Consider the following 113,378-nt stretch of genomic DNA (forward strand, 5'->3'; position numbering starts at 1 on the left):
GAGCCTGAGCCTGAGCCTGAGCCTGAGCCTGAGCCTGAGCCTGAGAAAGCAACGCTGGAATTGGACGGCGGGGCAATCGGTCTTTTCGACGTGCCCACCAGCGCGCACCCCGCGCCGCAATCGACCGGGATTCTCACCCGTCTGAGCCAGATCAACCACCTGACGCCGCCGCAGGCCCAGGCGCTATCGGCGCACCTGGATGCCTTGCGCGAGCTGGCCAACCGCCTGTCTGACGAGGCGCAAAAATAAACGGCAAACTTCGCGATTTAGGTGTTGTGCCTGCCGCAAAATCCAGTAAATACCTGCCTCACAAGTCGGGCTATGGCGCAGCCTGGTAGCGCGTCCGTCTGGGGGACGGAAGGTCGCAGGTTCGAGTCCTGCTAGCCCGACCAAAATCTCCGACTTGTACACAAACCCTGCCCTCGTGGCGGGGTTTTGTGCTTTCTGGGCGTGCGTTCTACGCCCTTGGCATCTTTCCCCCATCCACGCGACTTGTTAAGGACAGCTAAACGCAAAAAGGGAGAGGCGCATGACCGGGGTTCTGGCCAGCCAGCAGATCGAAAGCCTGATCGCCACCGGCGCGGTATCCGCCGATGTGCCGTTCGTGGATGGGCAAATCCAACCGGCCAGCCTCGATTTGCGGCTGGGCACCGTCGCCTACCGCGTGCGCGCGTCCTTTTTGGCGGGCCATGGGCAAAGCGTGGCGCAGCGGATCGACGAGTTTGAAATGCACCGCATTGATCTGGCGGGCGGCGCGGTGCTGGAAAAAGGCTGCGTCTACGTCGTCCCCCTGATGGAGGCGCTGGCACTGCCGGACGACATTCAGGCGATCGCCAATGCCAAAAGCTCGACCGGGCGGCTGGACCTGCTGACGCGGGTGATCACCGATGGCGGCGTCGAATTCGACCGCATCGCGCGCGGCTACACCGGGATGCTCTACGCCGAGATTTGCCCGCGCTCGTTCTCGGTGCTGGTGCGGCCGGGGATGCGCCTCAACCAGATCCGCTTTCGCCGAGGGCGCGCGGTGCTAACCGACGCCGAGCTGCGCGACCTGCATGAGGCCGAAACCCTCGTCAGTGGCGGCGAGCCGGTGATCGGCGAAGGTTTGGGCTTTTCCGTTGATCTGGAGCCGGGGCAAGGCGGGCTGGTCGGCTATCGCGCCAAGCCGCACACCGGGGTGATCGATCTGGACCGGATCGGGGCGTATAACCCGTCAGAGTTCTGGGACGCGCTGCGCACCGACAAGGGTCGCCTGATCCTTGATCCCGGCGCGTTCTACATCTTGGTCAGCCGCGAGGCGGTGCACATCCCCCCCGGCTATGCTGCTGAAATGGCGCCTTATTTGGCGATGGTGGGCGAATTCCGCGTGCATTACGCGGGCTTTTTCGACCCCGGTTTCGGCCATGCGGCAGCGGGCGGCACCGGCGCGCGCGGCGTGCTGGAGGTGCGCTGTCACGAGGCGCCCTTTGTGCTGGAACACGGGCAAACCGTGGGCCGTCTGGTGTATGAGCGCATGTCGGAAATCCCGGCGCAGCTGTATGGCGCGGGGATTGCCTCGAACTATCAGGGTCAGGGGCTCAAGCTCTCCAAGCATTTCGCCAGCTGACCTGGGCGCGCCCCGGCGCAGACGTTAAAACCGCGCGCTGCGCTGTGCGATCCGCGCGGCACGGCGGGCGGCGCGCAACTGCTCGGCGGCCTCGCCCGCGCCCTGCCCCTTGGTCACGCGGTTCAAACCGGCGTTCAGACCCTTGTTGATGACCCGCCGCAGGACCATCCGAAAGATCATCGTCAGGATTTGGTTCACATTCATGGCTCTACCCTTTGGTGATGTTTTGGACCTAATTGGCTCACATCAGCAGTATTAACCACGAAATCGGGCGATTTTCAGGCACGCGCCAAGCGCTCTTCGGGTTGATCGACCAAAACCGCCGCGGGCACATATTCGGCAATCACCACGCGATCGCGCCCTTGGCTCTTGGCCTGGTACAGCGCGTCATCGGCCATGGCGACGCAATCGCGCAAATCCCACCCGGTGGGCGTATCCAGCATGATCGCGCCGTAAGAACAGGTGATGTGCCCCTCTTCGAGCCCCGGAACATCGACCCGATGAACGACGGTGCGCAGCCGCTCTGTCAGGGTTTCCAAAGCTTTGGCATCTGGAATCTTGGCAATGATCAGGAACTCTTCGCCGCCCCAGCGCGCCAATACATCGGTGACGCGCAGCTCGCTTCGCAACGCTTTGACCACGGCCTTTAGCGCATCATCCCCGGCGTTATGGCCCAACATGTCGTTCACCCGTTTAAAGTGATCAATGTCGCACAGGATCACACCCGCCGGCTGGTGCACATCCAACCGCAAAAAGCTATTCACCGCCCGTTTGCGCGTAGCCGCCCCGGTCAGCGGGTCCAGCGTCAGGTCTGTCAAAAGGTTGGTTTTGATCTGCCGCTCGGTATCCAGCAAGCGGGTCAGCCGCGCGCCAAAGTACAGCCCCATCCCCAGCATAAACGTGATTTCCATCGTATTGATCAGAGGAAACATTCTGCGCATCTGCGACAGTTCAGGCCGGAGCGTCAGCGGTATCAGCAGGAACAAAGCGATGCTCAGTTGCAGCTGTCGACGCATCAGCCCGCCGGCCACCGAGTCGCGCAGCATCCCCTTGAGCATCGGGTGACGCGCGAAACACAGCAAATTGGCCAGGGCCAACGGCAGCTGTACCGCCAGGGTCGTCAGGGACATCGCGCCGAAAAAATCCGTCACACCAGAGATATAGCCGTTCAACGCCACCAGCGGGACAAACAGGGCGATCATTGCCGCGATCAGACCATAACTGCGGTCGAGATAGCGCAAAAGATGCGCCAAGCCGATCAGAAACAGCGTCAGCGCAGAATTCCAGCCAAACCGCCCCATAGGGTGTGTTGGCCAAATCGCCGCGCTCAACGCTTCGGAGAATGGATGCGCCATGGCCAAGGCCATCACGACCAACCACAACCCCCGCTCAGCCCCGCGCACCCGCGCCATTGGGCGCTGCTTCCACGTGGTGACCACCGCGCAGATCAACGCCAAGAGCGTCATGGGGTTGGTGCGCGGCGCGCCATAGTCGGCAAGCAATTCCGCCTGCCAACCGAACAAATAATCCGTTAAGATCGCGCCAATCATTGCCGTGGCGAAAACCAAAGCGCCAGAGCGCAACCCGTTTGCCCGGCGCAGTATGCTGCGCACGTTCAGTGAAGGCACCTCCGACCACGTATCTTTTTTACGGGCCACGTAACGGGAGGAGTGGAGAACCAACGCAACATACCTTCTGTGTTTAACGGATATTAACCATCAAAAAGTATAAAAAGCGTTAATATCCTCAGTCCTCGAACAGCTCGGTCTGCCCTTGGTTGATGTCGTCCTCGTGCTCGGCATCCTCGTCGGCGCGTTCGCCGCCAAACAATCCCGGACGGCTTTCCAGCAATCCGGCGGCGCGCAGTTCGGCCAGCCCCGGCAGGTCGCGCGCGCTTTCCAGACCAAAGTGATCCAGAAACCCTTGAGTTACAACGAAAGTTACGGGCCGCCCCGGCGTCATCCTGCGGCGGCCAAAGCGGATCCACTCCATTTCCAGCAGCTGATCCACCGTGCCGCGCGACACCGAAACGCCGCGAATTTCCTCGATTTCGGCGCGGGTGACGGGCTGGTGGTAGGCAATAATCGCCAAGGTTTCTATCGCCGCACGCGACAATTTGCGCTGCTCTACAGTCTCACGTTGCATAAGAAAGCTTAAATCTGGCGCCGTGCGGAGCGCCCAGGCGTCGCCGATCTTAACCACGTTAACGCCGCGCCCCTCGTAGCGTTTACGAAGGTAAACCAATGCTTCCGCCGCATCCGCGCCGTGCGGCATCCGGTCGTTCAATTCCTTAACGGTAACCGGCTCGCTCGATGCAAAGAGGATCGCCTCGACCATGCGTTCCTGCTCGGCGATGGGCGGCGCGGCAAACAGCGTTTCGGTCTGCGGATCGGTGTCACTCATGGTCTCTCTCCGTGCGGCGCAACAGGATCGGCGCAAAGGTGGCTTCTTGTTTCAGGACGGCCTTTCCCTCTTTGACCAGCTCCAACGAGGCCGCAAAGGTCGCCGCCGTGGCAGAGCGCCACTTGACCGGGTCGTCCTCCCATCCGTCGGGCAGATAGCTTTGGATGTCGGTCCATTGCCCGGCAAAGCCGATCATCCCGCGCATCCGGTCCAGCGCCTCTTCCATGGTAAAGACCTTGTCGCGGTCCATGACAAAGGGCCGGAATTCGTCGCGGGTGCGGATGCGCGAATAGGCCTTCATCAGGTCCACCAGCGTCGCGGTGTAGCGCACCTTGCGCACGCGCTGCATTTCCTCGGGCAGACCGCGGGCAAAGAAATCGCGCCCCAGCCGGTCCCGCGCCATCAGCTTGGCGGCAGCTTCGCGCATGGCGTGCAGGCGTTCCAGTTGAAAGGCCAGATGCGCCGCCAGTTCCTCGCCCGAGGGGCCGTCTTCGGTGGGGTCCGGCGGCAGCAAAAGCCGAGATTTCAGAAAGGCCAGCCAAGCGGCCATCACGAGGTAATCGGCGGCCAGTTCAATCCGCAGCGCCTTGGCTTTTTCAACAAAAGCAAGGTATTGGCGCGCCAGCCCAAGGATCGAGACCTTGCGCAGATCCACCTTTTGCGTGCGCGCCATGTTCAGCAGCAGGTCCAGCGGGCCTTCGAACCCGTCGACGTCAACAACCAGCGCCTCGGCGGCGAGACGGTCGGTGACGGACAAGGGAAGGCTGGTTTGTGGATCGTCCATGAGCGCGCTTTAGATCAAAGCGTCTAACTCTGTCCTTAGCGCACAAATGTCAAGATTTTCAGGCGCGGTGCGGGTGGCCAGCGCGGCGGACGCGCGCCCTTGGGCCGGGTCCGACAAGCGGCCCACGCGGCCCATCAAAGCGCGCATCTCCTCTAGGTCGCCATTGCAATGCAGCACCAGATCGCAGCCCGCCGCCAGAGCCGCAGCGCCGCGTTCCGCCACGGTGCCAGACAGTGCCTGCATGGAGATGTCGTCGGTCATGAGCAGACCCTGAAAGCCGATTTGCTTGCGGATCACCTCGATCATCACCGGGGAAATCGTCGCCGGGCGCGGGTCGATCTGCTCGAACACCAGATGCGCGGACATGCCAAGAGGCAGATCGGCGAAGGCCGCAAAGGCCGCGAAATCGCGCGTGTCCAAAGTCTCGCGATCTGTGGCAACGCGCGGCAATTCCAGATGGCTGTCCAGCGTCCCAAGCCCATGCCCCGGCATATGCTTCATCACCGGCAGCACGCCGCCACGCTGGCACCCGCGCACCACGGCGCGGCCCATTTCCACAACACTCTCAAGGGTTTCGCCGTAGCAGCGGTTGCGCAAAACGGCGTGCGTCTCATCACGCGCAATGTCCAGAGTCGGCACGCAATTGCCGTCGATCCCCAGCGCGCACAGCTCGAGCGAGGTAATGAGGAACCGCAGTTCCATCGCCCTTGCGGCCTGCGCCCCATAGCGCGCGACGTCCTCTAGCGGCGGCAACCACTCGGTCGCCAGCGGCGGGCGCAGGCGCTGCACGCGCCCCCCTTCCTGGTCGATGAAAATCGGCGCGTCCCAGCCCACAGCCGACCGCAGGTCAGCGCACAGCGCGCGGATCTGCGCGGCGCTCTCTAGATTACGGTTGAACAGGATAAAGCCAAACGGGTGCGCCCCAGCGAAAAAGCCCTGCTCGGCCTTTGTCAGCGTCAGCCCCTCGCAGCCAAGGATGGCCGCGCCAAAAGCCGTCACCGCGACACCACCGGGATGCAGTCGACGTTTTGCGCAACAAAGGCGGCGCAGAAACGGCGCGCGTCGCTGAGGTCGGCAAAGCCTTCGGCGCGCAGGCGGTAGAACACGCGCCCCCCGGACGACGCCTTTTGGATCACACGGTTTTTCCCGTCGAGGTAATCGCCAAAGCGGACCTCCAGCCGTTGCCATTCGGCGCGGGCGGTCTCGGGGCTGTCAAAGGCACCGATCTGCACCAGACGCGTGCCCGCGGGCAAACTGCCTGCGTCGAGCTCTTGCGTGCTGGCAGCGGCAGCCACCGGGACCGGCGCAAGCGAAGCGGTGCGCAGCCCGGTGGGGCGCACGACGGGCCGCAGCGAATGGGTCAGGCCGGGGCCGGTGTAGGCGGGCTTGGCCGCCTCAGGCTCGGCCACGGTGTCATTGAGGGCGGTCACCACCTCGGCGCTCTCGGCGTCCAAGGGGGCCAGCGGCGCAGCGCCTGCGGCCAATTGGTTGGCGAGCGCCTGAATGGGATCGTCCTCGGCAATCTCGGGGGCGGTCAGCGCGACCACTTTGGCGTTGTCGGCCAGCGAGGCCTGCATCGGCGCAGGCGCTTGTGGGATGATCGCGCCAAGCGCCACGTCATCCTCGCCCAAGCCAGCAGGACGCGGGGCCAAGATCAAACGGTCGGCGGGCGCTTCGGCCGCGCCGCTGCCTGCAACGGCATTGACCGCCAGCCCCTGGTGATCGGCCAGATGGCCGCCGGGATCGGTGGGCGCCACGCGCATGGGGCCGGACATAGCCTGCACAATCGGCACGCCGGACACGTCCCGCGCCATCACGCCATAGCCCCAGACGCCAACACCCGCGACCAGGGCCAGCGACACAGCCGCCCCGGCCCAGTTTGCAAGCGATGCGCCGGAACGCGGCGCTTGGGCCCGGTAGGCCCCGTCATAGGAGTAATCAGCCATGTCTGCCTCTTGTCCTCCGGATGATACGTGCCATCCAGATGGTCTGCTCTTGGGTGTGTGGGCGCGAAGATTACCTCGCGCCGTTTGCCTGTCCAACCCCGGAAGAGGCGCCTTTGTCAGCGCATTTCTTCGACCGGGGTCACGCCAAGAATACCAAGACCGGCAGAAATCACAACTGCTGTGGCCCGCGCGAGCGCAATTTTTGCCTGTGTTGCAGCAGAGTCATCCTGAACAAAGCGCAAACCCGGCTCATCGTTGCCGCGGTTCCACAGCCCATGCAGGTCTGCGGCCAGCTCCGACAGGTAGGTGGCCACGCGGTGCGGCTCGTGGGTGCGGGCGGCGGTTTCCACCAGACGCGGCCATTCGGCCAGCTTGGCGGCCAAGGCCACCTCGGCGGGGTGCGACAGGTCCGGCGTCACGCTGGCCAGCGTCTCGTCGGTAACATTCACGCCCGCTTCGGTCGCCTTGCGCAGCACCGAGCAGATCCGCGCGTGGGCGTATTGCACGTAGAACACCGGGTTTTCCTTGGACTGCTCGACCACCTTGTCAAAGTCGAAATCCAGCGCCGCGTCGGATTTGCGCGTCAGCATGTGGAACCGCGCCACGTCCGCGCCGACCATATCGACCAGATCGCGCAAGGTGACAAAGGTCCCTGCCCGCTTGGACATCTTGAACGGCTCGCCGTTCTTGAACAGCTTGACCAGCTGGATCAGCTTGATGTCCAGCGGCACTTCGCCCCCCGACAGCGCGCTGACGGCGGCTTTCATGCGTTTGACATAGCCACCGTGGTCGGCGCCAAAGATGTCGATCAACATGTCGAACCCGCGCTGCACCTTGTCGTAGTGATAGGCGATGTCCGGCGCGAAATAGGTCCACGAGCCGTCCGATTTCATGATCGGGCGGTCCACGTCGTCGCCGTGCTCGGTCGACTTGAACAGCGTCTGTTCGCGCGGCTCCCAGTCTTCGGGCTTTTTGCCCTTGGGCGGCTCCAGCACACCGCGATAGATCAAGCCCTTGTCACGCAGGCTGTCAATGGCCGCTTCGATCTTGCCCGTGCCGTATAGGGATTTCTCGCTAAAGAAGTGGTCCATGTGCACGCCAAGCGCCGCCAGATCGTCGCGGATCAGGTCCATCATGGCGTCGGTGGCAAATTCGCGCACTTCGGCCAGCCAGAACTGCTCGCCCTTGTCGAGGTACGCATCGCCCACCTTGTCCTTGAGCGCTTGACCAACCGGGACAAGGTAGTCCCCCGGATAGGTGCCGTCGGCGAACTCGACCTCTTGGCCGTGCGCCTCAAGGTAGCGCAGGTAGACAGACCGCGCGAGCACATCGACCTGCGCGCCGCCGTCGTTGATGTAGTATTCGCGGGTCACGTCGTAGCCCGCATAAGCGAGCAGAGAGGCCATGGCATCGCCCACAATCGCGCCGCGCGCGTGGCCCACGTGCATCGGGCCGGTGGGGTTGGCGCTGACGTATTCGACGTTGACGCGCACGCCCTTGCCCATGTCCGAGCGGCCATAGTCGGTGCCGGATTTCAGGATCGCGGCGGGCAGAGCCTGCCAGACGCTGGGCGCAAGACGCAGGTTGAGGAAACCGGGACCGGCGACCTCGGCGCTGGCGATACGCGGATCGTCCGCCAGCTTGGCGGCCAGCGCTTCGGCAATGTCGCGGGGCTTTTGCTTGGCTGGTTTGGCCAGCACCATCGCGGCGTTGGTCGCCATGTCGCCATGCGCCGGATCGCGCGGCGGCTCTGTGGTGACGGGGTCAAGGTTCAAGCCCTCGGGCAGCGCGCCCTCGGCTTGCAGGGTTTCAATCGAGGCCAGCACCAGCGCGCGGATATCGGAAAAGAGGTTCATGTTGTGCTCCACAAGTTGACGCCTCCTGTATCACGCTGGCTAATGGGGTCAATTCCCGGCCCCGCCGCAGAGGTGCGAATGATTGTCCTTTTACTGTGTCTGACCTGTCTTGTCGCGGGGTTTGCGGTTGGCGGCATACTGGCGGTGCGCTTTGCCCTGCCCAAGGACAGCCCACCACCCCAAGCCGCTGCGCCGCTGATCTCGAACGGCGCGGCAGTGTTTTTGCTGGCCATCGCGCTGTGGCTGTTCGCGTGGTACCTGTGCAAAAGCCTGCTGCGGGCGATGAACGGCGGCGGCACGGACCTGCCGGTCTTGCCGTTCATCGGGCTGGTGCTGCTTTCGGCGGTGCTGTTCGTGTCAACCTTTGCCTTTGCGTTCCACATCTTTGGACTGAATCCTGACGAGGTGTCCGCCAGCGGCGGCGACATGCTGTATTTCTCGACCGTGACGTTTTCGACGCTGGGCTATGGCGACATGTCCCCGCCACGCCGATCACCAAAACGCTGGCCGCCATCGAGGCGGTCATCGGCAACCTGCATTTGGCGGCCTTGGTCGGCGCGGTCTTTGCCGCCGTGAAACCCGCCTGAAGGCCCCAGAACGCGGCCAGGCATGGCACAAACGCAAAAGGCGCCACCCGGTCGGGGCAGCGCCTTTTGAAAGCAATTTCGCAGAGGTTAGACCAGTCGCGATACGGTGATCACCACCAGCAGCCCAAGGCCCGCCGCCGCCACCCAAGGCATCAGCCGATCGGACAGGTCCACAAAGGACGTCAGCGTCTTTTTGTCATGCTCGGTCACGGAATGCTCCTGTTGCTTGGGCCCAATATAGGCATCACAGAGGTTTCTGTCCAATTAATCCGCACGCAGCGTCGTTCAAATGTCAGACAATTAAGCCTGCCCCTCCAGACGTTCCTTGCGCGCCGGGGTCATGGAGACGATCTGCGTGCCGGTGGCATCCTTGGGCGTCTCGTCCGGGCCCAGCAGACGCAGCGTGCCGTTGGGGCCAAGGTCCGCCACCGGGATCGCCTCGGGGTGCTGCGTGCGCCAGTCGTCCAGCGTGAACTCTTCGGACAGGCGGGTGACGCGGAACTCCCAGCCTTCGGCAAGGCGGGCGTTGGCCTCGAAATACGTCTCGTCGCCGCCAATCTTGCGCCCGCCCAAGGTCGCGGGCAGCGCGTGCCGCGAAGAGGTCTGGCGCACGCGTTTCACCTGATAGACGTTCTCGCGGCCAAACTCTGGCGCGATGTCGGTGGCGACCAGCGTGTTGTAGGCGTCGTTGTCGGTGGCGCAGATCATCTTTTCAAAGGCCGCCGCGTCAAGACGGTGCTCGGCCACTTCGGACAGGATGTCGCCGAAAAAGGTCTCGATCCCCGCCTCGCGCGCGGCGCGCAGATGGGCGTGGTTCGGGTCGGCGATCAGCACCGGCAGCTCCATCTTCTTGAACGCTTCGGCAAGGCCCACCGACCAGCGCGACCCGCCAAGGATCAGCACTCCCGGTTTGGTCGCCGCCGTCAACCCCAGCGCGCGCGCCAGCGGCGTCAGGGTAAAGCCGTGCAGCACCACCGTCGCCGCCACCAGCGCAAAGGCAAGCGGCGCGATGCGGTCGGCGTCCTCGATGCCCAGCTCGACCAGCCGTTCCCCGAACAGGCCAGCAACTGCGACCAAGACCACGCCGCGCGGGCCGGTCATGGCCACCAGCGCCCGTTCCTTCCACGAGATGTTGGAAAACCACAGGGCGATCAGCACCGGCAAAGGCCGCGCCACCAAGACCACCGCCATCACAAAGGCCAGCGCCCGCCAGTCCAGCGTGCCCAGCGTCGCCATGCTCATGTTCGCGGCCAGCAGGATGAACACGCCCGACACCAGCAGCACGGTCGCCTGTTCCTTGAAACGGCGCAGTTCGGTAAAGCTGGGCAGCTCGGCGTTGGCGATCCACAGGCCCATGACGGTCACCGCCAAAAGGCCGCTTTCGTGCAGGACACTGTCGGTGATGGCAAACACCGCCAGCAGCAGCACAAACAGCACCGGAACCTTCATGTATTCAGGCACATAGCCGCCCCGGAACGCCTTGACCAAGGCCCAACCGGCGGCCAGCCCCACCGCGCCCGCAAACAGGATGCCGATGGCCAGCGTCTGGATCGCGTGCCCCACCCCGGTGGCCGTTTGCAGAACCACGACGACTTCGAACGCCAGAACGGCGGCCAGAGCGCCCACGGGGTCGTTGACGATGGCTTCCCATTGCAAGAGCGCTGCGGGGCGTTTCGACAGTTTGGCCTGGCGCAGCAGGGGCGCGATCACCGTCGGGCCGGTGACGATCATAATGCCGCCAAAGACCGCCGAGGCCTCCCAGCTGAGGCCCGCCACGAAATGCAAGGCGCTGGCAGAGGCCAGCCAGCCCAGCGGCGCGCCGATCACCACCAGCCGCCGCACGCCCACCGCCGCATCGGACAACGACCGCAGGTTCAGCGTCAGGCCGCCTTCGAACAGGATGATCGCGACGGCGATGGCGATCATCGGTTGCAACATCGCGCCAAACTGATCGCCGGGGTCCAGCACCCCAAGGCCGGGACCAACGATCAACCCCGCCGCCAGCATCAGCACAATCGCAGGCAGACGCAACCGCCACGCGAGCCACTGGCTCCCCACGCCCAACGCGCCCACCAGCGCAAATGCCAAAACCGGGTCCAGCCCCGTTGTCCCTTGTACGGCCATTTTCGTCCTTTCCAAACAGCTCTGGCAGAACCTAGTGCGGCTCGGGGACCCAGTCGAGAAAACTACCGGTTTTCAACCCACGCGAGACATCATGGCACAGGGCAAGCACGCTATCGCCCGCGGAAACGGCGCTGATGGTGTCCCAAGGGAACGGATCGGCGGGCAGGCCAAGACCCATGACGCGTGCTGGCTGCGCATCCTTTGCGAACTGCTCGACCATGGCGCTGTAGCCTGCAAAGCGCGCTTGCACCTCGGCGGGCAAAGCGTCGGGCCGCTTGTCATAGGGCAGAGCGATCACCGCCCGGCCCTTGCCAATCCGCAGCCCCATACGCAAAGCCGCCGCCAGCCCCGCGCTTTGGTCAAACGCGCTACGCTCGGACAGCGGCAGGAGGTCGATGTAGACATGCAGCGGCGTCGCCAGCCAAGAGGATTTCAGCACCTCCAGCGTGTGGCCCACCTTGGGCAGCGCCAAGGTGTCGATCTGCCCCGGCGCTTTGCGAGCAACCGCCAGCAGCGCGTCTTGATCCCGCCCCATGGCCACCACCGCCGCGCCGAACTGCGCCAGACGCTCGCACACCGATGCCCCAAGCGGGTGCTCAGCCCCGGCGATCACCGCCGTCTTGCCATAAAAACGCGAAACACCGAACATATGCACACCTCTAACTTGTGCGCACTATGCCACTTTACCTTGCGTCAGGAAAGCACGCTTTTGGCAACGTCGCGCAAAACATCCGTCCCGGTCAGCCGCGCGTGCTGTTGCAGCGCGTAGCGGTCGGTCATTCCGGCGATGTAATCAGCCACGAGGCGGGCGATCTCGGCCTCGTCGTGCAGGGTTTCCTCTTGGTCCTGCCAGCGCTGCGGGAGCAAACGCGGGTCGTTCATGTAGATCGGGAACAGCTCTTTGAGCGCTTCGGTGACGCGGGCGCGCTGCGCCATGACCGACGGGGCGCGGTACATGTTCTTGAACAGGAAATCGCGGATTTCGTGCAGTTTCGCCCACATCTCAGGCGAGAAGGCGATCACGGGACGGCCCAGCTCTCGGATGTCCTGCGCCGAGCTTGCGCCGGACCCTTTGAGGTTTGCCCGCGAGGTGTCGATCAGATCGCTAACCATGGCCCCAAAGACGCGGCGCAAGGCTTCGTGGCGACGGCGGTAGGCGTCGGTGTCGGGGTACAGGCGGTCCACCTCGGCGTAAGCCTCTGAGACAATGGGCAAATGCGCGATGTCCCCTTCGGTGAACAGCCCCGCGCGCAAGCCGTCGTGCAGGTCGTGGTTGTTGTAGGCCACATCGTCCGCCAATGCGGCCACCTGCGCCTCGGCGCTGGCGTGGGTGTGCAGTTCAAGGTCGATCTGCGCGTTGCATTCGGCCAACGCATAGGGGATCGGACCCTCCACCGGGCCGTTGTGCTTGGCGATCCCTTCGAGCGTGTCCCACGTCAGGTTCAGCCCGTCGAACTCGGCGTAGTGACGCTCCAACGCGGTCACGATCCGCACCGTCTGCGCGTTGTGGTCAAAGCCGCCATAGGGCTGCATCAGCTCGTCCAGCGCATCCTCGCCCGTATGACCGAACGGCGTGTGGCCCAGATCATGCGCCAGCGCGACGGCTTCGGTCAGGTCGATGTTCAAGCCCAAGGCCCCGGCAATCGTGCGCGCCACCTGCGCCACCTCGATGCTGTGCGTCAGGCGGGTGCGGTAAAAATCGCCCTCATGTTCGACAAAAACCTGCGTCTTGTGTTTCAGGCGGCGAAAGGCGGAACAATGGATGATCCGGTCGCGATCCCGTTGGAAACACGACCGAAAGGCGCTTTCTTCCTCGGGGAACAGCCTGCCGCGGGCCGTATCGGGGTCACACGAATAAACCTTGCGCATCGCCGCGCTCCTTGTCGCCTGTCTTTGGGCCGCTTATATTACCGCCGCGAGCAGAGTTAAACCTAGAGGATTGCAATGCAATTACCGCCCAAAGTCACCAGCCGCGCCTTTGAGCGCCTGACAGAGATCGGCGCAGGGGCCGAGGGCAAGGCGCTGCGCGTCGCCGTCGAGGGCGGCGGCTGTTCCGGGTTTCAGTATGACATTTCGCTTGATGAGCCGGCCGCCGATGATCTGGTGCTGGCCGAGGGCGATCAAAAGGTGGTGGTCGACCCGGTGTCCCTGCCCTTTCTGGCGGGCGCGGTGATTGATTTCACCGACGAGCTGATCGGCGCGCGGTTCGTGATCGACAACCCCAACGCGACCTCGTCTTGCGGCTGTGGGACGTCCTTTTCGATCTGACCTTTATTCGGCGGTGCGGGGCTTGACCCCGGCGGCGCGCCTTGGTTTGGGTAGGCCAAGCCGGAGGGCCCCATGAAGATCGCGACATTCAACATCAACGGCATCAAGGCGCGGGTGAACGCGCTTGGCGATTGGCTCGACGAGGCGCAGCCCGACGTGGCGCTGCTGCAAGAGATCAAGTCGGTGGATGAGGCGTTCCCGCGCGAGCTGTTCGAAGAGCGCGGCTATAACGTCGAGACCCACGGGCAGAAAAGCTTTAACGGCGTGGCGATCCTGTCCAAGCTGCCCCTAGAGGACGTGCGCCGCGGCCTGCCCGGCGATGACAGCGACGAGCAAGCCCGCTGGATCGAGGCGACGGTTGTGGGCGAGACACACGCGGTGCGGCTGTGCGGGCTGTACCTGCCCAACGGCAACCCGGTGGAGTTTGACGACGCGGGCCAGCCGATCCGCGACGGAAAATACGGCTATAAACTCGACTGGATGGACCGGCTTCATGCCCGCGCGCAGGAGCTTCTGGCCGATGAGATGCCCGCGCTGATGGCTGGGGACTATAACATCATTCCGCAGGCCGAGGACGCCGCCAAACCCGACAGCTGGCGCAAGGATGCGCTGTTCCTGCCGCAAAGCCGCGACGCCTTTCGCCGCATCCTGAACCTTGGCTTTACCGAGGCGTTCCGCGCCCGCACCCAAGGCCCCGGCCATTACAGCTTTTGGGATTATCAGGCGGGCGCGTGGCAGCGCAACAACGGCATCCGCATCGACCATTTCCTGCTGACGCCGCAGGCCGCTGACCTGCTGAGCGATTGCCAGATCGACAAGGACATCCGCGCCCGCGAAAAGCCGTCCGATCACGTGCCGGTCTGGATCGAGCTGAACGCCTAAACGCGCGCGGCACCTTGCACCGCCTCGCCTCGCGCATTAATTCTATAGCTAAAGACTCAACATATAGCGGAGACGCACATCATGCCCATGCACGCGCAGGAAATCGAGGATCTGCTTCGTGAGACCTTTCCGGATGCAAAGATCGTCGTAGAAGGCAGCGACGGCGTGCACATGTCCGCGATGGTTGTGGACGAAAGCTTTCGCGGCAAGAACCGCGTTCAGCAGCAGCGCGCCGTTTATGCCGCGCTCAAGGGCAAGATGGACGGCGCGTCTGCCGAATTGCACGCGCTGGCGCTGACCACCAAGGCCCCCGATTGATGGACGCCTTGCTGGCCTTTCTCAGCAATACCTGGCCGATGTTCTTTGCATTGGCCCTTGTGGGCGCGATCACCTATGGCGCCCTGACCCCCTATATCAGACAAGAGCGCCGCCGGCGCCAAGCTCAGGAGCAACACGATGACTGACGCAAGCACGCGCATCGACGAGACGATCAAAGCCAACGACGTGGTTCTGTACATGAAGGGCACCAAGTCCATGCCCCAGTGCGGTTTTTCCAGCCGCGTTGCAGGCGTGTTGAACTACATGGGCGTGGATTTCGCCGATGTGAACGTTCTCGAAGACCCGGAAATCCGCGAAGGCATCAAGGTATACTCGGACTGGCCGACCATCCCGCAGCTTTATGTCAAAGGCGAGTTCGTCGGCGGCTGTGACATCATCACCGAGATGACCCTGTCGGGCGAGTTGGACACCCTGTTCGAAGACAACGGCGTGGCCTACGACAAGGAAGCGGCGAACAAGATCCGCGAAGCAAACGCCTGATCTGTTTGGCAGCAATGCTTGGACGCCCTCGGTTTTCCGGGGGCGTTTTTGTTTGGGTTTGGAAGGCGGCGGGGCCTAGCCCGCGCGCAGCTTTTCGTCCACGGTTTCGGCGATGGTTTCGGCGCGGGCGGCGAGTTCGGCCAGGGCGTCGGTCACATCCGCCGGGATGCGCGGCACCTCGACCTGTTCGGGTTCGGGCGCAGGGCGCTCTTGCAGCTCGGTGAGCTCGGCTTGGAGCGCGGCGATCTTGTCCTCGGCCTCGCGCACGCGATCCTCTAGGCCCGCGGTCTTGTCGGCCAGCATCAGGCCCGACATCAGCAGCATCCGTGCCTCGGGCATCCGGCCAATCTGCTCGACCAAGACCTGAGCTTCGGCGTCTAACAGCTTGGCCGCAGACAACAAATACTGTTCTTCACCCTCTTGGCAGGCGACCTCGAAGCTGCGGGTTCCGATTTTGATTTCAAGTTCGATCTGCGCCATCACACGGCCCCTTCGTTCGCGGTTGCGGCCTCGGCGACCAGCGGCTCGATTGCGCCCAGCAGCGCCTTGGCCTCGGCGGCATCGGCGGCACGGGCGGCGCGCAGGCTTTCGATCTCGGCGGCCATCGCCTGGTTGATCAGGACGGCATCGGCCAGCCCAAGGGCGTTGGCCTCGCGCAGCGACGCATTGCTGGCCTCGAGCGCGGCGTTCGCCTCTCGCAGGCTGTGCAAGCCTGCCTCCAGCTCTGCCAGATCAGGGCCAGAGGGCGCGACGGCGGCGGCGTTGTCTTCCCAGTCTTTCATGCGGGCCTTGAGCACGCGCAGGCGTTCCTCGAGCTGGGCGTTGGCCATCTTTTCGTCTTCGTAAAGCTCGGTCAGGCGGGTGATCTCTTCGCGGGCGGCTTCGCCCCACTCGTCCGCCTCTGGCGTGGCGGCCTCGTCCGTTTCAGGTTCGGCTTCGACCTCCGGCTCGACCTCGATCTCCGGCTCGGGGTCGGCGGCGACTTCGGGCTCTGGCGCGGGGGCGGGCTGTGCCTTGGCCTCTTTGTAGTCCTCGATGGCGCTGGCCGCGGCGGCATTGGCCAGATCGGTCATCTCGGCCTGAAGCGCGGCCATCTTTTCGCGCAGGTCGTCCAGCTCGGCGTTGGCGCTGGCGGCGGCGGACACGGCGGCGTTCTTTTCAAGATCCGCTTCAAGGCGCGCGGCCTCAATCGCCTTGGCCTGTTCTTCGGCGGCATTGGCAAGCGCGGCCTCGACCGCCTGGTCCACCGTCGCCTGTACGTCCGCCTGGGCTTCCGCAACCTCGGGCTCTGCGTCCACGGTTTCGGGCACGACGCCAAGCCCGTCTACCCCTTGGGCAATCCGGTCCAGCGCCCGCGCAATCCGGCTTTGCAAATCATCTATTTGGGTCATACTGCCCCCTTATGCCTGTTCCGAAGCCTCTGATGGCGAATCGCCCCCGCTTCGTTTGGCCAAAGTTTAACAACTGCAAAGTTAAAATGCGCCCCCATAAGTTCCAATGCCTTACTCGGCACTGTTCATGCGTTTTGACAGCGCTAACGAAAGCCCATGCTTGCCTTCTGCGGGAACCCTGATATTCAGCGCAAAACCCCTTAGACCGAAGGAGCGTTCTGGTGGACATCCAAGAACTTCGCAACAGCAATCCCGATCACTGGATGCGCGCGACCGCGATCCGCGCGCTGGCGCTGGACGCCGTGGCCAAGGCAAACTCGGGCCACACCGGTATGCCCATCGGCATGGCAGACGTCGCCACCGTGCTCTTCGGCAACCACCTCAAGTTCGACGCGAAAAACCCCGAGTGGCACGACCGCGACCGCTTTATCCTGTCTGCCGGCCACGGCTCCATGCTGATCTACGCGCTGCTGTATCTCTGCGGCGATCCCGAAGTGACGCTGGACGAGATCAAGAACTTCCGCCAGTGGGGCGCGAAAACCGCCGGTCACCCGGAAAACTTCTTGCTCAAGGCCGTGGAAACCACCACCGGTCCGCTGGGTCAGGGCATTTCCAACTCGGTCGGTTTCGCCATGGCCGAGGAAATGCTGCGCGGCCGTTTCGGCAAGAAACTGGTTGACCACTACACCTATGTGATCGCTGGCGACGGCTGCCTGATGGAAGGCGTGTCCCAAGAGGCAATCGCGCTGGCGGGCCGCTATGAGCTGTCCAAGCTGATCGTCCTGTGGGACAACAACGACATCACCATCGACGGCAAGGTGTCCCTGTCCGACCGCACCGACCAGGTGGCGCGCTTTAAGGCGTCCGGCTGGCACGTGCAGGAAATCGACGGTCACAACCCGGCGGAAATCGATGCCGCCATCACCGCCGCGAAGAAGGCGGGCAAGCCGTCGATGATCGCCTGCAAGACGCACATCGCCCTGGGCCATGCCGCGCAGGACACCTCCAAGGGGCACGGCGCGCTGACCAACGCCGAGCAAGCCGTCGAGGCCAAAGCCAACTGGGGCTGGACCGCTGGCGAGTTCGACGTCCCCGCTGACGTCAAATCCTGGTGGGAAGCGGCAGGTTCGCGCGGCGCAGCAGATCGCGCCGAGTGGGAAGAGCGTCTGGCCGCCCAGTCGGAAAGCCGCCAAAAGGAATTCGCCCGCACCATGGCTGGCGAAGCCCCGAAAAAGCTGTCCGCCACTGTCAAGGCGCTGAAAAAGCAGCTGTCGGAAACCAAACCGTCCGTCGCGACCCGCAAGGCGTCGGAAATGGCGCTGGAAGTCATCAACCCGATCATGCCCGAAACCTGCGGCGGCTCGGCGGACCTGACCGGCTCCAACAACACCAAGACCGGCGACATGGGCGTCTTTGACGTGGACAACCGCAAGGGCCGCTATGTCTTCTGGGGCATCCGCGAGCACGGCATGGCCGCTGCGATGAACGGCATGAGCCTGCACGGCGGTGTGCGCCCCTACGGCGGCACCTTCATGGCCTTCACCGATTACGCGCGCCCGTCCATGCGTCTGGCCGCTCTGATGAAGACCCCGACCGTCTTCGTGATGACCCACGACTCGATTGGCCTTGGCGAAGACGGCCCGACCCACCAGCCGGTGGAACACGTGGCCATCTCGCGCGCCACGCCGAACACGCTGGTCTTCCGCCCTGCGGATGCCGTGGAAACCGCCGAAGCGTGGGAAATTGCCCTGCGCCAAACCGGCACGCCCTCGGTGATGTCGCTGACCCGCCAGAACCTGCCCACCGTCCGCACCGAGCACAAGACCGCGAACCTCGTGGAAAAAGGCGCTTACGTGCTGGCCGAAGCCGAAGGCAAGCGTCAGGCGATCCTGCTGGCCACCGGCTCCGAGGTCGAAATCGCCCTCAAGGCGCGTGACCTGCTGCAAGCCGAAGGCATCGGCACCCGCGTTGTGTCCATGCCCTGCTGGGAGCTGTTCGAGCAGCAGGACGAAAGCTACCGCCGCCGCATCCTGCCGCCCGCGGGTCCTGTGCGCGTCGCGGTTGAGGCTGGCTTGCGCTTTGGCTGGGACAAATGGCTCTGCGGCGAGCGCGGCTCGGCCAAGAAATCTGGCTTTGTCGGCATGGAAGGCTTCGGCGCCTCCGCCCCGGCAGAAACGCTGTATGAAAAGTTCGGCATCACCGCCGAAGCCGTGGCCGCCAAGGTCAAAGAGCTGCTCTAAGCCTCTGCCACCACAATAAAAAACCAAAGCCCCCGCCAGCGATGGACGGGGGCTTTTTACATGATCATCAGTCCACTTTCGCCTAGCGTACTGTAAATCAAGATATTACCCTGAATAGTAGATAGATTTCACATAATCAGAGACAAAAATATGAAAAACGTAGCTGACTTGACCTCAAACCCACTCCGAATTGGCATATCCACTCGCGCTCTTTTTGACCTAGAGGAGGAGCACATAGTCTTCGAAGAACAAGGAGTAGAAGCCTATGTTAAAATGCAGAGAGAACGGGAAGATCAAATTCTTAAAAAAGGGTCGGGGTTTCAAGTTGTCGAGCGACTGTTGGGCCTTAATGCGTCAGAACAAAACCCTATGGTTGAAGTTGTTCTAATGTCTCGAAACTCTCCTGACCTTTCTTTGCGAGCGTTTAAATCCATTCTTCACTACGAACTTCCGATTAAAGTTGGGAGTTTTACTAGCGGCCGCTCCCTTGCACCATATTTGCCTGCTTGGGGAATAGATTTATTTCTATCTAGCGAAGTCGCGGACGTACAAGCCTCTGCCCTTGCAGGTGCTGCGGCAGCAACTCTTGTCAAACCACCTGTCCACGCTAACTACGATGAAACCACAGATGAAGTAAGAATTGTTTTCGACGGAGATGCTGTTGTTTTTAGCGCCGAATCTGACGAAATTTACAAGAAAAAAGGTCTTGAAGCATTTTTCGAACATGAGAAAGAGAATGCGCAGAACCCTATGCAGGCCGGTCCATTCCAAAACTTCTTGATCAAGCTATCAATGCTTCGAAGCGCACATATTGTTTCGCCAGGCGTAAGCAAAGTTAGAATTGGACTGGTTACAGCTCGAAATGCTCCAGCTCACGAGCGAGTAGTCTACACTCTTAGAGCTTGGGGGACACCTGCGGACGAGGCTCACTTTGTCGGGCCTAATGACAAGGCCCCGATTCTACGTGCTATGGGCGCACATATATTTTTCGACGATCAGAAAAAACACGTGGACGGGGCTGCCGTCTTTGTGCCGGCAGGCCATGTTCCTGGTCCTCATGATGACAACAACCCTGTCATTCCTTCGAAGTGAAATTTAACGCCAAAACCGCCCGCGCCGCGCGCAGGCCCGGGGCTTCGCCGCCGCGGCCAAGCCGCTCCATGGTCAGGTCCATCGCCGCGCGCTGCGCGCCCGGCGCGTCCAGCACCGCGCAGACCGCCTTGGAGATCTCGGAGGGTTTGCAGTCCTTGCCGATGTACTCGGGCACCGCGCGCGTCTCGCTGACGAGGTTCACCAAGGTCACCGTGTCCACCAGCAGCATCCGCCCGATGATCTGCCGCGACAGCCAGCTCATGTCGTAGGCGATCACCATGGGCGTGCCCACCGCCGCCAGCTCCAGCGACACCGTGCCAGACGCCGCCAAGGCCACATCCGCCGCCTTGAAGGCCGCGCGTTTGATCGCGCCGGTGGGGTCTTCGCGCGGGTCGATCACCCGCACCGCGATCCGCTCTGGCCAGCGCGACACCGCCTCTCGCACTGCCGGGGCGACGTTCGACGCCGCGGGGATCACCAGCTCCAAACCGGGGCGCTCATGCACCAACCGCTCGGCCACCTCCTGGAAAATCGGCAAGAGCCGCGCGATTTCCGACCGCCGAGACCCCGGCAAGACCAGCGCCATCTCGCCCGTGATACCTTGGGCGGCGCGAAAGGCTTCGGCCTCGGCGTCCGAGGCCACCGGGTCCAGCACCACGGGATGCCCGACAAAGTCACACGGCACCCCGGCGCGCTGCATGTATTCGGGTTCAAACGGCAACAGGGCCAAGACCTTATCCACCAGCCCGCGCATCTTTTCCGCGCGCCCCGGACGCCACGCCCAGACGGTCGGCGCGACGTAGTGCACGATCTTGATCTCGGGGGCCACGGCCTTGACCAAGCGCGCCACCCGCAAGGAAAACTCCGGCAGGTCGATGGTCACCACCACGTCGGGGCGCTGCGCCAGAATGGCGTCCGCCGTCTGCCGAATGCGCGCCTTTAAGTGGCGGTATTCCTTGAGGATTTCGCCAATTCCCATGATGCTGATCTCATCCATCGGGAACAGGCTGTCCAGCCCCTGCCCGATCATCCGCTCGCCGCCGATGCCGGTAAATTCCACGTCACCACGCAGCTCGCGCAGGCCGATCATCAGGGCCGCGCCCAGCTTGTCGCCAGAGGCCTCACCGGCGGTCACAAACACCTTCATGGGCTTGGCCTTTCGCGGACCCAGAGAAACATGCCTTCGGCGTCGAGGCGGCGGATCACGTCGGTCTGGTCCAGAACCATGACGCCCCCGGCTTCGATGATGATGCCTTTGAGTCCCGCCTCGGCGCAGCGCGCGGCGGTTTGCGGGCCGATAACCGGCAGGTCGGCGCGGCGGTCCTGACCGGGTTTCGGAGCCTTGTACAGCACCCCGCCAAGCGCCGTGCCAAAGGGCAACCCGCCCAGCATCTTGTCGGTGCCGCTGTCGGTCTCGCGAGCGAGGACCTGCCCGTCGCGGATCACGCAAGCCTGCCCCAAGTCTTCGCGCGCCTGTTCAGCGCTGACCCGATCCCCAAGCCGTGCAAGCGCGGCGATCTCTCCGCCCGGTGCGGTGCGGGTGGCGATGCCTTCGGGCAGCAGCAGCGCCGGAACGGCCTCGTGGGCTGCCAGCACGTCAAAGCCCGCCCCTTCGAGGATGCCGATCACGATCCGCAGCGCGCCATCGTCACCCCGGCGCAGCGCCCGAAGGATACTTGGCAGCAGGAAAACCGTCGACAGATCAAGGCTTTGCCAGCGAATGTCGGGACGAGAGACCGCCCCGCACATGCAAATCTGCGTCACCCCTTGGGCGCGCAGCCAGCGCAGCAGGCTTCCTAGATGTTCCAGCCGGAACAGCCGGTCGGCGGTGACAAAATCCGGCGGGCTGGTTTCCAGCGCACAGATCAAAGGCCGCTGGGGCAGCGCGCGCACCACGGCGCGCGGCAACTCTCCGGTGCCTGCGATCAGTGCCAGCATGTCTTAGCCCGGCGTGAGGAAGGAACGATCGGTCTCGCCAAGGATAAACTCAACGATTTCGCGCACATAGTCGCTAGAGGTCTCATCGCCCAGTCGCCGCGCACGGTCCTGGAATGCGCCTTCGCCCTGCGCCAGCATCTGGAAGGCCGCGCGAAGGGCCGTGATGTCCGAACGGTCCACGCCGCGCCGTTTCAAGCCCACAAGGTTGAGCCCGTCCAGCTTGCCGCGCGGGGCCTGCACCAGACCATGCGGGATCACGTCGTTGGTCACCATGGTCACCGCGCCAATGATTGCGCCGCGCCCGATGCGCACCCATTGGTGCACGCCGGACAGACCGCCGATGATGACCTCATCCTCGATGATGCAATGGCCCGCCAGCGCGGCGTTGTTCACCACGATGACGTTGTTGCCCACTTGGCAGTCGTGCGCCACGTGGCAGCCCGCCATAAACAGCCCGTCGTTGCCGACGCGGGTGATGCCGCCGCCGCCTTCGGTGCCGGTGTTCATGGTGACGTGTTCGCGGATGCGGTTGCGCTGGCCGATCACAAGACGCGAGGCTTCGCCCTTGAACTTGAGGTCCTGCGGGATGCCGCCGAGCACCGCGAAGGAATGCACCAGCGTGTCCTCGCCGATCTCGGTCCGGCCCTGCACCACCACGTGGCTTTGCAGCGTGACGCGGTCGTGCAGCACAACCTCGGGGCCGATATGGCAGAAAGCACCGATCTGGACGCCCTGCCCAATCTGCGCGCCGTCCTCGATCACGGCCGAGGGGTGGATCACCGTCTCGCTCACGCGGGCAGGTCCATCATCGCGGTGAATTCCGCCTCTGCGGCCATCTCGCCGTCGACGGTGGCCACGCCGGTGAACTTCCAGACCTTGCCGCCGGGCTTGCCGCGCGCGGTGGTCAGCTTCATGCGCAGCTGGTCGCCGGGGACAACCTTGCGGCGGAATTTACACTTGTCGATGGACATGAAGTAGACCTTCATTTCCTTGTCGGCCATGTCCAGCGCGGTGCCCACCATGACGGCGGCGGTCTGGGCCATGGCTTCGACGATGGTCACGCCGGGCATGATCGGCAGACCGGGAAAGTGGCCCTGAAAATGCGGCTCGTTCATGGTGACGTTCTTGATGCCGACCGCCGAGGTGTAGCTGTCGATCTCTTCGACGCGATCCACCAGCAGGAACGGATAGCGGTGCGGCAAGATCCGCTGGATCAGTTGGATGTCGGCGCTCAGCAGCGTGTCGGTCATGTCGTTGGCCTTTTATTGTCCTTGCGCAAACCCCTAGCAATCCGCGGGGCTTTGGGCAAGCGGGGCGTCACTGTTCGGGCGGGGCTGCGCCGTCGCCGATGGCCTCATTGACGCGGGCGATGGCCTGATCGGTGATATCGATGGCGTCCAGCGCGGCAAAGACCGCGCGGCGTTCCAGGATCACCGCCGCGCCCGCCTCTGCCATCAGCTGTTCCAGCACGGGCTGCGCGACGGTCAGAAAATCGCGCCGGGCGGTTTCGCTTTTGGTGCCAAGCGCGCGGGCCTTGGCGTCTTGTTCGGCGCGCAGGCGCTGAACCTTGGCGTCAAAGGCGTCGGCAAGGGCGCGAAAGGCCTCTGGGGCCATGGTTTCGCGCTGCACGGTCAGCTGACGCTCTTCCTCGGTCAGCTGCGCCTCGATCTGGCGATTTTCGGCAGAGATCGCCGCGCCCTCGGCCTCCAGCTCGGCGGTGATCCGCTGGCCAAAGGCGCTGTCGGCGAACACCGTGTCGAACTGCACCACCAAGACGGGGCTTTGCACCACGCCTTGGCTCAGCGGCCCGCCGATGGATTGCGCAAACGCCCCAAGCGGCATCGCCAAGCCAAGGCCCAGCGACGCGCCAAGGATCACAGCCCGCAGCCCGCGCACCTTAGAACTCTGTCGAGACGGACAGGTTAAAGCTTTGCGTTTCGTCGTAGGGCTTCTTTTTCAACGGCTCGGTAAAGTCCATGCGCAGCGGGCCCAGCACGCTGTCCCACAGGATCGACACGCCGATGGTCTGGCGGTCTTCGAAGGCCTCGGACACGATCTGGTTGCCCGCCGCCACACCGCTGGTGTCGCTCAGACCCCAGACGGACCCGATGTCATAGAAAACGCCGCCGCGGATACCGTATTCCTCGGGCAGGCCCACGGGGAACTCGGCCTCAAAGCGCGCGGTGGCGTAGTATTCACCGCCCAGAGAGTCGTTCACCCCGGCGCCGATCTCACGCGGGCCGATGCCGCCAAAGGCAAAGCCGCGCATGATGTCCGGGTCGGTAAAGAAGCGGTCGCCAACGCGGGTCTGGCCCTTGGTATAATTCAGCGCGCCGCCCTGAAGCGTGGCCCGCAGGGTGACCTCTTCGTTCATGACTTTCTTTTGCGCCACGATCTTGGCTTGGGTGCGCACAAAGTTGCGGTCCCCGCCAAGGCCGCCAAAGTCCTGACCGAATTCGAACAAGACGCCCGCCGTGGTATCCAGCCCGGTGCGGCGCGTGTCGTAGGTGTATTTGTAGCCCAGCGAGCTGTCAAAGATCTCGCCCATGGCGATTTCGTTGGCAACAATGCCGCCATAGCTGCCGGTCCCATCGGGATCGACGAGATTGGAATAGCCCAGCTTGTAATTCACCCCAAGACGGCCGTTTTCCGACACCGGGAATTCCAGCGACAGACCAAAGGCGCCATTCTCGGCGTCATATTCGTCGGAAATCTCGGTGGATTCCGTATAGCTGAGGTTGGTGGCAAAGGTCAGCTCGCGCCCAAGAAAGGCCGGTTCGGCAAAGCTCAGGAAATAGCGTTTGGTGTCGGACGAGGTGTTGATCCCCAAGGACAGGTACTGCCCCCGACCCAAAAAGTTCCGCTCGGAAAAGCTGAGCGCCAGACCAAAGCCCGCGGTGGTCGAATACGAGCCACCAAAGCTGATCGAGCCGGTGGGCGCCTCTTCGACGTTCACGTCGATGACGACCTGCTGCGGGGTGCTGCCTTCGCGAGCCTGCACGTCGGCGTTGGTGAAAAAGCCCAAGGCGCGGATACGCTCGGCGCTTTCGCGGATGGCGCGCGGGTTGAACGGGTCGCCCTCGGCCACCTCGAACTGGCGGCGCACCACCTGGTCCATGGTGGTGGTGTTGCCCTCGATGTCGATACGCTCGACGAAAATGCGCGGGCCGCGGGTCAGCTGAAATTCCACGTCCAGCGTCAGGTCGCGGTCATTGCGGTTGATGCGCGGATCGACGCGGACAAAGTTCAGCCCCTCGCGGATCGCCAGACGTTCAAGCCGGGCAATTTCATTCTCGACCAGAGAGGGCGAGTAAACCTTGCCAGAGCGCAGGCGCACGGCTTTTTCAAAGATCTCCGGGTCCACCTCGGGCAGGTCCGAGGTGACGGTGACCTCGCCGACAGAGAACTGCTGGCCCTCTTCGACGGTGAAGTTCACGAAATACCCGTCACGTTCCTGCGCGATTTCGCCGTTGGTGCCGGTGATGCGGAAATCGACGTAGCCACGGGCACTGTAGAAGTCGCGCAAGAGCTGCTTGTCGAACTCGATGCGGTCTTCGATAAAGTTGTCTTTCTTGATGATCGCGCGCAACAGACCGGCTTGCTTGGTCTCGATGACGCGGCGCAGACGGCGGTCGGAAAACGCCGCGTTGCCGGTAAAGCCGATGCGCTCAATCTCGGACACGCCGCCTTCGAAGACTTCGAACACCAGATCGACGCGGTTGTCACGGCGGCGGATCACCTTGGGCGAGACACGCGCGGCGACGCGGCCCTGCTGGACATAGGCCTGAGAAATTTGCTGGGCGTCGGCCTCTGCCACGCGCGGGGAAAACACCCGGCGCGATTGCGATTGCACGATGGCGGCAAGGTCTTCGTCCTTGATGCGCTTGTTGCCCTCAAAGGCGATCTGGTTGATCGTCGGGTATTCCACCACCTTGATGACCAGCGTGCCGCCCTGCGGAATGATCTCGACCTGTTCGAACAGGCCAGAGGCGACGAGGCGCTGGTAGGCATCGTTCAGCTCACCGGCGGACACGGTCTGGCCGCGCGCGATGCCTGCGTAGGACAGGATGGTCCCGGCCTCGACGCGCTGGTTGCCTTCGATCGATACGTTGGAAAACGAATAGGCCTGCGCGTGGGCGATCTGCGGCAGCATCCCGATCCCGGCACCCGTGGCCATGACAAAAGACAGCGCGACGGCCCGCACTGCCTTGTCCAATTTCGTTGCTGCTGCGTTGCGCGCGTTTTCACGCGGCTGAATGACTTGTGCCATTTTCCGACTTTCACTCCGACATCCCTCAAGATGTTGAGTATCGGGATTGGCCAGCCTTGTCAAAAGCCCGAGGCGGCGAATTGCCGTCTTTCTCGGGCCAGACGTTAATTATTGCAGGACTACTGCAGGACGGTCCCAAGGTACGCCCCAAAGAACAGGGCGAAAACGATGGTGCAGATGTACAGCAGACGGTCCCAGTTGATCGCCATAAGCACTGACATGCTGCGGTATCCGGCGTGAAGCGTGTGCATGGATTCGGTCCTTTCGTGGTCTTAACCCCTTTATGCGTGGTGAATCGGGCATAAGTTTGACCGCTCGCGCGGGGTTTTTGGCCGCTGGTTCAACAATGTAACCGTTGGAACCGGGGATTGGTTGCGGTTTGGGCAACAAAAAACCGGCGCTCCGCGGGGAACGCCGGTCGAATTTTAATAGGCAGTGGCCGCGTATCGGTTACGGGCAGAACAGGATGTCGTTGCCCAGACCGAACACCATCATCGCCAGAACCAAGGTGATGCCGATGGACATCAGCACTTGCAGCGCGCGGTCGCTGGGCGGACGGCCCGAGACAGCCTCGTAGGCGTAGAACATCAGGTGCCCGCCATCCAGCGCCGGGATCGGGAAGAGGTTCAGCAGGCCAATCGCCGTGGACAGCACGCCGATGAACCACAGGAAGTTCGTGGTGCCCTGTTTCGCCATATCGCCAGAGGTTTCCGCGATGCCGATGGGGCCGGACAGGTTACAGGTGCTGATCTGCCCCGTCACCATGTGCCACAGCCCGGACACGGACCCGGTGATGATCCGGCCCACCTGCCCCACAGCGCCACTGAGCGAGTCGCCAAGGCCCACCGCCACGGTGTCGGGTTCGAACAGCAGACCGCTGGCCAGACCAATGCGGTAAACGGTGCGAAAGCCCCCATCTGCCAGCGGCTCGTCGGTGACGCGCGGGGTCAGGGTTTTGTCCAGAACCTCGCCGTCGCGCCAGATGGTCAGCGCCACAGCGTCGCCGCCCGACCCTTCGACAGCGGTTTGCAACTGCTTGAAGGCAAAGACCGGCTCGCCATTGATGTGGGTGATGATGTCACCGGCTTCCAGCCCTGCATCCATAGAGGCAGAGCGCGGCGCAACGCCCCCCGCCAGCGGCAACAGGAAGTACGGCCCCTGCACTGTCAGTTCCTGCCCACCCCGTTTAACCGTGTAATCCAGCACCGGCTGCTGCGGCAGGTTCGCCATGAATTCATTGTACAGCGCGCCATCCTCGGCCGAGGGCAAGGCGCGGCCCGCTATCGCCAGGATCTCATCGCCTTCGCGGAGTTCCTGCGTACCGGGGACCGGCTTGAGGTTGGCGATGGTCAGCGGATCGGCGGTGGTGCCCTGGTACATGATCACGCCGGTAAAGATCGCAATCGACAGGATAAAGTTGAACACCGGCCCCGCCGCAACGGTCGCCGTGCGCGCCCAAAGCGGCGCGCCGTGCATGGTGTGGCGCACTTCGTCTTCGTCGAGCGCCTCCATCGCGTCGGCGTCCACCCCGCCAGAGGCATTCGCATCCCCGCGAAACTTGACGTAGCCGCCAAAGGGGATCGCCGCGATTTGCCACTTGGTGCCGTCGCCATCCATGCGCGACCAGATCACCGGCCCAAACCCAAGGCTGAACACCTCGGGAAAGATGCCGGATTTCTTGCCGACGATGTAGTGGCCGTATTCGTGGATCGCGATGATGATCGACAGGGCGACGATGAAAAACACCACTGTCCAGAGAAACCCGCCAAATTGCGGTATCATTGTCGTCAGGTCCAAAACATGCCCCTTCTAATCAGGCTTTACGTGCGATGACCGCAGCGGCCGCTTGTCGTGCCAGATGGTCAGCCTCTGCAACCATATCAAGAGTAATCGCGTCAGTATTATGGCCCGCTTGGGACGAAAGACTGGTTAAAACATCCTCAACCACCCCGGCCATACGCGGAAAAGTGATCTGTTTGGCGATAAATGCGTCCAGCGCCTCTTCTTTTGCGGCGTTGAACACCGCGCCCATCAGGCCGCCCGCCTGCATGACTTCGCGCGCAAGGCGCAGGGCGGGCCAGCGTTTCTCGCACGGCTCGCGGAACGTCAGCTGGCCCAGTTTCACCAGATCGAGCCGTTCGACGGGCAGCTTTTGCCGCTGCGGATAGTGCAGCGCAAAGCCGATGGCGTGGCGCATGTCGGGCGGCCCGACGTGGGCCATCAACGCCCCGTCGTTAAAGCCAACCAGCGCATGGATCATCGATTCCGGGTGCACGACGGTTTCGATCTTGGCCGGGTCGATGCCGAAAAACTCTTTGGTTTCAATCAGCTCCAGGGCTTTGTTGAACATCGAGGCGCTGTCGATGGTGATCCGCTGGCCCATGTCCCAGTTGGGATGGGTGGCGGCCTGTTCGGGCGTCGCCTTCTCAAGGTCTGCCAGCGGCCAGTCGCGGAAAGCGCCGCCGCTTGCGGTGATGATGATGCGTTCCACGGCGGATAGGTCTTCGCCAATGAGGGCTTGGAAGACCGCCGAATGCTCGCTGTCCACCGGCAATAGGCGGGCGTTCTGTGCGCGCGCGGTGCGCAGCATCAGGCCCCCGGCGCAGACCATGCTTTCCTTGTTGGCCAGCGCCAGATCGGCCCCTTGTTCGAGCGCGCGCAACCCCGGCTCCAGCCCAGCCGCGCCGACAATGGCGGACATGACCCAATCGGCAGGACGGCTGGCGGCCTCGACCAAGGCTGTGCGCCCCGCCGCCGCCTCGACCCCCGATCCGGCCAGCGCGGCGCGCAGATCGTCCAACAGCTCGTCATGCGCAGTCACCGCCAGTTCGGCGTTCAATCGGCGCGCGTCGTCGGCCAGTTGCGCAATGTTGCGCCCGCCGGTCAGGGCGACCACCTGATAGCTGCCGGGGTCGCGGGCGATCAGGTCGATGGTGTTCTGCCCAATCGACCCGGTGCTGCCAAAAATCGAAACTCTGCGCATTATACCCCCGGCGGAAAGCCGACAATCTGCCCGGCGATCACCAAGAAGACCGAGGCCCCAAGCATCCCGTCAAAGCGGTCCATCAACCCGCCGTGACCGGGGATCAGATGAGAGCTGTCCTTGACGCCCGCCTTGCGCTTGATCGCGCTTTCGGCCACGTCGCCGATCTGGCTGGCCATGCTGACCGCGATGGAAATGCCAATGAGGCCAGCGCCTTCGATGGTCCAACCGGCCCAGAACGCGCCGACCAGCGCCGCGCCGACCCAGCCGCCCACGGTGCCCGACCACGTCTTTTTCGGCGAGACGCGGGGCCAGAACTTCGGGCCGCCAATGGCTTTGCCCGCGAAATAGCCCATCACATCGGTGGCCACCACGACGCAGACAAGCCACAGCATCCACGTCAGGCCGTAATCGCTGCGCAGGGCCATCATCGAATAGCCCGCCAGCATGATCATCATGGCGGTGACCGCGTAGGTCACGCCGCCGCGCTCCATCCGGGTAAAGCCCAGCATCGACGGCAACAACAGCAGCGGCAAAGCGAACGACGGCGGCAGGTTAATGGCCGCCAGCGCGCAAACCGCGGTCGCCACGGCGAGGATGTACTGGCTCTTGGTGCGGCCGGTGTCGACCATGCAGACCAGCTCCCAGACCATGCCGCCGCAGATCAGCGCGATCAGCCCCTGCCACCACAGCCCGCCCAAGGACACCGCGATCATCCCGACGCCGATCATCACAACGCCGGAAATGGCGCGCGGCGCGAGGTCTTCCCAGTTGGCCTTGCTCATGCGGTCACCGCGCCAAAGCGGCGGTCGCGCTTGCCGTATTGGCCGACCAGCTTGCCGAACTCATCCGATGAGAAATCCGGCCAGAGCGTGTCGACGAATTCGTATTCCGCATAGGCCGACTGCCAGAGCAAAAAGTTCGAAATCCGCGCCTCGCCGCTGGTGCGGATCACCAGATCGGGGTCGGGCAGCACGCAGGTGTCCAAGTATTTCGGCAAGGTTTCCTCGTGTACGTCGCTGGGGCAGAGCTTGCCGTCGGCCACATCCTGCGCAAGGCGCTGCACCGCGCGGGCGACTTCGTCGCGGCCCCCGTAGTTCAGCGCAATCGTCAGGTTGGTGCCGGTGCAATGCGAGGTCATCTCCTCGGCCTCGTCCATCAGCCCGCGCAGTTTCTTGTCCAGCCGGGGGCGGTCACCAATGAATCGCACACGCACGTTTTCCTTCACGAAGGCCTGCATTTCCTTCATGATGTAGCGGCGGAACAGGCTCATGAGGCCCGCGACCTCGACCTGCGTGCGCTTCCAGTTCTCGGTGGAAAAGGCAAAGATCGTCAGATACTTGACGCCGTATTCGGGGCAGGCCTCGACGATCTCGCGCACCCGGCGCGCGCCCGCGTGGTGGCCGAACAGCCGGGGCCGGCCGCGCTGCGTGGCCCAACGGCCATTGCCGTCCATGATGATGGCCACATGCTTTGGCCCATCGGTCTCAAGGAACGGTTTTGCCATATGGTTTGGTCCTTAAACTACGGATCACGAATGCGCCCCTTTTAGACCAAGCGCCGACCGATTCCAAAACCGTTCGGACGAAATGCTAAAAATGGCGGCGAATGCGTGCCGACAAGGCACGGTGCGCGGATATGCAAAACCGGCGAAGGTTGCCCCCGCCGGTTTGCTGATACCCATGCAACCTTGGTTACACTTGCATAATCTCTTCTTGCTTGTTTTCCAGCGCCTCGTCGACCTTCTTGACGTAGGTGTTGGTCAGATCCTGCACTTCGCCTTCCCAGAGCTTCTGGTCGTCCTCGGACATGCCGTCGGCCTTGGCCTTTTTGATCTGGTCCATGCCGTCGCGGCGCACGTTGCGGATCGACACGCGGGCGTGCTCGGCGTATTGCGCGGCGACCTTGCCCAGCTCGCGGCGGCGTTCCTCGTTCAGCTCGGGGATCGGCAGCATGATGATCGTGCCGTTGAGCTGCGGGTTGATGCCCAGACCGCTTTCACGGATCGCCTTTTCCACCTTGCCCACAAGACCCTTGTCCCAGACGTTGATGGTGACCATGCGCGGCTCGGGGACGTTGACGGTGCCCACCTGGTTGATCGGCGTCATAGAGCCATAGGCGTCGACCATGATCGGCTCGAGCATCGAGCCAGACGCGCGCCCGGTGCGCAGCGAGGCAAATTCGGTGCGCAGGTTGGCCATCGCGCCTTCCATGCGGCGGGTAAGATCGTCAGTGTCGAGTACGAAATCGTCAGACATGGGGTCCTCGGTGTGCTTTTTAGTCGTTTGGGCCTTTGTCTAAGGCCAGTTGGCGCGATTGTATAGCCGCGTCGCGCGATTTGGTCACGCGCTTTGGAACGAAGCCTTTACCTTTTTGCGCGAAAACAGGGGTGTAGCCCCCTGCCCCTGTTGTCCAATGCACATTTGCCTGATCCTCTTTCCCGGCTTTCATATGCTGGCCTATGCGCTGGTCGTGCAGGTGCTGCGGCTGGCGAACCTGTGCGCGGGGCAGCAGCTGTTTACCTGGGATGTGCTGTCGATGACCGGGCAGGCTGTGTCAGAGGACGGGCTAAGCGTGCCTGCCCCCGCCGCCGATTGGACCGCTGCGCCGGGCTATGATCTGGTGCTGCTGTGCGCCGGGGCGCGGGCCTTGGACCATCTGCCCATGGGGTTGCGCAGTTTCCTGATCCAGGCGGACCGCGCGGGCGCGACCCTTGGCGGGATCGAGGCGGGCGGCTTGGTGCTGGCGCGGTTGGGGCTGCTGGCGGGGCGCGAGGCGGTGATCGACCTGTCCGCCACCCCCGGCTTTACCGAGAAATTCCCCGATGTGGCGCTGTCGCCGCGCAGCTTTTGCTACGACCGGCGGCGGCTGACCACGGGGGGCGGTTTGGCCGCGGGCGATGCGATGCTGGCGTGGGTTGGCCGCGTGCAGTCCACCGCGCTGGCGGTGCAAGTGGCCGAAAGCCTTGAGCGCGGGCACCTGCGCGACACCGGCCAGACGCAGCGGCTTAGCCAGACCTCTGATCCCGTGCTGGACCGGATGCAGGCGATCATGGCGACTCACCTCGACGATCCCCTGCCGCTCGAACGGATCGCCGAGGAACTGGACCTGTCGCTCAAACAGCTGCGGCGCATCTGCCGGCAAACCCTGAACAAGACGCCCGCGCAGATCTATCTGGAAATGCGGCTGGAGCGCGCGCAACAGCTAGTCCAGGATACCGACCTGCCCGTCAGCGACGTGGCGCAGGCGACGGGCTTTGCTTCTCCCTCTGCCTTTACCCGCAGCTACAAGGCCCTCTACAAAGAACCGCCGCGCAGCACACGGGCCGCGCGGCGGTAAAATCATGCGTTGATAACGGGTTAGCCGTGCACGCGCGTGCAGGTGCCCCGTCCGGCCAGAATGCCGCGGAAGCCGCCCGGCTCATCCAGCGGAAAGACCACGATGGGCAGGTTGTTGTCGCGCGCCAGCGCAATCGCCGAGGCATCCATCACCTTGAGGTTCTGCGCCAGCACCTCGTCAAAGGTCACCTCGTCATAGCGCTTGGCATCGGCGTGCTCGCGCGGGTCCTTGTCATAGACGCCATCGACGCCGTTCTTGCCCATAAAGATCGCCTCGCAGGCCATCTCGTTGGCGCGCAGCGCCGCTGCGGTGTCGGTGGTGAAATAGGGGTTGCCGGTGCCCGCAGCGAAAATGCAGACGCGCTTTTTTTCCAGATGGCGGACGGCGCGGCGGCGGATGTAAGGTTCGGCCACTTCGTCCATGCGGATGGCGCTGATGACGCGGGTGAACACCCCGAGACCCTCAAGCGCGCTTTGCATCGCCAGCGCGTTCATCACCGTCGCCAGCATCCCCATGTAGTCGGCGGTGGTACGCTCCATCCCTTGGGCGCTGCCGGCGAGACCGCGAAACACGTTGCCGCCGCCGATCACCATGCAAATCTCGACGCCCAGATCGTGCACCGATTTCACCTCTTGGGCGATGCGCTGCACGGTGGGCGGATGCAGGCCAAAGCCCTGATCCCCCATGAGCGCCTCACCCGAAATCTTCAGCATCACACGTTTATAGGTCGTGTCCGCCATACTTGTGTCGGTCATGTTGCGCTCCGTCTTGGCTGGGGGGTATGATCGGCGCATATTTGGCGGAAAATCGCGGCGGCTGCAATGGTGCGCGGGCCGCAGGGCGCGACAAAAAGGGCAGACCGCATGAGCAGTGCGCAAGCGGCAATCACACAGATCGTCGATACGGTCGATCCAGACCGCCCGGTGCTGATCGCGGGGCCGACCGCCAGCGGCAAGTCGGCGCTTGCCTTGGCGATTGCCGAGGCGCAGGGCGGTGTCATTATAAATGCCGATGCGATTCAAGTGTTTGACGACTGGCGGGTGCTGACCGCGCGGCCTTCGCTGGACGATGAGGCGCGCGCGCCGCATCTGCTGTATGGGCATGTGTCGGGCTACGACAGCTATTCCGTCGGGCATTGGCTGCGTGAGGTGGCGCCCTTGCTACAGGATGGCCCGCGTCCGATTATTGTCGGCGGCACGGGGCTGTATTTCACCGCCCTGACCGAAGGGCTGGCGGAAATCCCGCCCACGCCCCCCGCCATCCGCACCGAGGGCGAAGACCTGATGCAAGCAAAAGGGCTTGCCGCGTTGATCGCCGAGCTGGACGAGGACACCAAGTCGCGCATCGACCTGCAAAACCCCGCCCGCGTCGCCCGAGCCTGGGAGGTGCAGCGCGCCACCGGACGAGGCATCGCCGCCTGGCAGGACGACACGCCGCCGCCGCTGCTGCCCTTGGACCAGACACAAGCCTTTGTCTTTGACGCCCCCAAGGAGTGGCTGACCCCGCGCATCGAGCAGCGCTTTGACCAGATGATCGCCCAAGGCGCGCTGGACGAGGCGCGCGCCAACATCAACACCTGGTCGCCCAACCAGCCTTCGGCCAAGGCAATCGGCGCGGCGGAACTGATGGCCTATATCGACGGCGAAATGACTCTGGAAGAGGCGTGTACCCGCGCCACCATCCTCACCCGGCAATTCGCCAAACGCCAACGCACGTGGTTCAAGGCCCGCATGAAGGCGTGGACCCCGATCCGCCCCGCCGAGCTGACGTGATGCAAAAGCCGTCCTTCCTGTCCAAGCCGATGCCGCCTTCGCCGATCAAGGTCGCGGGGCCGATCCGGGCGGGGTCGTACAACCTGCTGACCCAAGGCGCGGCGTGGAAGTTTTCGCTGCTGCACGACCGGGACGAAGACGTGCTGATCTGGGTGACACGCGGTCAGGGGCGCGTGGTCATCAATGGCGTGATGCGCGGGATTTCCATGAACAACGCGCTGTTTGTCCCCTCTGGCACGCTGTTTTCGCTGGATGTGCCCAGCGGTGTGCAGGCCTTGATGGTGCGCAGTCCCGCCGGGCTGACGCCTCGGATGCCGCATGAGCCGCTGCTTTTGCGCATTCGTGACAGCCTCGCGCAGGCCGAGCTGACCGGGATCATCGACGCCATGGCGCGCGAGATCACCCAAGACCGCGCCCTGCTCGCCGAGGCGCTGGAGGCGCAGGTGCGGCTCATCTCTGTCTGGCTGTATCGTCAAGTGCAGGCGGGCACGGCGGATGCGCCCAAGGAAACCGCCGGGCAGCGGCTGGTTCGGCGCTATGCGCAGGCGATCACCCGCGATTATGCCAGCGCGCGGCTGATGGCCGATTACGCCGAGGCGCTGGACGTCACCCCCACGCACCTCAGCCGAATCTGCCGCAAATTCGGCGGGCGCACGGCGGCGGACATGCTGACCGAACGCAAGCTGCACGCCGCCCGCAGCGCGCTGGAACGGCCCCATCCGCCGATTCAGGACATCGCCAGCGCCCTTGGGTTTTCCTCGGCGGCCTATTTCACGCGGTTTGTCCACAATCATACCGGGCAAAGCCCCACCGCGCTGCGCGCCGACGCCCAGAAAAACCTGCGTTTGCCCCGGTAAACTCAATCCTTTTACCCCCCTCCAAATCGCTGAAACATTCAAAAACAGGCTTGCGCTGGCGGGGCTGTCGTTTTTGAATAAGGCATATGTCGTTTTTAGACCTAAAAACGCCGATGCAGAGCGTTGACGCGAGGTTTGAAACAATACGCAATGTTAAGAATAAAACCGGGGATGCTGCGACAGACTGACAAGAACACAGCAGATCGCGCCAAAAGGCCCCCGCCAGATAAATGTCACAGGGAGAATAACATGACAGTCATGACCAAGCAGGACCGGATCCATCCGGGCGCCACGCTTTACGCCCGCGAATTCAAGCAAGGTCTGCTGGATCGCCGCGAGTTCCTTGCGCGCACCACCGCTTTGGGGGTTGGCGCGGGTGCGGCCTATATGCTGGGCGGCCTTGCCCAGCCCGCGCAGGCGGCGGCCCACGCCAATCGCGGCGGCACCGTGCGGATGCAGATGGAAGTGCGCGCCTTCAAGGATCCGCGCACCTACGATTGGACGCAGATCGCCTATCTGACGGCGGGCACGTTGGAATATCTGGTCGAGTACAACTCGGACGGCACCTTCCGCGGGATGCTGCTGAGCGGCTGGGACGTAAACGACGACGCGACCGAATTCCGCCTGCACGTGCGCGAGGGCGTAACCTGGAACAACGGCGATCCCTTTACCGCCGAGGACGTGGCGCGCAACATCGAAGGCTGGTGTGACAAGTCGGTCGAGGGTAACTCGATGGCGGGCCGCATGGCGACGCTGATCGACGAGGCCACCGGCAAGGCCGCCGAGGGCGCGATCACCGTGGATGGCAACACCGTTGTGCTGAAAACCTCCAGCCCGGACATCACCATCATCCCCGGCATGGCCGACTATCCGGCGGCGATTGTGCATTCGGGCTTTGACGCCACCGCGCCCTTGGCCGATCTGATCGGCACCGGCCCGATGCGCGTCACCAGCCACGAGGTCGGCGTCAAGGCCGTCGTGACCAAGGACCGCGACTGGTGGGGCGATAGCGCCTTTGACGAGGGCGGTTTCTACTTCGACACCATCGAATACATCGACTACGGCACCGACCCGGCGGCGTGGATCGCGGCGGTCGAGGCCGAAGAGGTCGACGTTCTGTACGAATCCGTTGGCGACTTTGTCGACATTCTCGATGGTCTGGGCTGGGCGAAATCCGAGATTGCCACCGGCTCGACCATCGTTGTGCGCCCCAACCAGCTGGCCGAAGTGGACGGCATGAAGCCCTACGCCGACAAGCGCGCGCGTCAGGCGATTGCCATGGCCGTGGACAACGAGATCTGCCTGGAGCTGGGCAACGCAGGGCGCGGCATCAACGCCGACAACTGCCACGTGGGCCCCGTCCACCCCGAGCATGACCCTTCGGTGACCCGCCTGCCCTACGATCCGGTCAAGGCGCTGGAGCTGTGGAAAGAGGCCGGCATGGAAGACTTCGAGATGGAAATCCACTCGATCGACGATGACTGGCGCAAGAACACCACCGACTCGGTGGCGGCGCAGCTGCGCGACGCAGGGTTCAAGGTGAAACGCACCATCCTGCCCGGCTCGACCTTTTGGAACGACTGGACCAAGTATCCGTTCAGCTCGACCAACTGGAACCACCGTCCCTTGGGGACGCAGGTGCTGGGTCTGGCCTATCGTTCGGGCGAGGCGTGGAACGAGTTTGGCTGGTCCAACCCCGAGTTCGACGCCCTGCTGGCCGAAGCCAACGCCATCGCCGATGCGGACAAGCGCCGCGAGGTGATGGGCAAGATGCAGGCGATCATCATCGACGAAGGTGTGACGATCCAGCCGTACTGGCGCACGCTTTACCGTCACTACAACGCCGACAAGGTCGCGGGCGCAGAGCAGCACATCGCCTATCTGCCGCAGATCTACAAGTGGAGCGTCGTCTAAGCGATGCCTTGGGGGTCGCCCGTGTGGCGGCCCCTTTTCGCGCGCTCCGCGCGTCACGATAAACGGGCCGGCAATGCACTGGCCCCCAGCCGACAGGGGCATCCATGGGACTGTTCATCCTCAGGCGCGTCGGGGTCATGATCCTGACGGCTTTGTGCCTGACCTTCCTCGTCTTTTTCCTGACGAACCTTTATCCAAACCTTGAAAAGCTCGCCAAGACCGAAGGCAACTTTCGGATGTCCGACGCCGAGGTGGCAAGCTGGCTGGAAAAGGGGGGCTATCTGCAACCCCTGCCCGTCAAGTATGGCGAATGGCTGGGGGTTTTGCCGTCCTACACGCATACCGCCGAGAATGGCGACGTGTCCGGGCGCTGCATCCTGCCGGGGATGACCGCCGAGGACGCCCCGCGCTATTGCGGCATCCTGCAAGGGCACTGGGGCTGGTCCACGGTGTTCAAGGATGAGGTGGGCGCGATCATCGGCACGCGCCTTGGCCTGACGGGCAAGCTGATGTTCTGGGTGATGATGCTGATGGTGCCCTCGGCGCTGTTGATCGGCGTTCTGGCCGGGATGCGCGAAGGCTCGGTCACCGACCGGTCGCTGTCCACCGCCTCGATCATCACCACGGCGACGCCGGAATACGTATCGGGCGTGCTGTTCATCGCGGTGTTCGCCTCTTCTGCCGTGGGGCTGAAATGGTTCAAGGGCACCGCGACCTCGGCGATGGAGAACGCAAATTTCGAGAACTTCTTTCTGCCGGTGCTGACCATTGCGCTGTATGGCATGGGCTACATCGCGCGGATGACGCGGGCGTCGATGGCCGAAGTCATGACCGCGCAATATATCCGCACCGCGCGTCTAAAAGGCGTGAGCTTTCCGAACATCGTCATGAAACACGCGCTGCGCAACGCGCTGATCGCGCCCTTTACCGTCATCATGCTGCAATTCCCGTGGCTTCTGAACGGGGTGGTGATCGTCGAGACGCTGTTCAACTACAAAGGCTTTGGCTGGACGCTGGTTCAGGCCGCCGGGAACAACGACATCGAGCTGCTCTTGGGCGTCTCTGTGGTGTCGGTCATCGTGGTTCTGGTGACGCAGCTGATTTCGGATATCGGCTATGTCTACCTCAACCCGCGCATCAGCGTCACGTAAGGGGGCCGGATCATGGAAGCTTTGTCCTGGGGCGGCATCATCGCCCAATTGTTCCTACAGTTCACCCCGGTGTGGATTGCCTTGATCGCCACCTTTGCCGTGTCGATTGTGTTCAAACGCAACCTTGGCCTGTATGGCAAGCTGTTCGACAGCGTGATCGGCATGGTGGGCTTTGCCATCGTGATGTTCTGGGTCTACACCGCGCTGTTCACCGGATTGTTCGACATGATCGCCACGCATGACGCGCTGAGCCAAGTGTCTGGCATGAAAAACAAAGTCCCCGGCACCGCGCTGCGCCGCCCCGAAGACGGTCAGTTCGCGTGGTACCTTTTGGGCGGTGACAACCTTGCGCGCGATGTGTTCAGCCGGGTGGTCAAAGGCTCGGTGGTGGTGATCCAGATCGCGCCCTTGGCGACGCTGTTCGCCTTTATGGTCGGGATCACTTTGGGCCTGCCTGCGGGGTATTACGGCGGGCGGCTGGACACGGTGCTGAGCTTTGCCGCGAACCTGATCCTCGCCTTTCCGGTGATCTTGCTGTTCTACCTGCTGGTGACGCCAGAGATCGTCGCGACGGGCCTGCCGCAGTACATGGCTGTGGTCTTATTCGTCTTTCCGCTGGTGTTCTTTGCGGTGCTGATCCATTCGCGGTTCCGCACGCAACCGGGCAAGAACAAGCTGTACCTGGCGGTGGTGCTGGTGCCGCTCGCGCTGCTCTACCTGTCGCTGATCAACGAGGCCGGATCCAAGATCGCCTTTTGGCCGCTGGACTTCTTTGACGTGCCGGGCGGGATTTTGGTGGTGTTCGTGTCGGTGGTCTTTGTGAACTCGCCCACGGTGTTCCGCATCGTGCGCGGGCTGGCCATGGACATCAAGACGCGCGACTACGTGGCGGCAGCGCAGACCCGCGGCGAAGGCCCGTGGTACATCATGCTGTGGGAAATCCTGCCCAACGCGCGCGGGCCGCTGATCGTCGATTTCTGCCTGCGCATTGGCTACACAACCATCCTGCTGGGAACCTTGGGGTTCTTTGGCCTTGGCCTGCCGCCCGAGAGCCCGGACTGGGGGTCGACCATCAACGAGGGGCGCAAGCTGTTGTCGATCTACCTGCACCCTGCCTTGCCGCCGGCCTTTGCGCTGTTGTCGCTGGTGCTGGGGTTAAACCTGTTGGCGGATGGTCTGCGCGAAGAGTCCTTGCGCGATTGATTGTTCTGTGGACTGGGGCGCTGCCCCAGACCCCGGGATATTTGAAAAGAGAAGAAGACAGGGGCTGCGACGTGCCTTGGCTGGGAGAGAAAGCATGACAGATGCGTATGATGGGCCGATTTTGGAGATTGATCGGCTGTCGATCTCGTTCTTTACGCGGTTGCGGGAAATCCCGGCGGTGATGGATTTTTCCGTCAAGGTGATGCCCGGCGAGGCGGTGGGCCTTGTTGGCGAAAGTGGCTGTGGCAAGTCCACGGTGGCCTTGGGGGTGATGCAGGATCTGGGCAAGAATGGCCGGATCGTTGGCGGGTCGATCAAGTTCAAGGGGCGCGATCTGGGCGAGATGTCGGCCGAGGAGCTGCGCAGCGTGCGGGGCTCTGAGATTGCGATGATTTACCAAGAGCCGATGGCCTCGCTGAACCCGGCGATGAAGATCGGGCGGCAGTTGATGGAGGTGCCGATCATCCACAAGGGGGTGTCCGAGCAGGAGGCTTATGATCGGGCGTTGCAGGTGGTGACGGATGTGAAACTGCCTGATCCGAAACGGATTTTGGACAGCTATCCGCATCAGCTGTCGGGCGGGCAGCAGCAGCGGATCGTCATCGCCATGGCGCTGATGGCCGAGCCGTCGCTGTTGATTTTGGACGAGCCGACGACGGCGTTGGACGTGACGGTCGAGGCGGCGGTGGTCGAGCTGGTCAAGGAGCTGGGGGCAAAGTACGGCACCTCGATGCTGTTCATCTCGCACAACCTTGGGCTGGTGTTGGAGACCTGCGACCGGATTTGCGTGATGTATTCCGGCGAAGCGGTGGAGCGCGGGTCGATCGCGGATGTGTTCGACGAGATGCAACACCCCTATACGCAGGCGCTGTTCCGGTCGATCCCCCTGCCCGGCGCGGACAAGACGGCCCGGCCGCTGGTCGCCATTCCGGGGAACTTTCCTTTGCCGCATGAGCGCCCGCCGGGCTGTAACTTTGGCCCGCGCTGCGACTATTTCGAGGCGGGGCGCTGTGATGCGCAGGACATTCCGATGTTCGACGTGCCGGGGAACGAGCGCCATGCCACACGCTGTTTGAAGTTCGCCGAGATCGACTGGGCGGCGTCGCTTGAAGGGGTCGAGGTCAAAGAAAAACCCGAGCCGGGCAAGGTTGTGCTGAAGATGGACAACCTCAAGAAATACTACGAGGTGGCGGCCAATGCCTTGTTCGGCGGGGCCGGTGCCAAGAAGGTGGTGAAGGCCAACGAAACGCTGAGCTTTGAGGCGCGCGAGAGTGAGACTTTGGCGATTGTGGGCGAATCCGGTTGCGGAAAATCCACCTTTGCCAAGGTGTTGATGGGGCTGGAGACGGCGACCGATGGGGCGATCTTGCTGGACGGGCGCAACATCGAGAGCACGCCGATCGAGGCGCGCGACACCCGGACGATTGCCGATGTGCAGATGGTGTTCCAGAACCCGTTCGACACGCTGAACCCGTCGATGACCGTGGGGCGGCAAATCATGCGCGCGCTGGAGATTTTCGGCGTGGGCAACAGCGACGCCGAGCGGCGCGAGCGGATGCTCGAGTTGCTGGATCTGGTCAAGCTGCCGCGCGCCTTTGCCGACCGGATGCCGCGCCAGCTGTCGGGCGGGCAAAAGCAACGGGTCGGGATTGCGCGGGCCTTTGCCGGGGCGGCGCGGATCGTGGTGGCGGACGAGCCGGTCTCGGCCCTCGATGTGTCGGTGCAGGCGGCGGTGACCGATCTGTTGATGGAAATCCAGCGCGAGCAAAAGACCACGCTGCTGTTCATCAGCCACGATCTGTCCATCGTGCGGTATCTGTCGGATCGGGTGATGGTGATGTACCTGGGCCATGTGGTGGAACTGGGCACCACGGATCAGGTCTTTGCCCCGCCCTACCATCCCTATACCGAGGCGCTGCTGTCGGCGGTGCCGATTGCCGACACCAAGGTGCAAAAGCAGCATATCGTGCTGGAGGGCGACATTCCGTCGGCGATGAACCCGCCGCCCGGGTGCCCGTTCCAGACGCGGTGCCGGTGGAAGTCCAAGGTGGCGGGCGGTCTGTGCGAGAAGGAAGTCCCGCCGGTGCGGCACCTGGCCGACGGCCATCAGGTCAAGTGCCACCTGCCCGACGCCGAGTTGGCCAATATGGAGCCGGTCATCAAGATTGCTGCTGAGTGACGCGGCCCGGCGCGCCCGGCCCGGTTTCGGGGGCGCCGATCACCTTTTCGACCAAAGCATCGTCGCCATCGCCGGACTTCTTGACGTAGAACGGTGAAATCGACGACAGCCGCAGCATCTGCTTTTGCGTGCGCAGGGAAATCGGCTGCGCAAAGCGAAAGTCCGTGACTTTTTCGTGGATCGTTGCGATCTGCGCGAGCACGTCGTGCTGACCGATCTGCAAGCGCACCTTGCCGCTGCGCATCCTGGGTAGTTGCTCGTCAAAGGCCGCAGGCTTGGCCGCGTAAAAGCGAAAACCGCCCTTGCCAAGCGTGATCACCCGCCCTTTTAGGACCGTACTGCCCACGCGCAGCTCGGCGGAGATGCGGCAAGCCTTGCGGTTATAGACCAGCGCCAGAATCCAGCGCGACAGCACATCGACCCCGACAAAAGAGCCAATCAGCACGGCCAGCACCATGATCAGGTTGCCGGCTGTCACCATTTGCTCGCGCTGGCTGCGCGGCTCTGACAGACCATCGGAGGGGCTGCCAGGCAGAAAGCCGCCCAATCGCCCGCTCTGGATTTTCTGGAAAAAGGTCATATCGGCCTGCTGACAGGCCAGCGTCGCCTGCACATCCAGATCGGACAGCAGGTTCGCCAACCGCCGCGGGTTGCGCATGACCCCGTCCGAGGCGGCAATATCCGCCGTCGCAAGGATATCCAGCACCGTCGAGGACGTGCTTTGCAGGCCGTTCTCGGTCAAATCCGCGATCACGTCATCCTCGGACAGGCCGGACAAGGCGTCCGAAATGCGGGCGCGCTGCGCATCGGTCAGATACCCAAGGCTTTGCGACAGAGGCATCAGGACACGCGTCAGCCGCGCCAGTTCCGGCGGCAACTGGCAGTTTTGCGCCGCCACAGGCACAGCAAAGCCGATCGCCAAAGCGACGACCAGGGTCCGCCACGCGAGACCGATGAAATGAAACCTTTGCGGCATAAACCGCCCCTTTTGATGTCGTCCGCCTGTCCGGACCGTCGCATCAAAGGCATAACGAAGGCTTAAGTGCCCCCGATGAAAAAGGAATTAAAAAGGTTAACTTCCGTATATCTTTTTAACGTAATTGCGCGTTTCGCGGTAGGGCGGCACGCCGCCGTGTTTGATCACCGCGCCGGGACCGGCGTTATAGGCGGCCAAAGCCAGCTTCCAAGAGCCGAACTTGCGGTACTGGATTTTCAGATATTTCGCCCCGCCATCAAGGTTTTGCGCCGGATCGTGCGGATCGACCCCCAGCGATTTCGCGGTGCCGGGCATCAGCTGCGCAAGGCCGATCGCGCCCTTGTGGGACAGCGCCTTGGCGTTAAAGCGCGACTCTTGCATGACCAGCCGCAGGAACAGGTCTTCGGGAATGCCATGCCGGCGCGCGGCGGCGCGGGCCATCTCGGCGTAGGGGCCGTTGTATTTACCACGATATGTGGGCAAAGGCCCGCCGTCCGCCGTGCCCCACTTGGTGGGCGTGACCACCTTGGGCGGCAGCAGCCGCACCGAGTTGTTGTACTGCTGGGCGGCCCGCGTATCGAGCACCCGCGTCTGCGTGGAAAACAACAGCTTACGCTTTTTCGTGGCGGTCTCTGCCACGGCGCTGGACGCCATCAGACCGACGACAATAGCCACCCCGAAAGTGGCCTTGATGCCCACCCGCATCGCTCTGGTCAAATTACCAGCCATACCATTCGCCCGTTAACTAAGTTCGGGCGCATATTAGCCGATTGGCGAGATTCGTGAAGCCCCCCGCCCCCCGGCCCCTTACAGGCAGGGCTGCCTTGCGTTAGGGTCGGCCAACATTCGCCGATAAGATTCGAAAGGGAAGAGAATGGCCGGTTCCGTGAACAAGGTGATCCTTGTAGGCAATCTGGGGCGCGACCCCGAGGTGCGCAATTTCCAGAACGGTGGCAAGGTCTGCAACCTGCGGATCGCCACGTCGGAAAACTGGAAGGACCGCAACACCGGGGAACGCCGCGAGCGCACCGAATGGCACTCGGTTGCGATCTTCCAGGAGGGGCTGGTGCGTGTGGCCGAACAGTACCTGCGCAAGGGCTCCAAGGTGTATATCGAAGGCCAGCTCCAGACCCGCAAGTGGCAGGACCAAAGCGGTCAGGATCGCTATTCGACCGAGGTGGTGCTGCAAGGCTTTGGCGGCACGCTGGTGATGCTGGATGGCCGTGACGGCGGCGGCTCTGGTGGTGGCGGCGGCTATGGCGGCGGCTCGCAGGGCGGCGGTTACGGCGGCGATTACGGCGGTGGCGGCGGCTACGACGATGGCGGCTATGGCGGCGGCTCTTCGGGCGGTGGCTCTGGCCCCTCGCGCGCCCCGGCCCGCGACATCGACGACGAAATCCCGTTCTAAGCGGGACGCATTTCACAACACGAACGGCGGGTGCCCCAGCGGCCCCGCCGTTTTTGTTTGCCGAGTTTTTTCTTCTCCCAGTTTTTCTTTACACCGGGCGGTGTCTGCTCTGGCATTGGCCCCCGGTGCATCCTACCTTTTGATTAACCAAAAGTTATTCAGGCAGGAGACGTCATGTCTTGGTCATTTCCCATCGGTCGTTTTCTGGGGTCAGAGCTGCGGGTGCACGCGACGTTTTTCCTGCTGTTGGCGTGGATTGCGGCGGGTGCCTGGTCGTCCGGGGGCGCGGCGGCGGCGCTGGCCAACACCTTGTTTGTGCTCGCGCTTTTTGCCTGCGTGGTGGCGCATGAATATGGGCACGCCTTGATGGCGCGGCGCTATGGGATCAAGACGCCGGACATCACCTTGCTGCCGATTGGCGGCATGGCGCGGATGGAACGGATGCCGGAAAAGCCCATGCAAGAGGTGGCCGTGGCGCTGGCCGGGCCTGCGGTCAACGTGGTGATCTGGGCGGTGCTGACGGGCCTTGGTGTGACCACCGATGCGCAGGTGCTGGCCGATCCCATGAGCGGCGCGGATTTCCTTGGGCAGCTGGCGGCGGTGAACCTGTTTTTGGCGGTATTCAACCTGATCCCGGCCTTTCCCATGGACGGAGGCCGGGTGCTGCGTGCGCTTTTGGCGGCGCGGATGGACCGGGTGAAGGCGACCAGGCTGGCCGCGAATATTGGCCAGGTGGCGGCGTTTCTGTTTGCCTTTTGGGGGATCACCTCGGGCAACCTGGTGCTGGTGCTGATCGCCGTGTTCATCTTTATGGCCGCGCAGGCCGAGGCGAACGAGGTCGAGTCGCGCTCTGTCGCGCATGGGCTGAAGTTGCGCGATGCGGTGATCACCAGCTTTGAGAGCCTCGCGCCCAGCGATCCGATGCACGTCGCGGGCCAGGTTTTGATCCGCACGACGCAGCATGAGTTCCCGGTGTTGGATCAGGAGGGCCGTTTGGCAGGGTTCCTGACGCGCGGGGCGCTGTTCCAGGCGATGGCCGAGGGGCACAACACGCATCCGGTGGCAGAGGAGATGGTGGATGTGCCGCAGATGCCCTTGGGAGCGCCCTTGGAAGAGGCGTTGGATGTGCTCGCGCAGGCGCCGGCGATTGCGGCGGTGGACAAGCCTGGGGTGGTCGTAGGGTATACAACGCGGGAGAACGTGGGCGAGTTGATCGTTTTGCGGTCGCGTCGGTAGATGTGATGGAGGGGGCTCTGCCCCCGGCCCTTTGGGCCTCCCCCGGGATATTTTGGAAGAGAAGAAGCTGGGGCGTGCGCCAGGGGTTGGGGCCGTCCGGGTTAGCGGGCGGCCAGTTGTTCTGCGAGCAAGGTCAGGACTTTGTCGCGAGGGACGTCCGAGGTGACAAAGCTGTCGCCGATGCCGCGCGCGAGGATAAAGCGCAGTTGGCCGTCGATGACCTTTTTGTCCTGGCCCATGAGGTCGAGGAGCGCTTCGGCGCCGGGAAGCTCGCCGGGGATGTCGCTGAGGTCGCATTTCATGCCCATTTCACGCAGGTGGGCGCGCACGCGGCTGGGGTCTTCTTGGCTGCACAAGCCAAGGCGGGACGAAAGTTCAAAGGCCAGCGCGCAGCCGATCGCCACGCCTTCGCCGTGCAGGAGGCGGTCCGAGTAGTCGGTGGCCGATTCCAGCGCGTGGCAGAAGGTATGCCCGAGGTTGAGCAGCGCGCGGTCGCCCTGTTCGGTTTCGTCGCGCAGGACGATGTCGGCCTTCATCTGGACCGAGCGTTTGACCGCATAGGTGCGCGCGGCGGTGTCGCCGGCGGCGGCCTTGGGCCCGTTGGTTTCGAGCCAGGTGAAGAAGTCCGCATCGCCCAGCAAGCCGTATTTGGCCACTTCGCCGTAGCCTGCGAGGTAGTCGCGCGAGGTCAGCGTGCCGAGCACGTCAATGTCCGCCAGCACCATGGCGGGCTGGTGGAAGGCGCCGATCAGGTTCTTGCCTTGCGGCGCGTTGATGCCAGTCTTGCCGCCCACCGAGCTGTCGACCTGGGCCAGCAAGGACGTGGGGATCTGCACAAAGCGCACGCCCCGGCGCAGGACCGATGCGGCAAAGCCCACGAGGTCGCCGATGACGCCGCCGCCGAGGGCAATGACCACATCGCGGCGTTCGACTTTTTCCTCGAGCAGCCACTCGACGGTGCGTTCGAAATGCGGCCAGCGCTTGGTGCTCTCGCCCGCGGGCAGGCGCAGGGCGCTATGGGTGATGCCTTGGGCGTCCAGCGCAGCTTCGAGCGTTGCCAGATGCAGATCTGCTACGTTCTCGTCCGAGACAATCGCCACCTTGGGGCGTTTGAGCAGCGGCGCGATCTGTGCGCCCGCCGTTTCCAGCAGCCCTTGGCCAATGCGCACCTCGTATTCGCGCCCCGGCAGCGGGACATGCACCACTTCGATCATAACGGCCTCTCTAATACGTCGGGGCGCTGTGCCAGCAGGGCTTGCGCCACTTTTTCGGCCATGGCGTCGAGCGACAGGCCGGGTTCGGATTTCACCACGATGTCGGCCTTGGCATAGACCGGCACGCGCGCCTCGTAGAGGGATTTCAGCGTCCCGTAGGGATCGGGGGTTTTCAGCAAGGGGCGCGTGTCCTTGTGGCGCACGCGTTCCCAAAGCAAGTCGATGTCCGCGTCCAGCCAGACCGAGACGCCCTTGTCGGTGATCATCTGGCGGTTATCGGCGGACATGAACGCCCCGCCCCCGGTGGACAGCACACCCGGCACGCCATCCAGCAACCGGTCGATCACCTGATGTTCCTTGCGCCGAAAGAACGGCTCTCCGTCGCGGGCAAAGATCTCGGCGATGGTCATATTCGCCGCCTCTTCGATCTCGTGGTCCGAATCGCGAAACATCACGCCCAAATGCGCCGCGAGCGTCCGGCCCACGGCTGTCTTGCCTGCGCCCATCATGCCCACAAAGACGATTGTCTTATGCAGGATCAATTGGTTGTGAGAACTAACGTCGGCCATCCTTCGCCCATTGGTAATTTCTTGCGTGAATGACGTGAACTGCGCAAAAAGGCTAGGTATAAGTTCGAAAAAAGGACGAGGCAGGGAAAGGCGAATATGGGACGCATCATCAAATGGCTGTTCTACCTGTTGGTACTGGGCGCGATTGCGCTGGTGGCCTATGCCTATCTGGGGCCAACCTTTGGCGCGGACTTTAGCCCGCCGCAGACCGAAATTCGCGTTCCGGTTCAATTGGATGGCCAGTAAGCTGGCGCTTTTGCTGCTGTGCCTGCCCGGTGCAGTTGCCGCACAGTCGGCCCCCGTGGCGCAGTCCGCCGCGCCCCCGGCGGTGGCCGAGATGCCGCTGGATGCACCGAATCCCGCGGCCGCCGGTTTGTTGCCCGCGCGCGTCACCGGATTGCCCGGATCGCTGTGGCTGGGGTCAGAGCCCCAGACCTTGGCGGCGCTGACCGGGGCGGTGGACGCGGCGCTGCCCGCGATCAACGAGCTGATGCGCACCTTGATGCTGGCCGAGGCGACGCCGCCGTCGCAGGGGGCAGAGGCGATCGACCACTTGGCGCGGCGCATTGACTGGCTGCGCGGACGCGGCGCGGTCGAAGAGGCGCTGGCCCTGCTGGACATCGCGGGCATCGAAGACCCCCGCCTGTTCTTGCGGTGGGCCGATCTGAACCTGCTGCTGGGCCAGTCAGAGCCGGTTTGCCGAATGCTTGAGGCGCGTCCGGGGCTAAGCACGGATCTGTCCTTGCGGGTGTTTTGCACCGCCCGCGGCGGCGACTGGGCCCGCGCCGAGCTGATCCTTGGGACCGGGCGCGCCTTGGGCGAAATCCCGGCGCGGCGGGCCGAGCTGCTGGCGCGGTTCCTCGACCCGGAGCTGGCCGAGGGCGAGCCTGCGCTGATCCCCCCGGTGCGCCCCAGCGCGCTGGAATTCCGCCTGTTCGAAGCGCTTGGAGAGCCGCTGCCCACCGCGCCCCTGCCGTTGGAATTTTCGGTGCTGGACCTGTCCGGCGACAACGGCTGGCGCGCGCAGATCGAGGCCGCCGAACGGCTGGCGCGCGCCGGGTCGCTGCCGTCGAACCGGCTGCTTGGGCTGTACACCTTGCGGCGGCCTGCGGCCTCTGGCGGGGTCTGGGACCGGGTGCGCGCCTTTCAGGACTTCGAATCCGCCATGTCGCGCGGCACCCCCGATCTGGTGGAACAGACGCTGGAAAAGCTGTGGCCGCAGATGGCGAGCGCGCGCTTGCTGGTGCCCTTTGGCCAGCTCTATGCCAAGCAACTCTCGACGCTGAACCTGACCGGGCGTGCGGCGCGGATGGCGCAGCGGGCGTGGTTCCTGTCGCCCTTTTACGAAGAGCTGGCGGTGGTCTTGGACGGCTCCACCGATCCCGAGGCACGTTTTTTGACCGCCATTGCGCGCGGGCAGAAACCAGAAGCCACCGCCGCCCTGCCCCATGCGGATGCGGTGGCGCAGGCCTTTGGCGGCGCGCCGGTGCCGGACGTGCTGCGCGCGCAACTGGATGAGGGACGCCTTGGCGAGGTGATCCTGCGCGCCGTCGCGCTGTTTGCCTCTGGCGCCGAGGGCAACGGGCAGGATTTGGTGGACGCTCTGGCGACGTTTCGCGCCGTGGGCCTAGAGGACGTGGCGCGGCGCGGGGCGTTGCAGCTGATGATCCTCGATGCGGAAAGGGCGCGGCGATGAAAGCCTCTCGGTGGTCGCCCCTGTTCCTTGATGCCTTGGCCGCCGAACGCGGCGCCGCGGCGAATACGCTGGCCGCCTATGAGCGCGACCTGACCCACGTCGAGGAATGGCTGACCGATCAGGGGCGCGATTTCGCCAGCGCCGCCAAGTCGGACATCGAGGATTACCTCGTGCATTGCGATACGCTGGGGCTGTCGCGCGCGACGCGGGCACGGCGGTTGTCGGCGATCAAGCAGCTCTACCGCTTTGCCTTTGACGAAGGTCTGCGCGAGGACAACCCAGCGGTGCAGATTTCCGGCCCGGGGCGCGACAAACGCCTGCCCAAGACGCTGTCGGTGGAAGAGGTGGACCGGCTGTTGACCTCTGCCTCGGCGCATGGGCGGACGGATGCGGACCGCGCGCGCAACGCCTGTTTGATGCAGGTGCTTTACGCCACGGGGATGCGGGTCACAGAGCTGGTGTCCTTGCCGATTTCGGCGGCGCGGGGCGACCCTCGGATGCTGTTGATCCGTGGCAAGGGCGGGAAAGAGCGGATGGTGCCCTTGTCGCCCCCTGCCCGTCTGGCCTTGGCCGAATGGCTGGCCTTGCGCGATGAGGCCGAGGAAGCGGCGCGATTGAAGGGGAAAGCGGCGTCGGCGTTCTTGTTCCCCTCACGCGGGAAAGCGGGTCATTTGACGCGCCATGCGTTTTACATGCTGATCAAGGAGTTCGCGGTCGAGGCGGGGGTTTCACCGGAAAAGGTGACGCCGCACACGCTGCGCCACGCCTTTGCGACGCATCTGCTGGCCAATGGGGCGGATCTGCGGTCGATCCAGACCTTGCTGGGGCACGCGGATGTGGCGACGACCGAGATTTACACCCATGTCTTGGACGAGCGGCTGCGGGAGTTGGTGCTGGAGCATCATCCTTTGGCGAAGGAGTGATTTCTGGCGGGTTTGGGGGCGTCGCACCAAAGGTGCGCAAAGGCGCGTCGCACCAAAGGTGCGCAATGGGGCGTCGCACCAAAGGTGCGCAAGGGGGCGTCACACCAAAGGTGCGCAAGGGGGCGTCACACCAAAGGTGCGCAAGGGGGCTCCGCCCCTGGCCTGCGGCCTCCCCCGGGATATTTTTAAAGAGAAGAAGCTAGCGGCGTAAGGCGCCTGGGAGGATGTCCTCTGAGGGCCAGTGGCCGGTGGTGAGGGCGGTGTGGTAGCCTTGGGTGAGGTTGGCCTGCGTCATCGCGGCGGCGGCGGTTTGGTGGTCGTAAATGAGCGTTCGGATTTCGGTTTGCCCGGTTTCGTGCAGGAGCGTGTAGCGGGTTTGCGGTTTGCCGTCGTGCGGGGGCATCCCGATGACGCCGGCGTTGATCCAGAGGGTTTGGCCCACTTGGGTTTGAAACGGGATGCCGCTGTGGCCCGCGAAGACGTAAGCGGGTTTGGTCGGCAGGTGGGCGATTTCTGCGGACAGCGTCTTGGTCGGGGTGGTTGGCCAGAGGAAGCGATTGACCTCTGACGTGCCGCCGTGGGTGATCCAGATCGGGCCCCATTGGGTGTCTATGCACAGAAGGTCCGGGAGGGTCGCCATCCATGCGCGGTCCTCGGGCGTCGTTTGGGCATTGGCGTGGGCGTACCAGCCTGCGGACAGTAGATCGCAGGTGGTGCCGCTTTCAAAGCCACAGCCGCAGTCGAGGGCGTTTTCGGCCAGTTGCCGTTCGACGTTGCCGGCGATGACGTGGCAGCCCCAGTCGCGGATTTCCTGCACCGTTTCAGACGGGTGCGCGCCATAGGCCACCACGTCGCCGGTGCAGATGCAGCGCTCTGGCGGGATGCCGAGCGCCGTCGCCTGCGCGCGCATGGCCTGCGTCGCCTGTAGGTTGGAGTACGGCCCGCCAAAGACCAGCAGCGGCCCGCCTTTGGGCAGGGTTATCTGCGTTGTGCGTCTGGTCAACATGGGCCGCCCCTTGATCCTGCGGGGATGCGCCCCCATAACCCCTTTAGCAATAAAGGAACGCCCGCCCCATGGAAGATCAAACCACGCTCTTTGACGCCGCCTTTTGGATCACATCCGCGTCAATTCTGGCGCTGATCATGCTGTCGGCGTTTTTCTCGGGCTCCGAGACCGCTTTGACCGCCGCTTCGCGCGGGAAACTCAAGGCGGCGCAGGACAAGGGCTCGAGCGGGGCGGCCAAGGCCTTGGCCATCACAGAGGACAATGAGCGGCTGATCGGCTCGGTCCTGCTCGGCAACAACATGGTGAACATTCTGGCGACCTCGCTGGCGACCGCCTTGTTCACCAACCTCTTTGGCGAGAGCGGCGTGGCGCTGGCGACCTTGTTCATGACGCTGCTCGTGCTGATCTTTGCCGAGGTGCTGCCCAAGACCTATGCGATCACCAACCCCGAGACCGCCGCGGCGCGCGTCGCCACCCCCATTGCGGTGATCGTCAAGCTGTTCGCGCCGGTGGTCTCTGCCGTGCGGCTGCTGGTGCGCGGGGTGCTGCGCATCTTTGGCGTGCAGACCGACCCGGACAGCCACATCTTGGCGGTGCGCGAAGAGATCGCCGGGGCGCTGCAACTGGGCCACTCCGAAGGTGTCGTCGAAAAGGAAGACCGCGACCGGATCCTTGGGGCCCTGGACCTGAGCGAGCGCACGGTCGAGGAAATCATGCTGCACCGTTCGGGGATCGAGATGATCGACGCCGACACCCCGCCGCAGCAGATCCTTGAGCAGGCTCTGGAAAGCAGCCACACCCGCCTGCCCGTCTACCGCGACGACCCCGAGAACATCATCGGCGTGATCCACGCCAAGGATCTCTTGCGCTCGATGTATCGCCTCGTGGACGAGGACAACACCATGGAAGGCGTGCTGAAGGATTTCAACGTAACGGACGTTGCGATGAAGCCGTACTTTGTCCCCGACACCACGCCCTTGGATGAGCAGATGCGCCAGTTCCTGCGCCGCCGGACGCATTTTGCGCTGGTGGTGGATGAATACGGCTCGCTTCAGGGGTTGATCACGCTTGAGGACATCCTTGAGGAGATCGTCGGCGAGATTACCGATGAATTCGACCCGGACGCTGATCACACCATCAAGATGGCCGAGGATGGCAACTATTGGATCGAAGGTGCCATGACCATTCGCGACTTTAACCGCGCCACCGACTGGAACCTGCCCGACGACGAGGCGAACACCGTGGCGGGGCTGGTCATCCACGAGGCGCAGATGATCCCGACGCGCGGTCAGGTCTTTAGCTTTCACGGCTTTCGGTTCGAGGTGATGGAGCGCGAGAACAACCGCATCACCCAGCTCAAGGTGCGCCCGCTGGAGGTGGTCAAGGCGGATTAAACCGCAGCAGAGCAGCGGCAGAGGTTACTGCGCGGCGACCTGATCGGCTTGCAGGGCGGTCTCTGGCGCCGGGATGGTCAGCCGCAGGGCATAGCCCTGATCCGTGCCGCCAAGCTCCATTTGCGCGCCAAGCTGGTCGGCGGCGGCCTCCATCAGGCGCAGACCAATGCCCGTCCCGCTCTCGCCAGAGCCTTCACCGCCACCATTGCCGTTGTCGGCACAGGTCAGGGTCAAGCCATGGGCGTCCTGGGTCAGGGTCACGCGCACCTCGCCAATGCTGCCCGGCGCAAAAGCGTGCTTGAACGTGTTGGCGACAAATTCGCTGACAATCACCGCCAAGGCCTGCGCCGCATCGGGGGTCACCTTGGCAGAGGTCATCTCGGCGATCAGACGGACGCCTTCGGGCGCTTGGCGATTAAGAAGCGCGACCACGCGCGACATGTAGTCATCCAGCGGGATTTCGTGGCGCAGATCGGCGCGGTACAGCGCCAGATGCAGCTCGGCCACCGCCGTCACACGCCGCGCCACCGCGTCCAGCACGCCGCGGGTTTCGTCATGCTTGGCGCGCGCCCGGTACAGCCGTACCAGGCTGTCCACCGTCTGAAGCGAGTTCTTGACCCGGTGGTCGATTTCATCGCGCAGCACCTCTTCGGCGGCCAAGGCGCGCCGCAGGTCAAGCTGGCGCATCACTTGGTTGGCCATCACGCGCAGGGTTTCGCGCTGCAAGTCATTTAGCTTGCGCGGCACGCTGTCCAACACGCAGAGCGTCCCCAGCCGATGCCCGGTGGGGGAAATCAGCGGCGCGCCCGCATAAAACCGCATCTCGGCCAGCGGCCCGCAGCACAGCGGATTGTCGGCGGTACGCGCGTCATCCATCGTGTCGGGAATTTCAAGGATGTCATCCCCAAGGATCGCATGGGCGCAAATCGCCTGATCCAGCGGGGTCTGGCTTGGGTCGAAGCCGGTGCGCGCCTTGAACCACTGGCGGTCCTGATCGACAAGGCTCACCAGCGCCACCGGCACCTCCAGCAGCTTGGCCACAAGGTTGAGCACATCGTCGAAATCCGCCTCGGGGGCGGTGTCGAGAATGTCATAGGCCTGAAGCTCGGCGAGCCGAGCGCCTTCGTTCTGAGATTTTGCAGCAAGCATGGCAGTCCCTCTTACCGTGCAGCGGTAAAATAATGCCACACCGGCGCGGGGCAAGGTTAAAAACTCGTTAACGCACCCAATCGGCAGTAAATTTTACATTGTTTTTCCGTGTACCTATGCACGCAATCGTACACCTTTGGGATCAAAGGGCGGCTGGTCCAGGATCACCGCCCGATGCGGCGCGCCCAGCACCATGATCTCAACCGTTTCGCCCGGGGCGGCGCTGCCCGCGGTGATGAACCCCAGCGCAAGGCTTTGCCCCACGCCGTAGCCGTAGCCGCCAGAGGTCACGCGCCCAATCCCCTTGCCGTCCTTGAACACCGGCTCGCCGCTCGAGGCATCGGCGTTCGACGCGCGGCAATCGGTGTCATTCAGCGCAAACATCACAAGCGTCTCGCGCGCGGGCTGGTCAATCACGCGCGCCAAGGCGTCCTTGTTCAGGAACGCCTTGTCCATCTTGCACAGCCGCGCCAGCCCCACCTCTTGCGGCCAGCTTTCCATGGTATACTCGCGCCCCCACGACCCATAGCCCTTTTCCAGCCGCAAGGACATCAGCGCCCGGCTGCCCACCGGCTGCGCCCCCGTCCCCAGCAGCGCATCGTACAGACGGGCCTGATCGGCTGCGGCGCAGTGCAGCTCCCACCCCAGATCGCCGGTAAAGGACACCCGCAAGGCCACGCAGTCGACCCCCGCCACGCGGCACAGGGCAGAGCGCATAAAGGGGAAATCGGCTGTCTCCAGCGAGGTGTCTGTCAGCGGTTGCAGCAGCGCGCGAGCGTCCGGCCCGGCGATATTGAACCCGGCTGTGGTGTCTGTCAGGCTTTGGAACGTGGTCCCTTTTGGCAAGTCGACCTGCCGGAAATAGCGCTGCTGCGCGCGTTCCGCCATGCCAGAGCCGATCACCCAGAACGCCTCCTGCCCCAGCCGCGTGACGGTGAAATCCCCGGCAATCCCGCCGCGTTTGCCGATCAGGGGTGTCAGGCACGACCGCCCCACCGTATCGGGCATATGGTTGGCAAAGACCGCGTTCAGCCAGTCCTGCGCCCCCGGCCCAGCCACGCGGTATCTCGCAAAGTTCGAAATGTCGATGACCCCGGCGGCGTGCCGTTGCGCGCGGGCCTCGCGCCCGACGCTGTCCCACCACGGCTGGCGCGTGAACCCGGCGCTGTCCGGCACAGTGTCGAAATACAGCGGATGCTCCCACCCGGCATTCAGGCCAAAGACCGCACCCATCCCGCGCTGGCGCTCATACACGGGCCGGGTGCGCGCCGGCCGTCCCGCCGCGCGCTCTTCGCCGGGAAAGTGGATCTTGAAGCGGTTGGCGTATTGGTCGCGCACCCGCGCGCGGGTAAATTCAGGCGTCGCCCAACCGCCAAAGCGCGCCACGTCCCAGCCGAACATGTCATAGTCCATCTCGCCGTTGACCATCCATTGCGCCGCCATCAGGCCCATGCCCCCCGACTGCGAAAAGCCGGGGATGATGCCGCCCGCCACGAAATACCCCGGCTTTTCCGGCACCGGCCCCAGCAAGACATTGGCGTCGGGCGACCAGATCATCGGCCCGTTGATCACCCGCTTGATCCCGGCGCGGCCCACCACCGGCACGCGGTCAATGGCACGCAGCATATTGTCCTCGATCCGGTCGAGATCATCGGCGAACAGCTCATGGGCAAAATCCAGCGGCGTGCCGCCCTCGGCCCACAGCCGCACATCGCGCTCATAGGCACCAACCAGCAAGCCCTGCCCCTCCTGGCGCAGGTAATACTCGCCATCGCGATCCGCCACCGAGGGCAAGCGCCGCCCCAGCGCGGCCACCTCTGGGATCGTCTCGGTCACGAAATACTGGTGTTCCGTGGGTTGCAGCGGCAGCTCGATCCCCGCCAGCCGCGCCACCTCGCGCCCCCACAGCCCAGCGGCATTGACCACCCAAGGGGTGGCGATCTCTCCCTGCGGGGTGCGCACGATCCACGTCCCATCCGCCTGCGCTTCGGTCGCCAGAACCGGGCAAAACCGGTGAATTTGCGCGCCGCGCGCCCGCGCCCCCGCCACATAGGCCGCCGTCACCCCGCTGGGGTCCACATTGCCCCCTTCGGGTTCAAACATAATGCAGCGCACCCCGTCGAAATCGACCAAAGGATGCAGCCGCTCTGCCTCATCCCGGCTGATCTCGTAGAAATTCATGCCGTACAAACGCGCCTTGGCCGCCTGCAAGCGCAACTGCTGCGCCCGCGCCTCGGTCTGCGCCAGATACAACGATCCCGGCTGAAACACCCCACAGCCCTGCCCTGTCTCGGCCTCCAGCTCCTTGTACAAAGCCATGGTATAGTGCTGCAAACGCGAGATATTCGTGCTGTCGTGCAGCCCATGGATATTCGCCGCCGCGTGCCAGGTCGACCCAGAGGTCAGCTCGTCCCGTTCCAGTAAAACCACGTCCGACCAGCCCAGCTTGGCCAGATGATACAGGATCGAACAGCCGATCACTCCGCCGCCAATCACCACCGCATTCGCCCGCTGCCGCATCGTCGCTCTCCTACTGCTCCCCTCAGCCTGCCTCGCAAATCCGAACACAAGTCGCCCGTTTGCGACACAATCCGTCGCGGATAGCCAACTCCCCCCTGCTTCTTCTCTTTTCAAATATCCATAAAGACCCCGCCTGCCCCGCGCCCCAACCCATCGGAGACACGCCATGCAAACCACCGCTCAAGCCGTCATCATCGGGGGCGGCGTCGTCGGCGCTTCGGCGCTGTATCATCTGACGAAACTGGGCTGGACCGACGTGGTGCTGCTGGAACGATCAGAGCTGACCTCGGGCAGCACATGGCACGCGGCGGGCGGCTTTCACACGCTGAATGGCGACACCAATATGGCCGCGCTTCAGGGCTACACCATCCGGCTGTACCGCGAACTCGAAGAGATCACGGACCTGTCCTGCGGGCTGCACCACGTGGGCGGGCTGACGCTGGCGGACACGCCCGAACGCTTTGACATGCTCAAGGCCGAACGCGCCAAGCACCGCTACATGGGCCTCGACACCGAAATCGTCACGCCGCAAGAGATCGCCCAAATCGCCCCGATCGTGAACCTCGATGGCATCCTTGGCGCGCTTTACGATCCGCTCGACGGGCACCTCGACCCCTCTGGCACCACCCACGCCTACGCCAAGGCCGCGCGCATGGCCGGGGCGCAGATCCACCTGCACACCAAGGTCACCGCCACCACCCAGCGCCCGGACGGCACATGGGACGTGGTCACCGACAAGGGCACCATCCACACCGACCATGTGGTCAACGCCGCAGGCCTCTGGGCGCGCGAGGTCGGCGCCATGGCGGGCGTCTACCTGCCGCTGCACCCGATGGAACACCAGTACATCGTCACCGAGGAAACCCCCGAAATCTACGAGCGCGCCACCGAGCATCCCCACGTCATGGACCCCGCCGGGGAAAGCTACCTGCGCCAGGAGGGGCGCGGCCTGTGCATCGGCTTTTACGAACAGCCCTGCCGCCCTTGGGCAGTGGACGGCACGCCTTGGGACTTTGGGCACGAACTGCTGCCCGACGACTTTGACAAGATCGAGGACAGCATCGCCTTTGCCTTTAAACGCTTTCCGGTGCTGGAACGCGCCGGTGTCAAATCCGTCATCCACGGCCCGTTCACCTTTGCCCCCGATGGCAATCCCTTGGTCGGCCCGATCCCCGGCCTGCGCGGGTACTGGAGCGCCTGCGGCGTCATGGCGGGCTTTTCCCAAGGCGGCGGCGTCGGGTTGATGCTGGCGCAATGGATGATCCACGGCGAGTGCGAACGCGACACCCGCGCGCTGGACGTGGCGCGCTTTGGCGATTGGATCAGCCCCGGCTACACCCTGCCCAAGGTGATCGAGAACTATCAAAAGCGCTTTTCCGTCAGCTACCCGAATGAAGAGCTCCCCGCCGCGCGGCCCAACCGCACCACGCCGATGTATGACATCTTTGATGGCATGGGCGCGGTCTGGGGCGCGCAATACGGGCTGGAGGTGGTCAACTATTTCGCCGCAGGGGATGAGCCGCGCTATGAAACCCCAAGCTTCCGCCGTTCCAACGCCTTTGAGGCCACCGCGCGCGAGGTCCGCGCCGTACGCAAGGCCGTCGGCATCAACGAGCTGCAAAACTTTGGCAAATACGCGGTGACCGGGCCAAAGGCGCGCGCCTGGCTGGACCGGATCATGGCCGGGCGCATCCCCGCGCCGGGGCGGGTGTCGCTGACGCCGATGCTGTCCCCGGCGGGCCGGATCATTGGCGATTTCACCGTCACCTGCCTGTCCGAAGGCGTCTTTCGCCTGACCGCCAGCTACGGCGCGCAGGCCTATCACATGCGCTGGTTCCTTCAGCACCAGACGGACGGCGTGCAGATCGAAAACCTGTCCGACCGGGTCACCGGCTTTCAGATCGCGGGCCCGCGCGCCCGCGACGTGCTGGCCGCTGTCAGCCGCGCGCCGGTGGACCTGCGCTTTATGGAGGCGCGGCAGATGACCATCGGCATGACCGACTGCCTCGTGCAGCGGCTCAGCTACACCGGCGATCTGGGGTACGAGATTTACTGCGATCCCATGGCGCAACGGCAGCTGTGGCAGACGCTTTGGCAGGCGGGCCAGCCGCTTGGGATGGCGCCTTTCGGGATGCGCGCCATGATGAGCCTGCGTCTGGACAAGTTCTTTGGCTCTTGGGGGGCGGAGTTTTCGCCCGATTACACCCCCGCCGAGACGGGTCTGGACCGCTTTATCGACTGGCGCAAGGACAGCTATTGGATTGGCCGCGCCGCCGCCGAGGCCGAGCGCGCCACGCCCCCTGCGCGGGTTCTGGTCGCGTTGCAGGTCACCGCAGAGGACGCCGATGTGCACGGCTACGAACCCGTTTGGATTGGGGACAAGGTCCAAGGGTTTTGCACGTCAGGCGGGTATTCTCACCACGCGCGCACGTCGATCGCCCTGGCGCTGATCCCGCGGGCGCTGGCCGGGACAGATACACCGATGCAGGTGGAAATCCTTGGAAAGCGGCAGGATGCCCGGCAACTGTTCGAGCCGCTGTTTGATTCGGATGCAAAGCGGATGCGTGGCTGACCTTTTCCCTTCGCAGGTGCAGAAAATTAACCAAATCTTCATTTGCACACGCAAAAGGTGTAAAGCCGCAGCGCAGAAACTGACGCCAACCGGGGTCAGGTCGGCCCTTTCGGGGCGCGTTTTCGCAACAAAGGCGTGCAAAATACTTTGCGCGCGCTCCGTAGAATTTGGTATGGTCGTCTCATGCAAAACATCGCCATTTTGATCCCCGCCGCCGGCGCTTCGTCCCGGATGCGCGGTCGTGACAAGCTTATCGAAGAGGTCGACGGCCTCCCTCTGCTGCGCCGACAGGCGAAGCGGGCCATCTTTACCGGCGCGCATGTGACGGTGACCGTGCCCAGCCACGACCACCCGCGGGCCAAGGCGCTGGCCGGGCTGCCGGTGCAACTGATCGCGGTGCCCGATGCGGCGCTGGGGATGTCGTCGTCGCTGCGGCGCGGGGTCAGCTTTCTGCCGCGGGGCATGCGCGCGCTGATGATCCTGCCCGCCGATATGCCAGAGATCGAGACCACCGACATCGTGGCGCTGATCGACAGTTTTCGCGCCTCGCCCTTCCCGATGCTGCAACAGGCCACCGCCGCCGATGGCACGCCGGGTCACCCGGTGCTGTTCCCGGCGGATTGCTTTCCGGCGCTGCAACAGCTGAACGGCGACAAGGGCGCGCGCCAGGTGCTGGAGGCGAACCAACACCGCCTGCGCAAGGTCGCCCTGCCCGGCGAACGCGCCCTGACCGATCTGGACACGCCCGAAGCCTGGGACGCTTGGCGCGACGCGCAGAAACTGTCGGCCTGAGCCCTAATGCAGTGCGTAGCGCGCCATGGCGCGCCGCACGTCCGGGCCGCGAAACTCGGCCTTGGACCAGATTTCCCGCACATTGGCCGCCTTTGCCTTGGCAAAAAGGAACGGCGTCGGGAAATCGCTGACCATGACCACGGGGATTTTCGCGTACTTCGGGTGGTTGTGAAGCTCTTCGGCAAAGTCGATGCCGGACCCGTCGCTCAGGATATTATCAAGAAAGATCAGCCCCACGGGATGCGCGGAGAGACTGTCGCGCGCCGCCTTGAGGCTGGGGGCCACGCGCATGGGGATATCTGGACAGTGCCGCGCCATGACCCGCCGCATCAGTAGGCGGTCCAGTTCGGCATCATCCACGATCAGGCAAATTGGTTCTTCCTTTTGTCCCACAGCATCACCAGCGCTATACCCCACCGCCCAGCTTAGCCCCGCGCGATTTCGAAAAAGTTAACGCCCGCAAACAACAGGAAACGGGGCAGCCTGCGCCGCCCCGTTCCTTTGGTCCGTTCCGGTTGCTGTGGGGCCGCAGCCCCGTCTGCACGCGATCCATGATGGCCTTGTCCCCACATGGCCGGCCGCGCGTCGGGCAACGCCGGAACGGTCTGCATATCCGTCCCGGCTGGCGGTTACTTGGTCAGCAGGGCTGCCTCGTGCCGCTTGAGCGAGCGACGCGCCGAGCTGTACGCCTTGAGACCTTCGGCATGTTCCAGTTCCGGGAACAGTTCAAAGATTTCCTGACGCTGGGCGTTGCCGATGCCGCGCAGGGTGTAGTCGCCAGGCTGGAAGCTTTCGGTCCAGGCACCGTTCGACAGGACAACCTCGTGCTGGTCGAACATGAAGTGGATGTAGGCTACCCCGTTCGCTTCGACTTCGTCCACGCCCTCAAGGCCGGTCAGGTGCTTGGCGGCGACCAGGACTTCGCGCTCTTCAAAGTACAGAGCGGTCTTGTCGTTGGCGACCAACACGCGGTGGTTCGGCGACACGAGCATGTCATGCTCGGGCAGACCGTTCCCCAAAGCGCCCTTCTGGATCAGGATCGGCTTCATGTGCGGCTTGCGGGCCAGCTCGAAGCCGGTCAGGTCCTTGCGGCCCACCCAGCGGATTTCCTGAATGCCGTTGTCGCGGGTGATGACGCGGTCGCCGACCTCAAGGTCTTCGACAAGGCGCTCACCCTGCGGGGTGGCGATCAGGATGCCGGGGGTAAAGCAGGGCACAACCGTCTCGATGTTGAAGAAGTCCATGGTGCCGGTGACCTCGCGGTCATCGTTCAGGAATTCCACGGTGCCGTCGATGCCGTTGCCATCGCTGTCGGTGACCGCATCCACGATCCGCCAGTCGGTGCCACGCTCGCCCACCAGGGACATGTCCAGCGTATCCTGGTCGTTGCCCTCAGAGCCGCCGAACACGGTGTCGTTCGCGCCATCCGCAGCATTCGCCACGATGATCACGTCCGCATCCGCGCCGCCGTCGATGCTGTCGTTGCCAGCGCCGCCGAACAGTGTGTCGTCGCCCGCGCCGCCCAGCAGCGTGTCGTCGTCGTTGCCACCGTTGAGGCTGTCTTCGTCGATGCCGCCGTCCAGCAGGTCGTTGCCCGAGCCACCGATCAGCGTGTCGTCATCATCGCCGCCGATCAGCGTGTCGTTGCCCAGAGCGCCGATCAGGCTGTCACGGTCGTTCTCGGTGTTGACGTCGATGTCGTCGGTCAGCGTCAGCTCAGACGGGGCCGAACCGTCGATGAAGTCATCGCCCTGCCCGCCGTCGATGGTGTCCGCACCGTGGCCACCAATCAGCGAGTCGTTGCCGAGGTTGCCGGTGATGAAGTCATCGTCGATGCCGCCATCCACGGTGTCATCGCCAGCGCCCGCGTCGATGGTGTCGGCGTCATCGCCGGTCAGGATCACATCGTTGCCGGTGTTGCCCTGCACGCTGTCGCGGCCATCGTCCGGGTTCGGATCCGAGGTAAAGCCCAGCAGCGGGAAGGTGTCGTCGTCGCCTTCGTAGTCAGAGAAGGTGTCGTAGCCGACGTTGATCGTGTCGTTGCCCGCACCGCCGATGACCGTGTCCGCACCCTGCGGGTCGACCAGCAGGTCGTCGCCATCGCCCAGCGACACGAGGTCGTCGTCGATGCCGGGGTTGACGGTGTCATTGCCCGCGCCTGCCACGATGGTGTCGTCATCGTCGCCAGTGGTGATCGAGTCCGCGCCCGAGGTGCCCACAACGCTGTCGAGGTCATCGCTGGGATCGGGATCTTCGTCCAGACCATCGAACGGATCGAGCGGTTGCAGATCGTCGCTCACCGGGAAGATGTCGGCGTCGATCAGATCGTCGCTGGAGACGCCCACGGTCACCACGATCTCGCCGGTCACCGGGGTGGTGCCATCGGTCACGGTGTAGGGGATGGTGTCTTCGCCTGTGAAGTCCGCATCCGGCGTGTAGGTTACGGTGCCGTCCGGGTTCAGCACAGCGGTGCCGTTCTCGGGCTGCTCGATGCCGGTGACGGTCAGCGGATCGTCTTCGGGATCGCTGTCGTTGGCCAGCGGGTCGATGGTGACCGGGGTGCCGATGTCGGTGGTGGCTTCGTCATCCACAACTTCCGGTGCACCGTTGCCGCCGACAGTCACGGTCGCCGTTGCGGTGGCGGTTTCGCCATCGGGATCGGTGATCACGTAGTCAAAGGTATCGGTGCCGACAAAGTCGGTGTCCGGCGTGTAGGTGATGGTGCCATCGTCGTTGATGGTCACCGAGCCGTTGGCCGGATCGGTCGCCGACACGATGGTGATCACGTCGCTGTTGGCGTCGGTGTCGTTGTCCAGCACGGTCACGACAACCGGGGTGTTCACCGGCGTTGCGTCGGTGTCATCCACGGCCACCGGGGCCACATTGTCCACCGGCTCGCCCACGGTCACGGTCGCCGTTGCGGTGGCGGTTTCGCCCGCCGGATCCGTGATCGTGTAATCAAAGGTGTCGGTCCCGGTAAAGCCCGCGTCCGGCGTATAGGTGATGCTGCCATCGGGGTTGACGGTGACAGAGCCGTTGGCCGGATCGGTCGCCGACACGGTGCTGATTTCGTCGCCGTTGGCATCGGTGTCGTTGCCCAGCACGTCCACCACGACCGGGGTATCCACCGGGGTGGTCTCGGTGTCATCCACGGCCACCGGGGCCACGTTGTCCACCGGCTCGCCGACAGTCACGGTCGCCGTTGCGGTCGAGGTTGCGCCCGACGGGTCGGCAATCGTGTAGTCAAAGGTGTCGGTGCCTTCAAAGCCCGCATCCGGCGTGTAGGTGATGCTGCCATCGGGGTTGACGGTGACAGAGCCATTGGCCGGATCGGTCGCCGACACGGTGGTCAGCTCATCGCCATCCGGGTCGGTGTCGTTGCCCTGCACATAGACCACGACCGGGGTATCCACCGGGGTGGTGTCCGCGTCGTCGTTGGCAACCGGTGCGCCGTTCGGGTCGTCCTCGGTCACGGTGATGGTCACGGTGGCCGTGTCGGTTTCCAGCGACGGGTCCGCGATGGTGTAGGTAAAGGTATCCAGACCGGTAAAGCCCGCATCCGGCGTGTAGGTGATCGTGCCATCGGCGTTCACCAGAACCGAGCCGTTGGCCGGGTCGGTGGCGGTCACGGTGGTGATCGCATCGCCGTTGGGATCGCTGTCGTTGCCCAGCACGTCCACGGTGATCGCGGTGTCCACCGGGGTGGTGTCCACATCGTCCACGGCCACCGGCGCGGTGTTGTCGACTTCGCCCACTTCGATGCGCACGGTGGCGCTGTCCACCAGACCATCGGGGTCGGTGACGGTGTAGGTAAAGGTATCGACGCCCTCATAGTCGGTGTTCGGCGTGTAGGTGACGGTGCCTTCGGGGTTGACGACAACGGTGCCGTTCGCCGGCGCTTCGGCGATGGTCACGGTCAGCAGGTCGCCATCCGGGTCGGTGTCGTTTTCCAGCACGGCCACGGTGGTGGGCGTGTTGATCAGCGTCGGCTGGACGTCGTCTTCGGCGTCGGGGCCTTCGTTGATGCCATCGTCCACGGTGACGGTGACGGTGGCGGTGGCCGGGTTCCCGTCGGTGTCAGTGATCGAGTAGTCAAAGGTGTCCACACCGGTAAAGCCCGCGTCCGGCGTGTAGGTCACGGTGTTGTCCGCGTTCACCACGACAGAGCCGTTGGCCGGATCGGTCGCCGACGCCAGGGTCAGCTCTTGGCCATCGGGGTCGGTGTCGTTGCCCAGAACGTAGATCTGGATCGCGGTGTCGACGGGGGTGGTGACGATGTCGTCATCCGCGTCGGGCGCGCCTTCGGGGGCGACGGTCACGGTGACGGTCGCGGTGTCGGTGCCGCCCTGCCCGTCGTCAACGGTGTAGGTAAAGCTGTCCACCCCGGTGTAGCCCGCGTCAGGCGTATAGGTGACGGTGCCGTCGCCGTTGATCACAGCAGAGCCGTTGGCCGGATCGGTCACCGAGCTGACGGTCAGCGTGTCGCCGTCCAGATCGGTGTCGTTCGCCAGCACGGAAACGGTGGTGCTGCCGTCTTCGGCCACGGTGGCCAGGTCGTCGGTCGCCTCGGGGGCGGTGTTGTCCAGACCCACGCCCACGACCATCTCGCCGGTGTCGCTGTCGATCCCGTCGGTCACAACATAGGTGATGGTGTCGTTACCGACAAAGCCCGCATCCGGCGTGTAGGTCACGGTGCCATCGGCGTTCAGCACGGCGTCGCCGTTTAGCGGCGTGCCGATCGAGGCCACGGTCAGGGTGTCGCCATCGGCGTCGGTGTCGTTGGCCAGCGGCGTAAAGGTCACCGGGGTGCCGATCTCGGTCGAGCCGGTGTCGATCACGGCGATGGGCGCCGCGTTCGGATCTTCGGAGACGGTGACTGTCACGGTGGCCGTGTCGGTCAGGCCATCGGGGTCGGTGATGGTGTACTCGAAGGTGTCCACGCCGACAAAGCCCGCGTCCGGCGTGTAGCTGATGGTGCCATCGGACACGATCACGGCGGTGCCGTTGGCCGGGTCGGTGACGGCCACGGTTTCCAGCAGGTCGCCGTCTGCGTCGCTGTCGTTGGACTGCACCGGGATCACGATGGTCGCGCCAACGGTGGCGCTGGCCAGATCGTCGCCCGCAACCGGGGCCACGTTGTCAGAGGTCACGGTGACGATCATCTCGCCAGTGTCAGTGGCGGTGCCGTCGGTGACCACATAAGGAATGGTGTCCTCACCCACGAACCCGGTGTCCGGGGTGTAGGTGACGGTGCCGTCGGCGTTGAGCACGGCGGTGCCGTTGGTCGGATCGCCAATGGAGTCCACGGTCAGCGTGTCGCCATCCACATCGGTGTCATTCGCCAGCGGCGTCAGGATGATGTCCGCGTCTTCGGGCGTGGTGGCGCTGTCATCCACGGCCACGGGCGCGTCGTTGACCGGGTCCACGGTCACGGCGACTTCGCCGGTCGCGGTGTTCCCTGCCGGGTCTTCGATGGTGTAGCTGATGGTCGCCGGGCCGTTGTAATCCGCCGGGGGGGTGTACAGCAGCTCGCCGCCGACGATGGCCACGGTGCCCACGTCGACCGTCGCGTCTGTGATGGTCAGCGTGCCGCCTTCGGGATCGCTGTCGTTGTCCAGCACGTCGATGGTGACGGCCACGTCTTCGTCGGTGGTGATGGTGTCATCCACGGCCACGGGCGGCGCGTCGTCGCCCACGTCCACGGTCGAGAATTCCACGTCAGAGATCAGCAGGCGCTGGCTCGCGGTGTCACCGTTCGAGTAGACAAGCTCGATCGAGGCGACGGGGCCCGCGATTTCCACCAGGGCAGAGTTTGCCGCATCGGTGTAGGTGCCTTCGGCGCCGCCGGTCAGCACGTCACCGGCCACGTCCACTTCACCGCCTGCGGTGATGGTCACGGCGACCGGGTTGCCCTCGGCGTCGAAGGCGTTGATTTCAAGGATGTCTTCCCAGCCGGACCCTTCGGTGCCCTCGTCCTCGGCGTCGCCCACGTCGAGATCGTTCAGGCGGAAGGACACGTTCTGCACAGAGCTGGTGTACAGCGCATCGGTCGAGCGGAAATCCAGCGTGGTGGTCGAGGACAGCGTGGTGCCCGCGTCAGAGCTTTCGCTGAACAGCTTGAGGTGCGAGTTGGGATCGAAATCCTCACCGTCGGCCACGTAACCTTCGGCGTTGAAGGTAAAGGCCGCAGCGCCCGTTGCCTCGCCGTCAAACGAGATGTCCACAGCCACACCGCCGGTATCTACCGAAGCACTGACAGCACCGTCTGCATCTTCCAACGGCGTGCCGTACGGACCAAGCAAACTCCAATCGAGAACCAAATCAGCCATTTTCAGACCCTTTTCATACCTGACGGGGCGCACCCCAACCGCTTGTGCGGCGACAATGCCGCCGGCACTGCCCGTTTCCTCATTTGCTCGTCAGGCCTGTATGGTTTGCGAAAGGATCGCGGTCTGCCTCGTGCCCACGTCTTATCGGCGTGGACGAAGATCGCCTACGTTGCGGCTTGGTGCCTGTGCACCATCGCTTCCCTTCGCATCCCTCCGGATGCCTAACAGTTCAGCGGCCGCCCCCGTGGCCAGCAGTCTTCACCCCCCAGTTGGGCTTGGAAGTATTAATAAGGCGAACTGTGGCATCCGGGAAGAAGAAAGTGGCGCAAAGGGGGCAATGCCTGCCCGAATTGCGCCCAAAAGAGACAGAAATCGGTCAATTTTTACAGTGGGTTAGCTATAGGTTGTTTCCTATCTGGAAACATGGAAACCCGGATTTGCGCCCACCGCGCACGTATGCCGCGAAATGCAGATGCAAAGGTTAACGCATTGCGGACAATTGTCGCCAAACGCCATACAATGAAGGGGATCACATTGTGGCGCGGCGGGCCAATTGGGGCGGTGCCCCAGTCTTTCGCCCTTTGTTCGCCCCTGTGAACCAATCGCGCAAAGCGTCAAAGATTGGACATTTTGCGCCTGCGAAACCGTGAATTTATCCCGAATCATTCGACTCAAATGGGGCAGACCTGCCGCAATTCGCCCTGCCCCATTTATGCCCCATTGCGCCGCCCTGACCGTTTCCTGCCCCCTGGCCACGAAAAACCCCCGCACGCGCGGGGACGTACGGGGGCGAATTCTGCGGTGCGGCGCGATTTACAGAACGAAATCCGCGGCGCTGAGGGTCATTGCGCCGTTCAGCAACACCTCGAAGTCGGCCACCGCGTCGCCGTCCACATCGGCGCGCACCACGGTGCTGGCAGTGGTGGTAAAGTAGCGCAGCTCTCCGGCGGTGCCGCTGAACCGCGCCGTCCCCACGAATCCAAAGGCCGAGCCGGACGTCCCCACCACCGCGTCGATGGACGACAGGTCAATCTGGTCCAGCCCCACCTCGAAGTCGCGGATGATGTCGCGGTTGGCCCCGCCCGGCGCGCTTTCGGTGACGTCCTGAAACATGAACACATCCGCCGCGCCATCGCCCGGATAGCTGCCCCCGGTAAAGTCGCCGCCGATCAGCACGTCGCGCCCGTCGCCGCCGATCAGCACATCCTGCCCGTCGCCGCCGCGCAGCTGGTCCCCGTCGTCGCCGCCGTGGATAAAGTCATCGTCCTCGCCGCCAAGGATCACGTCGCGGCCAAAGCTGCCGCTGAGAAAGTCGTTGCCCGCGCCGCCTTGGATCTTGTCGTTGCCCGCCTCGCCAAAGACGGTGTCCGCACCGCCAAGGCCGAACACCGTGTCCGCCCCGGCCCCGAGCCTTAGAAAGTTCTCGCCGGTCGTGCCGGTGATCCGGTCGTTGTACTCGCCGGACCACAGGTTTTCGACGTTCAGGATGGTATCGACGCCTGCGGCGCCGGTCGCCTGCGCGGTGGTCGTGGACAGGTTCACGGTGATGCCGCCGCCAAAGCCCAGGTACAGCGCCCCGTCGACCCCGGCGCCGCCGTCAATGCTGTCATCGCCATAGCCGCCGATCAGCGTGTCGTCGCCGTCGCCGCCGATCAGCGTGTCGGCCGAAGCGCCGCCGATCAGCGTGTCGCTGTCGCGGCCCCCGACCAGCGAGTCGTTGCCGCCCTCGCCGTTGAACAGGATGCCAAAGGTCACGCCGCTGCCGTCCATGGTGTCGCCAAAGGCGGTGCCGATATACTCCTCGAACCCCATAAAGCGGTCCGTGTCCGGCCCCACCGTCGCCAGCCCCGTGGCCAGGGTCAGGGTCAGCGCATAGGCTTCGCCGGTGTAGTCCAGCACGTCCCGCCCGGTCTGCAAACCGCCGTCCAGCGTATCGCTGCCGCCGCCGCCAAGGATGGTGTCGTCGTCCAGACCGCCAAGGATGGTGTCATCGCCGCTGTGGCCTTCGATGCGCACACCGCCCGCGTTGCCGTAGATCTCGTCATTGCCCGCATCCGCGAGGATCAGCTGCGTCACCCCGTCGAGACCAAAGATAACGTCGTCCTCGGGGGTGCCGATAACCGTCTCGTTGCCCGGACCTGCTGTAATCGTTGCCATTCCCCACCTACCCGCTATGGTTGCGCTGCGCATCTGCTGCAATTTTGGTCATACGAGCAATTGGGCGCAACTCAAAGTGAACACACCGTTAACAAAACCGCGCGAATGGGGGGAACCGGGGCAGATGCCTTGCACTTCGTTAAGCTTCTTCCAATAGTTTCAATGGGGTTGGGGCAAAGCAGCCCGTGACGCCCCATGCCCACGCATCCTGTACCAGTAGTCGGAGTTATCCTTTCGATGCACCTGTTCCTGTCCACTCTCACGTTTTGTGTGCTGGCCGCGGCCCTTGTGGCGGCAGCGTTGGGGCTGGCGCATATCAAGCAGATGACCGGCGCAGAGCGCGGCGCAGGGGCGCTGTTCGTGCTGACGTTGCTGGCCTTTGCAGGGGGACTGACCGCACTGACGCTGATGACGGCCTAGCAGAGGACGACCTGACAGGCCCGATGCCACGAACGGCACGCACGTATGATCCGCATCTAGAATTCGGTGGGTGAGGCTGGTCCCCGTTTCCGGGGCGGATACCTTTAAGTGGTACCCAAGGCCGGACTCGAACCGGCACGTCCGTTAGGACGGGAGATTTTGAATCTCCTGCGTCTACCATTCCGCCACTTGGGCCTCGGGCGCTTGTCTAGCGCCCTGCGCAGGCGGCGTAAAGTCCCTTTCGGCACGCTTGACCCCAACAATTTACCATGGTCTTTCCCAAGCCAACAGGTAAAGGAATTTTCAGATGCTCCGCCGTCTTTATGATTGGACCATGGCGCAGGCCAGCGCGCCGCACGCGCTTTGGGTTTTGGCCTTTGTGGCGTTTATCGAAAGCTCTGTCTTCCCGATCCCCCCTGATGTCCTGATGATTCCCATGGTCTTGGCCGCGCCGCGCCGGGCGTGGCTGATCGCGCTGGTGGCCACCGTGTCGTCGGTCTTGGGCGGGATGCTGGGCTATGGCATCGGCTACTTCTTTTACGACACCATCGGCCAGCCGATCCTGGAGGCGATGGGCAAGGCCGAAGCGATGGAAGCCTTTAACGGCAAGTTCAACGATGTCGGGTTCTGGGCGGTGCTGATCGCGGGGATGACGCCCTTTCCCTATAAGGTCATCACCATCATGTCGGGCTGGACGGCGATGCCGCTGGGCACCTTTATCGTGACCTCAATCGTGGCGCGGGCGCTGCGGTTCTTTCTTGTGGCGGGGCTGTTGCGGGCGTTCGGCGCACCAATTCGTGACTTCATTGACCGCTATCTGGGGCTTGTCTTCACCGCCTTTGTGGCGCTTTTGTTGGGCGGCTTTCTATTGGTGAAATATCTATGACCTTGAAGAGACGAACCTATATCCTTGGGGCTGCCGCTGGATCGGCGGGGCTGCTGCTGGGCGCGCTGGGGTTTCAGTACCTGGGCGACATGCCGCCGTGCAAGCTGTGCTACTGGCAGCGCTACGGCCATGTGGCGGCGCTGGTGGCGGCGGCTGTGGCGATGGCCGTGCCGCACCGCTTGCTGATCGTGATCGGCGGGCTTGGGGCGCTGTCCTCGTCCCTCATCGGCATCTATCACACCGGGGTCGAGCGCGGCTGGTGGGAAGGTCCGACGACCTGCACCTCTCAGCCTATTGGCGGGCTTTCCGTGGACGACCTGATCGCCCAGATCGAAGCGGCTCCGCTGGTGCGTTGCGACGAAATCCCGTGGGAGATGTTCGGCCTGTCCATGGCGAACTACAACGTGCTGGTCTCGGCGGCTTTTGCGGCGCTGTGGCTGATGGCCTACAAGGCGCGCTGATTACACCGAAGGGGACGTGACACCGCCCTACCCCTCTGGCATCAAGGACACATCTTGTTGCCGGAGTTCCCCATGACCAACCGTCTGGCCATCATTTTGGGTGGCTTTATCCTTTGCGCGCTGATCGTGGACCTGTTGCTGTTCGGCACCGAGCACATGGTCTTTTTGGGCAAGCGCATGTTCCAACTCATCGAATGGGTCGCCTTCTGGCGCTGATCCCCCGGCGCATTCCCGCGCCTTTGGGTTGACATTTTCCCGCGTCGGTGATTGTTAGCGGTAACAAATTCAGACAGGGCAATGCCGCCCAGAAAAGGGGATTCCTCATGAGTGTCAAAGTCGCCATCAACGGGTTCGGTCGCATCGGTCGCAACGTTCTGCGCGCGATCATTGAATCCGGCCGTACCGACATCGACGTCGTCGCCATCAACGATCTTGGCCCGGTGGAAACCAACGCGCACCTGCTGCAATACGATAGCGTGCATGGCCGTTTCCCGGTCGAGGTCAAGCACACCGACGACACCATCGACGTCGGCCGTGGCCCGATCAAGGTGACCGCGATCCGCAACCCCGCCGATCTGCCCTGGGGGGACGTCGACGTCATCATGGAATGCACCGGCATCTTTACCTCCAAGGACAAGGTTCAGGCGCACCTGTCCACCGGCGCCAAGCGCGTGCTGATCTCGGCCCCCGGCACCGATGCGGACAAGACCATCGTTTACGGCGTGAACGATAGCGAACTGACCTCGGACGACATCGTGGTGTCCAACGCCTCTTGCACCACCAACTGCCTGTCCCCGGTGGCCAAGGTGCTGAACGACGAGATCGGCATCGTCAAAGGGTTCATGACCACCATCCACAGCTACACCGGCGACCAGCCGACGCTGGACACCATGCACAAGGATCTTTACCGCGCGCGCGCTGCCGCCCTTTCGATGATTCCGACCTCGACCGGCGCTGCCAAGGCCGTGGGTCTGGTGCTGCCGGAACTGAACGGCAAGCTGGACGGCGTGGCGATCCGCGTGCCCACGCCCAACGTCTCGGTTGTGGACCTGACCTTCGAAGCCGCCCGCCCGACCACCGTCGAAGAGGTAAACGCCGCCATTCGCGCCGCCGCCGACGGCCCTCTTAAAGGCATCCTCGGGTACACCGACAAGAAATTGGTGTCCGTCGACATGAACCACGATCCGCGCTCGTCGATCTTTCACTGCGACCAGACCAAGGTCATGGAGGGCACCATGGTGCGCATCCTGACGTGGTATGACAACGAGTGGGGCTTCTCGAACCGCATGTCCGACACCGCCGTGGCGATCGGCAAGCTGATCTAAAGGCGGTCTACCCGGATTTCAGCGGCCCGAGGGGAAACCTTCGGGCCGTTTTGCATTTGAGCGACGAAAATCAATTTTAAACCAAAGGCTCTTAGGATGGCCGGAACTGCGCCTTGAACGGGTGCCATGCCGGAGTCTGCCATGCCCAAGTTCCTTATCCTGCTGCTTGCCGCGCTGCTCGCCCTGCCCGGCTGCGAGGATCTGCCAGAGCCCTTGCAAAAGGTGCCGGAGTATCTGCCGAAAAAGCTGCCCAAACGGACCAAGGCGGTGCCGGTCGATTACTTTCGCGATCAGGTCCACTATCAGGCCAGTTGTACGGTGGACGCCGGGGTGATTGATCTGCCGCCCGCGATCCAGTCGATGAACGGGCCGCGCGGGAACCGCTGCATCAACCAGGCCATCGCCACATGTAACAGCGATTACAAGATCTTGCACCGCGTTTACGGGGAAACCCCGTGGAGCATTCTGGACACGCAGCACCCCTTTAAAATGAAGATCCCCAAGAACCTGCGCAGTCAAAAGCTGACCATCAACTTTGTCTGCGTGCCGTCCTCGATCGGCCTGTACGAAGAGATCACGCCGCCCGGCGTCATCGCCGAGATCCCCGCGCAGATCGTCGAGCCCACCGCGCAACCCGGCGAGGATTTCTTTACAAAGTGAAAACGTAGCCCTGCATTTTCCGCATTGCAGCAAGACCGATCCGGCAATTGTTCTGCGGCGCAGCATAGCCCATGTTAGCCCTAACGAAAAACAGGAACATGGAAAGGAAATGGCTATGTTCGCTTCGCTTCGCACCCGTCTGGAAAAACGCGCCCTGTATCGCCGCACGCTGGCAGAGCTGCGCAGCCTGCCGCATGGCACGGCCGCCGACCTGAACATCGCGCCCGAAGATCTGGACCGCATCGCCTATCAGGCCGTCTACGGCCAGTAAACGCCGAAAACCGATCGCCTTGGGCGCCGCACGCCGGCGCGCACCCGAGCTAGGAAAAAGTTAGAGGCAAAAGTCAGGCGGTCAGCTTGGCCTTGAGCGCCTCGTTCACGCTGGGCGTGACGAACTTGCTGACATCGCCGTTCAGGCGGGCAATTTCCTTGACCAGTTTGGAGGCAATCGCCTGATGGCGCGCCTCGGCCATGAGGAACACCGTCTCGATGGATTTGTCCAACGCGCGGTTCATGCCAACCATCTGGAATTCATACTCGAAATCCGCCACCGCGCGCAGGCCGCGCACGATCACCTGTGCGCCGACATCGCGCGCGCAATCAATCAGCAGGTTTTCGAACGGATGGGCGACAATCTCTGTCCCCGTCTCTTTGGACAGCGCCGCGCATTCGGATTCGATCATCGCCACCCGCTCTTCGAGCGAGAAAAGCGGGCCCTTGTCGCGGTTGATCGCCACGCCGATGACCAAACGATCCACCAGCATCGCTGCGCGTCGGATAATGTCGATGTGGCCCAGCGTGATCGGGTCGAAGGTGCCGGGATAAAGGCCGATGCGCATGGGGGGTCCCCCTTATATTTCAGTCGTCGTCTGCCGCACGCAACAATATTGCGCGGCATTTTGCAAGCGCAGAATCCGCTGTGCGCGACAAGACGTGACGACTGCGACCCTTTAGTGCCCCATGATCATCCCTTCCAAGGCGTCTTTTTCCATGGCCAGCTCGCTCAGCCGCGCCTTGACCACATCGCCCAGCGTGATCAGGCCCACCATCTTGCCGCCCTCGACGACCGGCATATGGCGGAACCGCCCTTCGGTCATTTTCGCCAGAACGTCGTCGGCCTTTTCCCCCAAGGTGCAGGTCACCAGATTGCGCGTCATATAGTCGTCAACGCTGGCAGACAGGCAGGACGCGCCGCGATTGGCCAGTTCGCGCACGATGTCGCGCTCCGACAGGATGCCCTGCGCGGTTTCGCCATCGCTGGAAATCACCACGGTGCCGATGCGCTTGTCCGACAGGATCTTGGCCGCGTCGCCCACGGACGTGCCCGGCGGGACGGTGTAAATGCCGCCCGTCCCTTTGCTTTTGAGGATCTGCTGAACCTGCATGACGAACCTCCCTGTAACCATCATGTCTGGACAGCATCCGCGAGGGTGCGACAATTTGTCAAGCCTCCCCGCGCTTTACCGCCCATGTTCACTGTGTCGCTGCACAAGTTAAGGACAGGTTAACGGCCCTGGACCTGCGCTTCGAGCCGGGCGAGTTCTTCTTTCAGACCGATGCTGAGCGCATCGGCAAAGCGGTTCATCCGCTCCAGCCGCCGGTCGTCCGCGTGCCGCACCAGATAAAAGGACCGGGTCAGGCTGACCTCATCCTCCAGGATCTTGCGCAGGTCCGGCGCGGTTGGCAGGGCAAAGTCATGCACGATCCCCACCCCGGCGTGCTGCCGCAGCCAGTGGAACTGCACCGAAACCGAGTTCGAGGCCAGCGACACGCCCCCGGCCCCCAGATCGGCGAGGTAATCCAGCTCTTTGTCGAAAATCATGTCCGGAATATAGCCCACCATCCGGTGGTGACGCAGGTCGGCGCGTGTCTGGATGGGGGCATTTGCGGCAAGATACTGGGCACTTGCCGCAAGATGCAGGCGATAATCGGTGATTTTCTGCACCAAAAGCCGCCCCGCCGTCGGGGCGCTGACGGCGATGGCCATATCCGCTTCGCGCCGCGACAGGTTGACCACGCGCGGCAGCGACAGGATCTGAACCTCCAGCTCGGGGTTGGCCTCGGCGATGCGCGCGCAAACCTGCGGCAGCAGAAAATTCGCGCAGCCGTCCGGCGCGCCGATGCGGATTTGCCCTGACAGACCTTCGCTGCGGCCTTTGACCGCCTCGGATGCAAGCAAAAACGCCTGCTCGGCAGATTCCGCATGATCCACCAGCCGAGCCCCTGCCTCGGTCAGGGCATAGCCTTGGGCGGATTTGCCAAACAGCGGCGCGCCCATGGCGTGTTCCAGCCGCGCGATCCTGCGCCCCACCGTCGCCGGGTCCATCCGCAACACGCGCCCCGCCGCCGACAGGCTTTCACCCCGCGCCACCGCAAGGAAAATCCGCAAGTCATCCCAGCTGTCTGCCATATTCACACCCACAAAATTGCAAAGCCTCTTTGCCAGATTTCCTGTATTGAGCGCATTTTTGCAAGGGTAAGGTCGCGCCAACTGCAATACGGAAGGAGTCGAAATGACCACCCTGACCAACTGGATCAACGGCGCGCATGTGGCGTCGACCTCGGGCCGCACGACGGACGTGTTCAACCCCGCCACCGGCGAAGTGCAGGCGCAAACGCCGCTGTCCACCGTAGAGGAACTGAACGACGCGGTGGCCAAGGCCAAGGAAGCGCAGGTCAAATGGGGTGCGACCAACCCCCAGCGCCGCGCGCGCGTGATGATGAAGTTCGGCGCCCTGATCGAAGAGCACATGGACGAGCTGGCCGAGATGCTCAGCCGCGAGCACGGCAAGACCCTGCCCGACGCACGCGGTGACGTGCAGCGCGGTCTGGAGGTCGTCGAGGTCTGCATGGGCGCGCCGAGCCTGCTCAAGGGCGAGTTTACCGACGACGGCGGCCCGGGCATTGACCTGTACTCCATGCGCCAGCCGCTGGGTGTGGTTGCGGGCATCACGCCCTTCAACTTCCCCGCCATGATCCCGCTGTGGAAGATGGCACCGGCGCTGGCCTGCGGCAACGCCATGATCCTCAAACCGTCCGAGCGTGTGCCCTCGACCGCGCTGCGCCTGGCCGAGCTGATCAAAGAGGCGGGCCTGCCCGATGGCGTGCTGCAAGTGGTCAACGGTGACAAGGAAGTCGTGGACGCGATCCTTGATAACGAAGACATCGCCGCCGTGGGTTTCGTGGGCTCGACCCCGATCGCCCAGTACATCTATGGCCGCGCGGCGACCAACGGCAAGCGCGCCCAGTGCTTTGGCGGCGCCAAGAACCACATGATCATCATGCCCGACGCCGACATCGACAAGGCCGCCGACGCGCTGGTGGGCGCCGGTTACGGCGCGGCGGGCGAACGCTGCATGGCGATCTCTGTGGCCGTTCCGGTGGGCAAGGACACCGCCGACAAGCTGATCGAGGCGCTGGTCCCGCGCGTCGAAAAGCTCAAAGTTGGCCCCTACACCTCGGACGAGGACGTGGATTATGGCCCCGTCATCACCGCGCAGGCCAAGGCCCGCATCGAAGGTCTGGTGAACTCTGGCGTGGAGCAAGGCGCAAAGCTGGTGGTCGATGGCCGTGATTTCAGCATCCAAGGCTATGAAAACGGCTTTTTCTGCGGCCCGACGCTGTTCGACGATGTGACCCCGGATATGGACATCTACAAAGAGGAAATCTTTGGCCCGGTGCTGTCCACCGTGCGCATGGACACCTACGAGGACGCGTTGAACCTGATCATCGACAACGACTACGGCAACGGCACGGCGATCTACACCGCCGATGGCGACACCGCGCGCGACTTTGCCCACCGGGTGAACGTGGGCATGGTCGGCATCAACTTCCCGATCCCGGTGCCGCTGAGCTACCACACCTTTGGCGGCTGGAAGAAGTCGGCCTTTGGCGACCTGAACCAATACGGCCCCGACGCCTTCCGGTTCTACACGAAAACCAAGACCGTCACGGCGCGCTGGTTCTCGGGAATCAAGGAAGGTGGCGAGTTCAACTTCAAGGCGATGGACTAAGCCATCAGCCCGGCAACGCCTTGGAATGACGCGAAAGAGCGACATGATTTCAAGAGCCTGCTGATAAGATCCCTAGGGGCGCGTTAACGGTTTTTCGCGCCCCTGCCCTTGTTTTGCAAAGCAAAAACAACCCCGGTTTGTAAATTTGTTCCCGATCCGCACTAATTTTCACCAAAGCGGACAAAGTCACAAAAAAGAGCTTTTCTGACGCTTTAGAGCGGCTAACATTCCCTAACGTCACCTAGAGCGTGCCAAAAAGCTCAACGGGAATACAGGTCATGCCGATAGAAGTTTCGATCCATCCGGGCCGGAGCCTGGGGTACTTTAAGTTTCGAGGCGATACCGATGTCGCTGAGGGCGTGCGCGCCTTTCTGGAGTATGTGGATCACCCGCTGTTCGATCCCACGTTTACCATGCTGAGCAACACCGCCCATCTGGGCGAGGTCAAGGCCGGGTTTCGCGGCATCCTGATGGGGATCCAGCGTCTCGCCCCGCAGTACAAACGCTTTCGCTTTGCCGCAGACAGCGTGATCTACGCGCGGGACGACGTGGCCTTTGGCACCGCACGGATGCTGCAACAGATGCTGGAGCCGATCTCGCAGTTTCGCTTTCACATCCAGCGCACAGAGCAAGAGGCGCTGGGGCGCGCTGGTCAGCCCGAGACGGGGTTTGACGCGCTGGATGCGGCGCTGCTGGCGGAACGCGCGGCCAATCCGCTGGCGCGTTTGCGTCTGGCCGCCGGGCTTTAACCCCTTAACCCGCGCCGGGCGCCGAAAATGTCGCGGGCGCTTGGGGCTTGCCCCCTCGGGGTGTTTGACGCTTGATAGGCGCAACGACAGGGGGGCGCGCCACATGCAAGAGCCAGAGTTCACCATTGGCATCGAAGAGGAATACCTGCTGGTGGATCGCGACAGCTGCGCGCTGCTCGACGCCCCGGACGGGTTGATGGAGGCCTGCGCCGCCGAGCTTGAGGGGCAGGTTTCGCCTGAGTTCCTGAAATGCCAGATCGAGATCGGCACCAAGCCCTGCCGCACCATTGCCGAGGCGCGCGACGATCTACGCCGCCTGCGCGCGGCGGTGTCGAAACATGCGGCCACGCACAACCTGTCGCCCATCGCCGCCTCTTGCCACCCCTTCGCCGACTGGAAGGCGCAGCCCCACACCGACAAACAGCGCTACAACGAGCTAAGCGCGGATCTGGGCGGCGTGGTCCGGCGGATGCTGATTTGCGGGATGCACGTGCATGTGGGGCTGAACGACGACGCCTTGCGCGCCGATTTGATGCGCCAGTTCGGCTACTTCCTGCCGCATCTGCTGGCGCTGTCCACCTCTTCGCCGTTCTGGCAGGGCGAGGATACGGGGCTGGCCTCTTACCGGATTTCGGTGTTCGACAACCTGCCCCGCACCGGCCTGCCGCCGCAGTTCGACAGTTGGGGCGACTATGAACGCTCGGTGCAGGTTTTGGTCGACCTTGGCGTGATCGAGGACAGCAGCCGCATCTGGTGGGACATGCGCCCCTCGTCGCGCTTTCCCACGCTGGAAAGCCGGATCATGGATGTGCAGCCGCGGATGGAACACGCGCTGACGCTGGCCGCCCTGACCCAAAGCCTGATGCGGATGCTGTGGCGTTTGCGGGTGCGCAACCAGCGCTGGCGGATCTACGACCGCTTTTTGATCGGCGAAAACCGCTGGCGGGCGCAGCGGTACGGCGTCACCGAGGGCTTGATCGACTTTGGCCGGGGCGAGATCGTCGCCTTCCCCGAGCTGGTGGACGAGCTGATCGAGCTGGTCGAAGAGGACGCCTCTGTGCTGCACTGCCTACGAGAGGTGGAAAACGCGCGCGACGTGGCGCTGAACGGCACCTCTTCGGGGCGGCAGCGGGCGGTGGCGCTGGACGCGGCGCGGGCGGGCGATGACCACGACGGGCAAATGCGGGCCGTGGTGCGCCACCTGATCGACGAGTTTCACGCCGATCTGTAAGGCTCACGAGCCGGGCTTGACCTTTGTGTCGCCGTGGACCGTTTCGGTGCCCGGCGCGTAGTGGCTGCTGGCCTTGCCAAAGTAGCCGCGCCAACGCCCCACCGCGATCCCCAGTTTATGGGCCGCCTTGACCAGATAGGTCCGCCCCGCGATCGGCGCGACCAAAGCATTGACCAGCGCATCCATCAAACGGCTCAGGGCATAGCCCCAGATGCGCCGGAAGGGCAGCTTGCGCAGCTGCACCGTGGTGATCGTCTGGTCGCGCGCGCGGGCGTATTGGTAGGACAGCGTCAGGCGCGACGGCGGCATGATCTCGTCGACGACGGCCTCGGCCACCCAGCCGACTTTTGCCCCCGCTGCCGACATATCAAGGCTGAACCGCGTGTCTTCGCCGCCGGTGAATTGCAGCGTCTCGTCAAAGCGCACGCCAAGCCGCCGCACCGCCGCCAGATCGGCGCACCAATTGTTGGTGTAGACCGCGAACTGCTTGTCCTCGTTCTTGACCGCATGAGCCTGCCTTGTGGCATTGCGCTTGGCCCCGCGTTTGCGGACAAACTCAAGGCAGGCTTGCTGCATCGGCGTCAGCTCTTGGTCACCGCCGATCTGGTTGACCGGCCCGCCCGCCAAGTCCAGCCCCTGCGCCCGCAGCCCGTCCAGCAGGTTCACCAGCCAATCGCTGCGGACCAGCTCGTCGTCGTCCACAAAGGTCAGGTAGTCGCAGCCATTGGCCAAGGCGGTGTCCAGCACCCGGTTGCGGGCCATCGGGATGCCCGGCTTTGGCTCTGGCTCTGTCAGCACAGTGCAGCCGGTGGCCTCTGACAGGGTGTGCGCGGCGGCACGGGTGGCGGCGCTCAGGGTCGGCTCGTTTTCGACAACGATAAAGACAACCTCGGCGCCCTCGGGACGGTCCATGCGGGCAAAGCTTTGCAGCAGCGCGGCCAGCATTTCAGGCCGCCTGCGGGTGCAGACACCGACACCGACTTTCCCCATGGACATCACACACCTCTTGGCTGATCTTGCCCTGCGCAGTAGCGCACTGATCTTGCGAGTTCAACCAATGCCGCAACCCCAAGCGGATTGGCGCCGAGAGGCGCGTTAACGCAAACATGGCCGCCTATTTGGATCGCACGCTTTGCAAAAACGCAAAGCCATCTTGCGCGCCAGCCCGCTTGCATCGGCGGGATGCGGCTGGCACATTCTGAACAAGCGTTCAATTCGCTGCACCCAAATTCACCACGCCAGGGAGGGGCCGACATGGATTTCGCACTCACAGAGGAACAAACCGCCATCTTTGATATGGCCCATGCCTTTGGCCAAGAGCACATCGCCCCCTTTGCGCGCGAATGGGAAGCGGCAGGCACCATCCCCAAGGAGCTGTGGCCGCAACTGGCGGAACTGGGCTTTGGCGGGCTGTACGTGTCCGAGGAAAGCGGCGGGTCGGGGCTAAGCCGGCTGGACGCGACCTTGGTGTTCGAGGCGCTGTCCATGGCCTGCCCATCGGTCGCGGCGTTTTTGTCGATCCACAATATGTGCGCGCGGATGATCGACAGCTTTGGCAGCGATGAGCTCAAAGAGCGGGTCTTGCCCGGCGTTTTGAGCATGGAAACCGTGCTGTCCTATTGCCTGACCGAACCGGGATCGGGCTCGGACGCAGCGGCGCTCAAGACGCGGGCCGAGAAGACGGGCGAAGGCTACCGCCTGACCGGGACCAAGGCGTTTATCTCGGGCGGCGGCTATTCCGACGCCTATGTGGTCATGTGCCGGACCGGCGAGGACGGCCCAAAGGGGATTTCCACGCTCTACGTCGAGGACGGCGCCGAGGGGCTGTCCTTTGGCGGGCTCGAGGACAAGATGGGATGGAAATCGCAGCCGACGCGGCAGGTGCAGTTCGACAACTGCCTGACGTCGCTGGATAATCTGGTGGGCGTTGAGGGCGAAGGGTTTAAATACGCCATGATGGGGCTGGACGGCGGGCGGCTGAACATCGCGGCCTGTAGCCTTGGGGCGGCGCAGACGGCGCTGACGGCGACGCTGCAATATATGTCCGAACGCAAGGCGTTTGGCAAAAGCATCGACCAGTTCCAGGCGCTGCAATTCCGGCTGGCGGATATGGAGATCGAGCTGCAAGCCGCGCGGACCTTCCTGCGGCAGGCGGCGTGGAAGCTGGACACCGGCGCGCCCGATGCCACCAAGTTCTGCGCCATGGCCAAGAAATTCGTGACCGATGCCGGGTCCGAGGTGGTGGACCAATGCCTGCAACTGCACGGCGGCTATGGCTATCTGGCGGATTACGGGATCGAGAAACTGGTCCGCGATCTGCGCGTTCACCAGATCCTCGAAGGCACCAATGAAATCATGCGCCTGATCACGGCGCGCACCCTGCTCGCGTCCTAGGGCCGAGCAAATCTTTTTGAAAAGATTTGCAAATTCCTTAACGAAGGAATTTGCCCGCGCAAGACGGAAAGCCCAGATGTCTGACATTCACATCCGCACCGAAGGCCACGCAGGCCGCATCACCCTCACCCGCCCCAAGGCGCTCAACGCCCTGTCCTACGACATGTGCCTTGCCATTGAGGCCGCGGTTGACCGTTGGCGCGACGACCCGAACGTCGCGCTGATCGTGCTTGACGCGGACGGCGATCGAGCCTTTTGCGCGGGCGGCGACATTGCCGAGATGTACGCCACTGGCACAACCGGGGATTACGCCTATGGCCGCCAGTTCTGGCGTGACGAGTATCGCTTGAACGCCAAGCTGGACGAATACCCCAAGCCCATCGTCTCCTTCCTGCATGGGTTTGTCATGGGCGGCGGCGTCGGTCTGGGCGGGCATTGCAGCCACCGGATCGTCTGCGAGAGCACGCAGCTGTCCATGCCCGAGGTCGGCATCGGCTTTGTCCCCGATGTGGGCGGCACCTATCTGCTGGCCCGTGCGCCGGGGCGGCTTGGCGAGTACCTCGGGATGACCGCCGCGCACATGTCGGCGGGGGATGCGATCCACGCCGGGTTTGCCGACACCTTTGTCCCGCAAGACGCGTGGGACGCGTTGAAAACCGCGCTGATCGAGACGGGGGATGTAGCGCACATCACTGCCGCCGCGCGCCCTGCCCCGGCCGCCCCGCTTGCGGCGCTGCAACCTCAAATTGACCGGCTGTTCGCGGGCGAAGGCCTGAGCGACATCGTCAACATGCTGCGCCAGGACGACAGCGATTTCGCCGCGACAGCGCTGAAAGCCCTTGGCCGCAACGCCCCCCTGTCGCTCGCCGTGACGTTGGAGATGATCCACCGTCTGCGCGGCAGCACCGGCCTGACCATCCGCAAGGCGCTCGAGCTGGAGTACCGCGTCAGCCACCGCATCATGGAACATGGCGATTTCCTCGAAGGGATCCGCGCCGCGATCATCGACAAGGATCGCAGCCCCAAGTGGCGGCACGCCTTGGACAAAGTCCCCGCCGTCGAGGTCTCGAAGATGCTGATGCCGCTGGGCAAGGACACATTGGATTTCAGGGAGAGAGCTATGAACATCGGATTTATCGGGCTGGGCAATATGGGCGCGCCCATGGCCGCCAACCTCGCCGCCGCTGGCCACGCGGTCAAAGGCTTTGACGTCGCGGGGACCACGGCAGAGGGCGTCACGCAGGTTGCCACAGCCGCCGAGGCTGCCACCGGCGCCGACGTGGTCATCACCATGCTGCCGAACGGCGAGATCCTGCGCTCTGTCGCCGCCGACATCATCTCGCATATGTCCAAGGGCGCGGTGCTGCTGGATTGCTCAACCGTGGATGTGGGCTCGGCCCGCGCCGTGGCAGAACTTGCCTCTGCTGCGGACGTCGGCGTGCTGGACGCCCCGGTCTCTGGCGGGATCGGCGGCGCGGCGGGCGGCACGCTGACCTTTATGGTGGGCGGCAGCCCCGAGGCCTTTGCCACCGCCAAGCCGCTGTTCGACATCATGGGCCAAAAGGCGGTGCACTGCGGCGCGTCGGGCAGCGGTCAGGCCGCCAAGATCTGCAACAACATGATCCTTGGCGTGACCATGATCGCCACCTGCGAAGCCTTTGCCCTGGCCGACAAGCTGGGCCTGTCACGCGAGGCGATGTTCGACGTGGTCTCGACCTCTTCGGGCTATTCGTGGTCGATGAACGCCTATTGCCCCGCGCCCGGAGTCGGCCCCCAATCGCCCGCAGATAACGGCTATCTGCCCGGATTTGCCGCCGATCTGATGCTAAAAGACCTGCGTTTGTCGCAACAGGCCGCCGAAGCCGCCGATGCGGACACGCCGCTGGGTCAAGCCGCGACCGAGCTGTATCGCACCTTTGTCGAGGACGAAGACGGCTCGGGCAAGGATTTCTCGGCCATGCTGCCCCGTCTGGAAAAGCGCGGGCGCGGCTGAGGAAAACGCGAATTCCCACGCAGAGTTGATCCAAATCATATTCAAATCATGCAATGCTCCCTTAAGGATAATCACAGATCAATCTTTAAGGGGGTAATCATGTTTGCCAAAAATATGGGTCAGACTGACCGGATCATCCGCGCCATCGTCGGCATCGTGTTGCTGATCGCGTTCTTTTCCATGGCCGCAGGCGTTCTGAAATGGATCGCTCTGGTGGTGGGGATCGTCATGCTGGCAACGGCGGCGATGGGCAGTTGCCCGCCCTACGCGCTGCTGGGCATCAACACCTGCAAGATGCGCCAGACGGACGGCGAATAAGACAAAAGCCCCGGAGAGATCCGGGGCTTTGCTTTTTTCTTATTCTGCTGCGACCCCCTTGGGCTGCAACATCGGCTTGAGATAGCGCCCCGTGTGACTGCGCTCGACCTCGGCCACGTCTTCCGGCGTGCCGGCTGCCACGATCTCGCCACCGCCGTCACCGCCTTCGGGGCCGATGTCGATCAGCCAGTCGGCGGTCTTGATCACATCAAGGTTATGTTCGATCACCACGACAGAGTTGCCCTGATCAACCAGCTCGTGCAGCACCTCCAGCAGCTTGCGCACGTCTTCGAAATGCAGGCCCGTTGTCGGCTCGTCGAGGATATAGAGCGTCCGCCCGGTAGAGCGTTTCGCCAGCTCTTTCGACAGCTTGACGCGCTGCGCTTCGCCGCCCGAAAGCGTCGTCGCCTGCTGGCCCACCTTGATATAACCAAGACCCACACGCATCAACGCATCCATCTTGTCGCGGATGCTGGGGACCGCCTGAAAGAAGCTCTGCGCATCTTCAACCGTCATATCAAGAACGTCCGCGATGCTCTTGCCTTTAAAGCGAATTTCCAAAGTTTCGCGGTTGTAGCGCGCGCCTTTGCAGGTCTCGCATTCGACGTAAACGTCGGGCAAAAAGTGCATCTCGATCTTGATGACGCCGTCGCCCTGACAGGCCTCGCACCGCCCGCCTTTGACGTTGAAAGAGAACCGCCCCGGCTTGTACCCGCGCGCCTTGGCCTCGGGCAAACCGGCGAACCAATCGCGGATCGGCGTGAAGGCACCGGTGTAGGTCGCGGGGTTCGATCGCGGCGTGCGCCCGATGGGCCGCTGGTCGATGTCGATGACCTTGTCGAGATGTTCCAGCCCCTTGATCGTCTCGCAGGGCGCGGGCGTCTGGCGGGCACCGTTCAACGCCATGGACGCCGTCTTGAACAGCGTTTCAATGGTCAGCGTGGATTTTCCGCCGCCTGACACGCCGGTCACACAGACGAACTTGCCCAGAGGGAATTCGGCGGTCACATCCTTCAGGTTGTTGCCCGAGGCCTTGACCACTTTTATCTTTTTCTTATTCCCTTTGCGGCGCTTTTCCGGCACCGCAATCTCACGCGTACCGGACAGATATTGCCCGGTCAGGCTCGCCGGATCGGCGATGATCTCGGCGGGTGTGCCCTTGGCAACCACCTGCCCGCCGTGCACCCCGGCCCCCGGCCCGATGTCAAAGACATAATCCGCCTCGCGGATCGCCTCTTCGTCGTGTTCGACCACGATCACCGTATTGCCCTGATCGCGCAGGTTTTTCAGCGTGTCGAGCAGCCGAGTATTGTCGCGCTGGTGCAGACCGATGGACGGTTCGTCCAGCACATAAAGCACCCCGGTTAACCCGCTGCCGATCTGCGACGCCAGCCTGATCCGCTGGCTCTCACCACCAGAAAGCGTTCCCGCAGAACGACTTAGCGTGAGATATTCAAGTCCTACATTATTGAGGAATCCCAGACGCTCGCGGATTTCCTTAAGGATCGCGCGGGCGATTTCATTCTTTTGCTTGGTGAGGTTCCCAGGCACGCTTTCACACCAGTCAAACGCCTGCCTGATCGACATTTCGACCACTTGGCCCACGTGCAGCAGATGCTCCGGGTCATTGGCCGGGCCAATCTTGACCGCCAAGGCCTCTTCGCGCAGACGGTAGCCGCCACATGAACCGCAGCGTCTATTGTTTTGATAACGCTCGAATTCTTCGCGAATCCAATTGCTGTCCGTCTCGCGGTAGCGGCGCTCCATGTTGGGAATGACGCCTTCGAACACGCGGGAGACTTGGTAAACGCGGCCACCTTCGTCGTAACGAAATTCGATTTCCTCGTCGCCAGAGCCGTACAAAAAGACCTTCTGCACATGCGCGGGCAGATCTTTCCAGCGGGCGTTCTTATCGAATTCGTAATGTTTCGCAATCGCCTCAATGGTTTGCAAAAAGTACGGCGATTTGCCCTTGCGCCACGGGGCCAGTGCGCCGTCGCTGATTTTCAGTGTCTGGTCCGGCACCACCAGCCGTTCGTCAAAAAACAGCTCAACGCCCAGACCGTCACATTCCGGGCATGCCCCAAACGGCGCGTTAAACGAAAACAGCCGCGGCTCGATCTCGGGGATGGTGAAACCACTGACAGGACAGGCAAAATTTTCGCTGAAGGTAATCCGCTCGGGGTCGCCTTCGCGCGGGGCGGTTTCCAGAATCGCGATCCCATCGGCCAAATCCAAAGCGGTGCGGAAGGAATCCGCCAACCGTGTTTCCATCCCCTCGCGCACCACGATCCGGTCGACGACCACGTCGATGTCATGGCGGAATTTCTTATCCAAGGTCGGCGGGGTGTCGAGCTCGTAAAACTCGCCATCAACCTTAACGCGCTGAAAGCCCTGTTTACGAAGTTCTAAGAATTCTTTCTTATATTCGCCTTTACGGTCGCGAATGATCGGCGCCAGCAGATAGCCGCGCGTGCCATCCTCCATCGCCATGACGCGGTCGACCATGTCCTGCACTTGCTGCGCCTCGATCGGATCGCCGGTCGCGGGGCTATATGGCGTGCCGACACGGGCAAACAGCAGACGCATGTAGTCGTAAATCTCGGTCACCGTGCCGACGGTGGAGCGCGGGTTTTTCGACGTGGTTTTCTGTTCGATCGAGATCGCCGGAGACAGGCCGCTGATGTGATCCACATCAGGTTTCTCCATCATATCAAGGAATTGCCGCGCGTAGGCCGACAGCGATTCCACGTAACGGCGCTGCCCTTCGGCATAGATGGTATCGAACGCCAGCGACGATTTCCCCGAGCCAGACAGCCCGGTGATCACCACCAATTCGTCGCGCGGAATGTCCACGTCGATGGATTTGAGGTTGTGCTCGCGCGCCCCGCGCACCTCGATATGCTTCAACTCAGGCATAAAACGTCCCCGTTCAGGTTTACGTCAGACATAGTTGATATGGGCGGCAGGACCAATGGTTAAATGTGAACGCAAAGTGAACATCGCAAGAGGCCCTTTACATTCTGACTTTAGAATGTATATAGAGGGCAACAAGTCATGGAGACGCGGAAAATGTTTGCATTTCTGAATAACGCACGCTCGACCGATATGCCGGTGACCGAAGCCGTGGCCAAGGCCAAAACCGGCGAGATTGTCTTGATCGACATTCGTGAGCCGATGGAAATCGCCCATAGCGGCAAGGCCAAGGGCGCGATTGCCATCCCCACCGCCGCGCTGCGGATGCGGGCGGACCCGTCCTCGCCGGAGTGTTTACCGGAACTTAAGCAAGGTAAACCTGTGTGCGTTTACTGTGCCTCTGGCGCGCGCTCGAGCATGGCCAAAGGGATGTTGTCCAAGATGGGCCATGAGGTTCACAACATCGGCGGTCTTGGGCACTGGGTGCAGGCCGGCGGCCCACTGGAGAAGTAATCAGGTTTCGTCCCAGAAGGGCCCGGCCTTGCGCGTTGCGAGGCCGGGTTTTTCTTTGCAGATTTCCCTAGCGATATCTGAGGGATACGCCGTCTGCGAACAGATGCACCTTGTCCGGCATGGCGGTCAGTTGCACCGATTTGCCGCGCATGTCCTGGTGAATCCCCGGCAGTTTCGCCACCACCGCAGCGCCATGATCGCCGCGCTCAAAGTACAGCAACGTCACCTCGCCAAGCGCTTCGATAATGTCGACAGTGCCAGTAAAAGCAGGGTCCGCGTCGGTCGGGATGAAGTCTTCGGGCCGGATGCCGACGTTAACCTTTAGCCCCAAATCGGCCTCCGTGGTCGGGTAATCCGAGACCGCCCTGCCCCCGCCCGCCAGTTGCACGGTCGTCTGCGCGCCGGTTGCGATCACTTCGCCGGGCAGCAAATTCATCGACGGCGAGCCGATAAACTGCGCGACAAATTCAGAATTTGGCCGTTCGTACAGCTCCAAAGGCGTGCCGACCTGCGCGATCCCCTTGTTCGCCAGCACCACGATCCGGCTGGCGAGGGTCATCGCCTCGACCTGATCATGGGTCACGTAAATCATTGTTCTGTCAGGCATTTGCTCTTTGAGCTGCGCAATTTCGATCCGGGTCGCCACGCGCAAGGCGGCGTCAAGGTTCGAGAGCGGTTCGTCAAAAAGATACACCTTGGGGTCGCGCACCAAGGACCGGCCAATCGCCACCCGCTGCCGCTGCCCGCCGGACAGCGCCTTGGGCAGACGGTCGAGGTAGTCAGTCAGTTGCAGCATCTTGGCTGCGCGATCCACCGCCTCATCAATCTCGCTTTGCGATTTCTTAGCGAGTTTTAACGCAAACGACATGTTCTCGCGCACGGTCATGTGCGGATACAGCGCGTAGCTTTGGAACACCATGGCGATGCCGCGCTGCGCCGGGGGGACATCGTTCACCACCTGCCCGTCGATTTCCAACGTGCCGCCGGTGATCTTTTCCAGCCCCGCAATCATCCGCAACAGCGTGGATTTCCCGCAACCGGACGGGCCGACAAAGACAATCAGCTCCCCCTGTTCGATATCAAGGTTAATATCCCGCAGCACGTTGACCGTACCGCCATAGGTTTTCTCAACATCTCTTAATTTCAGCGTCGCCATGATGTCCCCCTCACCCGTGTTTCAGCGCCAGAGCCGGTTGCCACGGGCCCAAATGCAACTTGCCATCCGCGCCCGGCGCGGCGGACCCAAGCTCTTGCCCGATCTGCAACCACGCCCCGTCCGGCATGTCCAGAACCGCCGGTTCGCCGCTCAGGTTAATGGCCACAAAGACCGTTTCATCCCCGTCAAAACGCTGGAAATGCACCACGCTGCCGGTCGCCTTGACGCCGTCATGGGCGCCCTTGGCCAAAGCCGGATGGGCGTGGCGGAAGGCAATTGCCTTGCGGTAGTGATGCAGCGGCGCGCCGGGGTCTTCTTCTTGCACGGCGACCGCGCGGTTGAGGTGATCGTGGCTAACGGGCAGCCAAGGCATCCCGTCCGTGAACCCGCCGTTCTGGTTGCTCTGCTCCCAGACCATGGGGGTCCGGCAACCGTCCCGCCCCTTGAATTCCGGCCAGAATTCAATGCCATAGGGGTCTTGCAAGTCTTCAAAGGCGACATCCGCCTCGGGCAGCCCCAATTCTTCACCTTGGTAAATGCAGACCGACCCGCGCAGGCACATCATCAGCGTGGTAAACGCCCGCTGCGCCGCCGGGGGCAAGTCCCAGCGGGTCGCGTGGCGCACCACGTCGTGGTTGGAATAGGCCCAGCAAGCCCAGCCTTCGGGCGCCTTTTCATCCACATCCGCCATGACCTTGGCGACCTTGGCGGCGTCGGGCTGCGCCCCGGACAGGAACTCGAACGAGTAACACATGTGAACGCGGTCATCGCCGGCGGTGTACTCGCCCATGATTTCCAACCCGCGCTGCGCGTCGCCAACTTCGCCCACCGCGGTCTTGCCGGGGTACTCATCAAGCAGCGCGCGGAACCGTTCGAGGAACGCGATATTCTCGGGGCGGTTTTTCGAATAGACGTGCAGCTGGTGGTTATAGGGGTTCACCTTGGGCGCGATGCTGTCGTCGCGCTCTTCGGGCGGCAGCGGCGGGTTGGACCGCAGCTGATCGTCATGCACGTAAAAGTTGATGGTATCCAGACGGAACCCATCCACCCCGCGGTCCAGCCAGAAGCGCACCACATCCAGCAAAGCGTCCTGCACATCCGGGTTGTGAAAGTTCAAATCCGGCTGCGATGTCAGGAAGTTATGCAGGTAGTACTGCTCGCGCCGCGCGTCCCACTGCCACGCCGATCCGCCAAAGATCGACAGCCAGTTGTTGGGCGGCGTGCCGTCGGGGGCCGGGTCGCTCCAGACGTACCAATCCGCCTTGGGGTTGTCCCGGCTGGCGCGGCTTTCGACGAACCACGGGTGCTGGTCTGAGCTGTGCGACAGCACGAGGTCGATCATCACCTTGATGCCGTGCAGATGCGCCGTTTCCACCAGCGTGTCAAAATCCGACAGCGTGCCGAACATCGGATCGACGTCGCAATAATCGCTCACGTCATAGCCGAAATCCTTCATCGGAGAGGCAAAGAACGGCGAAATCCAGATCGCATCCACCCCAAGGCTCGCCACATGGGGCAAGCGCATGGCGATGCCGTTCAGGTCGCCGATGCCGTCGCCGTTGCTGTCCTGATAGCTGCGCGGGTAGATCTGATAGATCACCGCGCCGCGCCACCAGTCGTTGTCGATTGCTTGGGTCATAACTGTCTTTCCGTGGGTTTCGTGTGGCCCTTTGCCGGGCCGAATATCTATTCAGTGTAGAGACTTAGCCTATTTCACCGAGCCTGCCAGCAGCCCGCGCACCAAGTAGCGCTGCATGGCAAAGAACACCACCAGCGGCACCGAGATGCTGACAAAGGCCGCCGTGGCGAGGATTTCCCAGTTGCCGCCGCGGGTGCCCAGCAGCTCGACAATCTGGTTAGTCATGACGGTGGTGCGGCCCGTGCTGTCGATCAGGAACACCTTGGCCACCAGCAGATCGTTCCATGTCCACAGGAACTGGAAGATCGCGAAACTGGCCAGCGCGGGAAAGCTCAGCGGCAGGATGATCTTGGTAAAGATCTGGAACTCGGTCGCGCCATCGACGCGGGCGTTTTCAATGATGTCACGCGGCAGGCCGACCATGTAGTTGCGGAGCAAATAGATCGCGAGTGGCAATCCGAACCCCGTATGCGCCAGCCAAACGCCGAGGTAGCCTTTGCCAATCCCGATCCCCAAGTGCAGTTTCAGCAGCGGGATCAAGGCCAGTTGCAAAGGCACCACCAGCAGGCCCACCACAAAGGCGACCAGCAGCGCGCGGCCCGGAAAATCCATCCATGCCAAGGCATAAGCGGCAAAGGCGGCCACCACGATGGGGATGATCGTCGCCGGGACGGTCACCGTCAGCGTGCTGATAAAGGCACGGGACATGTCGTCGGTACCGCTGCCCCCACCCAAGACCTGCCGGTAGTTCTCCAAGGTAAACTCGGGCGGTGTGGTGGCGGTGGTGAACACACGCGGCAGGCGCGCGCCCTCCTGGCTGGTCTCGGCGGTCATGCGAAAATTGCCGGCGGCGTCCACCGTGACCGTGCGCCCTTTGGTTAACTCGGCGGTCTCGCCGGGGGCGTAGGCTTCGGGCGCGCGGGACGACGTGCCCCATGCGCTGACCTCTGCCTCCAGCCCTGGAAACAGCGCGCCTTCGATGACATACAGCCCGCCGTCCAGCACCTCTGCTCCTTCCAGCCGGATCGCCGGGTTCTGACGTTCCTGCTGCGACAGCGACGACCACCAGCCCGACGTGGCGATCTGGTCCGCCGTGCGGAAGGACGACACGAGCAGCCCCACGGTCGGGAACAGCCACAAGGCCACCAGCACCACAACAGAGATATGCACCGCCCATGTCAGCGACGACTTATGTCCTGCGATATTGTCCATCAGCGCATCTCCTTGCGGGCATTCCACACGTTCCAGACAAGGATCGGCGTCACCAAGAGCATGATCACCATGGCCGAGGCCGACCCCACGCCCCAGTCATTCGCCCGGAACAGCTTGTCGAACATGTAGTTGGCCAAGACTTGGGTTTCCCACTGGCCGTTGGTCATGGCGTAGACGATGTCAAAGACCTTGAGCACCACGATGGTGATCGTCGTCCAGACCACAAGGATCGTCCCCATGATCTGCGGCACCTTGATTTTAAAGAAGATTTGGAACGGGTTCGCGCCGTCGACGATGGCCGCCTCGATGGTTTCCTCTGGGATGCCGCGCAGGGCGGCGCTTAGGATCACCATGGCAAAGCCGGTCTGGATCCACACCAAAACGATCATCAGGAAAAAGTTGTTCCAGAACGGCACGGTCAGCCATTGCTGAGGGTCGTTCCCTGTGAACCACACGTACAAAGCGTTCAAGACGCCAATCTGCTCGGTCCCCGGCGGGCGGGCGTCATAGACCAGCTTCCAGATCACCGACGCGCCCACAAAAGAGATCGCCATAGGCATAAAGATCAAGGACTTGGCGATATTGCCCCATTTGATCCGGTCCGTCAGCTGCGCCGCCAGCAGGCCAAAGGCGGTGGACAGCGCGGGCACCACGATCAGCCACAACATATTGTTGCGCATCGCCTCCCAGAACTTGGGCTCGGACGCCATCTGCGCGTAATTCGCCAGCCCCACAAAGGCCCCGTCCTGATTGCGGTCAGTCAGCGACAGGCGCAGCGTCTCGACCACCGGATAGGCAAGATACAGGCACAGCGCGAAAAGCGCGGGAAACAGGAACAACCAAGGCCGGACCATATTGGCGCGGTTGATGTTACGCCCGGCGTTTGGCCCCTTGGCGGGGAACAACACGCGGTCCAGAAACTGGTTTGATCCGTAGAAATACGCAAGACACGCACCGACGCCGATAACGATGGTGGCCACGCCCTGAAGTGCGGGATGCATCTGGGTCTCCTCCTCCCCGAGGTGCCAGTCTGTGTAAACTGTGTGTGTTCTATGTAAACTGTGTGTGTTGGGCGGGCCCGCGCGTGTGGCGGGCCGCACCCATTTCAATTGTCAGACATTTAATTGTCAGACATTTGACCGCAGGCCGATTACTTCAGCGCGTCCCAGCTGTTCTGGATTTCGGTGGTGACCTCTTCGGCGGATTTGCCGCCCGTGTAGTCGACCATCCCGGTCCAGAAGCTGCCCGCGCCCACGCCGCCCGGCATCAGGTCGGACCCGTCAAAGCGGAAGGTGGTCGCGCCCAGCAGGATCTCGTTCATCTTGCGGCTGGTGTCGTCCACGAACTTCGACGTATCGACGCCCTTGTGCGGGGTCAGGAAGCCGCCCTTGGACATCCAGATCTCATGCGCGATCGGCTCCTGCAAAAAGGCGATCAGCTCGTGCGCGGCATCGCTTTCGTTGGTGATCGCGAACAGCGTGCCCGCGCCCAGCACCGGGTTGCCCAGGTCTTTGTCCGCATAGGACGGGAAGTAGAAGAAGTCCGCATCCACGCCAACTTCGGTGCCTTCGGGGAAGAACGCCGGGATGAAGGACGCCTGACGGTGCATCATGCACTGCGGCGGCGAAGAGAACAGACCCTTGGGGCTGTCGCGGAAGTCGGTGGTCGCCACCGCGCCCGTGCCGCCCGCAACATTGGCGTCCTGGATGAACCAGCCGAACTCTTCGATGGCCTCGATCACCTTGGGATCGTTGAACTTCATGTCGTTCGCAACCCAAGCGTCATAGTCCGCCGGGCTCTGCGTGCGCAGCATCAGGTCCTCGACCCAGTCGGTTGCCGGCCAGCCGGTCGCTGCCCCGGACCCCAGCCCGATACACCACGGCGTCACGCCATCGGCGACCATCTGCTCGGTCAGCGCCTTGAGATCTTCCATGCTTTCGGGGATCTCATAGCCTGCGTCCTCGAAGTTCTCGGGCGAGTACCAGACCAGCGATTTCAAATCGACGCGGAAGAACATGCCATAGTGCTGGCTGTCGCCGTTCTTGTCGGCAAAGCTGCCCAGATCGACCCAGGATTGACCGGCGGCATAGTTGTCCTTGACCCATGCGGACATGTCCGGTTTCAGCGGCGTCAGGAACCCGCGCGAGGCAAGGTCAGCGGCCAGACCCGGCTGCGGGAACACGGCAAGGTTCGGCGCGGCGCCCGCTTCGGCGTCGACGACGATCTGCTGCTCAAAGCTGTCAGAGCCCACATAGCTGACTTCGTGGCCGGTGCGCTCTTCGAAGACGTCGAAAATCTCGCGGACCACCTCTTGTTCCGGGCTCAGCCACGGGCCTGCCACGGTGATTTGGTCGGCCTGCGCGCCGCCTGCGATCAGGGCTGCGGTGGCCGCACCCAAATAAAATGCCGTTTTCATTGATAACCTCCCAGTTGTGTCCCCCGACACTTGGCCGGGGCGGTTTCCATTGTCAGCGCTTCAAAGGCCTCCAAACCTTTTCCAAAGCGCTTTGGATGAGCGCAGTCTATGTCCGACTCGCCCCTGCCTGTCAACCAAGCTTAGTTCGACCCCCAAGAAAATCTACACTTCGGGGGCATTTTCTGGGGCGCGCGCCCTGCCCGCTTGCCATGCAGCAGACGCAAGTCTCACTTGACAAATCCAAAGGGCTTTGGCCCTAAGGGGGCATGAACCTCAAGCAACTGTCCGAGCACCTCAAACTGTCGCAAACCACCGTCAGCCGCGCGCTGAACGGCTACCCAGAGGTGAGCGAAAAGACCCGCAAACGCGTACAGGATGCGGCCAACGCCCTGAATTATCAGCCCAATGCGCGCGCCAAGGGGCTGGCCACGGGCCGCACCCACGCCATTGGTCACGTGATTCCCGTGTCCGGCCAGCGCGAGATGGTGAACCCGGTTTTCGGTGATTTTATCGCGGGCGCGGGGCAAACCTATGCGGCGGCGGGCTATGAAATCGTGATTTCGCTGGTGGATGACAGCCGCGAGGAAGACGCCTATCGCGCCATCCACACCCGCGGCAGCATCGACGGCATCATCGTGCATGGCCCGCTGATGAACGACCCGCGCATTCCGCTGCTGACCTCGCTGGGCTTGCCCTTTGTCGTGCACGGGCGCGCGTCGGAGGTGACGACGCCCTATTCGTGGCTGGATATGAACAACGTTCGGGCCTTTGAGCGCGCGACCGAGTTCCTGCTGGACCTCGGGCACCGGCGCATTGCGCTGATCAACGGCCTCGAGTTCATGGATTTCGCCCACCGCCGCCGCGAAGGCTTTACCGCCGCTTTGACCGCACGCGGGGTTGCGCCTGATCCCGCCTTGATGCGGTCCGAAGAGATGACAGAGATCAACGGCCACCGCAGCGCGGCGCAAATGCTGGCGCAGGACAGCCCACCGACCGCCTTTCTGGTGTCCTCGATGATCACCGCCATCGGCGTGCGCCGCGCTATCCTTGAGGCCGGTCTGGTGCTGGGCCGCGACGTGTCGGTGATCACCCATGACGACGATCTTGGGTATCTGAAAAACGGCTCGGACGTGCCGATCTTTACCGCCACGCGGTCCTCGGTGCGACAGGCGGGTCGCCGCGCCGCCGAGTTGCTGCTGGCCTTGATTGATGATCCCGGCGCGGGGCCGCTGACCGATATGCTTGAGGCCGAGCTGATTATCGGCACCTCGACCGGCCCCGCCCCGCAGTAATTAACTTGGCAGCCGCCGCCCAAGCGCCTAAAGGCTTTCCCCATGACTGAGCCCATGACTGACTTGCACATCGTCGCTGACATCGGCGGGACCAACACCCGCGTCGCCCTTTGCCAGGGCGCACGCGTTCTGACCGACACGATCCGCCGCTATCGCAACGCCGAGCACCCCGGTATCGCCCCGATTTTGCGGGATTTTCTGGCGCATACGCCGGGCAATCCGCGCGCGATTTGCATCGACCTTGCCGGGCCGGTGCATGATGGTATCGGCACGCTGACCAACCTCGATTGGATCGTCGACGCGCGGGCGCTGGCGGCCGAGTTCGGCGCGGACGTGGTCGAGCTGCTCAACGACATGCAGGCCCAGGGCCACGCGGTGCCGTATTTCAAGGCCGATGCCCTGACCCCGATCCTGCCGGGACAAGAGGCGAGCCCCGGCGCGGCGCGTCTGGTGGTGAACGTCGGCACGGGCCTCAACATCGCGCCGGTCTATTCTGTCGGTGCGAAAACCGTGGTGCCCGCCGCCGAGGCTGGACACATCTCGCTTCAAGCCAAGGACGACGAAGAGCTGCGCCTGCTGACCTGGATCGCGGCCAAGCACCCCAGCCCCGGTGTCGAGGACATCCTTTCGGGGCGCGGGCTGGAACGTTTGCACGCCTTTGTCTGCGACGACGAAGGCACCGGCACCCCGCTGGACGCCGCCGGGATCATGGCGGCCTTTCTGGAGGGCGACGCGCAATGCGCCCGCGCCGCGCGTCTGTTCGTGCGGTTTCTGGGGCGCTACACCGGGGATCTGTCGCTGATCACCCTGCCCTTTGGCGGCATCTACCTGGTGGGCGGCGTGGCGCGCCACCTTGGCCCGCACCTGCTGCGCCTGGGCTTTGCCGAGAGCCTCGCCGACAAGGGCCGCTTTGCCCCTTATGTGACGCAATTCCCGGTGCATCTGGTGACCGACGACTACGCCGCGCTGGCGGGCTGCGCAGGCCACCTATCCGAAGTTTTCGCCCCCGAATAACGCGCTTTCGTGCAGAAAACGCCCGGCTTCGTGCTTTGAAATCTAGCAGGTCAAGGGTCAGCGCCCTTGACCCTTTTCGCTTTTACGCCACCCTGACTTGCATTGCTGCACAGCAGCGATACAGTGCAGACAAGCAATTTACCAAAAGGCGATCCATGCAGATCAACACCGTTTCGACCCAGCCCATTGATGGACAAAAACCCGGCACCTCGGGCCTGCGCAAGCAGACTTCGGTGTTCATGCAGCCGCACTTTCTGGAAAATTTCATCCAAGCCATCTGGACCGGCATCGGCGGCGTCGCGGGCAAGACCCTGGTCCTTGGCGGCGACGGGCGGCATTTTAACGAACAGGCGTCGCAAGTGGTTCTGCGCATGGCCGCAGCGGGCGGCGCGGCCAAGGTGATCGTTGGGCAAAACGCCCTGCTCAGCACCCCGGCGGCGTCCAACCTGATCCGCAAGCGCAAGGCGGACGGCGGCATCATCCTGTCCGCCAGCCACAACCCCGGCGGGCCGAACGGCGATTTTGGCGTCAAGTACAACACCGCCAACGGTGGCCCCGCGCCGGAAAGCGTGACCTCGAAAATCTATGAGGCGACCAAGACCCTGACCGAATACCAGATCGTCGAGTCGCAGGACATTGACCTGTCGACCGTGGGCGAAACCAAGCTGGGCGAGACCGTGATCGAAGTGGTCGACCCCGTCACCGACTATGCCGAGCTGATGGCAGACCTCTTCGACTTCGACGCCATCAAGGCGCTCTTCGCGGGCGGTTTCCGGATGCGCTTTGACGCCATGCACGCGGTCACCGGCCCCTATGCCACCGCCATCCTCGAAGACACGCTGGGCGCGGCCAAGGGCAGCGTCATCAACGCCGTGCCCTCTACCGATTTTGGCGGCGGCCACCCGGACCCCAACCCGATCTGGACCAAACCCCTCGTGGACGAGATGTTCAGCGAGACGGCGCCGGATTTCGGCGCGGCGAGCGACGGTGATGGCGACCGCAACATGATCCTCGGGCGCGGCATCTACGTGACGCCCTCTGACAGCCTCGCTGCCATTGCCGCCAACGCCACGCTTGCCCCGGCCTATGCGGGCGGCCTTGCCGGTGTCGCGCGTTCCATGCCGACCTCGCGCGCGCTCGACCGGGTGGCGGACAAGCTGGGCATCGCCTGCTTTGAAACCCCCACCGGCTGGAAGTTCTTTGGCAACCTGCTGGACGCGGGCAAAGCCACCCTTTGCGGCGAGGAATCCGCCGGTACGGGCAGCGATCACGTGCGCGAAAAAGACGGCCTCTGGGCGGTGCTCTTTTGGCTCAACATCCTCGCCAAGCGCGGCGTGTCCATGCAGCAACTGATGGCCGAGCACTGGGCCGAATACGGTCGCAACTTCTACTCGCGCCACGATTACGAAGGCGTCGACGCCGAGGCCGCAAACGCCCTGATGGACGACCTGCGCGCGCGCCTTGGCACCCTTGCAGGGACCTCGCCGAGCGGTCTGGAGATCGAGAGCGCGGATGAATTCGCCTATGACGATCCGGTCGACGGCTCGCGCACCGAGGCCCAAGGCCTGCGGGTGCATTTCGCGGATGGCGCGCGGCTGGTGTTCCGCCTGTCGGGCACCGGCACCGTGGGCGCGACCCTTCGCGTCTATATGGAGGCGCTGGCGACGGACGGCTTTGACCGCGACCCCCAAGAGGTGCTCGCCCCGGTGATTGCAGCCGCCGAGGAATTGGCGCAGATTAAGGCTCGGACAGGGCGCGACGCGCCGGACGTCATCACCTAAAGCCAAAATCGAAAGCACCCCATGCGCGCAATTCTTCTGATGGTCCTGTCCATGGGGCTGCTCGCCTCGCTCGACGTGTTTGTCAAACTGGCGACGCAGACCGCGCCCTCGGGGCAAGTCATGCTGCTGCTCAGCCTTGGCGGCACGGCGATGTTCATCCTGTTGGCGCGTCTCAAGGGCATCCCCCTGTGGACCGCCGACGCCCGCCATCCGATGCTGCTGTGGCGCAATGTGGCCGAGATCTTTGGCTCGATCGGCATGATTGTGGGCGTGGCCAACACGTCTTTGCCGGTGTTTGCGGCGATCACGCAGGCCGGGCCTTTGGTCGTCACCATCGGCGCGGCGGTGTTCCTGCGCGAACAGGTCGGCTGGCGGCGCTGGGTCGCTGTGCTGGTGGGCCTTGTGGGGATGCTGATCGTGATCCGGCCCTGGGGCGCGAGCTTCACCGGGTGGGAGCTGTTCGCCGTCATGGGCATCACCGCCCTGTCGGCGCGCGATTTGATCACCCGCATGAGCCCAGCCAACATGCACCCGATCGCGATTTCCATGTGGGGGTTTGCGGCGACCATCCTGCCGGGGATCGTGCTGATCGCGCTGGCGCAGACGCCGCTCAGCTGGGAGCCGCGGGTCTGGGCGCTGGTCGGCTGCGGGGTCTTGGTCGCGGTCAGCGGCTATCTTGCGGTGACCACCGCCATGCGGCTTGCGCCCGCGTCCACCGTGGCCCCGTTCCGCTATACCCGTTTGATTTACGCCATCTTTTTCGGAATCGTAGTGTTTGGCGACTACCCCGACAACTGGACCCTGCTGGGCAGCGCCTTGATCCTTGGGGCGGGGCTGTATTCCTTTATGAGAGAGCGCGCGCTGGCCCGCCAGACCCGCCTGTCGCCCATCGCCGCCGTGGGCATCGACCCCGGCACCGAAGGTCCGCTTCGCTAAGACACCGAAGACCCGCTTCGTTAAGTCCCCGCGGGCGCGCCACAGGAATGACCGCTAAAGGAAATGTTAGCGTGCGCCGTTAGCGCAACCCCTGCAACGAAAGCGGCGTTAGCGGTAACACAATCGTTTACTTTCGCTCAGAGGCTGATAAGAGAAGCGCGAAACGCAAGCTTACGGAGCCTCCCATGAGCACCATCATCGACATCCACGCCCGCGAAATCCTTGACAGCCGTGGCAATCCCACCGTCGAAGTCGACGTCACCCTCGAAGACGGCTCGATGGGCCGCGCCATGGTGCCCTCGGGCGCATCGACCGGCGCCTACGAGGCCGTGGAAAAGCGCGACGGCGACAAATCCCGCTACATGGGCAAGGGCGTCACCGAGGCGGTCGCCGCCGTGAACGGGGAAATCGCCGAAGCGATCCTGGGCTTTGACGCGGTCGAGCAGGTCGGCATCGACATGGCGATGATCGAACTGGACGGCACCGAGAACAAGGGCCGCCTTGGCGCAAACGCCATCCTCGGCGTGTCGCTGGCCACCGCCCGCGCCGCTGCCGATTTCACCGGCCAGCCGCTGTTCCGCTATGTGGGCGGCACCTCGGCGCGCACCCTGCCCGTCCCGATGATGAACATCATCAACGGCGGCGAGCACGCCGACAACCCGATCGACATCCAGGAATTCATGATCATGCCGGTCGCCGCCAGCAACATCCGCGAGGCGGTGCGCATGGGCTCTGAGGTGTTCCACACCCTGAAAAAAGAACTGTCCGCGGCGGGCATGTCCACCGGCCTTGGCGACGAAGGCGGCTTTGCCCCGGAACTGGGCAGCACCCGTGACGCGCTGGATTTCATCCTCAAGTCCATCGAAAAGGCAGGCTACAAGCCGGGCGATGACATCTACCTTGCGCTCGATTGCGCCGCGACCGAGTACTACAAGTGCGGCAAGTATGAGATGAAGGGCGAAGGCGCGTCGCTGTCGTCCGACGAGAACGTGCGCTACCTCGAAGCGCTGTGCAACGACTACCCGATCATCTCGATCGAGGACGGCTGTTCCGAGGATGACTGGGAGGGCTGGAAGGCGCTGACCGAAACCCTTGGCAACCGCGTGCAACTGGTGGGCGACGATCTGTTCGTGACCAACCCGGCGCGTCTGGCCATGGGCATCGAAAAGGGCTGTGCCAACTCGATGCTGGTCAAGGTCAACCAGATCGGCACCCTGACCGAGACTCTGCAAGCCGTTGAAATGGCGCACCGCGCACGCATGACCAACGTCATGTCGCACCGCTCGGGCGAAACCGAGGACAGCACCATCGCCGATCTCGCCGTGGCGACCAACTGCGGTCAGATCAAGACCGGCTCGCTGGCGCGTTCGGACCGGCTGGCCAAGTACAACCAACTGATTCGCATCGAAGAAATGCTGGACGAGACCGCAACCTACGCGGGTAAATCCATCCTTCGCTAAGGGCTGACGCCGCATAGCGTCACTCCCTGACACAATTTAAGGGCGCAGTCACACGAGGGCTGCGCCCTTTTATATACTTTAGAACAGCAGACACACGTTTGAGTGGGGAGTTAATAATGGTAATCAATTAGTTAACGACCTTCAGACTATGGCACTAATGACTGACACGCCTGCTGCACGACTGGACGTTCTGCACCGCGCCGATTTTAGCGACTTTTCTGAATTCGCCCTGCGGCAAATGCTTGTGTTCGTCTCGGCGGTCATCATGACCGCTGTGACCGGGGATGTGATCTTTGCCCTTTGGCTTGGGGTCTATTTCACCCTTCAGGCGATCTACTGGAAGCTGGTCACCACCCGCCGCACCCAAGTCTCCCTCGCGCGTTTGCTTGCCGCTTATGGGATGTATGTGGCGACCCTGACCTGTTTTGCCTTTGCGCCGTTCTACGCCATGATGATGCCCGACCCGATCTATGTCTTTGCGGGGGGCTATGCGCTGATGGCGGTGACCCTGTTCATCACCCAGCGGCCCGATCCGGGGTGGGATCTGGTGCTGCTGGATTCGGGGCTGTTTGCCGCCGGGGTGCTGGGCACGCTGCTGCTGCTGTGGCCCAAAATTGCCACAACCGGTGAGGCGCTGGTCGCGCTGGTGATCTGCGGCTCGGTGGTGGTGTATTTCTTTCGCTCGAACGTGACGCGTTATCATCGCCGGGTCGAACGTCTGGAGGCAGAGCAACGCTATGCCCGGGCGCTCAAGGCGCGGGCGCTGGGGCAATTCGTCGGCGGCGTGGCGCATGATTTCAACAACCAGCTGGCGGCGATCCTTGGCCATCTCGAGCTGTTCGAGCTGCTGGACACCCCGCAAGAGCGCGAAGACGCATTGCGCCAGGCCCGCGAATCCGCCGAGCGGGCGGCGATGACGGTCAAGCAGCTGCTGGCCTCGAGCGGGCGCACGCGGCTGTCGCCCAAACCCATCGATATGACCGCCTTTGTCACCCAGCTTGGCCCCGTGGTTCTGGGGCTGACCGATGGCCGGATCAGCTTGCAGGTGGCCGGGCACAGCGAGCGCGCGCTGATCGCCAAGGTCGACACGGATATGCTGGAGACCTGCGTGTTGCAGCTGTGCCTGAATGCGCAGGACGCCATGACCGGCAAGGGCAAGATCACCATCCGCGCCGAGCTGATGCTTGAGCGCCCCACGCTGGAGCCCGCGCTGGAGGCCAAGCCGCCCTACGTGGCGGTGACCGTCGAGGACAGCGGTCCGGGGGTGTCGCGCGAGGCGCTGAGCAAGATCGCAGAGCCGTTCTATACCACCAAGGCGGTGGGCGAAGGGGCGGGTCTGGGCCTATCGGCGGTGGCAGGTTTTGCCCGCCAGTCGGGTGGCGGGCTCTTGTTGGAGAATGGCGCCAAGGGGTTGCGCGCCAGTATCCTGCTGCCGCTTCATGACGCCTGAGGGTTAGCTTTCGGGTTCCTGATAGACTCCCTGTTCCTTGAGCGCGTCGACCACCTCTTTGGGCATGTAGGTCTCGTCGTGCTTGGCGAGGATTTCCGAGGCTTCAAAGACGCCGTCGATGTAGCGACCGGTGCCGACCATGCCTTGGTTTTCCTCGAAGAGGTCGGGCAGAACGCCGGTGTAGACCACCGGCACCGTCGCGCCCCCGTCGGTCACGGAAAAGCGCACCTGTTCGCCATCGCCGCGCACCAGGGTGCCCTCTTCGACGAGGCCGCCAATGCGGAAGGTTTCCGTCGGGCCGGGCGGGGTTTCCATGACCTGGGAAGGCGAGCGGAAGAAGTTGATGCCGTCCTTCATGGCGTAGCCGATCAGCGCGGTCGAGACGACCAGCGCCACGGCGGCCACGGCCACCACCTGAATCCGCCGCTGTTTCTTGAGCGATTTCAAAGCCATCTCAGATCTCCTCCTGGGTTGGAACGCTATATAGGCGATTCACGATGTAAAAGGGAGAGGGAAGCGCGATTTGACGCGGTTGTGAGGATGGGATTTTGGTCGGGGTTTGGAGCCTGTGCTCTTGGGGAGGACTGGGGCGCTGCCCCAGACCCCGGGATATTTGCAAAGAGAAGAAGGGGGGAGGCAGCGCGCATGATCAGGGGAAGCAGGGGGCGAGCATGAGGCCCGCGGTTTCGTCTTCGCCCAGCATGAGGTTGGCGTTTTGCACCGCCTGGCCGGAGCTGCCTTTGAACAGGTTGTCGAGGGCGGCAACGATGATGGTCTTGCCCGGCAGGCGGTCGGCCACCACGCCGATGTGCACGAAGTTGGAGCCGCGCACGTGGTGGGTGGAGGGGGTTTCGCCCATGGGGAGCACTTCGATGAAGGGCTCGGAGGCGTATTGTTTGGACAGCGCCGCGTGGATCGCCTCTGCGTCGCCCTTGACGTACCCGGTGGCGAGGATGCCGCGGTTGAAAGGGGCGAGGTGCGGGGTGAACTGGATTTTCACCGCGCGGCCGGCGATGGCGCTGAATTCCTGATCGAACTCGCCGAGGTGGCGGTGGGTGCCGCCGACGGAGTACGCTTGCGTGCCTTCGGAGAGTTCCGCGTGCAGCAGGTTTTCCTTGAGCGAGCGCCCTGCCCCGGACACGCCGCAGGCCAGATCGAGGATGATGTCATCGAGGTCGATCACCCCGGCGGCGATCAGTGGGCGCAGCAGGAACTGCCCCGTGGCGGCGTTGCAGCCGGTGCCCGCGACCAGCCGGGCCGCCTTTATGTCGTCGCGGTAGAACTCGGTGAGGCCGTAGACCGCTTCGGTTTGCATCTCCTTGGCGGCGTGCTCGTTGCCGTACCACTTCTTGTAGGCTTCGGGGTCGCGCAGGCGGAAATCGGCGGACAGATCGACGATCTTGACCGATTTCGGCAGCTTGGAGATCACCTCTTGCGAGGTCTTATGCGGCAGCGCGCAGAAGCACAGGTCGATCTGGTCGAAGTCGATCTGCTCCCAAGTGACCAGATCCGGCAGGTCGAGGTGGCGCAGATGCGGAAAGACCTGCGCCATGCTTTGCCCCGCCTTGGAGTTGGCGGCCAGCGCCTTGATTTCAAAGGAGGGGTGGGTGGCGATGATGCGGATCAGCTCGGCGCCGGTGTACCCGGACGCGCCGATGATGGCGATGGAATGCGGCATGGCGATGTACCTGTGCTTGGATGGGCCTGACGCGAGGGGCGTCGTCGGTGGCAAGATAGCGGAAAGCTTGGGGAAAGGAGAAGAGCGCGCAAGCGGATTTGCGCGGTAAAGCCGTGGTTTTATCGTCGAAGCGAAGGGAACCTGCGGGTCATGTCGTGTCTCCTGTTGGGGGCGCGATACCAGAGGGGGGCGCGCCGATCAAGGGCCGGATTGCCGGGTGATGCCCCCGGAGGAGACTATGCCTTTGCGCCGCCCCCATTGAAGTTTTCATTAAGATTTTACTGAAACGCTGTTTGTCGGGGGTAGAGATGGAGGGTGTTATGAAACGGTGTATCTATATCAGTCACACGCGCAACCGTCTTGCTGAACAAGATCTGGACGACCTGTTGCTGCACGTGTGGCGGCGCAACCAGATCGAACAGATCACAGGGCTGCTGCTGTATAAATCCAAGACCTTCTTTCAGGTGATCGAAGGGCCGGACGAAAACGTCGATCGCGTCATCGACCGGGTGTTCCATGATCCGCGTCACTTCAAGATGAAGGTTCTGTCCGAACATCCGGGCACGCGCCGCCGCTTTCCCGGCTGGCACATGGGCTTTCGGCGGCTGTACACCAAGCCGATCGCCCATGAGAGCTATTTCAGCCTGACCCGCCGCGCGCTGGAGGCGCGCATTCCCAAAGGGGCCGCGCAAGAGCTGATCATGCTTTTGCGCAGCTATGGAGAGGCCAAGCTGGCGGCCTGAAAATCAGCCTTGAACAGGCCAGCCTTTGGCCTGCCTCAGGCCGAAATGAACTCGACCTTGCGGCGCAGGAATTGCGTCGCATGGCGCGACACCTTGGCCGGATCGCCGGTGGTCAGGAAAGAGGACTCGGTCCCCGATCCCAGCATATCCGGGTGGCGCGTCAGGTAATCGGCCAGCGATTCCGCCACCAGATTGGCCTGCGAGTAGACCTTGACCCCCTGCCCCAGCGCGTCCTGAAAAATGTCCTGCATCAACGGGTAATGCGTACAGCCAAGGATCGCCGCTTCGGGGGTGGGCATCTTGCGCATCAAGGCGTCCACATGGCTGCGCACCAGCGCTTCGGCCAGGATCATGTCGCCGTCTTCGATGGCATCCACCAGACCGCCGCAGGCCTGCGCTTCGACGTCGACACCGATGGCGCGAAAGGCAAGCTCGCGCTGAAAGGCCCGGCTGCGCACGGTGGCGGGTGTTGCGAACAACGCCACGTGTTTGACGTCAACTTCGCGCGGCGGAGAGTTGTCGCCCCACTGCCGTTCGGTCAGCGCCTCAATCAGCGGCACAAAGACACCCAAGACGCGCTTGTCGGTCGGGATCCAGCTTTCCTGCATCCGCCGCAGCGCCGCCGCCGACGCGGTGTTACACGCCAAAATCACCAGATCGCAGCCCGCGTCCCACAGCCGTTCCACCGCCTTGGTGGTCAGGTTGTAAACGTCATCGGCGTCGCGCACGCCATAGGGCGCGTGGGCGTTGTCGCCGAAATAGACCAGCGGCAGATCGGGCAAGCGCTTGCTCACCGCGTCCAGAACCGTCAGCCCGCCAAGGCCAGAGTCAAAAATACCAACGGCCATTGCCTGCTCTCCTCGCTTAATACCGGCGTGGTTGCCCACCGCTGCGATGTTTTTCTTCGAATTCGTACCCGTACTCAAAGGATTTTACCGGGTCCGGCGATAAACCATAAGTGGCTTTTCGCAGGAAATCCATAAGGCCGCGTGTATCTGCGGCATGTGCGGCGATTTGGTGCGGGGGGATGGGCTGGCCTACGGCGATGCGCACCGGGGTGTCGACGCGTTTGCGGAACTCCTTGATCAGCAGGCCCATGCGCAGGGTCGTGTGCAGATGGCTGGCGATCTGGAACAGCCGAGAGGTGTGCCCATCGAAATAGATCGGCACCACCTGCGCGCCGGACTTGGCAATCATGCGGGCGGTGAAACTGCGCCAGCCGGGGTCCATGGGCGCGCCAAAGGGCGTCGCCGCGGTGGCCACCGTGCCACCGGGAAAGATGCCGATGCAGCCTCCCTGCCCCAGATAGTCCAGCGCGGTCTTGCGGGTGGTCAGGTTGAGGCGCACGGCCTCTTTGCTCTCGGCAAAGTCGATGGGCAGAATGACGCGGTTCAGATCCGGCGCGTTGCTGAACACGCGGTGCGCAAGGATGCGAAAATCGCCGCGCGTCTGCGAGAGCAGATGCCCGAGCATGAGCCCGTCGAGAATGCCATAAGGATGGTTGGCGATGGCAATCACCGGGCCGTCTTGCGGGATATTGTCCAGACTGCCGCCAATCACCTCAAGCCGCAGCCCGTAGCGATCGACCATCACCTGCCAAAAGTCGCGGCCCCGCGCGATGTCATCTTGGTAGCCTGCAGCGCGGCGGATCAGCCCCACGCGCCCGGTGGCGTTTTCCATCAGCCGGATCACCGCCCGCCCGCCGCGCGTCTGCGCCGAATGGGCATACGAAATGTCTCGGGCGATCTGTTTGTCGCGCATCTCAGCGCTCCGGTCTGGGTCTGGTCAGGCAGGGTTTAGCGTGCGCGCCCCCGCCTGACCAGAGCCTTACTCCGCCGCTTTGGCCAAGGGCGCGGGGCCGGTGCGCAGAGCGTTCAGCAGCTCCTCACGGCGCTTGGCGGCCTTGGCCTCATTTTCTTGCTTAACGGGGCCAAAGCCCCTGATCTGCAGGGGCAATTCCGCCAGAGCCCGCAGGGCATCGGGGTTGGCATCGGCCTTGGGCAGCCATTCGCGCATGTCCGCCTCGTACTGTTTGATCAGCGCGCGCTCCATCCGCCGCTCATCGGTGCGGCCAAAAGGATCGAAAGGTGTGCCGCGCAAGACTTTGAGTTTGCTCAGAAGTTTGAAGTTCCTCAGCATCCCTTCGCCGTAGGTCTTTTTCATCGGACGGCCATCGCTGCCGATCTTGGTCAAGAGTGGCGGCGCAAGGTGAAAGGACATCTCGAAATCGCCGTCAAAGGCCTCTTGCGCCTTTGCGCGGGTGTCCAGCGCCAGACGGGCGACCTCGTATTCGTCCTTATAAGACAACAGCTTATGATAGCCTTTTGCCACGGCTTCGCGCAGGGCCTCATCGGCGATGCTGTCCACCAGCTTGCGATAGCGTTTGGCCAGACGCTTGTTCTGATACCGGGTCAGATGGGCTGCGCGGAAGGCAATTTTTTCCTCTAGAGTCTTGGGCTTAGAGACCACTTTTGGTGTGATCAGCGCTGCCGCCTGATCCGGGTGCAGCATCGCCCAACGGCCCAGTTCGAAGGCGCGCAGGTTCTTGTCCACCGCCGCGCCGTTCAGCCGGATCGCCTGCGTGATGGCGTCATGGGTCAGCGGCACGAGGCCGTTCTGCCACGCCGCCCCAAGGATCATCACGTTGGAAAAGATGCTGTCCCCAAGCGTCGCCTTGGCCAGTTCCGAGGCGTCGAACAGGCGCACACGGTCTTGAAGTCTTGCCTCAAGAGCAAGCTGCAACCTATCGACAGGCAAGGAAAATTCCGTGTTGCGGGTAAATTCCCCGGTGATGATCTCATGCGCGTTGACCACCGCGCCCGTGCGGCCCGTCCGGGTCAGGCCCAGCGTCTTGGCCCCGGCGGAAACCACCAGATCGCCGCCGATCAAGGCGTCTGCCTCACCGGTCGCCACCCGCACCGCCGAGATGTCCTCGGGGCGTTCGGCAAGCCGCAAGTGGATGTGCACCGCGCCGCCCTTTTGCGCGAGGCCCGCCATCTCCATCATGGCCGCACCCTTGCCGTCGATCTGCGCCGCCTGCGCCAGCACCGCGCCGATGGTCACAACCCCGGTGCCGCCGACGCCGGTGATGACCACGTTATGGGTGCCTTCGATCGTCGGCAGCGTCGGCAAAGGCATGTCCGGCAGGTCCACATCGGTGGTCTGCGCGCGCTTGATCTGCGCGCCCTTCAACGTGACGAATGACGGGCAAAACCCTCTGAGACAAGAGAAATCCTTGTTGCAAGAGCTTTGGTCGATGGCCCGTTTGCGGCCCAGCTCGGTTTCCACCGGCACGATGGACACGCAGTTGGATTGCACGCCGCAATCGCCGCAGCCCTCACAGATGTCGGTGTTGATGAACACCCGCTGGTCCGGGTCCGGGAAGGTGCCGCGCTTGCGCCGCCGCCGCTTTTCCGCCGCGCAGGTCTGGACATAGAGCAAGACCGACACGCCGGGGGTTTGCGCCAGCTTTTTCTGCACCGCGTCCAGATCGGCACGCTCGTGTGCGTCGATCCCTTTTGGGAAGGTGCCGAGGTCGATTTCTTCTTTTTCATCATAGACTAAGGCGACGGTCTTCACCCCCATCGCCAAGACTTCGGCGGCGATGCGCTGCGCGGACAAGCCGCCCTCGTTTGCTTGACCGCCGGTCATGGCGACCGCGTCGTTGTAGAGGATCTTGTAGGTGATGGTTGTCCCCGCCGCCAGCGCCGCGCGGATCGCCTGCACGCCGGAATGGTTGTACGTTCCGTCGCCCAAGTTCTGGAAAACATGGGGCGTTTTCGAAAACGGCGCTTCGCCGATCCAGTTCGCGCCCTCGCCGCCCATGTGGGTAAAGCCGATGGTATCGCGGTCCATCCACTGCGCCATGTAGTGACAGCCGATCCCGGCGTAGGCGCGGCTGCCCTCGGGCACCTTGGTCGAGGAATTGTGCGGACAGCCAGAGCAGAAATAGGGGATGCGCGCGGCGATCTCTTGGGCGTTGTCCGCCTTGGTCGCTTCGTCAATGGCTTGCAGGCCGGCCTTGATGCGGTCGGTGCCGCGGCCTTCTTCCACAAGGATATCGCCCAGCTTTTGCGCGATCCAGACCGGGTCCAGCGCGCCCTTGGTGGGGAACAACTCCTCGCGGTGCAGCGCCCCAGCGCCGCCCTTGTACCAGCCGTAAACGCGGCGGCCCCGGCGGTCGTCAAAGATCGCCTCCTTGACCTGCACCTCGATCAGCTTGCGCTTTTCCTCGACGATGACAATCAGGTCGAGCCCCTCGGCCCAGTCGTGGAAACCGCGCATGTCCAGAGGGAAGGTTTGCCCGACTTTATAAGTGGTTATGCCAAGACGTTCAGCCTCTGCCTCATCTATGCCCAGCAGGCTCAGCGCGTGCAGAAGGTCGAGCCAGTTCTTGCCCGCAGAGACAAAGCCGATCTTGGCGCCGGGCTTGCCCCAGACGCGTTTGTCCATCTTGTTGGCGTGGGAAAAGGCCTCGGCGGCAAAGCGTTTATACTCGATCATCCGCGCCTCTTGGGCGTGGGGCGTGTCGAGCAGACGGATGTTCAGCCCGCCTTCGGGCATGTCGAATTTCGGCGTCACCAGTTGCACGCGATCGGGGCGGCCATCGACGACGGCGGTGGCTTCGACCGTGTCCTTCATGGTCTTGAGGCCGACCCAGACCCCGGCAAAGCGCGACAGGGCGTAGGCGTAGATCCCGTAGTCGAGGATTTCCTGCACGCCTGCGGGCGAGACCACGGGCATATAGGCGTCGACCATGGCCCATTCGGATTGGTGCAACACGGTCGAGGATTCGCCGGTGTGATCGTCCCCCATGGCCATGATGACGCCGCCATGCGCGGACGTCCCGGCCATGTTGGCGTGGCGCATCACATCGCCCGACCGATCCACCCCCGGCCCCTTGCCGTACCACAGGCCAAAGACGCCGTCGAACTTGCCCTGCCCGCGCAGCTCGGCCTGTTGCGCGCCCCACAAAGAGGTCGCCGCGAGGTCTTCGTTCAGGCCTTCCTGAAAGGTGATGTCGGCGGCGCTCAACACCTTTTCAGCGCGCCTCATCTGCAGGTCGACGGCCCCAAGGGGCGAGCCACGGTAGCCCGTACAAAACCCGGCGGTGTTCAGCCCCGCGGCGGTGTCGCGCGCCTTTTGCATGAGCATCATCCGCACCAAGGCTTGGGTGCCATTTAACAAGACCGTCTCTTTGGACAGGTCAAAGCGGTCGTTCAGGGTAATCTGCTGCGTTCCCATTTGGCGCCTCCCAACGCTGAATGTGTGTGCATTAAGATCAAATGTAGGTCACATATTCTGACCCGAACAGGAAAATTTTCTTCATTTTCGGCGCTTAGGCAAAGTTGCCCCTAAACATTTTATTTATGACTGATAGGTAGTCTACGAGAAATCAAAGTTATCGGTATGGACTGGGACAAGCTAAGAATATTTCACGCGGTTGCCGACGCTGGCAGCCTAACTCATGCAGGCGATACGCTGCATTTGTCGCAAAGTGCCGTCTCGCGACAGATTCGCTCGCTTGAGGAATCGCTGAACACCACCCTGTTCCACCGCCATGCGCGGGGGCTGATCCTGACCGAACAGGGTGAGCTTCTGTTCGATGCCACGCAGTCGATGCTCAAGCGGATCGACGCCGCAACCGCGCGCATTCGCGACTCTGAGGAAGAGGTGTTTGGCAAGCTGCGGGTGACCACCACCGCCGGGTTCGGCGCGCTGTGGCTGGCGCCCCGTCTGGCCAAACTTTACGAAAGCTACCCGGACCTGAACATCGATCTGATGCTCGAAGAGCGGGTTTTGGACCTGCCCATGCGCGAGGCCGACGTGGCCATCCGGATGAAGGAACCCAGCCAGGCGGACCTGGTGCGCAAGCGGCTGATGTCCATTCGGATGCGGCTTTATGCGTCGCCCGAATATCTCGCCGCGCATGGCGAGCCGAAAACCATCGAAGACATGGCCAAGCATCGCCTGATTTGCCAGAACCCAAGCTCGGCGCAGGTGTCGGCGGGGATGCTGCTGATCCAGGAGCTGCTGACCCACGACGTGGAACAGACGCTGACGGTGAACAACTACTTTGGCGTGTTGCAGGCGGTGATCTCGAATCTGGGGATCGGCGTGCTGCCCGACTACATCATCGAGGATTTCCCGACCGTCGTGCGCGTGCTGCCTGATATCGAATCGGGCGAGGTACCTGTTTTTCTGGCATATCCAGAAGAATTGCGCCAATCCAAGCGCGTGGCGGCCTTTCGCGATTTCGTTCAAGAGGAAATCATGGCACACCGCAGGTCTCGCAAGGCGATGGGGGCCGACTGACCACACCAATAAATTGCAAAATCCAGTGTGGTATGCACGTCACGCATAGCGGAATTGCTGCATGTGCGACATGATATGTCTTGCTTGAATCATTCTCGATGCAATAATGGGCAGGTGACGATGAAATGCAGCCGCGTTTTATCGCCAACCTCCCTGTTGGACTACGGCCGAGCTTTGCGCTCGGCCTTTTTTTTCGCCGCAGCGCAGCGCAAACCCCGACTGTCTATGCCATTGCCCCGGCGCGCCCCTTGTCATAAGGAAGGCGCAATCCGCATCTGACGCATATGACAGGGACCCTCCCATGCAAGAGCCCGCCATCACCGAAGACCTGATCGCAGCCCACGGCATCAAGCCCGAGGAATACGCCGAAATCCTGCGTATCATGAACCGAGAGCCGACCTTCACCGAGCTGGGCATCTTTTCCGCCATGTGGAACGAGCATTGTTCTTACAAATCGTCGAAAATCCACCTCAAGGGTCTGCCGACCACTGGCCCGCAGGTCATCTGCGGCCCCGGCGAGAACGCCGGCGTGGTGGACATTGGCGACGGTCAGGCCGTGGTCTTTAAGATGGAAAGCCACAACCACCCGTCCTACATCGAACCCTATCAGGGCGCGGCGACCGGCGTTGGCGGCATCCTGCGTGACGTGTTCACCATGGGTGCGCGCCCGATTGCGGCGATGAACTCGCTGTCGTTTGGCGAAAAGGACCATCCGAAAACCCGCCAGCTGGTGCACGGCGTGGTCGAGGGTGTCGGCGGCTACGGCAACGCGTTCGGCGTGCCCACCGTGGGCGGCGAAGTGCGCTTTCACCCCGCTTATAATGGCAACTGTCTGGTCAACGCCTTTGCGGCGGGTCTGGCCGATGCGGACAAGATCTTCTACTCGGCGGCCAGCGGCGTCGGTCGCCCGGTGGTGTACCTTGGCGCAAAAACCGGCCGTGACGGCGTCGGCGGCGCGACCATGGCCTCGGCCGAGTTCGACGAGACCATCGAGGAAAAGCGCCCCACCGTTCAGGTCGGCGACCCCTTCACCGAAAAGCGCCTGATGGAAGCCACGCTGGAGCTGATGCAGACCGGCGCGGTGATCTCGATCCAGGATATGGGCGCGGCGGGTCTGACCTGTTCGGCGGTGGAAATGGGCGACAAGGGCAAGCTGGGCATCCGGCTGGACCTGGAAAACGTCCCCCAGCGCGAAGAGAACATGACCGCCTATGAAATGATGCTGTCCGAGTCTCAGGAACGCATGTTGATGGTGCTGGACCCCGCCAAAGAGGCCGAGGCCAAGGCCGTGTTCGACAAGTGGGACTTGGATTTCGCCATCGTGGGTGAAACCATCGCCGAAGACCGCTTTTTGATCATGCACAACGGCGTTTGCATGGCCGACATGCCGCTGTCGCGCCTGTCGTCCTCGGCCCCCGAATACGACCGCCCGTGGGAGCCGACCGCGCAAGCCGAAGAGCTTGCCGACGTGCCGCAGATCGACGCCATCGACGGGCTCAAGGCGCTGCTGGCCACGCCGAACTACGCCTCGAAGGAGTGGGTGTACGAGCAATACGACAGCCAGGTGATGGCCGACACCATGCGTATCCCCGGCTTTGGCGCGGGTGTGATCCGCGTGGCAGGCACCGACAAGAAGCTGGCCTTCACCTCTGACGTGACCCCGCGCTACGTCAAGGCGAACCCCATCGAGGGCGGCAAACAAGCGGTGGCCGAGGCCTATCGCAACCTGACCGCCGTGGGCGCGCTGCCGCTGGCGACCACCGACAACCTCAACTTTGGCAACCCCGAAAAGCCCGAGATCATGGGCCAGTTCGTGGGCGCGCTGAACGGCATTGGTCAGGCCTGCACCGCGCTGGACATGCCGATCGTGTCGGGCAACGTCTCGCTGTACAATGAGACCGACGGTCAGGGCATCCTGCCGACGCCGACCATTGGCGCGGTGGGTCTGATCGCCGCCGATGAGGAACCGATCCTTGATTACGCGCGCGACGGTCATGTGGCGCTGCTGGTCGGTGAAACAAACGGGCATCTGGGCCAGTCCGCTCTGCTGGCCGAGGTGTTCAACCGCACCGATGGCGACGCGCCGCACGTCGATCTGGCCGCAGAAAAGCGCAACGGCGAGTTCATCCGCAACAACCGCGCGTGGATCCGCTGCTGCACCGACCTGTCCGACGGCGGCCTTGCGCTGGCGGCGTTCGAGATGGCCGAAGCGTCCGGCGTGGGCGTTCAACTGGACATGGACGACACCCCGACCCTGTTCGGCGAAGATCAGGGCCGCTACCTGATCTCGTGCAACTTTGACAGCGCCGAGGCGCTGATGAGCTTGGCAGCGCAAGCGGGTGTCACCATCACCAGCGTCGGCAAGTTCACCGGCGACACGGTGAAATTCGGCGGCTCCGAAGCCAGCTTGTCCGAGTTGCAGGCGATCTATCGCGGCACCTTTGGCGAGACCTTCGCGTAACCTCGCTTAGCTGCGGGCGGAAAAAGCCCCCACACCTTTATCCACAGCGCCCGGCCCCTTGTTGGCCGGGCGTTTTGGCTTTGTACGGGGTTTGTTTTTGCAGCGATTGCGCCCATATTCGAGGCATGATCAAATTCACTCCGATCCTGCTGGCGATCCTGTATGCGCTTGTGAAATATCAATTTTCGGTCTGGCGGACCGGAAAGATGCTGGACGCGCAGTCGACAGAGCTGGCCGATCCCACGCTCAAGGCATTGATGGACCGCATGGCGCAGGCGCTGGAAGTGCCGCGGGTCAAAGTCCACATCTACGAAATCGCCCCGGTGAACGGTCTGGCCGCCCCCGATGGGCGCATTTTCATCACGCGCGGCATGTATGACAAATATCGGCGCGGCGAAATCACCGGCCCCGAGCTGTGCAGCGTGATCGCGCATGAGCTGGGGCATGTGGCCTTGGGGCATTCGCGGCGGCGGATGATCGACTTTTCCGGGCAGAATGCGCTGCGAGAGGCGCTTGGCATGGTGCTCGGCCGTTGGATTCCGGGGTTCGGCGTCGCGGTTGCGGGACTCTTGTCGAATATTCTGGCGGCCAAGCTGTCGCGCAGTGACGAGTACGAGGCAGACGCCTATGCTGCCGCGTTGTTGCATAAGGCCGGGATCGGGATCGGGCCGCAAAAGGCCATGTTCACCAAGCTCGGCAGCGGCGGCGGGCCCGTCCCCGCTTGGCTGATGTCGCACCCGAAACCGGCGGAGCGGATCGAAGCCTTGGAGGCGCTCGAAGCGGGCTGGTCCCCTGTCTAGGCGCTTAGCTCAAACCTCGCCGAGGCGACGTCCTGCCCGTTGACTTGGATCGTCACCGCGTGCGGGCCGGGATGAAGGGTAAAGGTGGTTGCATTGCCCTTGAGCTTATGGGCTTTGGTCAGGGTCAGGGGGTGCCCCGCCTTTAGCTTTGTCGCCTTGAGTTTAAAGACCTTTTCCGCCGTCCCCGAAGGCCGGTGGAACCGCAGGCGGTAATCGACCATGACGAGGAGCGTCTCGGGGCTGGTCAAGGTGACGGACAGCTCCAGCATCTCGCCGATCCTTGGGTTTGCGTCCTCCAGCACGATCTGCGCCTGCACCTGTCCCGCGCGATAGCCCAAGTGATCCAGAGCGCCGCGTTCACCCCGTTTGACGGCGGTGCGCAGGGCATGGCGGGTCATCCACGCCAGTTCCTTGTCGGTTTGGCGGCCTGCGTCCTGCCACTTGCGCAAATGGTCCAAGACCCGGTCCGGCATGACCTTGGACAGATCGTTCATATGGTTCGCCACAGACCGCGTGACAAAGCGCGCCGGATCGCCGTGGAGCGCGTCGAGAAAGCGCAAAGGCACGGCGGGGTCCAGCGTGATATTGCGCGCCCAAGGCAGACGCGGCCGGGTGCCTTCGGACACCAAGCGGCGCACGTGGTAGTTGTCGTCCTGCGCCCAAAGGTCGAGCCGCGCGAGGGTTTCCTCGGGCCAGCGGTTCAGGAAAGGCCGGATGGCGTATTCCATGGAAAAGCGCTGGGTTGCGGCATGGATCAGGTCCAGCGCGCGGTTGCGGTGGTCTTCGAGCCCGTGACGGACGGCCAGAGTGCCGGGGACCGCGTGAATCCAACGGCCAAAGTCATCGTCGGTCTTGGTCGGATCCAAAGGCGGCGGCATGGCAGCGTGCAGCGCCTCTGCCATTGCGGGGAAATCGCTTGGGAGTTGCGCCTCGAGGCAATCGGCAAGCCACTCGAGCCGCTCGAGAAAGCCGCGCCCCGACAAGCCCGCGTTGGCCTGCGCCTGAAAGGCCTCGGTGTCGAACCTCGGCAAAACGCTGTAGTCGCGTGCGAGATCAGCGATGCTGCCTTCGTTGAATATCTGATCCGCGAGGGAGGCCCCTGCGCCGCCGCCCTGCCCGTCTGGTCCACGTGCCATGTCTGCGTTTCCCCAAAGACGCGCGCGCGGCCAAATTCCTTTCAAGGAATTTGCAAATCTTTTGGAAAAGATTTGGTCCCCGCGCGCGGCACCCGATTACATCGTCGACAGCGTCGCACCGCCATCCAGCAAAATGTTCTGCCCGATCATGAACCCCGCGTGCTGCGAGCACATAAACGCGCACATCTTGCCGAACTCTTCGGGGATGCCGTAGCGCTGCGCCGGGATCGTCGCTTCCCGCTGGGCGCGGGCCTCGTCCAGCGTGATACCCTGCTGCTGCGACACGCCGGTATCCAGCGACACGGCGCGGTCGGTGGCGTGAATCCCCGGCAGGAGGTTGTTCACCACCACGCCCTTGGGCGCCACCTGCCGCGCCGTCCCCGCCACGTAGCCGGTCAGACCGGTGCGCGCAGCATTGGACAGCCCCAGCACCGCGATCGGCGCCTTGACCGACTGCGAGGTGAT

Annotated in this window: 100 protein-coding genes, 2 tRNA genes and 3 pseudogenes (1 of these 105 running past the window's edge); 51 read left to right on the plus strand and 54 right to left on the minus strand. The window is 63.3% G+C overall.

What is annotated here, in order from left to right:
• The 3 genes and pseudogenes from B9A11_RS21360 to B9A11_RS05610 form a co-directional block, all read left to right on the plus strand.
• Positions 1-249: pseudogene (locus B9A11_RS21360) on the plus strand (hypothetical protein); the annotation flags it as partial.
• A 66-nt stretch (positions 250-315) separates the two neighbouring features.
• Positions 316-392: transfer RNA gene (locus B9A11_RS05605), tRNA-Pro, on the plus strand.
• A 134-nt stretch (positions 393-526) separates the two neighbouring features.
• Positions 527-1,606, plus strand: a pseudogene (locus B9A11_RS05610) (2'-deoxycytidine 5'-triphosphate deaminase); the annotation flags it as partial.
• Between the two features lie 24 nt (positions 1,607-1,630).
• On the opposite strand, the gene B9A11_RS05615 reads toward B9A11_RS05610, so the two are convergent.
• The 7 genes from B9A11_RS05615 to argS all read right to left on the minus strand — a co-directional run bounded on the left by B9A11_RS05615 (position 1,631) and on the right by argS (position 8,595).
• The gene (locus tag B9A11_RS05615) at positions 1,631-1,810 is read right to left on the minus strand and encodes a hypothetical protein (protein WP_058246873.1); all 180 of its coding nucleotides are present in this window, start codon (positions 1,808-1,810) and stop codon (positions 1,631-1,633) included.
• 74 nt (positions 1,811-1,884) lie between these two features.
• On the minus strand, positions 1,885-3,219 hold the full coding sequence (locus B9A11_RS05620; RefSeq protein ID WP_084662781.1) for a GGDEF domain-containing protein: 1,335 nt from the start codon (positions 3,217-3,219) through the stop codon (positions 1,885-1,887).
• 133 nt (positions 3,220-3,352) lie between these two features.
• A complete protein-coding gene (gene scpB, locus B9A11_RS05625) occupies positions 3,353-4,009 on the minus strand; it encodes an SMC-Scp complex subunit ScpB (RefSeq protein WP_058246871.1) in 657 nt (218 codons plus the stop codon).
• Positions 4,002-4,793 (minus strand): segregation and condensation protein A, encoded by a 792-nt coding sequence (locus tag B9A11_RS05630; RefSeq protein WP_058246870.1) that lies wholly within the window; start codon positions 4,791-4,793, stop codon positions 4,002-4,004. The genes scpB and B9A11_RS05630 overlap by 8 nt, the downstream gene beginning before the upstream one ends.
• A 9-nt stretch (positions 4,794-4,802) precedes the next feature.
• Complete coding sequence (nagZ, locus tag B9A11_RS05635) at positions 4,803-5,792, minus strand: beta-N-acetylhexosaminidase (protein WP_058246869.1); 990 nt, start codon at positions 5,790-5,792, stop codon at positions 4,803-4,805.
• On the minus strand, positions 5,789-6,739 hold the full coding sequence (locus tag B9A11_RS22045; RefSeq protein WP_058246868.1) for an SPOR domain-containing protein: 951 nt from the start codon (positions 6,737-6,739) through the stop codon (positions 5,789-5,791). The genes nagZ and B9A11_RS22045 overlap by 4 nt, the downstream gene beginning before the upstream one ends.
• Before the next feature lie 116 nt (positions 6,740-6,855).
• A complete protein-coding gene (gene argS / locus B9A11_RS05640) occupies positions 6,856-8,595 on the minus strand; it encodes an arginine--tRNA ligase (RefSeq protein WP_058247127.1) in 1,740 nt (579 codons plus the stop codon).
• Positions 8,596-8,673: 78 nt separating this feature from the next.
• On the opposite strand from argS, the gene B9A11_RS05645 reads away from it, so the two are divergent.
• Entirely contained in the window at positions 8,674-9,171 is a 498-nt protein-coding gene (locus B9A11_RS05645) for a potassium channel family protein (protein ID WP_058246867.1), read from the plus strand.
• 98 nt (positions 9,172-9,269) lie between these two features.
• Here the strand turns inward: B9A11_RS05645 and B9A11_RS22420 are convergent, their stop codons facing one another.
• The 4 genes from B9A11_RS22420 to B9A11_RS05660 all read right to left on the minus strand — a co-directional run bounded on the left by B9A11_RS22420 (position 9,270) and on the right by B9A11_RS05660 (position 13,175).
• Positions 9,270-9,392: a hypothetical protein gene (locus tag B9A11_RS22420; protein WP_268811225.1), complete on the minus strand. Its 123-nt coding sequence runs from the start codon at positions 9,390-9,392 to the stop codon at positions 9,270-9,272.
• A 90-nt stretch (positions 9,393-9,482) separates the two neighbouring features.
• Positions 9,483-11,306 carry a cation:proton antiporter gene (locus B9A11_RS05650; RefSeq protein ID WP_058246866.1) on the minus strand — a complete coding sequence of 608 codons (1,824 nt, stop codon included), beginning with the start codon at positions 11,304-11,306 and terminating at the stop codon, positions 9,483-9,485.
• Between the two features lie 31 nt (positions 11,307-11,337).
• Positions 11,338-11,955, minus strand: coding sequence for a hypothetical protein (locus tag B9A11_RS05655; protein WP_058246865.1), 618 nt, complete (start codon positions 11,953-11,955; stop codon positions 11,338-11,340).
• A 44-nt stretch (positions 11,956-11,999) separates the two neighbouring features.
• On the minus strand, positions 12,000-13,175 hold the full coding sequence (locus B9A11_RS05660; protein WP_058246864.1) for a deoxyguanosinetriphosphate triphosphohydrolase: 1,176 nt from the start codon (positions 13,173-13,175) through the stop codon (positions 12,000-12,002).
• 75 nt (positions 13,176-13,250) lie between these two features.
• Between B9A11_RS05660 and B9A11_RS05665 the strand changes: the two genes are divergently transcribed.
• The 5 genes from B9A11_RS05665 (at position 13,251) to grxD (ending at position 15,275) form a co-directional block, all read left to right on the plus strand.
• Complete coding sequence (locus B9A11_RS05665) at positions 13,251-13,574, plus strand: HesB/IscA family protein (protein WP_058246863.1); 324 nt, start codon at positions 13,251-13,253, stop codon at positions 13,572-13,574.
• A 72-nt stretch (positions 13,575-13,646) separates the two neighbouring features.
• Positions 13,647-14,456 (plus strand): exodeoxyribonuclease III, encoded by an 810-nt coding sequence (gene xth, locus B9A11_RS05670; RefSeq protein ID WP_058246862.1) that lies wholly within the window; start codon positions 13,647-13,649, stop codon positions 14,454-14,456.
• An 81-nt stretch (positions 14,457-14,537) separates the two neighbouring features.
• Positions 14,538-14,774 (plus strand): BolA/IbaG family iron-sulfur metabolism protein, encoded by a 237-nt coding sequence (locus B9A11_RS05675; protein ID WP_058246861.1) that lies wholly within the window; start codon positions 14,538-14,540, stop codon positions 14,772-14,774.
• Entirely contained in the window at positions 14,774-14,920 is a 147-nt protein-coding gene (locus tag B9A11_RS21365) for a hypothetical protein (RefSeq protein ID WP_159452477.1), read from the plus strand. The genes B9A11_RS05675 and B9A11_RS21365 overlap by 1 nt, the downstream gene beginning before the upstream one ends.
• Entirely contained in the window at positions 14,913-15,275 is a 363-nt protein-coding gene (grxD, locus tag B9A11_RS05680; RefSeq protein WP_058246860.1) for a Grx4 family monothiol glutaredoxin, read from the plus strand. The genes B9A11_RS21365 and grxD overlap by 8 nt, the downstream gene beginning before the upstream one ends.
• Positions 15,276-15,350: 75 nt before the next feature.
• On the opposite strand, the gene B9A11_RS05685 is transcribed toward grxD, so the two are convergent.
• A complete protein-coding gene (locus tag B9A11_RS05685; RefSeq protein WP_058246859.1) occupies positions 15,351-15,755 on the minus strand; it encodes a cell division protein ZapA in 405 nt (134 codons plus the stop codon).
• Positions 15,755-16,666 (minus strand): hypothetical protein, encoded by a 912-nt coding sequence (locus tag B9A11_RS05690; protein ID WP_058246858.1) that lies wholly within the window; start codon positions 16,664-16,666, stop codon positions 15,755-15,757. The genes B9A11_RS05685 and B9A11_RS05690 overlap by 1 nt, the downstream gene beginning before the upstream one ends.
• Positions 16,667-16,887: 221 nt before the next feature.
• Between B9A11_RS05690 and tkt the strand changes: the two genes are divergently transcribed.
• Positions 16,888-18,906, plus strand: coding sequence for a transketolase (tkt, locus tag B9A11_RS05695; RefSeq protein ID WP_058246857.1), 2,019 nt, complete (start codon positions 16,888-16,890; stop codon positions 18,904-18,906).
• A 150-nt stretch (positions 18,907-19,056) separates the two neighbouring features.
• A complete protein-coding gene (locus B9A11_RS05700) occupies positions 19,057-19,998 on the plus strand; it encodes a 5'-nucleotidase (RefSeq protein WP_083499790.1) in 942 nt (313 codons plus the stop codon).
• Here the strand turns inward: B9A11_RS05700 and lpxB are convergent.
• The 12 genes from lpxB to frr all read right to left on the minus strand — a co-directional run bounded on the left by lpxB (position 19,982) and on the right by frr (position 31,447).
• Positions 19,982-21,145 (minus strand): lipid-A-disaccharide synthase, encoded by a 1,164-nt coding sequence (gene lpxB, locus B9A11_RS05705; protein ID WP_058246855.1) that lies wholly within the window; start codon positions 21,143-21,145, stop codon positions 19,982-19,984. The two genes, B9A11_RS05700 and lpxB, sit on opposite strands and share 17 nt — an antisense overlap.
• A complete protein-coding gene (locus B9A11_RS05710; RefSeq protein ID WP_058246854.1) occupies positions 21,142-21,936 on the minus strand; it encodes an LpxI family protein in 795 nt (264 codons plus the stop codon). The genes lpxB and B9A11_RS05710 overlap by 4 nt, the downstream gene beginning before the upstream one ends.
• Positions 21,937-21,939: 3 nt before the next feature.
• A complete protein-coding gene (lpxA, locus tag B9A11_RS05715) occupies positions 21,940-22,728 on the minus strand; it encodes an acyl-ACP--UDP-N-acetylglucosamine O-acyltransferase (protein ID WP_058246853.1) in 789 nt (262 codons plus the stop codon).
• Entirely contained in the window at positions 22,725-23,186 is a 462-nt protein-coding gene (gene fabZ / locus B9A11_RS05720; RefSeq protein ID WP_058246852.1) for a 3-hydroxyacyl-ACP dehydratase FabZ, read from the minus strand. Before fabZ ends, lpxA begins: the two co-directional genes overlap by 4 nt.
• A gap of 67 nt (positions 23,187-23,253) precedes the next feature.
• Positions 23,254-23,832, minus strand: coding sequence for an OmpH/Skp family outer membrane protein (locus B9A11_RS05725; RefSeq protein WP_234988741.1), 579 nt, complete (start codon positions 23,830-23,832; stop codon positions 23,254-23,256).
• A gap of 1 nt (position 23,833) precedes the next feature.
• Positions 23,834-26,206, minus strand: a complete 2,373-nt coding sequence (gene bamA / locus B9A11_RS05730) for an outer membrane protein assembly factor BamA (protein WP_058246851.1) — start codon at positions 26,204-26,206, stop codon at positions 23,834-23,836.
• A gap of 119 nt (positions 26,207-26,325) precedes the next feature.
• Entirely contained in the window at positions 26,326-26,457 is a 132-nt protein-coding gene (locus B9A11_RS22425) for a hypothetical protein (RefSeq protein ID WP_268811226.1), read from the minus strand.
• Positions 26,458-26,656: 199 nt separating this feature from the next.
• A complete protein-coding gene (gene rseP, locus B9A11_RS05735; protein ID WP_058246850.1) occupies positions 26,657-28,003 on the minus strand; it encodes an RIP metalloprotease RseP in 1,347 nt (448 codons plus the stop codon).
• Between the two features lie 16 nt (positions 28,004-28,019).
• The gene (gene dxr, locus B9A11_RS05740) at positions 28,020-29,189 is read right to left on the minus strand and encodes a 1-deoxy-D-xylulose-5-phosphate reductoisomerase (RefSeq protein WP_058246849.1); all 1,170 of its coding nucleotides are present in this window, start codon (positions 29,187-29,189) and stop codon (positions 28,020-28,022) included.
• Positions 29,189-29,974, minus strand: coding sequence for a phosphatidate cytidylyltransferase (locus B9A11_RS05745; RefSeq protein WP_058246848.1), 786 nt, complete (start codon positions 29,972-29,974; stop codon positions 29,189-29,191). Before B9A11_RS05745 ends, dxr begins: the two co-directional genes overlap by 1 nt.
• Positions 29,971-30,696, minus strand: a complete 726-nt coding sequence (locus B9A11_RS05750; protein WP_058246847.1) for an isoprenyl transferase — start codon at positions 30,694-30,696, stop codon at positions 29,971-29,973. Before B9A11_RS05750 ends, B9A11_RS05745 begins: the two co-directional genes overlap by 4 nt.
• A 187-nt stretch (positions 30,697-30,883) precedes the next feature.
• Positions 30,884-31,447: a ribosome recycling factor gene (gene frr / locus B9A11_RS05755; RefSeq protein ID WP_058246846.1), complete on the minus strand. Its 564-nt coding sequence runs from the start codon at positions 31,445-31,447 to the stop codon at positions 30,884-30,886.
• Between the two features lie 157 nt (positions 31,448-31,604).
• Between frr and B9A11_RS05760 the strand changes: the two genes are divergently transcribed.
• Positions 31,605-32,528, plus strand: a complete 924-nt coding sequence (locus B9A11_RS05760) for a GlxA family transcriptional regulator (RefSeq protein WP_058246845.1) — start codon at positions 31,605-31,607, stop codon at positions 32,526-32,528.
• A gap of 20 nt (positions 32,529-32,548) precedes the next feature.
• Here B9A11_RS05760 and pyrH read toward each other — a convergent pair whose 3' ends face one another.
• A complete protein-coding gene (gene pyrH, locus B9A11_RS05765; protein ID WP_058246844.1) occupies positions 32,549-33,283 on the minus strand; it encodes a UMP kinase in 735 nt (244 codons plus the stop codon).
• 108 nt (positions 33,284-33,391) lie between these two features.
• On the opposite strand from pyrH, the gene miaA reads away from it, so the two are divergent.
• From miaA to B9A11_RS05795, 6 genes are all read left to right on the plus strand, one after another.
• A complete protein-coding gene (gene miaA / locus B9A11_RS05770) occupies positions 33,392-34,300 on the plus strand; it encodes a tRNA (adenosine(37)-N6)-dimethylallyltransferase MiaA (RefSeq protein ID WP_058246843.1) in 909 nt (302 codons plus the stop codon).
• Entirely contained in the window at positions 34,300-35,157 is an 858-nt protein-coding gene (locus B9A11_RS05775) for a helix-turn-helix transcriptional regulator (RefSeq protein WP_083499789.1), read from the plus strand. The genes miaA and B9A11_RS05775 overlap by 1 nt, the downstream gene beginning before the upstream one ends.
• A 258-nt stretch (positions 35,158-35,415) precedes the next feature.
• Positions 35,416-37,071, plus strand: coding sequence for an ABC transporter substrate-binding protein (locus tag B9A11_RS05780; RefSeq protein ID WP_058247124.1), 1,656 nt, complete (start codon positions 35,416-35,418; stop codon positions 37,069-37,071).
• 104 nt (positions 37,072-37,175) lie between these two features.
• Complete coding sequence (locus B9A11_RS05785; protein ID WP_058246842.1) at positions 37,176-38,222, plus strand: ABC transporter permease; 1,047 nt, start codon at positions 37,176-37,178, stop codon at positions 38,220-38,222.
• 12 nt (positions 38,223-38,234) lie between these two features.
• On the plus strand, positions 38,235-39,425 hold the full coding sequence (locus B9A11_RS05790; RefSeq protein ID WP_058246841.1) for an ABC transporter permease: 1,191 nt from the start codon (positions 38,235-38,237) through the stop codon (positions 39,423-39,425).
• 94 nt (positions 39,426-39,519) lie between these two features.
• The gene (locus B9A11_RS05795) at positions 39,520-41,604 is read left to right on the plus strand and encodes a dipeptide ABC transporter ATP-binding protein (RefSeq protein WP_058246840.1); all 2,085 of its coding nucleotides are present in this window, start codon (positions 39,520-39,522) and stop codon (positions 41,602-41,604) included.
• Here the strand turns inward: B9A11_RS05795 and B9A11_RS05800 are convergent.
• Both B9A11_RS05800 and B9A11_RS05805 read right to left on the minus strand, forming a co-directional pair.
• Complete coding sequence (locus B9A11_RS05800; RefSeq protein WP_058246839.1) at positions 41,585-42,580, minus strand: hypothetical protein; 996 nt, start codon at positions 42,578-42,580, stop codon at positions 41,585-41,587. The genes B9A11_RS05795 and B9A11_RS05800 overlap by 20 nt on opposite strands.
• Positions 42,581-42,676: 96 nt before the next feature.
• Complete coding sequence (locus B9A11_RS05805) at positions 42,677-43,234, minus strand: lytic transglycosylase domain-containing protein (protein ID WP_234988767.1); 558 nt, start codon at positions 43,232-43,234, stop codon at positions 42,677-42,679.
• 220 nt (positions 43,235-43,454) lie between these two features.
• Between B9A11_RS05805 and ssb the strand changes: the two genes are divergently transcribed.
• Positions 43,455-43,988: a single-stranded DNA-binding protein gene (ssb, locus tag B9A11_RS05810; RefSeq protein WP_058246837.1), complete on the plus strand. Its 534-nt coding sequence runs from the start codon at positions 43,455-43,457 to the stop codon at positions 43,986-43,988.
• Positions 43,989-44,162: 174 nt separating this feature from the next.
• Positions 44,163-45,224 carry a site-2 protease family protein gene (locus B9A11_RS05815; protein WP_058246836.1) on the plus strand — a complete coding sequence of 354 codons (1,062 nt, stop codon included), beginning with the start codon at positions 44,163-44,165 and terminating at the stop codon, positions 45,222-45,224.
• Positions 45,225-45,325: 101 nt separating this feature from the next.
• On the opposite strand, the gene aroB is transcribed toward B9A11_RS05815, so the two are convergent.
• Together aroB and B9A11_RS05825 are read right to left on the minus strand one after the other, a co-directional pair.
• The gene (gene aroB, locus B9A11_RS05820) at positions 45,326-46,438 is read right to left on the minus strand and encodes a 3-dehydroquinate synthase (protein WP_058246835.1); all 1,113 of its coding nucleotides are present in this window, start codon (positions 46,436-46,438) and stop codon (positions 45,326-45,328) included.
• Positions 46,435-47,007, minus strand: coding sequence for a shikimate kinase (locus B9A11_RS05825; protein WP_058246834.1), 573 nt, complete (start codon positions 47,005-47,007; stop codon positions 46,435-46,437). Before B9A11_RS05825 ends, aroB begins: the two co-directional genes overlap by 4 nt.
• A 96-nt stretch (positions 47,008-47,103) precedes the next feature.
• On the opposite strand from B9A11_RS05825, the gene B9A11_RS21580 reads away from it, so the two are divergent.
• Genes B9A11_RS21580 through B9A11_RS05835 form a run of 3 tightly spaced genes read left to right on the plus strand, consistent with a single transcriptional unit; the run spans position 47,104 to position 49,626 of the window.
• Positions 47,104-47,253 (plus strand): hypothetical protein, encoded by a 150-nt coding sequence (locus B9A11_RS21580; protein ID WP_186009181.1) that lies wholly within the window; start codon positions 47,104-47,106, stop codon positions 47,251-47,253.
• The gene (locus B9A11_RS05830; protein WP_058246833.1) at positions 47,243-48,703 is read left to right on the plus strand and encodes a hypothetical protein; all 1,461 of its coding nucleotides are present in this window, start codon (positions 47,243-47,245) and stop codon (positions 48,701-48,703) included. Before B9A11_RS21580 ends, B9A11_RS05830 begins: the two co-directional genes overlap by 11 nt.
• Entirely contained in the window at positions 48,700-49,626 is a 927-nt protein-coding gene (locus B9A11_RS05835; protein WP_058246832.1) for a tyrosine recombinase, read from the plus strand. The genes B9A11_RS05830 and B9A11_RS05835 overlap by 4 nt, the downstream gene beginning before the upstream one ends.
• Positions 49,627-49,825: 199 nt before the next feature.
• Here B9A11_RS05835 and B9A11_RS05840 read toward each other — a convergent pair whose 3' ends face one another.
• Positions 49,826-50,632 carry a metallophosphoesterase family protein gene (locus B9A11_RS05840; protein ID WP_058246831.1) on the minus strand — a complete coding sequence of 269 codons (807 nt, stop codon included), beginning with the start codon at positions 50,630-50,632 and terminating at the stop codon, positions 49,826-49,828.
• A 68-nt stretch (positions 50,633-50,700) separates the two neighbouring features.
• On the opposite strand from B9A11_RS05840, the gene B9A11_RS05845 reads away from it, so the two are divergent.
• Positions 50,701-52,026, plus strand: coding sequence for an HlyC/CorC family transporter (locus tag B9A11_RS05845; RefSeq protein WP_058246830.1), 1,326 nt, complete (start codon positions 50,701-50,703; stop codon positions 52,024-52,026).
• Between the two features lie 24 nt (positions 52,027-52,050).
• On the opposite strand, the gene B9A11_RS05850 is transcribed toward B9A11_RS05845, so the two are convergent.
• Together B9A11_RS05850 and B9A11_RS05855 are read right to left on the minus strand one after the other, a co-directional pair.
• A complete protein-coding gene (locus B9A11_RS05850; RefSeq protein WP_058246829.1) occupies positions 52,051-53,175 on the minus strand; it encodes a histidine kinase dimerization/phosphoacceptor domain -containing protein in 1,125 nt (374 codons plus the stop codon).
• Between the two features lie 114 nt (positions 53,176-53,289).
• Positions 53,290-55,695 (minus strand): GcvT family protein, encoded by a 2,406-nt coding sequence (locus tag B9A11_RS05855; protein ID WP_058246828.1) that lies wholly within the window; start codon positions 55,693-55,695, stop codon positions 53,290-53,292.
• A gap of 166 nt (positions 55,696-55,861) precedes the next feature.
• Here B9A11_RS05855 and B9A11_RS05860 point away from each other — a divergent pair, with 166 nt between their 5' ends.
• The gene (locus B9A11_RS05860) at positions 55,862-58,267 is read left to right on the plus strand and encodes a GcvT family protein (protein ID WP_058246827.1); all 2,406 of its coding nucleotides are present in this window, start codon (positions 55,862-55,864) and stop codon (positions 58,265-58,267) included.
• A gap of 183 nt (positions 58,268-58,450) precedes the next feature.
• Complete coding sequence (locus tag B9A11_RS05865) at positions 58,451-59,059, plus strand: nucleotidyltransferase family protein (RefSeq protein ID WP_058246826.1); 609 nt, start codon at positions 58,451-58,453, stop codon at positions 59,057-59,059.
• Positions 59,060-59,062: 3 nt separating this feature from the next.
• On the opposite strand, the gene B9A11_RS05870 is transcribed toward B9A11_RS05865, so the two are convergent.
• From B9A11_RS05870 to B9A11_RS05880, 3 genes are all read right to left on the minus strand, one after another.
• The gene (locus B9A11_RS05870) at positions 59,063-59,419 is read right to left on the minus strand and encodes a response regulator (RefSeq protein ID WP_234988743.1); all 357 of its coding nucleotides are present in this window, start codon (positions 59,417-59,419) and stop codon (positions 59,063-59,065) included.
• Positions 59,420-59,688: 269 nt separating this feature from the next.
• A complete protein-coding gene (locus tag B9A11_RS05875) occupies positions 59,689-65,388 on the minus strand; it encodes an Ig-like domain-containing protein (protein WP_058246825.1) in 5,700 nt (1,899 codons plus the stop codon).
• 813 nt (positions 65,389-66,201) lie between these two features.
• A complete protein-coding gene (locus B9A11_RS05880) occupies positions 66,202-67,545 on the minus strand; it encodes a calcium-binding protein (protein WP_058246824.1) in 1,344 nt (447 codons plus the stop codon).
• Positions 67,546-67,782: 237 nt separating this feature from the next.
• Between B9A11_RS05880 and B9A11_RS05885 the strand changes: the two genes are divergently transcribed.
• On the plus strand, positions 67,783-67,965 hold the full coding sequence (locus B9A11_RS05885; RefSeq protein WP_058246823.1) for a hypothetical protein: 183 nt from the start codon (positions 67,783-67,785) through the stop codon (positions 67,963-67,965).
• A 109-nt stretch (positions 67,966-68,074) separates the two neighbouring features.
• Here the strand turns inward: B9A11_RS05885 and B9A11_RS05890 are convergent.
• Positions 68,075-68,160, minus strand: a tRNA-Leu gene (locus B9A11_RS05890).
• Positions 68,161-68,272: 112 nt separating this feature from the next.
• On the opposite strand from B9A11_RS05890, the gene B9A11_RS05895 reads away from it, so the two are divergent.
• The 6 genes from B9A11_RS05895 to B9A11_RS21590 all read left to right on the plus strand — a co-directional run bounded on the left by B9A11_RS05895 (position 68,273) and on the right by B9A11_RS21590 (position 71,568).
• Positions 68,273-68,851 carry a YqaA family protein gene (locus B9A11_RS05895; protein WP_058246822.1) on the plus strand — a complete coding sequence of 193 codons (579 nt, stop codon included), beginning with the start codon at positions 68,273-68,275 and terminating at the stop codon, positions 68,849-68,851.
• Entirely contained in the window at positions 68,848-69,312 is a 465-nt protein-coding gene (locus tag B9A11_RS05900) for a disulfide bond formation protein B (protein WP_058246821.1), read from the plus strand. The genes B9A11_RS05895 and B9A11_RS05900 overlap by 4 nt, the downstream gene beginning before the upstream one ends.
• Before the next feature lie 72 nt (positions 69,313-69,384).
• Positions 69,385-69,528 (plus strand): hypothetical protein, encoded by a 144-nt coding sequence (locus B9A11_RS21585; RefSeq protein WP_058246820.1) that lies wholly within the window; start codon positions 69,385-69,387, stop codon positions 69,526-69,528.
• 107 nt (positions 69,529-69,635) lie between these two features.
• A complete protein-coding gene (gap, locus tag B9A11_RS05905) occupies positions 69,636-70,637 on the plus strand; it encodes a type I glyceraldehyde-3-phosphate dehydrogenase (protein WP_058246819.1) in 1,002 nt (333 codons plus the stop codon).
• A 141-nt stretch (positions 70,638-70,778) separates the two neighbouring features.
• Positions 70,779-71,297 carry a hypothetical protein gene (locus B9A11_RS05910; protein ID WP_058246818.1) on the plus strand — a complete coding sequence of 173 codons (519 nt, stop codon included), beginning with the start codon at positions 70,779-70,781 and terminating at the stop codon, positions 71,295-71,297.
• A 115-nt stretch (positions 71,298-71,412) separates the two neighbouring features.
• Complete coding sequence (locus B9A11_RS21590) at positions 71,413-71,568, plus strand: hypothetical protein (protein WP_186009189.1); 156 nt, start codon at positions 71,413-71,415, stop codon at positions 71,566-71,568.
• Between the two features lie 73 nt (positions 71,569-71,641).
• On the opposite strand, the gene coaD is transcribed toward B9A11_RS21590, so the two are convergent.
• The 3 genes from coaD to B9A11_RS05925 form a co-directional block, all read right to left on the minus strand.
• Complete coding sequence (gene coaD, locus B9A11_RS05915) at positions 71,642-72,136, minus strand: pantetheine-phosphate adenylyltransferase (protein WP_058246817.1); 495 nt, start codon at positions 72,134-72,136, stop codon at positions 71,642-71,644.
• Between the two features lie 111 nt (positions 72,137-72,247).
• A complete protein-coding gene (locus tag B9A11_RS05920) occupies positions 72,248-72,682 on the minus strand; it encodes a CBS domain-containing protein (RefSeq protein ID WP_058246816.1) in 435 nt (144 codons plus the stop codon).
• 119 nt (positions 72,683-72,801) lie between these two features.
• Positions 72,802-73,707 (minus strand): LysR family transcriptional regulator, encoded by a 906-nt coding sequence (locus B9A11_RS05925; RefSeq protein WP_058246815.1) that lies wholly within the window; start codon positions 73,705-73,707, stop codon positions 72,802-72,804.
• 103 nt (positions 73,708-73,810) lie between these two features.
• Between B9A11_RS05925 and B9A11_RS05930 the strand changes: the two genes are divergently transcribed.
• The 3 genes from B9A11_RS05930 to B9A11_RS05940 all read left to right on the plus strand — a co-directional run bounded on the left by B9A11_RS05930 (position 73,811) and on the right by B9A11_RS05940 (position 77,290).
• Positions 73,811-75,310 (plus strand): CoA-acylating methylmalonate-semialdehyde dehydrogenase, encoded by a 1,500-nt coding sequence (locus B9A11_RS05930; RefSeq protein ID WP_058246814.1) that lies wholly within the window; start codon positions 73,811-73,813, stop codon positions 75,308-75,310.
• 278 nt (positions 75,311-75,588) lie between these two features.
• A complete protein-coding gene (locus tag B9A11_RS05935) occupies positions 75,589-76,059 on the plus strand; it encodes a hypothetical protein (protein WP_058246813.1) in 471 nt (156 codons plus the stop codon).
• A gap of 103 nt (positions 76,060-76,162) precedes the next feature.
• Positions 76,163-77,290 carry a carboxylate-amine ligase gene (locus tag B9A11_RS05940; RefSeq protein ID WP_058246812.1) on the plus strand — a complete coding sequence of 376 codons (1,128 nt, stop codon included), beginning with the start codon at positions 76,163-76,165 and terminating at the stop codon, positions 77,288-77,290.
• 3 nt (positions 77,291-77,293) lie between these two features.
• On the opposite strand, the gene B9A11_RS05945 is transcribed toward B9A11_RS05940, so the two are convergent.
• The gene (locus B9A11_RS05945; protein WP_083499786.1) at positions 77,294-78,286 is read right to left on the minus strand and encodes a glycosyltransferase family 2 protein; all 993 of its coding nucleotides are present in this window, start codon (positions 78,284-78,286) and stop codon (positions 77,294-77,296) included.
• A 258-nt stretch (positions 78,287-78,544) separates the two neighbouring features.
• Here B9A11_RS05945 and B9A11_RS05950 point away from each other — a divergent pair, with 258 nt between their 5' ends.
• The 4 genes and pseudogenes from B9A11_RS05950 (at position 78,545) to B9A11_RS05960 (ending at position 81,995) form a co-directional block, all read left to right on the plus strand.
• Positions 78,545-79,684 carry an acyl-CoA dehydrogenase family protein gene (locus tag B9A11_RS05950; protein ID WP_058246810.1) on the plus strand — a complete coding sequence of 380 codons (1,140 nt, stop codon included), beginning with the start codon at positions 78,545-78,547 and terminating at the stop codon, positions 79,682-79,684.
• A 76-nt stretch (positions 79,685-79,760) separates the two neighbouring features.
• Positions 79,761-80,777: pseudogene (locus B9A11_RS22555) on the plus strand (enoyl-CoA hydratase/isomerase family protein); the annotation flags it as partial.
• Between the two features lie 27 nt (positions 80,778-80,804).
• The gene (gene mmsB / locus B9A11_RS22560) at positions 80,805-81,677 is read left to right on the plus strand and encodes a 3-hydroxyisobutyrate dehydrogenase (RefSeq protein ID WP_058247122.1); all 873 of its coding nucleotides are present in this window, start codon (positions 80,805-80,807) and stop codon (positions 81,675-81,677) included.
• A 99-nt stretch (positions 81,678-81,776) separates the two neighbouring features.
• Positions 81,777-81,995: a YgaP family membrane protein gene (locus tag B9A11_RS05960; RefSeq protein ID WP_058246809.1), complete on the plus strand. Its 219-nt coding sequence runs from the start codon at positions 81,777-81,779 to the stop codon at positions 81,993-81,995.
• A 39-nt stretch (positions 81,996-82,034) separates the two neighbouring features.
• Here B9A11_RS05960 and uvrA read toward each other — a convergent pair whose 3' ends face one another.
• Positions 82,035-84,914 carry an excinuclease ABC subunit UvrA gene (uvrA, locus tag B9A11_RS05965; RefSeq protein ID WP_058246808.1) on the minus strand — a complete coding sequence of 960 codons (2,880 nt, stop codon included), beginning with the start codon at positions 84,912-84,914 and terminating at the stop codon, positions 82,035-82,037.
• Positions 84,915-85,067: 153 nt separating this feature from the next.
• Between uvrA and B9A11_RS05970 the strand changes: the two genes are divergently transcribed.
• Positions 85,068-85,424 (plus strand): rhodanese-like domain-containing protein, encoded by a 357-nt coding sequence (locus tag B9A11_RS05970; RefSeq protein WP_058247121.1) that lies wholly within the window; start codon positions 85,068-85,070, stop codon positions 85,422-85,424.
• Between the two features lie 67 nt (positions 85,425-85,491).
• Here the strand turns inward: B9A11_RS05970 and B9A11_RS05975 are convergent, their stop codons facing one another.
• From B9A11_RS05975 to B9A11_RS05995, 5 genes are all read right to left on the minus strand, one after another.
• Positions 85,492-86,580 (minus strand): ABC transporter ATP-binding protein, encoded by a 1,089-nt coding sequence (locus B9A11_RS05975; RefSeq protein ID WP_058246807.1) that lies wholly within the window; start codon positions 86,578-86,580, stop codon positions 85,492-85,494.
• Positions 86,581-86,590: 10 nt separating this feature from the next.
• A complete protein-coding gene (locus tag B9A11_RS05980) occupies positions 86,591-88,219 on the minus strand; it encodes an alpha-amylase family glycosyl hydrolase (RefSeq protein ID WP_058246806.1) in 1,629 nt (542 codons plus the stop codon).
• A gap of 69 nt (positions 88,220-88,288) precedes the next feature.
• On the minus strand, positions 88,289-89,431 hold the full coding sequence (locus B9A11_RS05985) for a carbohydrate ABC transporter permease (RefSeq protein WP_058246805.1): 1,143 nt from the start codon (positions 89,429-89,431) through the stop codon (positions 88,289-88,291).
• Entirely contained in the window at positions 89,431-90,432 is a 1,002-nt protein-coding gene (locus tag B9A11_RS05990) for a carbohydrate ABC transporter permease (protein ID WP_058246804.1), read from the minus strand. Before B9A11_RS05990 ends, B9A11_RS05985 begins: the two co-directional genes overlap by 1 nt.
• Before the next feature lie 149 nt (positions 90,433-90,581).
• Positions 90,582-91,847, minus strand: a complete 1,266-nt coding sequence (locus B9A11_RS05995) for an ABC transporter substrate-binding protein (protein WP_058246803.1) — start codon at positions 91,845-91,847, stop codon at positions 90,582-90,584.
• Positions 91,848-92,113: 266 nt separating this feature from the next.
• On the opposite strand from B9A11_RS05995, the gene B9A11_RS06000 reads away from it, so the two are divergent.
• From B9A11_RS06000 to B9A11_RS06025, 6 genes are all read left to right on the plus strand, one after another.
• Positions 92,114-93,139 (plus strand): substrate-binding domain-containing protein, encoded by a 1,026-nt coding sequence (locus B9A11_RS06000; protein ID WP_058246802.1) that lies wholly within the window; start codon positions 92,114-92,116, stop codon positions 93,137-93,139.
• Positions 93,140-93,193: 54 nt separating this feature from the next.
• A complete protein-coding gene (locus B9A11_RS06005; RefSeq protein WP_234988745.1) occupies positions 93,194-94,153 on the plus strand; it encodes a glucokinase in 960 nt (319 codons plus the stop codon).
• Between the two features lie 155 nt (positions 94,154-94,308).
• Positions 94,309-95,934 (plus strand): alpha-D-glucose phosphate-specific phosphoglucomutase, encoded by a 1,626-nt coding sequence (locus B9A11_RS06010; RefSeq protein WP_058246800.1) that lies wholly within the window; start codon positions 94,309-94,311, stop codon positions 95,932-95,934.
• Between the two features lie 21 nt (positions 95,935-95,955).
• Positions 95,956-96,870: a DMT family transporter gene (locus B9A11_RS06015; protein ID WP_058246799.1), complete on the plus strand. Its 915-nt coding sequence runs from the start codon at positions 95,956-95,958 to the stop codon at positions 96,868-96,870.
• A 185-nt stretch (positions 96,871-97,055) separates the two neighbouring features.
• A complete protein-coding gene (gene eno, locus B9A11_RS06020; RefSeq protein WP_058246798.1) occupies positions 97,056-98,330 on the plus strand; it encodes a phosphopyruvate hydratase in 1,275 nt (424 codons plus the stop codon).
• 148 nt (positions 98,331-98,478) lie between these two features.
• Positions 98,479-99,780: a sensor histidine kinase gene (locus tag B9A11_RS06025; protein WP_083499784.1), complete on the plus strand. Its 1,302-nt coding sequence runs from the start codon at positions 98,479-98,481 to the stop codon at positions 99,778-99,780.
• 3 nt (positions 99,781-99,783) lie between these two features.
• Here B9A11_RS06025 and ccmE read toward each other — a convergent pair whose 3' ends face one another.
• Both ccmE and argC read right to left on the minus strand, forming a co-directional pair.
• On the minus strand, positions 99,784-100,233 hold the full coding sequence (gene ccmE / locus B9A11_RS06030) for a cytochrome c maturation protein CcmE (protein ID WP_058246796.1): 450 nt from the start codon (positions 100,231-100,233) through the stop codon (positions 99,784-99,786).
• Positions 100,234-100,429: 196 nt separating this feature from the next.
• Positions 100,430-101,458: an N-acetyl-gamma-glutamyl-phosphate reductase gene (gene argC / locus B9A11_RS06035; RefSeq protein ID WP_058246795.1), complete on the minus strand. Its 1,029-nt coding sequence runs from the start codon at positions 101,456-101,458 to the stop codon at positions 100,430-100,432.
• 320 nt (positions 101,459-101,778) lie between these two features.
• Between argC and B9A11_RS06040 the strand changes: the two genes are divergently transcribed.
• A complete protein-coding gene (locus B9A11_RS06040) occupies positions 101,779-102,201 on the plus strand; it encodes a BLUF domain-containing protein (RefSeq protein ID WP_058246794.1) in 423 nt (140 codons plus the stop codon).
• A 35-nt stretch (positions 102,202-102,236) separates the two neighbouring features.
• Here the strand turns inward: B9A11_RS06040 and murI are convergent, their stop codons facing one another.
• From murI to B9A11_RS06055, 3 genes are all read right to left on the minus strand, one after another.
• Positions 102,237-103,049 carry a glutamate racemase gene (gene murI, locus B9A11_RS06045; RefSeq protein WP_058246793.1) on the minus strand — a complete coding sequence of 271 codons (813 nt, stop codon included), beginning with the start codon at positions 103,047-103,049 and terminating at the stop codon, positions 102,237-102,239.
• Positions 103,050-103,065: 16 nt separating this feature from the next.
• Entirely contained in the window at positions 103,066-103,962 is an 897-nt protein-coding gene (locus B9A11_RS06050; protein ID WP_058246792.1) for a lysophospholipid acyltransferase family protein, read from the minus strand.
• Positions 103,963-104,028: 66 nt separating this feature from the next.
• A complete protein-coding gene (locus tag B9A11_RS06055; protein WP_058246791.1) occupies positions 104,029-107,445 on the minus strand; it encodes an indolepyruvate ferredoxin oxidoreductase family protein in 3,417 nt (1,138 codons plus the stop codon).
• A 165-nt stretch (positions 107,446-107,610) separates the two neighbouring features.
• Between B9A11_RS06055 and B9A11_RS06060 the strand changes: the two genes are divergently transcribed.
• The 3 genes from B9A11_RS06060 to B9A11_RS06070 all read left to right on the plus strand — a co-directional run bounded on the left by B9A11_RS06060 (position 107,611) and on the right by B9A11_RS06070 (position 111,777).
• Entirely contained in the window at positions 107,611-108,516 is a 906-nt protein-coding gene (locus tag B9A11_RS06060; RefSeq protein ID WP_058246790.1) for a LysR family transcriptional regulator, read from the plus strand.
• Between the two features lie 301 nt (positions 108,517-108,817).
• Positions 108,818-110,977, plus strand: coding sequence for a phosphoribosylformylglycinamidine synthase subunit PurL (gene purL / locus B9A11_RS06065; RefSeq protein WP_058246789.1), 2,160 nt, complete (start codon positions 108,818-108,820; stop codon positions 110,975-110,977).
• 125 nt (positions 110,978-111,102) lie between these two features.
• Positions 111,103-111,777: a M48 family metalloprotease gene (locus B9A11_RS06070; protein ID WP_058246788.1), complete on the plus strand. Its 675-nt coding sequence runs from the start codon at positions 111,103-111,105 to the stop codon at positions 111,775-111,777.
• Here B9A11_RS06070 and B9A11_RS06075 read toward each other — a convergent pair.
• The gene (locus tag B9A11_RS06075; protein WP_058246787.1) at positions 111,774-112,913 is read right to left on the minus strand and encodes a DNA alkylation repair protein; all 1,140 of its coding nucleotides are present in this window, start codon (positions 112,911-112,913) and stop codon (positions 111,774-111,776) included. The genes B9A11_RS06070 and B9A11_RS06075 overlap by 4 nt on opposite strands.
• Before the next feature lie 96 nt (positions 112,914-113,009).
• Positions 113,010-113,378 carry the 3' portion of an SDR family oxidoreductase gene (locus B9A11_RS06080; RefSeq protein ID WP_058246786.1) on the minus strand. The gene runs 411 nt beyond the window's last position, so only the last 369 of its 780 coding nucleotides appear in the window; its start codon lies beyond the right edge, outside the window; it ends in the stop codon at positions 113,010-113,012.

This window comes from Tropicibacter naphthalenivorans (assembly GCF_900176475.1).
Taxonomy (GTDB): domain Bacteria; phylum Pseudomonadota; class Alphaproteobacteria; order Rhodobacterales; family Rhodobacteraceae; genus Tropicibacter; species Tropicibacter naphthalenivorans.

Coding starts and splice junctions, on each gene's coding strand:
- B9A11_RS06040 (WP_058246794.1), top strand. CDS start 101,779: ATGAAACGGTGTATCTATATCAGTCACACGCGCAACCGTCTTGCTGAA.
- B9A11_RS06060 (WP_058246790.1), top strand. CDS start 107,611: ATGGACTGGGACAAGCTAAGAATATTTCACGCGGTTGCCGACGCTGGC.
- uvrA (WP_058246808.1), bottom strand. CDS start 84,914: ATGCCTGAGTTGAAGCATATCGAGGTGCGCGGGGCGCGCGAGCACAAC.
- B9A11_RS05655 (WP_058246865.1), bottom strand. CDS start 11,955: ATGTTCGGTGTTTCGCGTTTTTATGGCAAGACGGCGGTGATCGCCGGG.
- purL (WP_058246789.1), top strand. CDS start 108,818: ATGCAAGAGCCCGCCATCACCGAAGACCTGATCGCAGCCCACGGCATC.
- ccmE (WP_058246796.1), bottom strand. CDS start 100,233: ATGGCTTTGAAATCGCTCAAGAAACAGCGGCGGATTCAGGTGGTGGCC.
- B9A11_RS05850 (WP_058246829.1), bottom strand. CDS start 53,175: ATGCTTGCTGCAAAATCTCAGAACGAAGGCGCTCGGCTCGCCGAGCTT.
- B9A11_RS05650 (WP_058246866.1), bottom strand. CDS start 11,306: ATGGCCGTACAAGGGACAACGGGGCTGGACCCGGTTTTGGCATTTGCG.
- bamA (WP_058246851.1), bottom strand. CDS start 26,206: ATGGCACAAGTCATTCAGCCGCGTGAAAACGCGCGCAACGCAGCAGCA.
- B9A11_RS05745 (WP_058246848.1), bottom strand. CDS start 29,974: ATGAGCAAGGCCAACTGGGAAGACCTCGCGCCGCGCGCCATTTCCGGC.
- B9A11_RS05935 (WP_058246813.1), top strand. CDS start 75,589: ATGCCGATAGAAGTTTCGATCCATCCGGGCCGGAGCCTGGGGTACTTT.
- B9A11_RS05830 (WP_058246833.1), top strand. CDS start 47,243: ATGGCCAGTAAGCTGGCGCTTTTGCTGCTGTGCCTGCCCGGTGCAGTT.
- B9A11_RS05835 (WP_058246832.1), top strand. CDS start 48,700: ATGAAAGCCTCTCGGTGGTCGCCCCTGTTCCTTGATGCCTTGGCCGCC.
- eno (WP_058246798.1), top strand. CDS start 97,056: ATGAGCACCATCATCGACATCCACGCCCGCGAAATCCTTGACAGCCGT.
- B9A11_RS05780 (WP_058247124.1), top strand. CDS start 35,416: ATGACCAAGCAGGACCGGATCCATCCGGGCGCCACGCTTTACGCCCGC.
- B9A11_RS05970 (WP_058247121.1), top strand. CDS start 85,068: ATGTTTGCATTTCTGAATAACGCACGCTCGACCGATATGCCGGTGACC.
- B9A11_RS22425 (WP_268811226.1), bottom strand. CDS start 26,457: ATGCACACGCTTCACGCCGGATACCGCAGCATGTCAGTGCTTATGGCG.
- B9A11_RS06050 (WP_058246792.1), bottom strand. CDS start 103,962: ATGCGCGACAAACAGATCGCCCGAGACATTTCGTATGCCCATTCGGCG.
- B9A11_RS05985 (WP_058246805.1), bottom strand. CDS start 89,431: ATGGACAATATCGCAGGACATAAGTCGTCGCTGACATGGGCGGTGCAT.
- mmsB (WP_058247122.1), top strand. CDS start 80,805: ATGAACATCGGATTTATCGGGCTGGGCAATATGGGCGCGCCCATGGCC.
- B9A11_RS05685 (WP_058246859.1), bottom strand. CDS start 15,755: ATGGCGCAGATCGAACTTGAAATCAAAATCGGAACCCGCAGCTTCGAG.
- B9A11_RS05940 (WP_058246812.1), top strand. CDS start 76,163: ATGCAAGAGCCAGAGTTCACCATTGGCATCGAAGAGGAATACCTGCTG.
- B9A11_RS21580 (WP_186009181.1), top strand. CDS start 47,104: ATGGGACGCATCATCAAATGGCTGTTCTACCTGTTGGTACTGGGCGCG.
- B9A11_RS05975 (WP_058246807.1), bottom strand. CDS start 86,580: ATGGCGACGCTGAAATTAAGAGATGTTGAGAAAACCTATGGCGGTACG.
- B9A11_RS05615 (WP_058246873.1), bottom strand. CDS start 1,810: ATGAATGTGAACCAAATCCTGACGATGATCTTTCGGATGGTCCTGCGG.
- B9A11_RS05910 (WP_058246818.1), top strand. CDS start 70,779: ATGCCCAAGTTCCTTATCCTGCTGCTTGCCGCGCTGCTCGCCCTGCCC.
- B9A11_RS21585 (WP_058246820.1), top strand. CDS start 69,385: ATGACCAACCGTCTGGCCATCATTTTGGGTGGCTTTATCCTTTGCGCG.
- murI (WP_058246793.1), bottom strand. CDS start 103,049: ATGGCCGTTGGTATTTTTGACTCTGGCCTTGGCGGGCTGACGGTTCTG.
- B9A11_RS21590 (WP_186009189.1), top strand. CDS start 71,413: ATGTTCGCTTCGCTTCGCACCCGTCTGGAAAAACGCGCCCTGTATCGC.
- B9A11_RS05990 (WP_058246804.1), bottom strand. CDS start 90,432: ATGCATCCCGCACTTCAGGGCGTGGCCACCATCGTTATCGGCGTCGGT.
- B9A11_RS05665 (WP_058246863.1), top strand. CDS start 13,251: ATGCAATTACCGCCCAAAGTCACCAGCCGCGCCTTTGAGCGCCTGACA.
- B9A11_RS05925 (WP_058246815.1), bottom strand. CDS start 73,707: ATGGCAGACAGCTGGGATGACTTGCGGATTTTCCTTGCGGTGGCGCGG.
- fabZ (WP_058246852.1), bottom strand. CDS start 23,186: ATGACCGACACGCTGCTGAGCGCCGACATCCAACTGATCCAGCGGATC.
- B9A11_RS05860 (WP_058246827.1), top strand. CDS start 55,862: ATGCAAACCACCGCTCAAGCCGTCATCATCGGGGGCGGCGTCGTCGGC.
- lpxB (WP_058246855.1), bottom strand. CDS start 21,145: ATGAAGGTGTTTGTGACCGCCGGTGAGGCCTCTGGCGACAAGCTGGGC.
- B9A11_RS05855 (WP_058246828.1), bottom strand. CDS start 55,695: ATGCGGCAGCGGGCGAATGCGGTGGTGATTGGCGGCGGAGTGATCGGC.
- frr (WP_058246846.1), bottom strand. CDS start 31,447: ATGTCTGACGATTTCGTACTCGACACTGACGATCTTACCCGCCGCATG.
- B9A11_RS05825 (WP_058246834.1), bottom strand. CDS start 47,007: ATGGCCGACGTTAGTTCTCACAACCAATTGATCCTGCATAAGACAATC.
- xth (WP_058246862.1), top strand. CDS start 13,647: ATGAAGATCGCGACATTCAACATCAACGGCATCAAGGCGCGGGTGAAC.
- B9A11_RS06025 (WP_083499784.1), top strand. CDS start 98,479: ATGGCACTAATGACTGACACGCCTGCTGCACGACTGGACGTTCTGCAC.
- B9A11_RS05995 (WP_058246803.1), bottom strand. CDS start 91,847: ATGAAAACGGCATTTTATTTGGGTGCGGCCACCGCAGCCCTGATCGCA.
- B9A11_RS05800 (WP_058246839.1), bottom strand. CDS start 42,580: ATGCCGCAAAGGTTTCATTTCATCGGTCTCGCGTGGCGGACCCTGGTC.
- B9A11_RS05945 (WP_083499786.1), bottom strand. CDS start 78,286: ATGTCCATGGGGAAAGTCGGTGTCGGTGTCTGCACCCGCAGGCGGCCT.
- B9A11_RS05790 (WP_058246841.1), top strand. CDS start 38,235: ATGGAAGCTTTGTCCTGGGGCGGCATCATCGCCCAATTGTTCCTACAG.
- B9A11_RS05875 (WP_058246825.1), bottom strand. CDS start 65,388: ATGGCTGATTTGGTTCTCGATTGGAGTTTGCTTGGTCCGTACGGCACG.
- B9A11_RS05795 (WP_058246840.1), top strand. CDS start 39,520: ATGACAGATGCGTATGATGGGCCGATTTTGGAGATTGATCGGCTGTCG.
- B9A11_RS05690 (WP_058246858.1), bottom strand. CDS start 16,666: ATGACCCAAATAGATGATTTGCAAAGCCGGATTGCGCGGGCGCTGGAC.
- B9A11_RS05645 (WP_058246867.1), top strand. CDS start 8,674: ATGATTGTCCTTTTACTGTGTCTGACCTGTCTTGTCGCGGGGTTTGCG.
- B9A11_RS05980 (WP_058246806.1), bottom strand. CDS start 88,219: ATGACCCAAGCAATCGACAACGACTGGTGGCGCGGCGCGGTGATCTAT.
- gap (WP_058246819.1), top strand. CDS start 69,636: ATGAGTGTCAAAGTCGCCATCAACGGGTTCGGTCGCATCGGTCGCAAC.
- coaD (WP_058246817.1), bottom strand. CDS start 72,136: ATGCGCATCGGCCTTTATCCCGGCACCTTCGACCCGATCACGCTGGGC.
- grxD (WP_058246860.1), top strand. CDS start 14,913: ATGACTGACGCAAGCACGCGCATCGACGAGACGATCAAAGCCAACGAC.
- miaA (WP_058246843.1), top strand. CDS start 33,392: ATGAGCAGTGCGCAAGCGGCAATCACACAGATCGTCGATACGGTCGAT.
- B9A11_RS06005 (WP_234988745.1), top strand. CDS start 93,194: ATGACTGACTTGCACATCGTCGCTGACATCGGCGGGACCAACACCCGC.
- B9A11_RS05845 (WP_058246830.1), top strand. CDS start 50,701: ATGGAAGATCAAACCACGCTCTTTGACGCCGCCTTTTGGATCACATCC.
- B9A11_RS05960 (WP_058246809.1), top strand. CDS start 81,777: ATGTTTGCCAAAAATATGGGTCAGACTGACCGGATCATCCGCGCCATC.
- pyrH (WP_058246844.1), bottom strand. CDS start 33,283: ATGACCGACACAAGTATGGCGGACACGACCTATAAACGTGTGATGCTG.
- B9A11_RS05805 (WP_234988767.1), bottom strand. CDS start 43,234: ATGGCGTCCAGCGCCGTGGCAGAGACCGCCACGAAAAAGCGTAAGCTG.
- ssb (WP_058246837.1), top strand. CDS start 43,455: ATGGCCGGTTCCGTGAACAAGGTGATCCTTGTAGGCAATCTGGGGCGC.
- B9A11_RS06015 (WP_058246799.1), top strand. CDS start 95,956: ATGCGCGCAATTCTTCTGATGGTCCTGTCCATGGGGCTGCTCGCCTCG.
- B9A11_RS05775 (WP_083499789.1), top strand. CDS start 34,300: ATGCAAAAGCCGTCCTTCCTGTCCAAGCCGATGCCGCCTTCGCCGATC.
- B9A11_RS05660 (WP_058246864.1), bottom strand. CDS start 13,175: ATGCGCAAGGTTTATTCGTGTGACCCCGATACGGCCCGCGGCAGGCTG.
- B9A11_RS06055 (WP_058246791.1), bottom strand. CDS start 107,445: ATGGGAACGCAGCAGATTACCCTGAACGACCGCTTTGACCTGTCCAAA.
- B9A11_RS05865 (WP_058246826.1), top strand. CDS start 58,451: ATGCAAAACATCGCCATTTTGATCCCCGCCGCCGGCGCTTCGTCCCGG.
- B9A11_RS05750 (WP_058246847.1), bottom strand. CDS start 30,696: ATGGCAAAACCGTTCCTTGAGACCGATGGGCCAAAGCATGTGGCCATC.
- B9A11_RS06075 (WP_058246787.1), bottom strand. CDS start 112,913: ATGGCACGTGGACCAGACGGGCAGGGCGGCGGCGCAGGGGCCTCCCTC.
- B9A11_RS06070 (WP_058246788.1), top strand. CDS start 111,103: ATGATCAAATTCACTCCGATCCTGCTGGCGATCCTGTATGCGCTTGTG.
- B9A11_RS05785 (WP_058246842.1), top strand. CDS start 37,176: ATGGGACTGTTCATCCTCAGGCGCGTCGGGGTCATGATCCTGACGGCT.
- B9A11_RS05630 (WP_058246870.1), bottom strand. CDS start 4,793: ATGGACGATCCACAAACCAGCCTTCCCTTGTCCGTCACCGACCGTCTC.
- B9A11_RS06000 (WP_058246802.1), top strand. CDS start 92,114: ATGAACCTCAAGCAACTGTCCGAGCACCTCAAACTGTCGCAAACCACC.
- B9A11_RS05880 (WP_058246824.1), bottom strand. CDS start 67,545: ATGGCAACGATTACAGCAGGTCCGGGCAACGAGACGGTTATCGGCACC.
- B9A11_RS05885 (WP_058246823.1), top strand. CDS start 67,783: ATGCACCTGTTCCTGTCCACTCTCACGTTTTGTGTGCTGGCCGCGGCC.
- B9A11_RS05760 (WP_058246845.1), top strand. CDS start 31,605: ATGCACATTTGCCTGATCCTCTTTCCCGGCTTTCATATGCTGGCCTAT.
- B9A11_RS05895 (WP_058246822.1), top strand. CDS start 68,273: ATGCTCCGCCGTCTTTATGATTGGACCATGGCGCAGGCCAGCGCGCCG.
- argC (WP_058246795.1), bottom strand. CDS start 101,458: ATGCCGCATTCCATCGCCATCATCGGCGCGTCCGGGTACACCGGCGCC.
- aroB (WP_058246835.1), bottom strand. CDS start 46,438: ATGATCGAAGTGGTGCATGTCCCGCTGCCGGGGCGCGAATACGAGGTG.
- B9A11_RS05675 (WP_058246861.1), top strand. CDS start 14,538: ATGCCCATGCACGCGCAGGAAATCGAGGATCTGCTTCGTGAGACCTTT.
- B9A11_RS05950 (WP_058246810.1), top strand. CDS start 78,545: ATGGATTTCGCACTCACAGAGGAACAAACCGCCATCTTTGATATGGCC.
- B9A11_RS05920 (WP_058246816.1), bottom strand. CDS start 72,682: ATGCAGGTTCAGCAGATCCTCAAAAGCAAAGGGACGGGCGGCATTTAC.
- B9A11_RS05840 (WP_058246831.1), bottom strand. CDS start 50,632: ATGTTGACCAGACGCACAACGCAGATAACCCTGCCCAAAGGCGGGCCG.
- B9A11_RS22045 (WP_058246868.1), bottom strand. CDS start 6,739: ATGGCTGATTACTCCTATGACGGGGCCTACCGGGCCCAAGCGCCGCGT.
- B9A11_RS05700 (WP_083499790.1), top strand. CDS start 19,057: ATGAAAAACGTAGCTGACTTGACCTCAAACCCACTCCGAATTGGCATA.
- B9A11_RS21365 (WP_159452477.1), top strand. CDS start 14,774: ATGGACGCCTTGCTGGCCTTTCTCAGCAATACCTGGCCGATGTTCTTT.
- scpB (WP_058246871.1), bottom strand. CDS start 4,009: ATGAGTGACACCGATCCGCAGACCGAAACGCTGTTTGCCGCGCCGCCC.
- B9A11_RS05900 (WP_058246821.1), top strand. CDS start 68,848: ATGACCTTGAAGAGACGAACCTATATCCTTGGGGCTGCCGCTGGATCG.
- B9A11_RS05930 (WP_058246814.1), top strand. CDS start 73,811: ATGACCACCCTGACCAACTGGATCAACGGCGCGCATGTGGCGTCGACC.
- B9A11_RS06010 (WP_058246800.1), top strand. CDS start 94,309: ATGCAGATCAACACCGTTTCGACCCAGCCCATTGATGGACAAAAACCC.
- B9A11_RS05710 (WP_058246854.1), bottom strand. CDS start 21,936: ATGCTGGCACTGATCGCAGGCACCGGAGAGTTGCCGCGCGCCGTGGTG.
- argS (WP_058247127.1), bottom strand. CDS start 8,595: ATGAACCTCTTTTCCGATATCCGCGCGCTGGTGCTGGCCTCGATTGAA.
- B9A11_RS05815 (WP_058246836.1), top strand. CDS start 44,163: ATGTCTTGGTCATTTCCCATCGGTCGTTTTCTGGGGTCAGAGCTGCGG.
- dxr (WP_058246849.1), bottom strand. CDS start 29,189: ATGCGCAGAGTTTCGATTTTTGGCAGCACCGGGTCGATTGGGCAGAAC.